Source organism: Pseudacidovorax sp. DMC4, assembly GCF_056314265.1.
In genome coordinates, this window is the sequence record NZ_JBQUYR010000001.1 from 111181 (window position 1) to 221317 (window position 110137).

Sequence of the window (110137 nt, forward strand, 5' to 3'; positions counted from 1 at the left end):
AGGCCGCCGACCGCGCTCTGCAGGCCCGGCGTCAGGCTCACGTCGCTGTACCAGACATAGGTGCCCCCTGCGCCGACGAAGGGCCGGAAGGCGTCGTTGCCGTTGCCGAAGTAGTACTTGCCCAGGATCGTGGGACTCCATTGCCGCGCCTCGCCCAGCTGGCCGACCCGCGCCAGCGTGCCTTCGCCATTGAGCTTGAACTTGGGCGGCACGCCGAGCACGCCTTCCACGGCCCAGTTCGGGTCGATGAAGTAGACGGCGCTCAGCCCCAGGGTGTCGGCACTGCTGACACCGGCGCCGGAGCCCGGTACCACGCTGGGAATGGGCGAGGTCACCGTCAGCGGCTTGCTGGAGTCGCGCGGGGAGAAATGGAGCCAGCCGGCGCCCATGACCCAGTCGCCCGCCTGCTGGGCCAGCGCCGGGGTGGTGGCCAGGCCGCCCAGGGCGGCGAGGGTCAGAGTCTGGAGGAGTCGTTGTTGTCTCTGCATGGAAGAGTCCTTTGGATGAGGGATGCGTGCCGTCCCCGGGTCGGCTCCGGGGCGGAGCCGACGATGCGAACGACCGTTCGCTTTTTATCCCAATTCCGGGGTGGACGCCGTCAGGACTTGTCTTACACACGCGAGCAGCGTGCGCATGGGCACCGACTCGCCAGCCTGCTCGGCCCGCAGCACGCGCACCGGCACCGGCAAGGCCGGCGCCAGCGCCAGGCGGTCGACCTTGGCCGAGTCGGCCGACAGCGCCGTGCAGCCGTCCACCAGCGCCGCGCCCAGGCCGTGGTGGGCCATGGCCAGCGCCGCGTGGTAGGTCTGCACCGTGACCACCGCCTGCAGGCCGACGCCGGCCTCGCGGCAGGCCTGGGCCACGCCCAGGCCCAGCGGGTCGCGGCCATCCAGCGCGATCACAGGCACGTCGGCCAGATCGGGCAGCGAGAGCCGGCCCGCCTTCACCAACGTCGCCGGCAGCAGGCCGCGCGGCGCCACGCAGACCATGCGGCTGTCGGCCACCGGTTCGTTCACCAGGCCCGCATGTGGCAGCGCACTGAAGGCGAAGCCGATGTCCGCCTCGCGCAGCAGCAGGGCCGAGACGATCTGCGGCGTGTGCAGGGCCTCCACGCGGATCGCGACCGCCGGATGCCGGGCGCGGAAGGCGACCAGCGCCCTCGGCAGCACCTCGTGGGTCAGCGCCATCACCGCCAGGATGCGCAACTCGCCCGCCACTTCGCCGCCATGGCGCAGCTGGCTGGCCAGGCGCTGCACCTCGTCGAGCTGCGCGAACAGCCGCTCGATGCGCGGATACAGCGCCTGCGCCTCGGCCGTGGGAATGAGCCGCCCCTTGGCACGCCGGAACAGCGCGAAGCCCAGCTGCAGCTCGGCATGCTGCAGGGTGCGGCTGACCGCCGGCTGCGTGACGTTGATCAGCCGCGCCGCCGCGCTCACGCTGCCGGTGAGCATCACGGCATTGAAGACCTCGATGTGGCGCAGGCGCATGCGGCGCTGTCAGTCGCCGGAGGCCGACGCGTCCTGCGCCGCGCGTGCCATGCGCTCGCTCTTCCAGTAGACGTCGTCGCCGCCATCCATGCGGTTGAGCACCCGGGCCAGCACGAAGAGCAGGTCCGACAGCCGGTTGAGGTAGCGCCGCGGCGCATCGTTGACCACCTCCACTGCACCCAGCGCGACGATGGCGCGCTCGGCCCTGCGCGCCACGGTGCGGCACACATGGGCCTGCGATGCGGCGCGCGTGCCGGCCGGCAGGATGAACTCGGCCAGGCGCGGCAGCGCGGCGTTGTGCGTTTCCAGCGCCTGGTCCAGCTGCAGCAGCGCCTCGTCCTTGAGCAGCGTGTAGCCAGGCATGGCCAGTTCGCCGCCAAGGTTGAAGAGCTGGTGCTGCACATCGACCAGCAGCTCGCGCACGTCGGCGGGCAGCGGCTCGCAGAGCAACAGGCCGATGTGGGAATTGAGCTCGTCCACATCGCCCATGGCATGCACGCGCAGGTGGCCCTTGGAGACGCGGGTGTTGTCACCCAGGCCGGTGCTGCCGTCGTCGCCGGTGCGGGTGGCGATCTGGGTGAGGCGGTTGCCCATGCGGAATCCTTCCTTGACTGCGGTTCCTAGAATGGTAGACCCGCGCCGGCATACGCCCGGCCGCCTGAAGGAGACACCCCATGAACGCCCCCGCCGACCTCGCCCGCCTGCATCCTGCCGTGGCGCCGCGCCCGGTGCCCGAGTCGCTGCTGGCGGCATTGCGGCAGCGCTTCGGCACGCAATGTTCCACGGCGATGGCCGTGCGCGAGCAGCATGGGCGCGACGAGTCGCCCTTCGACGTGCCGCCGCCGGCGGCCGTCGTCTTTGCCGAAAGCACGCGCGACGTGGCCGATGCGGTGAAGCTCGCTTCGGACGCGGACGTGCCCGTGATCCCCTTCGGCGTGGGTTCTTCGCTGGAAGGCCACCTGCTGGCCGTGCAGGGCGGCATCAGCATCGACCTGTCGCGCATGAACCAGGTGCTGGCGGTGAATGCCGAGGACCTCACCGTGACCGTGCAGCCGGGCGTGACCCGCCGGCAACTCAATGAGGAATTGCGTTCCAGCGGCCTCTTCTTTCCCATCGACCCGGGGGCGGATGCTTCCATCGGCGGCATGACCGCCACGCGCGCCAGCGGCACGAATGCCGTGCGCTACGGCACCATGCGCGAGAACGTGCTGGCGCTGGAGGTGGTGACGGCCAGCGGCGAGACCATCCGCACCGGCACGCGGGCGCGCAAGTCCTCGGCCGGCTACGACCTCACGCGGCTGATCGTCGGCAGCGAAGGCACGCTGGGCATCGCCACCGAAATCACGCTGCGCATCTATCCGCTGCCCGAGGCGGTCTCGGCCGCCATCTGCTCCTTCCCGAGCATCGAGGCGGCGGTGCACACCACCATCCAGGTCATCCAGCTGGGCGTGCCGATCGCGCGGGTGGAGCTGATCGACGTGAACTCGGTGCGCATGGTCAATGCGCATTCCAAGCTGAGCCTGCGCGAGCAGCCGATGCTGCTGATGGAGTTCCACGGCTCGCCCGCCGGCGTGCAGGAGCAGGCCGAGACGGTGCAGGCCATCGCCAGCGAGATGGGCGGCAACGACTTCGAATGGGCCACGACGCCGGAGGAGCGCACCCGGCTGTGGACGGCGCGGCACAACGCCTACTTCGCGGCCGTGCAGTCGCGCCCCGGCTGCCGCGCGGTGACCACCGACACCTGCGTGCCGATCTCGCGCCTGGCCGACTGCCTGCTGGCCTCGGTGGACGAGGTGGACGCCAGCGGCATCCCCTACTTCCTGGTGGGCCACGTGGGCGACGGCAACTTCCACTTCGGCTACCTGATCGATCCGCACGACCCCGACGAGCGCCTGCGCGCCGAGCAGCTGAGCCACAACCTGGTGTCGCGCGCCATCGCGATGGGCGGCACCTGCACCGGCGAGCACGGCATCGGGCTGCACAAGATGGGCTTCCTGATCGACGAGGCCGGCGAAGGCGCGGTGGCGATGATGCGCACGCTGAAGAAGGCGCTGGACCCGAAGAACATCCTCAATCCGGGGAAGATCTTCAGCCTTTGAAGGCGGCGCTGCGGCGCGCACCCGCTTCGACGGGCGCAGCCCGAACGGACGGGGTGAAAAGGCCGGCGTTCGCCGGCCGCGCGCTTACTTCTTCGGCCGCGGCGCCGAAGTCTGCGACGGCGCGACGCCGCCATCCACGCCCAGCCGACCACCACCACCCAGGCCCTGGCCGCGCACCGTCTGCGCCTGGTAGTTGCGCAGCGACACCACCATCTGGTTGTAGGCATCCATGAAGGCGGCGCTGATCACCTTGCCCTGCGCCGTGTTGGCATAGCCGCCCACCGCACCGCCCGCCCGGCTGCCGAAGAGCGAGCCCATGGCGCCGAAGTCGGTCTTGGAGGCGCTGCCTTCGGCGGCTGCGATCTGCACGCCCGAGCGGTTGTCGATCAGGGTCAGCATCGTGCTGGCTTCCTTGGTCTGCATGCTGCCGCCCACGGCCGCCAGCGCGCGGCCACGGTTGCCGCCGATCAGGCCGCCCAGCGTGCCACCGATGCCGCCCGCGTCGTTGTTGTTGAAGACGACCTCCGGCGACAGGCCGTAGTCCGAGGCCACCATCTGGCCGCGGCCGAAGTTGCTGCCCTGGCGCATCTCGCCCGACTGCATCAGCGCGCGCTCGCGGCTCATCGCGTTCATGCCGGCGGCGCCGCGCTCCACCACCACGAAGCAGTTGGACTGCTGGATCATCAGCCGCAGCAGGGTGGCCGTGGGCGGCAGCTTGTACTGGTTGGTCAGCACCGTGTACCAGCCGGCCGACTGGTTCTCGATGAGGGAGACGGTGCCCAGCGGCGACTCGCAGCGCTCCAGCTGGCCGCTGGCGTTGACGCTGGTGCCCCCCGCCGCGCCGCCGGTGGCCACGGTCTTGGCGGACTGGCTGCCCATCTGCAGGTCGGTGGTCTGGCAGCCGGCCAGGGCCAGCAGGCCGGTCAATGCCAGGGCAAGGCGGGGAAGAATGGGCGTCGTCGAATTCATGGTCGGCCTCTCGCGGGTTGGAGACATGCCGTCGTGCCAGGGCAGACGGTGCGGCCGCAGCTTATCGGTGCGCCTGTGCACCACGCATCCGACGAAAGTGGAAGGCGGCGGCATAGAACTGCCGCGCCCATCTTGCGGGTCGCCTATCCCGCCGTGGAGCCACGCAGCCGTTCGATCAGGCCATTCAGCGCATCCAGCGAGCCGAAGTGGATCGCCAGCTCGCCGCTCATCTGCGTCTGGCCGCCGCGCTTGCTCTGCTTCTTGATGCGCACCTCGACCGCGGCGGTGAGCAGGTCGGCCAGTTCCTCCTCCACGCGCTGCAGGTCGCGCGGCTTCTCGGGCGCGGCGCGCTGGGCCTGGGGCTGCAGGCTGAATTCGGCCGACAGCTTCTTGACCAGGCCCTCGGTCTCGCGCACCGAAAGCTTGCGGGCCACGATCTGGTTGGCGGCGGTGATCTGCGCGGCGCGGTCCAGGGCGAGCAGCGCGCGGGCATGGCCCATGTCGAGGTCGCCGGCCATCAGCAGGCCCTGCACCGGATCGGCCAGGTTCAGCAGGCGCAGCAGGTTGCTGGCGGCACTGCGCGAGCGGCCCACGGCCTGGGCAGCCTGTTCGTGGGTCAGGCCGAACTCGTTGACCAGTCGCTGCAGGCCCTGCGCCTCTTCCAGCGGATTGAGGTCCTCGCGCTGGATGTTCTCGATCAGCGACATGGCCGCGGCGGCCTCGTTGGGCACGTCGCGCACCAGCACGGGCACGCTGTCCAGGCCGGCGATCTTGGCGGCGCGGAAGCGGCGCTCGCCGGCGATGATTTCGTATTCGGCGTTCTTGGCAGCGGCCTGCTCGGCATCGAGCCGGCGCACCAGGATCGGCTGCATGATGCCCTGGGCCTTGATGCTCTCGGCCAGCTCGTACAACGCGCCCTCGTCCATGCGGGTGCGGGGCTGGTAGACGCCCGCCACCATCTGGTTCAGGGCCAGGGTGCTGGGATTGCCGTCGCGCCGCGGCGTGGCGGACTCTGCCTCGGCCGTGGCCGCGTCGTCGGTATTGCGGCCTGCGGCGGGGCCCAGCAGGGCTTCGAGGCCGCGTCCGAGGCCCTTGGGTTTCTTGGTTGCCATCAGCAGGAAGAAGAAGTGGGTTGCGGGGGCTGGATGAGCGCATCCAGCAGGGCGCGGCCTTCCGGCCAGTCACCCAGGCCCGAGTCGGCGTTGAGATGGCCGCGGGCGCCGGCATCCACGAAGCGGGCGCCCCAGTGGCGCGCCAGCTCGCGGGCCTTGTCGGCGTCGCAATAAGGGTCGTCGGTGGCGCCCACCAGCACGGCCGGGAAGGGCAAGGCCTGGCGCACGATGGGCGCCCAGCCGGGAATCTGGTGGCGCAGCGATTCGCGCTCGACGTCGCCGGGCGCCACCAGCAACGCGCCACGCACGCGGGCCGTATGGCGCGAATGGGCGGCCCAGGCCGCGGTCAGGATGCAGCCCAGGCTGTGGGCGGCCAGTACCACCGGCCCGGGCGCCGCGAGGATCTCTTCCTCCAGCCGCGCACACCAGTCGCCGCGCAGCGGGCGCATCCAGTCGTGCTGCTCGACGCGGTGGTCGCCATGCAGCGCCTCCCAGCGCGTCTGCCAGTGGCCGGGTCCGCTGTTCTGCCAACCTGGCAGCTGGAGCACGGTGACCAGCTCGGTAGGATCTGGATTCATTGCTATGAAAAGCGTAGCGATCAGGCGGCCGACGGAGGCATGTCGCCGGCCTCGTCCGGGGCTGCGTCCGCCTGCTCCTCGCCCGCCACGGCATGCAGCACCGGCACCGTCTGGGGTGCGGGTGGCGTGGGCGCAGCCGTGGCGCTGGCCGGCGGCATCTTGCGCACCAGTTCCTCGGCGAAGGCCACATAGGCCTGGCTGCCGCGCGCGCCCGCGTCGAAGACCACGCCGGGCAGGCCATAGCTCGGCGCCTCGGCGAGGCGCACATTGCGGGGAATGACGGTGTCGAACACCTTGTCGCCGAAGTGCGCCTTGAGCTGGTCGCTCACCTGCTGCTGCAGCGTGATGCGCGGATCGAACATCACCCGCAGCAGGCCGATGATCTGCAGGTTCTTGTTGAGGTTGGCGTGTACCTGCTTGATGGTGTTGACCAAGTCGGTCAGGCCTTCGAGCGCGAAATACTCGCACTGCATGGGCACGATCACGCCATGGGCGGCGCACAGGCCGTTGAGCGTCAGCAGGCTGAGCGAGGGCGGGCAGTCGATGAGCACGAAGTCGTACTCGGCGCCCACCGCGGCCAGCGCGGTGCGCAGGCGCTTCTCGCGGCGGTCCAGGGCGACCATCTCCACCTCGGCGCCCGCCAGTTCCCGATTGGCGGCGAGAACGTCATAGCCGCAGGCCTCGACCGATACGCGGGCTTCGGCTACCGAGGCCGATTCGAGCAGCACGTCGTAGACGGTGTACTCGGCGTTTCGCTTGTCGATGCCCGAACCCATGGTCGCGTTGCCCTGCGGATCCAGGTCGATCATCAGCACACGCTGGCCGACCTTCGCCAGGCCGGCGGCGAGGTTGACGGTGGTGGTGGTCTTGCCCACCCCACCTTTCTGGTTGGCGATGCAGAAGATGCGGGCCATGTCGCTGGATTCCTGATGTCGGCGGCGGGGTGGGAGGGTTACTGGCTCAGTGCCAGCTTGACGCCGAAAGCCACCAGCACGCCGCCCGCCGTCTTTTCGAGCAGGCTGGACAGGCGGTGGTTGGCGCGCAGCTTGTCGGCCAGATGGCGGGTGAGCAGCACGGCCACCAGTCCGTAGCCGAAGGTGAGGGCCGCGATGGTCAACGACATTGCGGCGAAGGTCAGCATGCCGCGGTGGTGAGCGGGATCGATGAAAAGGGGAAAGAAGGCCATGTAGAACACGATGGCCTTCGGATTCAGGAGGGTGATCGCCAGCGACTGCCGCAGGTAATGGCCGGGACGGATGTCGATCACCGCCTTGTCACCGGGACGTGCCCGCAGCATCCGCAGCCCCATCCACGCCAGGTAGCCGGCGCCCAGCCATTGCACGGCGTGGAAGGCTGCCGGGTAGGCCGCCAGCAACGCCGCCACGCCCGCGACGGCGGACCACATCAGCACCTGGTCACCCAGGATCACGCCCAGCGTGGCCGCCAGACCCCCATGCACGCCGCCCTTGGCCGTGGAACTCACCAAGGCCAGGTTGCCAGGACCGGGAATGGCCAGGAACACGAGGATGGCGGCGACAAAGGCGCCGTAGTCGGAGATGCCGAACATGGGAGTGAGCTGCGGGAGGGAGCGGGGAGTCTACGCGAGCAAGGCGACGGAGCTGCCGTTTGGCAGCCGCTTGCAGGCGAGTCAGCTTTGTTTTTTGCGCATCCAGACGATGCAGCGCTCGGCATCCAGGCCGGGGACGACGAGTTGTTCCACGTGAAACACATCCACGGAGGTCTGAAGGCGCTCGATCTCCTCTTCCGGCCGCTTTCCCTTCATCGCCATCCAGACGCCTTCGGGAGTCAGAAGCTGGGCAGAGCCATCCACGAAATCGACCAGCGACGCAAAGGCCCGCGAAGTAATCACGTCGTAGCGACCTTCCAGTGTCTCCACGCGCGCGTGGAGGCCGCGAAGTCGAGGCAGTTGCAGAGCGCCCGCCATCTGCTGCACAAAGGCCATCTTCTTGGCGACGGCATCCAGGCAATGCACTTCCACGTCGGGCCGGCAGATGGCGATCACGACCCCAGGCAGGCCGGCACCCGAGCCCACGTCCAGCAGGCGCCCTGCCCCCGGCTGCTGTCGCCCCAGGGCCGGAACGGCTGCGAGGCTGTCCAGCAGGTGGTGGGTGATGACAAGCGTGGGATCGCGCAGCGCTGTGAGGTTGTAGACCTTGTTCCATTTGAGGATGGCACTGCCGTAGTCCAGCAGCTGACGGATCTGCGCATCGGTCAGGTCCAGTCCCAGCGTCCGCGCGCCCTCCTCCAGTTGTTCGCGTTGCGCTTGGCTCACGACACTCATGCGGGCACCGTCTCCGTGTCCTTCTGCTGGAAGGCCTTGTAGCCACCCTTGCGCAGATGAATCATCAACAAGGAAATCGCCGCAGGCGTGATGCCGGAGATGCGCGACGCCTGCCCCAGGGTTTCCGGCCGATGCTTGCTGAGCTTCTGCCGCACCTCGATGCTGAGTGCCTGGACCTGCATGTAGTCGAGGTCGTCCGGCAGGCGCAGGCTCTCGAAGTGCGCCGCGCGCTGCACCTCCTCGTGCTGCTTCTCGATGTAGCCCGCGTACTTGGCCGCGATCTCCACCTGCTCCACCTCGTCCGGTGCCAACGGCTGCGCGGGCCGGTACTTGCCGCCGTCCAGCGACAACAGGCTGTCGTAGCTGATGTTCGGCCGGCGCAGCAGATCGCCCAGGTTGTATTCGTGCTCGATGGCCTTGCCCAGAACCCGTTCGGACTCGCTGGCCGGCAGGTTGCGGGGATTCACCCAGGTCGATTTGAGCCGCTCTGTTTCACGTGAAACAGCGTCGCGCTTCCGGCAGAAAGCGTCCCATTGCGAATCGCCCACCAGCCCCAGCTGACGGCCCGCTTCGGTCAGGCGCATGTCCGCGTTGTCCTCGCGCAGCTGGAGTCGGAACTCGGCCCGGCTGGTGAACATGCGGTAGGGCTCGGTCACGCCCTTGGTGATCAGGTCGTCCACCAGTACGCCCAGGTAGGCTTCGTCCCGCCGGGGCACCCAGGCCTCCCTCTCCTGGCACAGCAGCGCGGCGTTCAGACCGGCGAACAGGCCCTGCGCCGCGGCCTCCTCGTAGCCAGTGGTGCCGTTGATCTGCCCGGCAAAGAACAGTCCCTGGATCGCGCGCGTCTCGAAGCTGCTCTTCAGACCGCGCGGGTCGAAGTAGTCGTACTCGATGGCATAGCCCGGCCGCAGGATGTGGGCGTTCTGCAGGCCCGGCATGCTGCGCACCATGGCCAGCTGGATATCGAAGGGCAGGCTGGTGGAGATGCCGTTGGGGTAGTACTCGTGGGTCGTCAGGCCTTCGGGCTCCAGGAAGATCTGATGGCTGTCCTTGTCCGCGAAGCGGTTGATCTTGTCCTCCACGCTGGGGCAGTAGCGCGGGCCCACGCCGTCGATGCGGCCGGTGAACATGGGCGAGCGGTCGAAGCCGGAGCGGATGATGTCGTGCGTCTGCGCATTGGTGTGCGTGATCCAGCACGGCATCTGCTGCGGATGCATGTCGGCCCGGCCCATGAAGCTGAACACCGGCATTGCAGGATTGCCGCCGCCCGGCATGCCGTCGCCTGGCTGTTCCGTGCACTGGGAGAAGTCGATGGTGCGGCCATCGATGCGTGGTGGTGTGCCGGTCTTGAGGCGCCCTTGGGGCAGCTTGAGTTCCTTGAGCCGCGCCGACAGGCTGACCGCAGGCGGGTCCCCTGCCCGGCCGGCCTGGTAGTTGTCCAGGCCGACGTGGATGCGGCCATCCAGGAAGGTACCGGCCGTCAGCACGACGGTCCGCGCGCGGAAGGCAATGCCCACCTGCGTGACCGCGCCGACCACGCGGTCACCCTCCAGCAGCAGATCGTCCACGGCCTGCTGAAACAGCGTGAGGTTGGGCTGGTTCTCCAACCGATGCCGGATCGCGGCCTTGTACAGGATGCGGTCCGCCTGCGCCCGGGTGGCGCGTACGGCCGGTCCCTTGCTGGAATTGAGGATGCGGAACTGGATGCCCGCCTCGTCGGTCGCGATGGCCATGGCGCCGCCCAGGGCGTCCACTTCCTTGACCAGATGGCCTTTGCCGATGCCGCCGATGGACGGATTGCAGCTCATCTGGCCCAGGGTTTCGATGTTGTGTGTGAGCAGCAGGGTGCGGCAGCCCATGCGGGCCGCGGCCAGCGCCGCCTCGGTGCCGGCGTGGCCGCCACCGACGACGATCACGTCGAAGGAATCGGGATGGATGTACATGAGGAATGTCTCGAAAAGAAGGTGTCGGAGGTGGCTCAGGCCTCGATCAACTCGGTGCGCAAGCCGACGGCCGCGGCGGCAGCCGCCTGGCGCCGGTCGGCCGTCACGAACAGGTCGACGCCGGCCGCCTGTGCCGTGCCGATGGGCAGCGCATCGAAGGCATGGAGCCGGGTCGCTTCCATGGCCGCCATGGCCAGCGCCTCGACGCGCCGGTCCATGGCCATGCATTCCAGCTCGGCAAAGTCTTCGTGGATGATCGCCATAATGCGGCGGTAGTCCTCATCGGCCAGCACGCCTTCGTGGCGCTGCCGGTTGAGGGCGCTGGCGATCTCGGCCTTGCAATGGGCCGCCACCACCACGGCGGAGGCCTGGTCGCTCAGTGCGAGCAGTTGCTCCCGGCCGGGTTCGGCGATGTAGCGCTTGGCCAGCGCCGAGGCATCGAACAGCACGCGCATGGCTCAGGCGCCCCGCTCGCGCTCGTCGATGATGAGCTGGGCGCCCGTGCGGCCATCGGGGCGCACCAGCTGCAGCGGTTCGATGGGCTGCTTCCAACGCGGAACGCGGGCCACCGGCTCGGCCGCCTCGCCCACCGGCACCAGATCGGCCACCGGCCGGCCGTGGCGCAGGATGCGCACGCGCTCGCCACGCTCGACGAGATCGAGCATGGCCGACGCATTGGCACGGAACTCACTCAGAGGAAGGGTGTGCATGAATGTACAAAATCAGCGTTTTGTACATTTTAGGAAAGACCGCAATCCCTTTGCCGGCCTAAGGGTGCGCGGACCGGCCCCAAAACAAAAGAGCGCAGGGATCGCCTGCGCTCTCTTATCGGGGAGGGGACTTCGGGCCCCAGGTCCGGCAACTCAGGCCGTGGCCAGTTCGCGGACGGGCTGAGCCGCTGTGGTCGCCGCGCGCTTGCGGCGGCTCACAGGCAGCTGCCAGTTGCGCTGGGTGACCTCGATCACATGGCGCACCCGGTCCTTTGGAGACACCAACGCGCCGATCCGGCGCGTCCCTGCAATGGAACGGAGGATGTCCAGCGTGTCCACGGTGTTCAATCCAGCACCTTCTTGGCGGCGCCCACGCCCAGGGCGGCCAGCACCACGAACACCACGGCCATCAGCAGGAACAGGCCGAACAGCAGCTTGGCGATGCCGGCGGCACCGGCGGCCACGCCGCCAAAACCCAGGGCACCCGCCACCAGAGCGATCAGGGCAAAGATCAGTGCGTACTTGAGCATGGTTGACTCCTTTGTCGTCTCGTTGTGCGGCGAGCATTCGACTGAGCCTGCCGCGGTGCCTGAAGCGTAGTTGCGGCCTGTGCACCAAGCTGGACAGTGCCGCCCGCATGACCCCGTAGGACAAGCTCGCGCGCCGATCCAAGTACATTCGCGCTGCCGTGCAGGCCGCCACCGGACTGCACGCCACGCTCTCGCTTCCAGACCTTTTCCAACAGAAGGAGCCCTCTCCATGAAGCTGTATTACTCCCCCGGCGCCTGCTCGCTCTCCCCGCACATCGCCCTGCGCGAAGCCGGCCTGGCCTTCGAGCCGGTGCTCGCCAGCACCAAGTCGCACAAGCTGCAGGATGGCACCGACTACTACGGCATCAATCCGCTGGGCTACGTGCCGATGCTGGAACTGGACGACGGTACCCGCCTGCGTGAAGGCCCGGCCATCGTGCAGTACATCGCCGACCAGGTCCCCACCAAGAATCTGGCGCCCGCCAACGGCACGCTGCAGCGCTACCGCCTGCAGGAATGGCTGACCTTCATCGGCACCGAGATCCACAAGGGCTTCAGCCCGCTGTTCAACCCGGCCGTGCCCGAAGACACCAAGAAGGTCTTCGCCGACAAGCTGCGCACGCGCTTCCAGTGGCTGGACAGCCAGCTTGAAGGCAAGGACTACCTGATGGGCGAGCACTTCAGCGTCGCCGACGGCTACCTGTTCACCACCGTCAACTGGGCCAAGCCGATGAACATCGACCTGAGCGCCTACAAGCACCTGCTGGCCTGGCATGCGCGCGTGGGCGCGCGTCCGGCCGTGCAGGAAGCGCTCAAGGCCGAAGGACTGCTGAAGTAAGGCAGGGTCCATTGGCCGATCAGGGCGGGCGACGTGCCAAGCGCGACGCCCGCCTTTTTTTGGGCGGCCCGGCCGGCACGCCTACACCGAAAACCACAACCCTGCCGTAGCGCCGTCACTGGCCGTGACCTACCCTGCCGCCTTCGTCTTTCTCATCCCCACTTCAACACCCGAGCCATGAGTTCTTCCCTCTTCGACCCCGTCCAGGCCGGCGACCTCCAGCTCGCCAATCGCATCGTGATGGCACCGCTGACGCGCAACCGTTCGCCCAACGCCATCCCCAAGCCGATCACGGCCACCTATTACGCGCAGCGTGCCACCGCCGGCCTGCTGATCACCGAGGCCACCGCCATCAGCCACCAGGGCCAGGGCTATGCCGACGTGCCGGGCCTCTATGGCACCGAGCAGCTGGACGGCTGGAAGCGCGTCACGCAGGCCGTGCACGATGCCGGCGGCAAGATCGTCACCCAGCTGTGGCACGTGGGCCGCGTGTCGCACGACAGCCTGCAGCCCGACGGCCAGCCGCCGGTCGCGCCCTCGGCCATCGCCGCCAAGACCAAGACCTACCTGATCGACGCGCAGGGCAACGGCAGCTTCGCCCCCACCTCCACGCCCCGCGCGCTGGACCTGGAAGAGCTGCCCGGCATCGTCCACACCTTCGCCGCGGCCGCCCGCAACGCCGTGGAGACCTGCGGCTTCGACGGCGTGGAAATCCATGCCGCCAATGGCTACCTGCTGGACCAGTTCCTCAAGGACGGCGCCAATAAGCGCACCGACGACTACGGCGGCAGCATCGAGAACCGCGCACGCCTGCTGCTGGAATGCACCCGTGCCGTGGTCGACGCGGTGGGCGGCGGCAAGGTGGGCATCCGCCTGTCGCCGGTCACGCCGGCCAACGACATCGTCGACAGCGATCCGCAGCCGCTGTTCAACCATGTGGTGCGCCAACTGGGCCCGCTGGGCTTGGCCTATGTGCACGTGATCGAAGGCGCCACCGGCGGCCCGCGCGACGTCGAGGGCCGGCCCTTCGACTACGAGGCGCTGAAGAAGGCGTATCGCGAGGCGGGCGGCAAGGGCGCCTGGATGGTCAACAACGGCTACACCCGCGAGCTGGCCGAGGAAGCCGTGAAGAAGGGCGCAGACCTGGTCGCCTTCGGCCGCCCCTACATCGCCAACCCGGACCTGGTGCGCCGCCTGAAGGAGAACGCCCCGCTCAACACGCCGGACACCAAGACCTTCTACGGCGGCGGCGAGAAGGGCTACACGGACTATCCGACGCTGAGCTGAAGCGTCAGAGACTGCCGGCGTGCGCGCTTGCAGGCATGGACCGGAAGGGCAGCTTCGGCTGCCCTTCCGTCATTCCGACCGCTGGCCCGACGATGCCGGCTGCCAGCGGCGCAGCAGCAGGGCATTGGCCATCACGCTGACGCTCGACGCCGCCATGGCCGCACCGGCCACCACCGGGCTGAGCAGCCCGAAGGCCGCGAAGGGGATGCCGACCACGTTGTAGGCGAAGGCCCAGAACAGGTTCTGCCGGATCTTGGCCACCGTGCGGGCCGACAGGTCGAAGGCCTGAGCCACGAGGGCCAGATCGCCGCGCATCAGGGTGATGCCCGCGGCTTCCATGGCCACGTCGGTGCCGTTGGCCATGGCCAGGCCCACATCGGCCGCGGCCAGCGCAGGTGCGTCGTTGGCGCCGTCGCCCACCATGGCGACCACGCGTGCGCCGCCTTCCTTCAAGGCCGCCACGGCGGCCGCCTTGTCGGCCGGCAGCACCTGTGCCCGCACGTCCTCGGCCGCGATGCCCACGCGCCGGGCCAGCGCCTGCGCGGCACGCGCGTTGTCGCCGGAGATCATCACCACCCGCAGCCCGCGCGCACGCAGGGCCGCCACCGCCTCCGCCGCCCCCGGCTTGGGCTCATCGGTGAAGCCGAGCAATGCCTCGACCGCCTTCACCCGCTCACCCTCCGCATCGAGGCTCAGCAGCGCGGACACCGAGGAACCTGTGGACAACAGCGCCTCGACCTTTTCCGGTGGCAAGGCAGCACCCAATTCCTCGCACCAGCGCAGGCTGGCGAGTGCCCAGGGCGTGCCATCGATCACGGCGCGGATCCCACGGCCCGGCACGGCGCGAACCTCGAGTGCCTCGTCGGGCGCGAGGTCCCGCGACTTCGCGGCCTCCATCACCGCCCGGGCCAGCGGATGTTCGCTGCCCTGCTGCAGCGTGGCAGCGATGCGCAGCACCTGCCCTTCGTCCAAGGTCCCCGTCGCGTCGAGCCGGCTGAGCTGCGGCTGTCCGCGCGTCAGCGTGCCCGTCTTGTCGAAGGCCACTGTGTCCACCCGGTGCGCGCGCTCCAGCGCCGTCGCGTCCTTGATCAGGATGCCGTGGCGTGCGGCGACGCCGGTGCCGGCCATCACCGCCACCGGCGTCGCCAGGCCCAGCGCGCAGGGGCAGGCGATCACCAGCACGGCCACCGCGTGGATCAGCGCCGTTTCAAGCGGCGCACCGCCCAGGAACAGCCAGCCCAGCAGCGTCAGCAGCGCCAGGCCCAGCACGACCGGCACGAAGACGGCAGCCACCCGGTCCACCAGCCGCTGGATGGGCGCCTTGGCGGCTTGCGCGTCCTCCACCAACCGGATGATGCGGGCCAGCACGCTTTCCGTGCCGACAGCCAGCACCTCCACCACCAGGCGGCCGGCGCCATTGACCGAACCGCCCGTCAGCCGGCTACCGGCCGACTTGGCCACGGGCAGAGGTTCGCCCGTGAGCATGGATTCGTCCACTTCCGACTCGCCTTCCAGCACGCGGGAATCGGCCGGGATGCGTTCGCCGGGCCGCACGGCCAGCCGGTCGCCCACCATCACCTCGGCCAAGGGAACATCGCTTTCCTCGGTGCGGCGACCACGCGACTGCAACAGGTGCGCCGTCTCGGGCCGCAGTTGCTGTAGCGCACGGATGGCCGACGTGGCCTGCCGCTTGGCGCGCGCCTCCAGCCACTTGCCCAGCAGCACCAGCGCGATCACGACCGACGAGGCTTCGAAATAGAGATGGGGTTCGCCGCCGTGCGCGCCATGCAGGCGGGCGCGCCACCAGAGCCACAGCGACAGCCCGAAGGCAGCGCTGGTGCCCAGGGCGACCAGCAGGTCCATGTTGCCGGTCCCGGCCCGGGCCGCATGCCAGCCTGCGCGGTAGAAGCGCGCGCCCAGCACGAACTGCACGGGCGCCGCCAGCAACAGTTGCAGCCAGGCAGGCAGCATCCAGTCCAGCCCGAAGGGCATCCCCAGCATGGGCAGCACCAGAGGAAAGGACAGCAGCAGCGCCGCGGCCACCGGGCCGAATCCTGCCCATGGCCCCACCCCCGCTTCTGCCTGCGTCGCCTCGGCACTGCGCGGTTCGTAGCCGGCCTGCCGGACGGCGCGTCGCAGCCGGAGTGCGGCATCGGCACCGTCGTCGCCCGACCAACGGACGCGGGCCGATTCCGTCGCCAGGTTCACGCTGGCCTCCTGCACACCCGGCACCTGGCGCAGGGCCTTTTCCACACGGGACACACAGGAGGCACACGTCATGCCGCCGATGCCGAGGTCCAGCGTCTGCGCGGCCCCCGGGACGGGCGCGGTGTCGATCGAAGATGCATTCATGGACGCAAGGCTACGGCTTGACACGGTGGCAAGGTCAAGACGTCCTCGCCACGTCGACGGACATCGGAAATGCGCAGCACGGCGCCAAAAGGGTTTTGTTGCCTTGACCTTCACATCGTGTCAAGGTCCACACTCCAGGGTGTTCCCTTTTTTTTAGGCCCTCTCACAGGTTTTTTTCATGACTTTTCCTCTCCACGTCTTCCAGGTCAGCGGAATGAGCTGCCAACACTGCGTCCGTGCCGTCACCCAGGCGGTCCAGGATGTCGATCCCGATGCCGAGGTGCGCATCGATCTGCCCGCCGGTCGCGTGGAGGTGCAGAGCGCCGAAGCCCCCGCCGCACTGCAGGACGCGATCCGCGAAGCGGGCTATACCGTCCAGGGCTGACGCCTTTTTCCTCACGGAACCCGGTCCGGCCGTGGCCCCCCGTTCCTCCTCGCCGTCCACAGCGACGGCCCCACCGCTCACCATCGGCCAGGCCGCCGCCCGCTCCGGCGTGTCGGCCCGCATGGTGCGCCACTACGAGACGCTGGGGCTGCTGCCCGCCGTCTCGCGCACCGACGCCGGTTATCGCCTCTACGGCGATGCCGACGTCCATTCCCTGCGTTTCATCAAGCGGGCCCGCGACCTGGGCTTCTCCATCGACGAGATCCAGCAGCTCGTCGGCCTCTGGCATGACCGCAGCCGCCCGAGCGCGGCGGTGAAACGCATTGCCCGCACCCACCTGGACGACCTGGACCGGCGCATTGCCGAACTCCAGGCCATGCGCGGCACGCTCGCCCACCTGGTCCATGGCTGCCGGGGCGACCATCGGCCCGACTGCCCCATCCTCGAAGACCTGGCAGGAAGCGGCCTACCGCGCTGAACACGCGTCGGATCGCCCAGGCCCGGTGATCCGGCCGGGCGAATGTGCCCATCGTGTCTCTCGATCACGCCACACGAACGCTTGCGCGAAGCCGCGGAAAGCCCCCGTTTGTGGAAAAGCGGCCGCCCTACCCCCGGACGGCGCTCAAGACGCCGTGTTATCCGCTTCTCCCCAGCTGGACTGGATAACTTTGTGGGCAACTCGCGCGTTGTCTTGTAAAGCCACTGCAAGTCCTTGATATCAATGAACTTTCAACAATCTGCACAAATAATCAGCAGTGCATATTTAAGGCGTCCAAAGCCCAATCCCACATTTGCACCCCCCTTGTCAAAGGACAACTGTGGGGATGAATCCGGCACAACTGCCCGGTTATCCACACCCGAGGACGGACGGCCGGCATTTGTCCCCATCGGTGCGACATCCACGAAGCAACCCTGCCCACATGGGCCAAGGAAGGCCAAATGCCTGTCCGGCCGAGGGATTTGTGGGTTTTCCACAGGCCGGTGGCTTCCTTATCTATTACGACTATTCAGATATTGAAGATGAAGGAAGGAAAACCGGGACAACGGGCGCCCGCAAAAAAAAGTGGAGATGTCGCGGCGCGCCGATCCGATGGAGAACGACCGAAGCGACGCCGGCTGGGGGACGCCGAAACCGCCGTCTGTCCCCATATTCGTTGGACAACTTTGTGGGCAACTGTCGGACTGCCTTGTAAAGCCATCGCAACTCTTTGATTTACAACAAGTATCTTTGGGCTGCTCATTTTTTTGGCAGTGCATAGTTTGAGCCGGTATCGGCGCTTGGCAGCCAGAAAGCAGACGTCCTGTCAAAGAACAACTCTGGGGACGGCTGTGGAACAAGCGCCGTCTTATCCACAGCCAGGGCGCTTCGGCCGAGGTTGTTCGCCCGCCCACGACAGCACGGACGCAGGGTTGCCCACATCCGTCGCTCGGCGCCAAATCCTTGGCAGGCCGGGGAAAACCATGGTTATCCACAGGCCGGGTGCATCCTTATCTATGACGACTAATGTTGAAATAAAAGAAAAGAACAAAGTCAGGACAACTCCTGCACCGGGCGTCAAAGCGCAATTCACGGTCTTTCCGAAATCGCTGGGTGCCCTGCGTCCGCACCGCTACGATCCGCCCCCATGCCGAATCCACCCCCTGCCGTTGCCACGGCCCCGACCGCGCCATCGGTCGGGGTTCGGCCGCGCATCCTGGTGGCGGAGGATGAGCCGGGCATCGCCGACACGGTGCAGTACGTGCTGCGCAGCGACGGCTTTGCGCCGGTGTGGTGTGCCACCGGTGGCGCAGCCCTGGCGGAATTCGCCGCCGAGCCGCCGGCGCTCGCCATCCTGGACATCGGCCTGCCCGACATGAACGGCTTCGATCTCTTCCGGCGATTGCAGGCCCTGCCGGGCGCGGCGGACGTGCCCATCGTCTTCCTCACGGCGCGTACCGACGAGATCGACCGCGTGGTGGGGCTGGAGCTGGGGGCCGACGACTACATCGCCAAGCCCTTTTCGCCGCGCGAACTGGTGGCCCGGGTGCGGGGCATCCTGCGGCGCAGCCAGCGGGCGGGTCCGGTGCCTTCGATGCCGGTGACGACACTGGCCACGGCGCCGCAGGCACCCGCCCTGCCCTTCGTGGTCGACGACGAACGCCTGCAGATCCGCTACTACGGCCGCGTGCTCGAGCTGTCGCGCTACGAATTCGGCCTGCTGCGCCTGCTGGTGCAGCGCCCGGGCCGCGTGTTCAGCCGCGAGGAGCTGCTCGACCGCGTGTGGGGCGGCGACAGCGAGAGCCTGGACCGCACCGTCGACGCCCACGTCAAGACGGTGCGCGCCAAGCTGCGCGCGGTGGCGCCCGAGGTCGAGGCCATCCGCACCCACCGCGGCACCGGCTACGCGCTGCACGAAGACCTGCCGCCTTCCACGTCCCTCGTCCCATGAGGCGTTCGCCGAGCCGGCGCACCCGCATCTTCCTGGCCGTGCTGCTGATCTACGTGGCCGGTATCACCTGGCTACTGTGGCGGGTGGTCGGCGACATCGATCCGCGCTACCGCGAATCGGCCGAGGAAGCGCAGGTGGAGATCGCCCAGCTCATGGCCACGCTGGTCGAGCAGGACGTGATCGCCGGCGCCATCGACACCCGGCGGCTGGAGCCGCTGTTCCGCGCCCTCTATGCGCGCGAGTTCTCGGCCCAGATCTACAACCTGCACAAGCAGAAGGTGGAACTGCGGGTCTACGTCACCGACCGCAGCGGCCGGGTGATCTACGACTCCACCGGCCGCGCCGTGGGCGCCGACTATTCGCGCTGGATCGACGTCAGCCGCACGCTGGCAGGCGGCTATGGCGCCCGCGCCACGCGCGACGTGGAGTCCGACCCGCTCAGTTCGGTGCTCTATGTGGGGGCGCCCATCCGCTGGGCGGGCGAGATCGTCGGCATGGTGGGCGTGGGCAAGCCGGTACAGAGCTTCGGCCAGTTCGTGCAGGACGCCCGCCAGCGCGTGATCTGGGTCGGTGCCGGCTCGGCGGCGGCATTGCTGGTGCTGGCGCTGATCGTCTCGGTGTGGCTGGTGCGCCCCTTCGGCCTCACGGCCGATTACATCCGCTGGCTGCGCACCCAGCGTGGCTTCCATCCGCTGCGCATGCTGCGCCGTGCCGCCGCCATGGCGCGCGGCGCCGTGCAGGAGATGGGCGACGCCTTCACCGGCCGCAACTACGTGGCCGACTACGTCCAGACCTTCACCCACGAGATCAAGAGCCCGCTGTCGGCCATCCGCGGCGCCGCCGAGCTGCTGCAGGAAGCCGGCATGCCGCCCGAGGAGCGCGTGCGCTTCCTGGCCAATATCGGCCGCGAGAGCGAGCGCATCCAGCAGCTGGTGGACCGCATGATGGAACTCACGGCCCTGGAGACGCGCCGCGTGCTCGACCAGGTGCAGCCCGTGGCCCTGGGCGCCCTGCTGCGTGAGGCCGCCCAGGGCGTGGCGCCGGCCGCCGCGCGCCGTGGCGTCGTGATCGACGTGCAGGGCCTGCGCGAGGACCTGGGCGAGGTGCATGCCGACGGCGACCCGCTGCTGCTGCGACAGGCCGTGGGCAACCTGCTGGACAACGCCATCGACTTCTCGCCCGAGGGCGGCACCGTGCGGCTCAGCCTGCGGCTGCAGGGCCGGCGCGGCGTGATCGCGGTGCGCGACCAGGGGCCGGGCATCCCTGCCTATGCGCAGGCGCAGGTCTTCCAGAAGTTCTATTCGCTGGCGCGGCCGCACAGCCAGAAGAAGAGCACCGGCCTGGGCCTCGCTTTCGTGCGCGAGATCGCGGCGCTGCACGGTGGCAGCATCGCGCTCGGCAATGCGGAAGGCGGTGGCGCGCAGGCCACGCTGACCTTGCCGCTGATCAGTGGGCAGCTGCGATGAGGCGACCCGGCCGATGTCCGCCAACCCGCACCTTCCCCGCCTGCCGACGATCCACGCCGCCATGACCCCCGACGACCCCCAAGACCTGTGCGCCCACCTGCAACAGCTGGAGGTGGAACTGCACCATCCCGGCACGCCCTGCGACGCGGGGCGGCTGGAGGCCCTGCTCCATGCCGATTTCCACGAGGTGGGCCGTTCCGGCCGTCCCTACGACCGCGCCACTGTCGTGCGCTACCTGTCGCAGGTGCTGACGCCGCCGGCGGTGCATTCCAGCGACTTCCGGCTGGAACGGCTGGCGCCGGATCTGGCACTGCTCAGCTATCGCTCGGCGCAGCGGGCGGCCGACGGCGGCCCGTTGTTGCAGACGCTGCGGGTCTCGCTGTGGAAGCGCGAGGGTCTGGCGTGGCAGCTGCGCTATCACCAGGGAACGCCAGCGGCGTCCGCTGACTGAGGGTGGGGGCGCCCCGATTCGGGCCTGCGCCGGCCCGGCATTTGCATGGCCGGAGTCATCCAGGCCCGCGGGCCGCGTTCTCCCCTCTCTCCCATGCGTGCATCCTCTCCCTCTTCGCGGCCGACCATCGTGGCCGGCATTCCCAAGCTGCCGGCACGCAGTGCCGCCATCGTCGTGCCCCTCCTGCTGTCGCTGCTGATGAGCGGCGTCGTGTCGGCCATCAGCACGTTGCGCGGCGCGGGCTGGACGCCCGATTTCCTGCATCTCTGGCTGGGCGCCTGGATGCTGTCCTGGGCGGTGGCCTTTCCGCTGGTCGTGGTGCTGCTACCCACGGTGCGCCGCCTGACCGGGCTGGTGGTCGACCTGCGCTGACGACGCAGCCGCGTGCCATGAAAAAACCCGGCCGAGGCCGGGTTGTCGGGGCAAGCGGCGCGGGGCGCCTCAGCGGAACATGTTCAGGATCCGGTTGCGCTCGTCCGGCTGCGCAGGCGCTGCAGGTTGCCCAGGCTGGGCTGGCTGGCCGGGCATGGCCGGGATGACCGGCTGGTTGCCCCACGACGGCGCAGGGCCGGTCGTCGGGGCGCCGCTGTTCACCTCCACCGGCGTGATCGGCGTCAGGGCGGCTTCCACCCCGAGGGATTGCACGCCCTGGCCGTTGGCGTATTCGTCGTACATCCATTCGCCGCTGGCGTTGGTCACGCCCGGCGGCACGTCCAGCTTGGCCACCGGGACGCCCTTGAGTGCACCCTGCATGTAGCGCGTCCAGGCCGGCAGCGCCAGGCTGCCGCCGGTCTCGCCGCGCACGCCGAGCTGGCGGGGCGTGTCGTAGCCGATCCAGGCCACGCCCACGCGGGTCGGCTGGAAGCCGGCGAACCAGGCATCGTGCGAATCGTTGGTGGTGCCCGTCTTGCCGTAGAGGTCGTCGCGGCGCAACGTGCCGTAGGCGCGGCGGGCGGTGCCGTTCTTGACCACGCTGTTCAGCAGCGTGTCGATCACGAAGGCATTGCGCGCGGGAATGACGCGGCCGGCCTCGTCGGCGGGCTTGGGCGGGGTGTCCTCCAGCACCTGGTCGCGCGCGTCGGTGATGCGGGCGATCAGCCGCGGCTCCACCTTCAGGCCGCCGTTGGCGAACACCGAGTACGCCGCGGCCATCTGCAGCGGCGTCACCGAGCCGGCGCCCAGGCCCATGGTCAGGTACGCGGGATGCTTGTCGGCCGCGAAGCCGAAATGCGTGATCCATTCCTGCGCATAGGCGGGCGTGATGGCGTCCAGCACGCGGATGGTCACCACGTTCTTCGACTGCTCCAGCGCCTGGCGCAGCGTGATCGGGCCGGCATAGGTGTTGTCGTAATTCTTGGGCTCCCAGGGCGCACCGCCGGTGGCGGCGGCGTCGAAGGACAGCGGCGCGTCGTTGACGATGGTGGCGGGCGTGAAGCCCTTCTCCAGCGCGGCCGAATAGATGAAGGGCTTGAAGCTGGAGCCCGGCTGGCGCCAGGCCTGCGTGGCATGGTTGAACTTGTTCTTGTTGAAGTCGAAGCCGCCGACGAGTGCCTTGATGGCACCATCGCGCGGGTCGATGGCCACGAAGGCACCTTCGACCTCCGGCAGCTGGGTCACTTCCCAGCTGTTCTGCGGGCCGGTGCGGGCGATGCGCACGATGCTGCCGCGGCGGATGCGCAGCGGCTCGGCCGCCTTCTCCACCAACCCGCGCTGCACGGCCTGCAGGCCGCGGCCGGTGATCTCGATGCTGTCGCCGTTGGCGCGCACCGCCACCACCTTGCGCGGGCTGGCCTCCAGCACCACCGCAGCCATCATGCCGCCACTGTCGGGCTTGTCCGAAAGGGCATCGTCCACCGCGCTGTCCAGATCCTGCGCTTCGGCGGGCAGTTCGACATAGCCTTCCGGACCGCGGTAGGGCTGGCGCTGTTCATAGTCGACGATGGCCTCGTGCAACCCCTCATAGGCCGAGCTCTGGTCGTTGCGCGCCACCGTGGTGTAGACCTTGAAGCCCTTGGTGTAGGTGTCGTCGCCGTACTTGGCCACCATCTGCTGGCGCACCATCTCGGCCACGTAGTCGGCATGCAGGCCCGATGGCTCGGCGGCGTCGCGCAGCTTGAGCGGCTCCTGGCGCGCCTTCTCGGCATCGGCCTGGCTCAGGTAGCCGGTCTCGACCATGCGGCTGATCACGTACTGCTGGCGGGCCACCGCGCGGCGGGGATTGGCGATCGGGTTGTTGCTGCTGGGCGCCTTGGGCAGGCCGGCCAGCATGGCGGCCTCGGCCACGGTGATGTCCTGCAGCGGCTTGCCGAAATAGGTCTGGGCCGCGGCGGCAAAGCCGTAGGCGCGGTTGCCCAGGTAGATCTGGTTCAGGTAGATCTCGAGGATCTGGTCCTTGGTCAGCTCGTCCTCCAGCCGCCAGGCCAGCAGCGCCTCCTTCAGCTTGCGGGTGAAGGTGCGCTCCGAGCTCAGGAACATGTTGCGCGCCACCTGCTGGGTGATGGTGGAAGCGCCCTGCCGCACGCCCCCATGCAGTGCGTTGGAGATCACCGCCCGCGTCAGGCCGATGGTGTCGAGTCCGCCATGCTGGTAGAAGCGCGCGTCCTCGGTGGCCAGCACCGCGTCCTTGAGCACCTTGGGGATCCTGTCGATGGGCACCAGCTGCCGGCGTTCCTCGCCGAACTCGCCGATCAGGTCGCCGTCGGCGGTGAACACGCGCAGCGGCAGCTTGGGCTGGTAGTTCTGCAGCGTGCTCACGTCGGGAAGCTGGCGCGACATCAGCGCCGCGGCAATGCCGACGATGGCGGCGCCGCAGACCACCGCGGTGGCACTGCCGATGGCGGTCCACTTGGCGGCTCGGCGCAGGCGGGGATCGGACAGACGGTCTTTGAAGGACATGGGAAAGAAACAGGAAGAGGTCGGCCGGCGGGAGGGAAGGCGAGCATGCCCGCCCGCCGGAAGGCCGCCGTAACAAGGCGTTGCCTGCACGCCGGCAGGCGCGCAAGCCTCGCGCTGTCACGGCAGCCACGCTGTCGGACGGCGGCAGCATTCTCGGTGCGGCGGGTGCCACGCCGTCGGCAGGGCCATCGTCGCCGCGGATCTTGAAAGGAGGCTGAAGGGCGCTGCACACGGACTTCACACAGGCTTCACATGGCGCGTGGGGCTTCATCGGCCCTTCCTTCTGGCTTCGGATGCCGCGCGGACAGTCCTTCCCATCGCACACACCGAGGAAGGAACCGACCATGAATCCGAACTTGTCCTGGCGCCCCCGGCGCAGTCCCGAAGCCCGCGGCTGCGGCCTGTGGGCGTTCACGGCGCTGATGGCGCTGGCCGCCTTTGCGTTGCTGGTGTGCCGGCCTGTCCTTGCACAGGAGGCTGGCAACGATGCCACCGCGAGTCCCTATCTGGTGGTGCAAAGCGACACCCCCGGCACCGACCGCCTGCCCCTCAAGCGCACCGACGTCGACGTGCGCATCGCCGGTGTCATCGCCGACGTGCGGGTGACGCAGACCTACCGCAACGAAGGCGAGCGCACGCTGGAGGCGCGCTACGTCTTTCCCGGCTCCACGCGCGCCGCCGTCGGTGGAATGAACGTGCGCATCGCCGACCGGCTGATCACCGCGCAGATCCGCGAGAAGCAGCAGGCGCGGCTGGAATACCAGGAAGCGAAGCAGGCCGGCCAGACGGCTGCGCTGCTCGAGGCCGAGCGGCCCAACGTCTTCCAGATGAACGTGGCCAACATCCGGCCGGGCGACGAGGTGCGTGTGGAACTGCGCTACACCGAGCTGCTGCTGCCGCAGTCGGGCCGCTACCAGTTCGTCTACCCCACCGTGGTGGGCCCGCGCTACGTGGGCACCGGTGGTGGCGGGGGACCGTGGAGCGCCCAGCCCACGCTGCCCGCCGGCACGGCCAGTGCCGCGGCCTTCTCGCTCAAGCTGAGCCTCGATGCGCCGCTGCCGCTGGCGGACATCCGTTCGTCCAGCCATGCGCTGGCCATCCAACCCAGGCCCGACGACCGGCATGCCGCCCTCACCTTGCGCGAGGATGGCCGGCCGCTGGCCAACCGCGACTTCGTGCTCGACTTCGCCCTCGCCGGTGAGCGCATCCAGTCGGGCCTGATGCTCTATCCGGGCAGCGGGCCGGATGCGGAGAACTTCTTCCTCGCGATGGTCGAGCCGCCGCGCGCCGTGGCCGCCGAGCGCATCGTGCCGCGCGACTACCTCTTCGTGGTGGACATCTCCGGCTCCATGCACGGCTTTCCGCTGGACACGGCGCGCGTCCTGCTCGAGCGGCTGATCGGTGGCCTGCGGCCCAGCGACACCTTCAACGTGATGCTGTTCGCCGGCAGCAACCGCATGCTGTCGCCCAGGCCGGTGCCGGCGACACGGCCCAACATCGAGCGGGCGCTCAGGACGCTCACCGACATCCAGGGCGGCGGCAGCACCGAGCTGATCCCGGTCTTGCGCCAGGCCTATGCCCAGCCCAAGGCCGAGGGTGTCTCGCGCAGCATCGTGGTGGTGACCGACGGCTACGTCACGGTGGAACGCGAGGCCTTCACGCTGGTGCGCGAGCACCTGGACCAGGCCAACCTGTTCGCCTTCGGCATCGGCGCCTCGGTCAACCGGCACCTGATCGAGGGCCTGGCCCGGGCTGGCCGTGGCGAGCCCTTCGTCATCACCGATGAACGGCAGGCGCCCGAACAGGCAGCACGCTTTCGCCGCATGGTGGAGTCGCCGGTGCTCACCGGCCTGAAGGCGCGCTTCGACGGCCTGGAGGTGTACGACGTGGAACCGGCCCGGCTGCCCGACGTGCTGGGCGAGCGGCCCGTGGTGCTGTTCGGCAAGTGGCGCGGCACGCCGCGCGGCCAGCTGGTGGTGGAAGGCCGCAGCGCCGAAGGCCCGTGGCGCCAGGTGCTGCCGGTGGACGCAGGCAGCCTGGCCCCTCAGGCCACGGCCTTGCGCGCCCTGTGGGCCCGCGACCGCATCGCGGCGCTGGACGACCAGGAGGGCCTGGAAGGCAGCGGCCAGCAGCGCGACGCCATCACCGCGCTGGGGCTCAAGTACAGCCTGCTCACCGCCTACACCAGCTTCATCGCCGTCGACCAGGTGGTGCGCGGCACGGGCGATGCCGGCACGACGGTCGACCAGCCGCAACCCTTGCCCGAAGGCGTGAGCGAACTCGCGCTGGGCATGCCGGTGCCCGCCACGCCCGAGCCCGAGACGCTGGGTGCCGTGGCCGTGGCGCTGGGCATGCTCGCCATGCTGCGCCGCCGGCTGCGTCGGCACGACGCGCGGCGCATGACCGCCTGATCGAGGGAGCAACGCCAATGAACCTCGTCGATTGGGCGGGCCGCCATCCCCGCAGCCTGGAGGCGGCGATCCGTCTCGACCGCCTGCCGCCTGTGCTGTGGCTGCTGGCCACCGCCCTGGTGCTCTGGCCCACCTGGGGCTGGATGGGCGCCCGCATGCTGGACCGTTCGGACGATCCGCTGGGCCTGCTGGCACTGGGTGCGCTGGGCCTGTTCGCCTGGCAGGGTCGGCGGTCGCTGCGTGCCTCGCCGCGGCTGGGGCTGCTGTCCGTGGCGGCGTTCGGCGTGCTGGCCTCTTCGCTGCTGCGGGCCGGCGGTGCGCTGCCGCCGCTGGCCACCGGCCTGCTGGCCGTGCTGGCCCTGGCCTGCGTGCTGCTCGCCTTTCTGCCCAATGGGCAGCCTGCCCTGCCGGTGCTGGGCCTGGCGGTGCTCGCCCTGCCCCTGCTGTCCTCGCTGCAGTTCTATGCGGGCTATCCGCTGCGGCTGGTCACGGCCGAGGCGGCGCGCTGGCTGCTGGCGCCGTTCTTCGTCGTCGAGCGTGCCGGCAGCAGCCTGTGGGTCGATGGCCGGCTGGTGATCGTGGATGCGCCCTGCTCCGGCGTGCAGATGGTGTGGATGGGCTACTTCACCGCCTGCGTGGTGGCGCTGTTCATGACGCGGATGGACGACCGCGCCTTCCTGCGCCGGCTGCCCGTGGTCGGACTGGTGGTGCTCGGCGGCAATGTGCTGCGCAATGCCCTGCTGGTGGGCCTGGAGGGCGCCGGCCATGCGCCCGGGCCGCTGCTGCACCAGGCGCTGGGGCTGGCGCTGCTCGCCGTGGTGTGCGGTGCCATCGGGCGGCGGATGCTGCGCGCGGCACCGCAGGGCCTTGCCCTCGGAAAGGATCGCCATGCGCTGGCCTGATGTCTTCGCGCCTTCGCCATGGCGCAACCACTTCGCGCACCGGGTGCTGCACAAGCTGGCGTTCGCGCTCGTGCTGGTGGTGAGCCTGGTGGCCAGCCTCTGGCCGCTGGCGCAGGACGGTGTCGTGCCGTCTTCGTCCCATGCCGCCTCGCCCGAATGGCCCGCCACCTGGGGCGGCGTGCCGTTGAGGCCGCAGGCGCTGGGCGAGGTGGAAGCCCGCTTCGTCCGCCACTTTCCCGGCCACATCGCCCGCTTCACCGACGGCCGGCAGGTGCTGGTGATGCGGCAGGTCGAGCGTCCCACGCGCCTGTTGCATCCGGCCGAGGACTGCTGGCGCGCGCTGGGCTACCGCATCCTCCAGGCCCGGCTCGAACACGATGCGCGCGGCCGGCTGTGGCGCTGCTTCCACGCCGAGCGCGCGGGGAGCAGCACCCAGCGCGTGTGCGAGCGCATTGAGGATGCCGCCGGCCGATCTTTCACCGACACTTCCGCCTGGTACTGGGCCAGCTGGCGCACGAGCGCCGCCGGTCCCTGGACGGCGGTGACCGTGGTCTCGCCGCCATGAACGACACGACAGACAACGGGACGCGATGTGAACAAGGGGCTGCGTTTGCTGCTGTGGGGCCTGCTGGCCCTGCTGCTGACGGCAGCGGTGGCGGCCGTGGCGGTGGTGCGCATCGCGCTCGCGCCGGCCAAGGACGAATGGGCGGTGGACTGGCGCGTCGGTCCCTTCACGGTGCCGGTGGGCGTGCCCACGGTGCTGCGGCTGGCCACCTCGTCCTGGATCGCGCCGCGACTGGACGGCCGCCGGCTGCAGACGGCCCAGGGCCCCATCGACCTGCACTGGGACGCCCCGCGTACGCAACTCGGCCTGCGCTGCGCGCCCTGTCGCCTCGGGCTCGCGGCGATGGGCTCGCAGCCGCTTCAGCTGACCGAGCTGCGCCTGACAGCACGGCGCGACGTGGATGTGCTGCGCGGCGAGCTCGACGCGGTGCCAGCCAGCGCGAGTACCGAAAGCCTGCACGGCCGCTGGCAGGGCCGGCTCACGCAGCGTGACCTGCACATCGATGCCAGCTTCGACGAGGCACCCATCGCGCGCTGGTATGCCGTGCTGGCCACGGGCCTGCCCGAGCTGGAGCGCGCCCGCATCGGCGGCACGGCGTCGGGCCGCCTGCAAGTGCAGCTGCCCTCGGGCACGCTGGGGCTGCAGCCGCGCATCAGCGGCTTCACCGTGGAGGGCCTGGGCACCGAGGCGCTGCTGAATGCGCGCAGCCAGTGCGGGCCTTCCGCCCAGCTCAAGGCCGACAGCTGGCTGGCCCGCGCGGTGATCGCGGCGGAGGACCAGCGCTTCTTCCAGCATCCCGGCTTCGACCTGATCGAGCTGCAGGCCGCCTTCGACCGCAACCAGCACAAGGGTGCGGTCGAGCGCGGCGGCAGCACGCTCACCCAGCAGTTGGCCAAGGTGCTGGTGACCGGCAGCGAGCGCAGCCTGCAGCGCAAGCTGCGCGAATTGCTCTACGCGGTGGACATGGAGCAGCAGCTGGGCAAGGCGCGCATCCTGCAGCTGTACCTGGACCATGCGCCCTGGGGCCGGGTCTGCGGCGCCGAGGCGGCAGCGCGCTTCTATTTCGGCCGCCCGGCGGCGCGGCTGGAGCCGGCGCAGGCGGTCTGGCTGGCGGCCATGCTGCATGCGCCCAGCGCCGCCGCCGAGCGCTGGCAGCGTGAGGGCAGCCTGGACCCGCAGCGCGTGCAGTGGGTGGCCGAGGGCATCCGCGGCATCAGCCGCGGCCAGCGAGAGGCCCTGCTGCGCAACGTGACGCAGGCGCGCTACCCCTGGCCGGGCAACCTGCCGCCCTCCCCGCCCGCGCGCTGACTGAATGCCACGGCTGGGGGCCGCCCCCCGCGCCAGGCGCGGCGACGTAGGAACAATCCCACAGGCTGCCTGGCCTCATTGTTTCCTGATCGTGAACAGCACGTTCGGCAACGACCAGGGTTTTCCCTAGCTCAACGGTCCACAATTCATCTCACGGGCCAGCGATTGAACGCAGACCCGAAGCCGGTGGGGCAGGTGCCCCGCCCGCTCTGTTCAACGCTCTGCTTAGGAGAAAAATCATGACCAAGACCTCGAAGATCATCGCCCTTGCCGCCCTGTCGTTCGCCGCCGTTGCCGGCGCCAGCGCCGAGGAATACCAAGGCGTCGTCGCCCCCGTGTCGGCCTTCAGCCGCGCCGAAGTGAACGCCCAGGCTGTGCAGGCCGCTCGCGCCGAGCAGAACCTGGAATACGTCGGCCAGCAGGTCGCCGTGGCCCCGGCCGCTCCCCGCAGCCGTGCCGCCGTGCAGGCCGAAGCCGTCGCCGCTGCCCACAGCCCGACCTGGAACCTGGACTCCAAGGCCTTCGTGAACAGCACCATCCCGGCCCAGTACACCCAGGGCAGCCTGTCCGTCTACCGCAAGGCCGGCCTGTAATCAGGCCGCCACGCCACGCCGTGCGATTCCTGAGGGATCGGCCGTGCGTGGCGAACCCCCGGCAGAACGGGATGGAGGCGGACCGGGCCTGACACCGGGTTCGTCTTCGTCCCCTCAGGCGGGCACCGCCTGTGAAAGAGGTCCGGGATGGGGCCTGGGAGGCGCCTGACTGCAGCCGGCACGTGAAAGCGTGCCGGCTTTTTCGTTGTGGGCAAGGCCTCGGTGAGCAGCCGGCGGGGCCGGCGGCAGGAAGCGGCAGGCGCGGGGCGCACGACAATGCCGACCGACCCCTTTCCTCCCCTCCTTCTCACGGCACCCCTCATGAAAGTCCTGTTCCTCGGCTACGGCAACATGGGCCGCGCCCTCGGCGAGGCCTGGCGCGACAGCGGTCGCGTCCAGACCCTGCTGGCCATCGATCCCGCGCCTCTGCCTGAAGGCGCTGCGCCGGTACCCGGCCGGCATGCCAGCGTGCAGTCGCTGCAATCGGCGGGCGATGCGGCGGGCGGTGTCGACCTGGTGGTCGTGGCCGTCAAGCCGGCCATGGCGGCCGACGCCTTGCGCGCCCTGCCCGCCGACTGGCTGGCCCAGGCCGTGGTGGTGAGCGTGGCCGCCGGTGTCACCGTCGCCACGCTCGAAGCAGCCCTGCCCCTGGGCACGCCGGTCATCCGCGTCATGCCCAACACACCGGCCATGCTGCGCGCCGGTTGCACCGGCCTTTACGCCGCGCCCGGCGTGGACGAGGCCCGGCGCGAGCAGGTCGGCGCCCTGTTCGCCACCGTGGGCAGCGCGCATTGGGTGGACCAGGAATCGCACATCGACCTCGTCACCGCCATCAGCGGCAGCGGTCCGGCCTACTATCACCTGTTCAGCGAGGCGCTGGCGCAGGCCGGCTTGGCGCTCGGCCTGTCGCCCGAACTGGCCCGTGCCCTGGCGGCCGACACGGCCTGGGGCGCCGCCGCGCTGCAGCACCAGCCGGATGCCGACTTCGCGGCATTGCGCCGAGCCGTCACTTCGCCCAACGGCACCACGGCCGCGGCCATCGCCGTGTTCGAAGAGGGCGAGGCGCTGCGGGTGCTGGTGAAGAAGGCGGCCGAGGCGGCGCACCGGCGCGCCGTCGAACTCTCGGCGGGCGGCTGAGCGCGCGTCTGCGCTGCGGCTCGCGACTTCGGCTATTGCTTCGGTTGCGGCATGCGGATGGCCCGCAGACCGTGGGCTGAAAGCGAACGCCGGACGCTCAGGCTGCGCGCCGCGCCAGGAAGTCCAGCACCGCCGCGTTGAACGCCCGCGGCTGTTCGAAGTAGGCCGAGTGCCCCGCATCGGCCACCACCACCAGTTCGCTGCCGGCCACCCGTTCGTGGAATTCGCGGGCCACGGCCACCGGCACGATCGGATCCTGGTCGCCCACCAGGAAGAGCGTGGGGCAGGCCAACGCGTCCAGCGCCGCCAGCGGAATCAGCCGGTCCGGCGCCATCAGACCCTGCAGCGCCGCACCCCAGTCGGCGGCGGGAATCGAATGGGCGCTGGGGTTGAAGTGGTTGATCTGCGCGTAGAGCGCGGCCTTTTCCGGCTCATGGTCCAGGAACCAGCGGCCCAGCGAACGCTGCTCGATGCTCACCGCCTTCTGCGACAGCTGGCGCGTGGCCAGGATGTCCAGCAGCACGGGATGGTCCACCGCCATCGATGTGTCGCAGGCCGCGAAGGCTGCCACCCGCCCGGGATGCGAGAGGGCGAGCTTCAGCCCGATCATGCCGCCGAGCGACTGGCCCACCAGCCTCACACGGTCGATGCCCTCGTGGTCGAGGATGGCGATCACGTCGTCCACGAACAGCCCAAGGTCGAATTCCGCCAGCGGCGCGGCCGAGCGGCCGAAGCAGCGGATGTCCATCGTCAGGCAGCTGTAGCGGGACGCGAACGCGGGCAGCTGTTGCCACCAGGTGGCGGCATTGGAGCCGGCGCCATGGCAGAACAGCATGGCCGGGCCGTCGCCCTGGCGTTCGTAGTAGATGGCGCGGCCGTGGGAAGTGACGAAGGGCATGGTCGGAAAGGCGAAGGGAGGAGGCTCAGTTGGCCTTGAGGTTCAGGCTGCGGACCAGCTGGCCCCAGCGTTCGGTATCGCTGCGCACCAGCTGCGCGTACTGTTCCGGCGTGGTGGACAGCGCGGTCATGCCCTCGAACTCCAGCTGCTTGCGTGTTGTCGGGTCGGCCTGCGCGGCCGCGAGTGCGGCATGCAACCGGCGCACGATCGGCGCGGGCGTGCCCTTGGGCGCGGACAGACCGATCCAGGCGCTGATCGTCAGCTGCGGATAACCCAGTTCGGCGAAGGTGGGCACCTGCGGCGCCAGCGGGCTGCGCTGCGCGCTGGAGACCGCCAGCACCTTGAGCTTGCCCGCCTGCACCGGAGCCAGCGCGCTGTTCAACGGAATCACGGTCAGCGGCACCACGCCCGCCAGCACGTCCTGCAGGGCGGGTGCGCCGCCCTTGTAGGGCACATGCGTCAGCTTCACGCCCGTGGCGCGCTGCAGCTGCTCCATCACCAGGTGGCCGGTGCTGCCGGCACCCGAGCTGGCGTAGTCGAACTTGCCGGGCTCGCGCCTGGCCTGCTGCAGGAGGTCGGCGAAGTCCTTGACGCCGGCGTCGGGCCGCACCACCAGCCACTGCGCACCTTCGCCGATGGTGCCGATGTGCTCGAAGTCGCGCACGATGTCGAAGCCGATGCCGTCGTACATGGACTGGGCGATGGTGTTGAGCATGCCGGTGGCCACCAGCGTGTAGCCGTCCGGCGGCGCCGCGGCGGCCATCTGCGTGCCGACGATGTTGCCGGCACTGGTCTTGTTGTCGATCACCACCGGCTGCTTCAGCACCTGGCTCATGTGCTGGGCCAGCGGTCGGATGGTGCGGTCATAGGGGCCCCCGGCCGGGGCCGGCACGATGATGCGGATGGGGCGGCTGGGCCAGTCGGCGCTGCCCTGGGCCTGCGCCGTGGTGGCCGTGGCGAGCAGGGCGCCCAGCGTGGCGAGCGCGCGCCGGCGATCGAAGGAATGCATGGTCATGTCTCCTGGGATGGCGCGTGAACGCGCTCGTGTGTCTGCGGATCGAGCCGGCATCTTCATCGTCCCAGCGATCAGTGACCAATTAAATCGGGTGGCTGGTCATTAGACTTTGCGATGGCATGACCCCTCCACCTCCGGCTTCCACCCTGCTCAATCGCCTGCTTTCCCGCGGCAAGTTCCGCCATGTGCAGGTGTTGCTCCAGCTGGCCGAACTGGGCAGCGTGCAGCGCACGGCCGATGCCATCGGCATGACGCAGTCCGCCGTCACCCAGACGCTGGCTTATCTGGAACGGCTTCTCGACGTGCGCCTGTTCGAGCGCCACGCCCGCGGCGTGCGGCCCACGCCCGCCTGCACCGACCTGCTGCCCGTGGCCCGTCAGCTGATGCTGGGCATGGCCGACGTGGCGGGCGCGGTGGATGCGCGGCGGCGCCAGGGCCTGGGCTTCGTGCGGGTGCTCGCGTCGGTCTCCGCCATCCACGGCGTGCTGGTGGATGCGCTGCCCGCGTTCGCGCAGGCGCAGCCGGCCATCCGGGTGCAGCTGGCCGAGGCCGAGGGCGAGGACCAGTTGCTGGCCATCGCCCGTGCCGAGGTCGATCTGGTGGTCTGCCGCCGGCCGGGGGCCATGCCGCAGGGCTGGGAATTCCATGCGTTGCGCAAGGACCGCTTTGCCGTGGTCTGCCGCGCGGACCATCCGCTGCTGGCCGATCCCGCCGTCCCTGGCGGCTCACCCGCGGCCGGTCTGCCGGCCGACCAGGCCTGGGCAGCGCTCGCGGCCCATCCCTGGCTGCTGCTGCCTGCCGGCGTGGCCGCGCGGGGGCATTTCGACGCGCTGTGCGAGCGCTTCGGCCGCACGCCGCCGATCTATCCGGTCAGCACCCGCTCGCTGCCGCTCATGGGCTGGCTGTTGCGCCACCAGCCGCTGCTGGCACTGCTGCCGTTGAACCTGGCGCGGCCCTGGCTGGCCACCGGTGAGCTGCGCGAGCTGCCGCTGGCCGACATGGCCGCCATCGAGCCCATCGGCCTCCTGCAGCCACAGTCGGGCATGGGTGAGGCGGCCTCGGCGCTCAGCGACTTCCTGCGCGGGCGCGTGGACGGCTGAGCGATCGCAGCCTGCCTCTCAGCCTGCCGCCTGCGCCACCAGCCACTGCCGGAACAAGGCCAGCGCCGGCCGCGCATCGTCCACCGCCGGCTCCACCAGGTAGTGGCTGCGTTCGCCGCGCAGCGGACGCGGGCAGGCGATGGCCAGTTCGCCGCGGGCCAGTTCGGCTTCGATCAGCAGCGGCGGCAGCAGCGCGATGCCCAGCCCGTGCGCTGCCGCCACCGCCAGCATCGAGAAGAGCTCGTAGCGCGGCCCGGCGCCGCCGCGCGGGTTGTCCACGCCCTGCGCCTCGAACCACTGCCGCCAGCCGTCGGGCCGGGTGCTCTGCTGCAGCAGCGGCAGGCGCGCCACCTGCGCGGGCGTGAGGGCGGCGCGGCCGTCCATCAGCGCGGGACAGCACACCGGCACCACCTCCTCGTGCCGCAGCAGCGTGTGGCGCGTGCCGGCCCAGGTCGCGGCCTGCTGCGGCGTGCCGGTGTAGAGCGCGGCATCGAAGGGCGTGTCGTTGAAGAGGAAGGGCCTGGTCTGCGTCTCGATGTGGACGGTGATGTCCGGATGCGCCTTCGCCAGCAGCGGCAGCCGCGGGATCAGCCAGCGCGTGGCCAGCGTTGGCACCGCCGCCAGCTGCAGCGAACCGCCCGCGCCCTGGCGGGCCATGGCGTCGAGGGTGTCGCGCTCCATGGCGTCGAGCTGGCGGCGGATCTGCCGCGCATAGTCGGCACCGGCCGCCGTGAGCTGCACGCCGTGGCGGGTGCGGCGGAACAGCGCGAGGCCCATGAAGGCCTCCAGCGCGCCGATCTGGCGCGAGACGGCGCTCTGCGTCAGAGCCAGCTCTTCGGCGGCGCGGGTGTAGCTCTCGTGCCGGGCCGCGGCCTCGAAGCAGGCCAGCGCCTGGGTGGAGGGGATCTTGCGTCGCATGGTCCAGTTCAACGGTGAAGGTATGCCGTCGCTACATAGTTGATGGCCACCTGTCGCCTTGGACCATCTGCGGCGCATTGTCGCCAGATATGCCCAATACGCATGCCTGGGTGCCGATTTCTCGTTTGCGCCGCCATTGGCGCCGGGCGTACGATGCCTCGCATCCCCCGCAACCTGCAGCCGCTCACGCGCACGGAGACCGCACGCCATGGCCACCAAAGCCGCCTTCCACTGGGACGATCCCTTCCTTCTCGACCAGCAACTGACCGACGACGAACGCGCCGTGCGCGAGGCGGCCAATGCCTACTGCCAGGACAAGCTGGCGCCGCGCGTGCTGGAGATGTTCCGCGGCGAGAAGACCGACCTGTCGATCTTCCGTGAGATGGGCGAGCTGGGCCTGCTGGGCCCGACCATCCCCGAGCAGTACGGCGGCCCCGGCCTCAACTACGTCTGCTACGGCCTGATCGCGCGCGAAGTGGAGCGCGTCGATTCCGGCTACCGCTCCATGGCCAGCGTGCAGTCCTCGCTGGTGATGGTGCCCATCTACGAATTCGGCACCGAGGCGCAGAAGCAGAAGTACCTGCCCAAGCTGGCCAGCGGCGAGTTCATCGGCTGCTTCGGCCTGACCGAGCCCGACCACGGCTCCGACCCCGGCAGCATGGCCACCCGCGCCTACAAGACCGACGGCGGCTATCGCCTCAAGGGCAACAAGATGTGGATCACCAACTCGCCGGTGGCCGACGTCTTCGTCGTCTGGGCGAAGGAAGTGAGCGAAGGCGGCGCCGTCGGCCCGATCCGAGGCTTCGTGCTCGAGAAGGGCATGAAGGGCCTGTCGGCCCCGGCCATCCACGGCAAGGTGGGCCTGCGCGCCTCCATCACCGGCGAGATCGTCATGGACGACGTCTTCGTGCCCGAGGAGAACGCCTTCCCCGAGGTGCAGGGCCTCAAGGGCCCCTTCACCTGCCTGAACAGCGCCCGCTACGGCATCAGCTGGGGCGCCATCGGCGCCGCGGAGGACTGCTTCCACCGCGCCCGCCAGTACGTGCTGGACCGCAAGCAGTTCGGCCGTCCCCTGGCCGCCAACCAGCTGATCCAGAAGAAGCTGGCCGACATGCAGACCGAGATCACGCTGGGCCTGCAGGGCAGCCTGCGCCTGGGTCGCATGAAGGACGAGGGCATCGCCGCGGTCGAGATCACCTCGATCATGAAGCGCAACAACTGCGGCAAGTCGCTGGACATCGCCCGCCTGGCGCGCGACATGATGGGCGGCAACGGCATCAGCGACGAGTTCGGCGTGGCGCGCCACCTGGTGAACCTGGAGGTGGTCAACACCTACGAGGGTACGCACGACGTGCACGCGCTCATCCTCGGCCGCGCGATCACGGGTATTGCAGCATTCAGCAACTGAGCATGCCCAGCAGCCCAGCCGCCGCGCTTGACGGCATCAAGGTCCTCGACCTGTCCCGCGTGCTCGCGGGCCCCTGGTGCACCCAGATCCTCGCGGACCTCGGGGCGGACGTGGTCAAGATCGAGCGGCCCGGCGTGGGCGACGACACCCGCAGCTGGGGCCCGCCCTTCCTCAAGGACGCCGAGGGCCAGGACACCACGCAGTCCACCTACTTCACCGCCTGCAACCGCAACAAGCGCAGCATGACGGTGGACATGGCCTCGGCCGAGGGCCAGCAGATCCTGCGCCGCATGGCGGCCGAGGCCGACGTGGTGGTCGAGAACTTCAAGACCGGCGGCCTGGCCCAGTACGGGCTGGACTACGCCAGCCTGCGCGCCCTCAACCCGCGGCTGGTGTACTGCAGCGTCACCGGCTTCGGCCACGACGGCCCCTATGCCGAGCGCGCCGGCTACGACCTGATGATCCAGGCCATGAGCGGCATGATGAGCATCACCGGTCGGCCCGATGCCGAGCCCGGCGGCGGTCCGCTGCGGGTGGGCGTGGCGCTGATCGACCTGTTCACCGGCTGCTATGCCTCCACCGCCATCCTGGCCGCGCTGCGTGCGCGCGAGGCCAGCGGCGAGGGCCAGCACATCGACATGGCGCTGCTGGATGTGTCCATGGCCATCCTGGCCAACCAGGCCACCGCCTTCCTCAACACCGGCAAGCCGCCGCAGCGCCAGGGCAACACGCACCCCAGCCTCGCGCCCTACCAGGACATCGCGACACAGGATGGATCGATGCTGCTGGCCATCGGCAACAACGGCCAGTTCGCGCGCTTCTGCGAGGCGGCCGGCCATGCCGAATGGGCGGCCGACGAACGCTTTGCGAGCAACACGCTGCGCGTGAAGCACCGCGCCGAGTTGATCGCGCTGATGGAGGCCGTCACCCGCACCCGCACCACGGCGCAATGGGTGACCCTGCTCGAAGACAAGGCCGTGCCCTGCGGCCCCATCAACGACATCGGCCAGGCCTTCGGCGATGCACAGGTGCGCTCACGTGGTCTGGCCGTCACGCTGCCGCGCGATGCGGGCGACGGCATCGACGCCATCACCGGCGTGGCCAGCCCTCTGCGGCTGACCGCCACGCCGCCCGTGCTGCGCCGCGCGCCTCCGGCCCTGGGTCAGCACACGGACGAGGTGCTGGCGGAGCTGGGCTTTTCGGCCGACGAGGTCGCCCGGCTGAAGTCCAGCCAGGTCGTCTGATCAGGCGGCCGCCCGCGGCGCCTCGCGCCGCACCAGGTACAGCCCGCTGGCGATGATGATGGCGCTGCCCGCCAGCGTCCACGCGTCGGGCGTGGCGCGCCAGATCAGCCAGTCCAGCAGCAGGCCCCAGGCCAGGGCGCTGTATTCGAAGGGCGCCACGGCGGCGGCCTGGCCGTGGCGGAAGGCCTCCGAAATGGCCAGCTGCGCCAGGAAGCCCGCGACGGCCAGCGTCGCAATGGCCGGCACATGCTGCGCGGACACGGGCGTCCACACGGGCAGCGCCAGTGCGCCGCCGCCCACGGCCAGGCTGACGGTGGTCCAGAACACCAGCGCGCTGCTCGGCTCGGTACGGCTGGCCAGACGGCCCAGCACATTGCTCAGTGCATAGCAGGCGGCGGCGCCCAGCACGGCCAGGGCGCCGGTCGTGAGGAAGGCCTCGCCGTCCGGCCGCAGCGCCACCACCACGCCGCCGAAGCCCGCCACGATGGCCACCCAGTGCCGTGGCTGAATCCGCTCGCCCAGCAGGGGCACAGCGAGCAGGCTGATGAGCAGCGGCGCGACGAAGCTCAGCGTGTAGGCTTCGCCCAGCCCCATCGTGCGCAGACCGGAGGTGTACAGCACCAGCATCAACACGCTGAGCACGCCACGCATCAGATGCAGGCGCCAGCGCATGCCGCGGTGGAACACCTGCCCGCCCTCGCGTCGACACAGGATGTACAGCGCGATCATGGGCAGCGAACTCCAGCCCCGCAGCGCCACCACCTGGGCCGGCGCGAAGTGGCCGCCCAGCACCTTGAGCATGGCGTCCACCACGCCGAAGGCGGCACAGGCGGCCAGCATGGCGACGATACCGCGCAGCGTGCCCGACAGGCGGGTGGCGACGAAGGTGCCGCTCACCGACCCGGCCCGCCGTGCCAGGCGGGATGCGCGTGCGAATGCGCCCTCATCCAGCGCGACCCAGCAGCGCGACGACGAAGACCAGCACACCCAGCACCAGGTTGAAGGCCACGCGCAGCCGGATGCGGTTGAGCGCCGCGCCGGCCTCGGGCCACTGGTGGGCAGCCACCGCGCGGCGCAGTGCCGGGAAGGCGCTGGCGCGGATGGTGATGTAGATGAGCGTCATCACCGCCGCCAGCCCCGCCATCGCATGCACCCGCCAGTGGGCGTTCGCGAAGCCGCCCATCTGCCCCAGCATCGCGAAGCCGCTGAGCCACAGTGTGGCGATCGCGATGTCCACGCCGATCAGGAAGCGGCGCAGCACGGCGGTCATCAGCGGCAGTCGCTGCGGCGGGGCCAGCAGCGCGGCCGCGGCCGGCCGCACGGCGAGGTGCAGCGTGGCCATGCCACCCACCCAGAAGGCGGCGGCGAGCACATGCAGCAGAAGAAGCAGGGCGTAGAGGATGGTGGGGCTCATGGGGGGTCGGGTTCTGGGGGAAGGTGGGGGATGCCTCGAAGGGCATGGGTCGGCCGATCATCCCATTGCCGCGCGTCGGACGGCACGCCGTGGCGGTGGCTCCAGCGCCAGCAGCTCGGCGGGCAGCGCGTCGTTCCAGACGTCGCGAAAGTAGGCGCGGTCGCTGGCCACCAGCTGCGGCAGCACGGCGCGCAGCCGGGCGAGGGCCGCGGCCGCGGTGCCCAGGTCGCGGCCATGGGCGGCGAACCAGGCCTGCTCGAACAGCAGGCCCGCCAGCTGCAGGCCGGGGTAGCGGCGCTGGCCCGCGTCGTGATCGGCCAGATGTTGCGCGGCCACCCCGGCCCAGCCGCCGCGCATGGCGGGGCCGTCCAGGCCGGGCGCGAGGCGGTCCTCCGCGCTCTCTTCGGCAAGGGCGCGGGGCGTGAGCGGTCGCAAGGCCGCGAACTCGGCCAATGGCAGGCCGGGGCGCGGCTGGCAGTCGCCGCGAGCGATGCGCATCAGGTAGATGGCATTCCACGCCGAGCGGCCCTGCCCATCGGCCAGGCTGCACAGCCATTCGCTGAACGCGATCCACTGCACCGCATGCCGGCGCGCCTGCGCACCGCGTGCCTGCGCCGCCGCCTGCACGCCCAGGCCCACGCGGTCGAACAGCCACACGGCCATGCCCATGTTGGCCGCCACATGCTGTGCGGCATCGAAGGCATGCGACTCGAAGGCCGCGGCCAGGGCGCGGCCGAAGTGCTGCATGGCCTCGTCGGCTTGCAGTGCGGCGGTGGCGGCGTCCGTGGTGGCCAGGCCCAGCGCACGCGAGCGGCAGGCGAGCGCCCACAGGTTGCTCCACTCGAAGCGCACCTGCGGATGGTGGCGCAGCAGCGGCGCCTGCTGCGCATCGCGCGTCATGGCGGCCAGTTGCGCCTGGGCCTGCGGCAGATCGCGGGCGGTGTAGCTGCACCACGCGCCCACGATGGCGGCCATCGCGCCCAGGTAGTCGTGGCTGGCCACCTGGCGGGCCAGGCGCTGGCGTTGCAGGGCGGCCAGGCGCTTGCGGGCCTGTGCGTCGTCGCCCAGGCGGCGCCAGAGCAGCGCTTCGTTGAGCGTGACCAGCGCGCGTTGGTAGTCGTCCTGGGCCAGGTCGGCCGCCTGGCGCATGGCGGCCAGCGCGCTGGTGGGCGCTTTGGCATCGCGCCGGCCTTGCACCGGAGCGGCCCAGCGGCCCTGCCGCATGGCCTGCTGCGCGGCGGCGAGCTGGTGCCAGAAGCGGGCGTCCTGCAGTTGCACCGCGCTGGCCTGTGCTTCTGCGGCGCTGGTACGAGCGCGCCGCGGCGATGCGGAAAGACCCAGGAACGCCGCCACATCGGCCGGCCGGGCCGCCTGCCCGTCGACGCGCAGACGCAGGCGCCGCGCCTCGGCGGCAGGCAGCCAGAAGGGACCCTGGCTGCGGCCCTCGGCATTGAGGAAGCGCGGGTCGCGCGCCGCGTCCGGGCCCCAGCCCACGCGTAGGCCCCAGGCCTTGAAGTCGCGGAAGGCGCGACTGACCACCATGCGCAGGGTTCGCGCGGACGACACCTGCCCGCGCAGGGCATCGACCGCCACCACCTCGCCAATTCGCTGCGCATGGTGCAGCCGCACCAGCAGCCACAGCGATTGATAGGCCGCCGGCCGGCCGCCCACCGACTGGGGCGAGCTGAGTTCGATGTCGATGGAGGGCAATGGCATGGGGAAGACGGCGATGTGACAGGTGTGACAGCAGTGCGGCGCGGGCGGCCCCGCGGGCTTGGTGGCCGGGGCGGGCCTTCCTACGATGCGGGCTCGTCGCGACGCCCTTGCCCTTGCCCTTGACCGCCTGCCCCGCATTGTGGGCGGCCTTCCCGCACCCATCATCTGTCCACAGGATCTCCATGACCTTCCACTACCCGGCTGCTTCTCTTGAACTCGCGCAGCGCCGTCGCCTTCTGTCCGCCCTCGCCGCCGCGCCGCTGGTGCTGGCCACGACAGCATGCGCCACCGCCGCCGCGCCCGCCGACCGCGAGGCGCAGGCCGCGCTGAACGCCCTGGACGAAGGCTTCGATGACCGGCTCGGCGTGTTCGCGCTCGACACCGGCTCCGGCGCCACGCTGGGCCATCGTGCGGGCGAACGCTTTCCCATGTGCAGCAGCTTCAAGGCCGTGCTGGCGGCGTCCATGCTGGACCGCAGCCGTCGGCAGCCGGACTGGCTGGCCCACCGCGTGCGCTATGCCAAGGCCGACCTGGTCAGCTATTCGCCCGTCACCGAGCGCCATGTGGGCGAGGGCATGACCGTGGCCGAACTCTGCGCCGCCACGGTGCAGTACAGCGACAACGGCGCCGCCAACCTGCTGATGGCCCAGAGTGGCGGCCCGCAGGCGCTCACCGCCTTCGCGCGCAGCCAGGGCGACAGCGCCTTCCGGCTCGACCGCATCGAACCCGCACTCAACAGCGCGATTCCGGGCGACGAGCGCGACACCACCACGCCCGAGGCCATGGCCCGGCTGCTGCAGCGGCTGGTGGTGGGCGAGGGCCTGCCGCCGCGCGAGCGCCAGCAACTGGCCGACTGGCTGCGTGGCAACACCACGGGCGCACGGCGCATCCGCGCGGGCGTGCCGGCGGCCTGGACCGTGGGTGACAAGACGGGCACCGGCGCTCACGGCTCGGCCAGCGACATCGGCATCGTGTGGCGACCGGGCATGGCACCGCTGGCGCTGGCCATCTACACGACGCGGCCGAAGGCCGATGCGCCGGCGGACGAGGCCGTGATCGCCGAAGCGGCGCGCATCGTGGCCCGCTGGGCGGGCGCGGGACGGCCGGCCTGAGCCCGCGTTCGCCCAACAGGGCCATCGGGCGTTCGCGTCGATGCCGCGCCGCCCGCGCTGTCACCGGCGCAACAGCGCCGGGCGCGCGCGCCGGTCAACATGGGCGAGCGCCCATCCACGGCCCTGCGTGGAGGCACCTTGAACGGAGACCTGAATGTCCATGTCGCTGCCTTTCGACCGCGTCGCCATCGATCCGACGCGCGACAGCTTCAAGCAGTTGTTCGACCAGGTGCCGGCGGACACCCCGGTGCTCATGCTCAACCTGCTGGCCTTCCGCGCGCAGGCCGCCGATGCACCGGGCGCGCCGGTGCGCTCGGGCCGCGCCGCCTACGCCACCTACAGCGAGGCGGTGGTGCCGCTGCTGGCGAAGGTCGGCGGGCAGGTTCGCTGGGTCGGCGATGCGCGTCATGCGCTGGTGGCGCCGCCCGGCGAGTCCTGGGACGAAGTGCTGCTGGTGGAGTACCCCACGCGCGACGCCTTCGCCGCCATGATCCAGTCGCCCGAGTACCGGGCCATCGTGCATCACCGCACGGCGGCGCTGCGCGATGCGCGGCTGATCGCCACCACGCAGCGGCCCTGAGGCCCCGCCTCAGCGGCCCAGATGGCCGAGCAGTTCGCAGCGGCCCACGCCCAGGTCGTTGAGCTCGTGCTGGCCCATGGCCATCAGCAACGCGCCCTCTTCCCGCAGGCGACGTGTGCGGATGCGGCGCATGCGCCGCTCGGCCGCCGCCTCGCACAGGCGCTGAAGCAGCCCGGTGCGTGCCGCAGCCGCCGGGGCCTCGACCAGGGTCTCGCGCGGCACGGCACCTGGCGCGATGGCGCGGCGGGTCACGGCGGCGCTCGGGCGGGCGGTGGCGGGTTGCAGCACGAGGGTGTTCATGATCGGCTCCTGGCGTGTGTTTCTGGCACGAGGTGGTGAAAGGAGCCGCGATCATGCGCCGCGGCGCAGCATCGGAGAAGTTGAGAGTTCTGAGGGCTGCGATCAGAATGCCTGATGCGCCAATTGAACCTCGACCAGGTGCGCACCCTGGTCGCCATCGCCGACCTCGGCAGCTTCTCGGCCGCCGCCCAGGCCCTGCACCTGGCCCAACCCACCGTGAGCCTGCATGTGAGCGAGCTGGAGTCGCGGCTGGGCGTGCCGCTGCTGCTGCGCTCACCGCGGCATGTGCAGCCCACGCCAGCCGGCGCCGAGCTGGTCGAGCGTGGCCGTCGCCTGTTGCGCGATGCCGACGAAGCCATGGACGCCGCCCGGCGGCGGCATGCGGGCCTGGAGGGGCGGGTGCGCATCGGCGTCTCCACCACCAGCGTGGTGGTCGACCTGCTGCCGCCGGTCTTCGAGGCGCTGGCCGCCCGCTACCCGGGCATCGAGCTGTCGCCCGTGTTCGTGGGCTCGGCCGACTCGGCCACCGGGCTGGTGGGCGGCGCGGTGGACCTGGCGGTGGTCGCCCTGCCCCAGCCGGCTCTGCCCGGCGTGCGCTTCACGCCCTGGTTGCGCCACGAGATGCGGGCGCTGGTGCCGGCGGTGTGGCCGGCCTTGCCCAAGCGCGCCACGCCGGCCTGGCTGGCGCAGCGGCCGCTCATCATGAACGAGCCCGGCACGCGCATGCAGACGCTCACGCTCGAATGGTTCGGTCGCGCCGGCTTCTCACCGCGGGCTCGCATCGAGCACAACTACGACGTCGCGATGCGCGGCCTGGTCGAGGCCGGCTATGGCGCCGCGCTGCTGCCGCTGCGGGCCAGCCATGAGGAGGCCGCCGGCTCGCGCGTGCGGGTGCTGCCGCTCAGCCCCCGGCTGGTGCGTCAGCTGGTGATCGGACACCGAACCCAGGAGCCCGCCGGCGGTCCGGTGCGGCGGGTGGTGGACATGCTGATGGAGATGGCGGGCCAGGTGGGTTGAAGGGCGCGCCGGATCGCGTCGTCCATCCAGTCACGCCGTGCTGGTCCGCGCTGGCTGCGGGGCTTCGTTCAACGTGCGGCGGAGGCGCCCGGCGCCGGCCCGGTATAGCGCGCACGCGGCCGGATCAGCGTGCCCGTGGCCTGCTGCTCCAGCGCATGGGCGATCCAGCCCACGGCACGCGCCAGGGCGAACAGCACCAGCGACGCATGCGCCGGCAGCCGGTGGGCGGTGGTGAGCGCCGCGAGTGCGAAGTCCACGTTGGCCTTTTCGCCCATCAATCGCTCGCCCACCTCCCGCAATTCGGCATAGGGCGCAGGCAGATCGATGCGGGCGAGCAGCGCCTGGCATCGCACATCGCCCTGCGGATAGAGCGGATGGCCGAAAGCGGGCAGCCGCCGGCCCAGCGACAGCCATTCGTGCATCGCCGCGTCCACGCCCTCGCGCTCGGCCGCGCGGACCAGGCCCAGCGTGGCACGGGCCGCGCCGCCATGAAGTGGGCCGCTCAGCGCCGCGAGGCCACTCAACACGCTGGCAGCCAGCGAGGCGCCGGTGGAGGCCGTGACGCGCGTCGCGAAGGTGGAGGCATTGAGTTCGTGGTCGGCCAGCAGCACCAGCGCGCGCCGGATCAGGTCGGCGGCCTTCGGCCGGCGCCAGACGGCGGCCAGGCGCTCGTGCACCCGCTCGCCGTGCGACGGGCCGGCCAGTGCATCGGCCAGCAGGCCCATGAGCCCTGCTGCTTCATGGAGCAGCGCGAGGCGGCCCCGCCCCCGCGCTGGCGGATCCGCCGCGGCACGCACGGCCAGCGCCGTCATCGCGCTCGCAAGTGGGGCGGTGGACGAAGCCGGTGCGCCCGTCGGTCCCGGCGAGGCAAAGGGATACGCCGGCCCGTCCCACAGCAGCGCGGACACCTGCTCCAGCGTGCCCTCTTCTGCCAGCGCACAGGCATCCTGCCCGCGGTAGTAGAGCCGCCCGGCCACCACCGTCGAAATGCCCGAAGCCAGCACCGGCTCGCCCCACTGGATGGCCTCTCCCGCCAGCGCTGCGTCGCTGCGCCGGCCCTGCCGGCGCGCTGCCAGGCGTTGCACGTCGTCGCGGTGGTAGAGGCTGCGCCGCGGGTCGGCCGTGTCAGCCCGCGTGCGGATGCGCCCGCGGCTCACGTTGGCATAGAGCGTCTGCGGACGCACTTTCAGCAAGGCCAGAGCATCGGCGGCAGGCAGCCACAGCGGCAGCTTCTCGGCAGCGGTCATGTTGATGAAATGAATCAAGATTGACGTCAACATTGTGCGGTTTCCACAATGCCTCGCATCCCCAACGACACACGAAAGGCGGCGACATGACGGACGATGACAACAACGGGCTCGAGGGCGTGGTGGCGGCCCACACGGTGCTGTCCGAGGTGGACGGCGCCGCGGGCCGGCTGGTGCTGCGCGGCCATGTGCTGGACGACATCGCTGGCCGCTGGCGCTACGAAGAGGTGCTGGCGCTGCTCTGGCAGGGCTTCTTCGCGCAGCTGCCTGCGGCGCCGGAGCTGGCCCTCGCGCTGGGCCGTGCGCGCACCGACGTGGCGGCCCTGCTGCGCGCGGACGATCGCGCCGCGCTGTCGGCCCTGACGCCGCTGGAAGCCATGCGCGCCCTTCTCGCCCGCGTGCCCGACGGCGACGATCTGCCTACGGCCTTGCGCCTAGTGGCGGCGCCCGTCGTCTTCACGGCAGCGGTCCTGCGCTGGAAGGCGGGCGAGTCGGCCCTTGCGCCCGAGCCCGAGGCTTCCCATGCGGCCGACTTCCTGCGCATGGTGTCTGGCCGGCCGGCCACGTCGGCCCAGGCGGCGGCGCTCAACGCCTACCTGGTCACGGTGGCCGACCACGGCCTCAACGCCTCGACCTTCGCCGCGCGTGTCGTCGCGTCCACGGGCGCCGGCCTGGCCTCGGCCGTGCTCGCGGGCCTGAGCGCGCTCAAGGGCCCGCTGCATGGCGGCGCGCCCGGGCCGGTGCTGGACATGCTCGATGCCATCGGCCATGCCGATGCGGCCGCGCTCTGGCTGGACGCCGCGCTGGACCGCGGCGAGCGGCTGATGGGCTTCGGCCACCGCATCTACCGGGTGCGCGATCCGCGTGCCGACGCGCTGAAGAAGGCGCTGCGCCAACTGGCCCAGGCTGGCGGTGTGGAAGCCGGCCGCGTTGCGCTGGCCGAGGCCGTGGAGCGCGCCGCCCTCGCCTCGCTGCAGGCCCGCAAGCCGGGCCGGGTGCTGGAGACCAATGTCGAGTTCTACACCGCCCTGCTGCTCGAAGCCGTGGGCCTGCCGCGCGAGGCCTTCACCGCCGTCTTCGCGGCCGGCCGGGTCGGCGGCTGGGTGGCGCATGCGCGCGAGCAGGTGCAGCGCGGGCGGCTGATCCGGCCGCAGTCGGTGTACGTGGGGCCGGCACCCGCGGCGGCTGACAAGGTGGCCGAGCCGGCGGTTGCCTGACGACAGTTGCTCGAAGTCGTTGGGGTGGGCCATGGTGAGCGCGCGTCTTTGGCATCGCCGAAGCCGGTGCCACTTAGACTCCGCGCCCCGTGTCGACCTGCGTGCATCCGCCGCGGGTCGGCATGGGCTGCAGAAAGCGAACCATGGCCACTTCCGACGCGTGCGATCCCGAGCTTGTCCCCGCCCACACCACCGTCGCCGCGCGTTCCGTGGCGGGCTGGGCGCAGCGGCACTATGGGTTGGCGGTGGAGCACTGTGTGCTGATCCGCCGTGGTCTCAATGACAACTACGCCCTGCGCGTGGCGGGTGGCGTGCGCCACGTGGCGCGGCTCTATACCATCCGCCCGCGTGGCCCCTTCAACGTCGATTTCGAGACCGCGCTGCTGAAGCACCTGCAAGGCCGCGGCGTGGGCGTGGCCGCCCCCGTCGATACGACGGCGGGCGGCTCGCATGTGCGTCTGCCGTGTCCCGAAGGCGAGCGCGGGTTGGCACTCTTCCACCACGTCGAAGGCGCCGTGCCGGACGCTCTGGACGACTTCGCCGCGACCGGCGAGGTGCTGGCCCGCATGCATGCCGCCGCGCGGGACTACGCCGGCCCGCCCAGCCTCTACGCACTCGATGGCCACGGCTTGGCCGGCCGCACGCTCGCCTGGTTGCGGGCCTATCCCGGCCTCGATGCCGGCGTGCTCGCCAGCTACGAATCGCTGATCGGTTCCTTGCTGGAGGAGCTTGCCGCGGCCGAGCCCGCGCTGACCCGCGTGCTGTGCCACGGCGACACCCATGGTTTCAACAACCATGTGGTGGCCGACGAAGCGGGCAGCAAGCGCGCGGTCCTCTTCGACTTCGACGATGCGGGGCCGGGCTTCCTGGCCTACGACCTGGGCGTGATGCCTTGGTCCTACCTGCTCCGCAAGGGCCTGCGCGAAGCCGACGACCTGCTGCGCGAGCGCTGGACGCACTATCTGGCCGGCTACCGCGCTGCGGGTGGCTTGATCACCGACGCGGATCTGGCGGCCCTGCCGTTGTTCATCCAGCTGCGCCATCTCTGGAACCTGGGCGAGGGCGTCGGGCGCCTGCACCATTGGGGAACCAGCGTGGCGCCCGAGGACTGGCTGCGCAAGCAGATCGAGGTGATGGCGGCGTGGAAGAGGCTGGATCTGGGCCCGGCTTCCGCCGACAGCGTGGGGGGCCCGCCCGTGTGACGATGCCGTCATGCGCCCGACCGACGCCACCGTCCGCCTCACCATCGCCGACCTGCTTGAACGCCGTGCCACCGAGGCGACGGTCTGCCCCTCGGAGGTGGCCCGTGCGCTGTCGGCGGACGATTGGCGACCGCTCATGCCGCAGGTCCGGGCTGTTGCCATCGAGATGGCGAGGCAGGGCAATCTGGAGATCCGCCAGCATGGCCGAGCTTTGTCACCCGAAGCGGCGTTGCGCGGCCCGATCCGGCTGGGCCGCACGAGCTCGGCCGCCGCCGCTGGTGCACACACCGGCGGCCATCCCACCACGCCCGACGGGCGCTACTTCGTCGTGCGGGGCCGGCTCTGGCGCAAGGCCAACCCGGACCTGCCGCAAGACAAGCGCGACGCCCTGGTGCGCCAACTGATGGACGCCCGCCGTGCCCTGCGCGGCCGTCGCTCCGAAGCCGAGCGCCAGGCCGCGCGCGAACAGGTCGACCAGGCCAAGCGGGCCCTGGGCGAGCGCGGTCCGGTGTGGTGGACCGACGGCGCGCCCGACTTCAACCGCCGCATGGCCCGCAACACGCCCTACCGCGACTGGTTCGCTGCGCTGCCGGAAGGTTGAGCCGGACGCAGCCCCAGCCACAGCAGCGCCGCCGCGATCAGGCCCAGCGGCAGCACAGAGCCCAGGTTCAGCAGCGTCCAACCCCGCGTGGTGACCAGGGCACCCGACGCGAAGGAGGTGCCCGCCAGCACGGCGAACTGCAGGAAGTTCATCGCCCCCTGCGCCCGGTTGCGCTCCTGCGGCGTGTGCGATTGCAGCGAGAGCGTGGTGCTGCCGGTGAACAGGAAGTTCCAGCCCACGCCCAGCAGGAAGAGCGCGATGGTGAAGTGGTGCAGTTCCACGCCCGACAGCGCGATGGCCACGCACAGCATGTTCAGCAGCACGCCCGTGCCCATGATCGGCAGCGTGCCGAAGCGCTGGATCAGGTGGCCGGTGAAGAAGCCGGGCGCGAACATGCCGATCACATGCCACTCCAGCACGAAGGCCGCGTCCGAGAAGGGCAGGCCGCACTGCTGCATGGCCAGCGGCGTGGCCGCCATCAGCAGGTTCATCACGCCATAGGCCAGCGCGCCGCCCATCGCCGCAACCAGGAAGGTGGGCTGCCGCAGCAGTTGCGCCACGCTGCGGCCGGCGGAGGCCGACGAGGTGGCCAGCGGCGGCGGAAAGCGCATCAGGGCCAGCAGGCCCATGGCCAGCAGCGCGACCACCGCCAGCGCCAGGTAGGCGCCGACGAAGGGCGCGGCCGTGAGGTCGCGCGTGCGGGCCGCCAGGTTGGGCCCGACGATGGCGCCGATCAGCCCACCCGCCATCACGTACGACACCGCCTTGCTGCGCATGGCCGGCGCGCACAGCTCGGCCGAAGTGAAGCGGTAGAGCTGGCCGTTGGCCGAGTAGTAGCCCGCCAGCAGCGTGGCGGCGCACAGCAGCCAGAACTGGCGCGTGAAGGCCGCGAAGGCGCACAGCAGGGCCGAGCCCAGCGCCACGAGCAGGCCGAGGAAGAAGCCCGTCTTGCGCCCGAGGCGCCCCTGCACCCAGGCCACCGGCGCGGTGAACAGCGCGCCGCCCACCACATAGCCCATGACCGGCAAGGTCGCCATCCAGCCATGGGGCGCGAGGGCCAGCCCCACCAGGCCGTTGATGGCGATGAAGGTCACGTTGTTGGTGAGGAACAGCCCCTGCAGGGCCGTCAGCAGCCAGAGGTTGCGGTTCATCGTGCCGCCGGCGGCGTCTCCAGCAGCCGGACCACGCTGTGCAGCAGCCGGTTCAGCGGCACCGGCACGCCCAGCGCATCGCCGCGCCGCACCACATAGCCGTTGATGTGGTCGATCTCGGTGGGCTTGCCGCGCATCAGGTCCTGGGCGGTGGAGGAGAACTGCGCCGGCATGGTGGCCGCGATGGCGTCGACCGCGGCATACGGATCGCCCGGCACCTGCACGCCGTCGGCCTGCGCCACGGCCAGGCACTCGTCGGCGATGGCGCGCAGCGTCGGCAGGATGCCCGGCGCCGGATGGATTACGCCATAGGGCTGGCGGGTGATGGCCGAGATCGCGTTGTAGGCGGCATTGAGGATCAGCTTGGCCCACAGCGCGCCGATGGCCTGCGGCGACACCTCGGTGGGCACGCCGGCGGCCTCCAGCAGGGCCGCAATCTCGGCACTGCGCGCCGACGGGCCGATCACCAGTTCGCCGCGGCCGTGGTGGCGCAGATGGCCGGGCCCTTCCATCTCGGTGGCGACGTAGACCACGGCCGGCACCACCGTCTGCTGCGGCAGCACCGCCTGCAGGCGCTCGGCGTTGTCCACGCCGTTCTGCAGGCTCAGCACCAGCGCGCCGGGCGGCAGGTGCGGGCGCATCTGTTCGCCTGCGGCCGCGGTGTCGGGCGACTTCACGCAGAACAGCACCACGTCGGCACCAGCGACGGCCTCGGGCCCGGTCGCGGCCTGCAGCGGTACCTGCTCGTCGAAGCGCGTGGTCTGCATGCGCAGGCCCTTGGCGCGCACCGCCTCCACATGGGCCGGCCGGCCGATCAGCACCACCGAATGTCCCGCGCGGGCCAGCATGCCCCCGTAGTAGCAGCCGACCGCGCCGGCGCCCATCACTGCGACCTTCATCTTTCGCTCCTTCGCATCCTCAGAAAACGGACAGCCCGGTGCGGGCCACGAACAGTTCGAGGGCCTTCATGCCCAGGTGGGAATTGCCCGTGCCATCGAGCGCGGGCGACCACACGCACAGCGTGAGCCGGTCCGGCACCACCGCCACGATGCCGCCGCCCACGCCGCTCTTGCAGGGCAGGCCGATGCGGAAGGCGAACTCGCCCGCCGCGTCATAGGTGCCGCAGGTGAGCATCAGCGCATTGATGCGCCGCGTCTGGCGCTCGGTCACCACCTGCTCGTCGGCATTGGCAGGATGGGCGCCGTCCCGGGCCAGGTAGCTGGCGGCGCGGGCCAGCTGGCGGCAGCTCAGGGCCAGCGCGCACTGGTGGAAGTACAGGTCCAGCACCTCGGCCACCGGGTGGTCCAGCTTGCCGAAGCTCTTCATGAAATGGGCCAGCGCCAGGTTGCGGTGGCCGGTGGCGGCCTCGGAGGCGGCGACCTCCTCGTCGAAGACGACCGGCTCGCCCGCGAGGTGGCTCAGGAAGCCGCGCAGCGTGTCCCGCGCATCGGCGCCGTAGAGGTCGACGATGCGGTCGGCCACCGCGATGGCGCCGGCATTGATGAAGGGATTGCGCGGCTTGCCCTGCTCGCTCTCCAGCTGCACCAGCGAGTTGAAGGGATTGCCCGAAGGCTCGCGCCCGATGCGCGCCCACAGTTCGGCCTCGGGCATGTGCCGCATGGCCAGCGTGAGCGAGAAGAGCTTGGAGATGCTCTGGATCGAGAAAGGCACATCGCCATCGCCTGCCACGGCCTCGTGGCCGTCGCAGGTGCGCAGCGCGATGCCGAAGCGGTGGGCGTCCACGCGGGCCAGGGCGGGGATGTAGCTGGCGACCTTGCCCTCGCGCCCCGCCTCGGGCTGCAGGGTGTGGACGATGTCGTCGAGGACGGCCTGGAAGTCGAGGGAGCTGTTCATGGAAAAGGGGGTGGTGGCTGCCCGTTCGGACGCCCCTGCATATGGAAGAAACTTTCTTCAGTTTGTACGTCGAGCTTCAGCCTCTGCGGTTCAGCAACACCAGCCCCACCGATACACCGGCCAACGCCGCCACCAGCTGCGCCGTCAGCGGCTCGCGCAGCAGCAGCACGCCGAAGAGCAGCGCGAACAGCGGCGTGAGGAAGGTGAAGGGGGAGATGCGGGTGGCCGGGTAGTGCCGCAGCAGCCACATCCAGGCCAGGTAGCTGGCGAAGGCACCGATGAAGGTCTGGGCCGCGATGGAGGTCCAGGCGTAGGCCGAATAGCCCAGGCCCCAGGTCTCGCCGCGCACCAGCGAGGCCACCGGTACCACCACGGCCGTGACGGCCAGTTGATAGAACAGCGTCTTCTCGGCACTGGCGGTGGCCAGCCGGCTGCTGCGGATCACCAGCGTGGTCAGCCCCCACAGCAGGCCCGCCAACAGGGCCAGCGCGTCGCCCCGCAACTGCCCGGGCTGGGCATGGCCCAGGCTTTCGCTGAAGGCCACCACCACGGCCGCGAAGGCCAGGGCCAGGCCGATCCACTGCACGCCCCGCAGCCGTTCGGCCGGCACCAGCCGCGGCAGCAGCAGGGCCACGAAGAAGGGCGAGGTGTAGAGGAAGACGGTGAGCCGCGAGGCGGTGGTCAGCTGCAGGCCCAGGTAGATGCAGATGAACTCGCCGGAAAACAGCAGCCCCGCCAGCAGCCCGGCCGCCAGCGTCCCGTCGCGCCGGAACAGCGCCACGCCGCGCACCGCGCACCACAGCAGCAGCAGCACGGTGGCCCCCACCATGCGCAGCGTGGCCTGCCACATGGGCGGCACCTCGGCCACGGTGGTCTTGATGAGGATCTGCTGCAGGCCCCAGAACGCACAGCAGGCGACGAGGATCAGGAGGGCACGGGTGTCGAGGTGGTCTTTGCGATCGGTCATGCAGCGGGCGGCGTTGTCTCGGCGGTCTTCTGGGGTCAGCCGCCGATCCTAGCCCGCGGGGCTAAATGCTGCTGGGCGCGTGCAGGGCCTGCGCGCGGTGCGCGTCCGAGGTGGCATGCACCCGCTGGATGGGCGCCCGCGCCACGTCGCGCCGGGCGATGGTGGTCACCTCGCGCATCAGCGCGCGGGCGTCCCAGTCCACCGGCCAGCCCTGCCACAGCCGCAGCGCGCCCTGCACGAAGACGGCGTCGATCTGGTCGCGGTTGGCAAAGCGCACCAGCTCCCAGCCCAGGTCCCAGCTGGGCAGGAACTCGGGCACGTCCACGTCCAGCAGCAGGAAGTCGGCGGCATGGCCGGCCTCGATGCGACCGGTGATGTGGCCCAGTCCGGCGGCGCGCGCCCCTTCGTGCGCGGCATGGTCCAGCCAGGTCCAGCCGCCGCCGCAGGAGGAGTCGCCCTTGGCGATGCCCTGGGTCAGGCGCTGGGCCATCTCGGCGGCGTCCATCAGGCGCAGCGCATCGGCGCGCGTGCCGTCGGTGCCCAGGCCGAAGGGCACGCCCAGCATCTGCAAGAGGCCGGCGTCGAGCACGGCATTGCCCTTCCAGGCGCTGGCCACGGGGTTGTAGGCCACGGCGGCGCCGCTGTCGCGCAGCAGGCCCAGCTCGCGCGGAGTCAGCAGCGTGGCATGGGCGAGCAGCGCGCTCTCGTTGAGTGCGCCCACGGCGTGCAGCAGCTCCAGCGGACGCAGGCCGCGCGCGACCAGCGAGCGCTCGACGGCGGCCAGGTGCTCGTTCACATGGGTCTGGAAGCGCGCGCCGGCCTCGCGGGTGAGCGCGGCCACGTCGTGCAGCATGCGGTCGGTGGCGGCCTCGGGGATGGAGATGGCCAATGACGGGTGCACCAGCGGGTCGTGCTCGTGCGCCGCAAGGAAGCCCGCCGCGCGGTCGAGGATGCGGCGCGCGCCGGCCTCGCCCTCGGTGTTGCCGGCGTCGTTGCAGATCAGGCCCAGCACGCAGCGGATGCCCACCTCGCGCGCGGCCCGCGCCACGCCGCCCAGGCCCTCTTCGGAGCGCGTGCCGGCATCGACCACGGTGGTGAAGCCGCCGCGCAGCGACTCCAGCGCGGCCAGTTTGGCCGACAGGTAGGCGGCGTGCTCGTCCAGCACGCCTTCCATCGGCACCCAGATGCGGCGGAAGATCTCCGACGGCTCGCCGAAGGCCAGCGACTTGCCGAAGGCCTGCGTGAGGTGGGTGTGGGTGTCGATGAGGCCGGGCATCAGCAGATGGTTCGGGGCCTCGTACACCGGCAGGCCCGGATGGGCGGCCCGCACCTCGTCGACCGGGCCGACCTGCGTGAAGCGGCCGTGCTGCACGGCGACGGCCAGGCCCTGCCTCATGCCGCCCCGCTGCAGCAGGTGGCCGGGGGCGATCAGGAGCGGGGCATCGCCGGCGAGGCGGAGTTGGTCAGCGGACAGCATGGGAGAAGGTGCTCGGAAAGGCGCGCTCACAACGTGGCGCAGAAAGGACGTGTCACTTCAGGATCAGCAGGGCGAACCAGCCACCCGTGGCCAGCAGCAGCACGGCCACGCCGCGTTGCAGTTGCGCGATGGGCAGCCGCCGCGCGGCGCGCTGGCCCAGCAGGCTTCCGGCCATCAGCAGCAGGCCGCACATCAGCGCCAGTCGCCAGTCCAGCCGGCCGGCCAGCGCGTGGACGGTGCTGGCGGACACGGCCACCGGCAGCTGCACCGCCTGCGCCGCGGCGACCGCGAAGACCAGCGGCTGGCGCAGCAGCATCAGCAGCGGCAGCAGCAGCACCGGGCCGCCGGTGCCCGTCAACGCCGAGCCGGCACCGACTGCCACACCCAGCGCCGCGAGCGCCCCGCTGCCCAGCGTCGGTGCGCCTTCGTGGACGCCGGCCGACGCCGGCCGCAGCCCGCGCCAGCCTGCCAGCAGCACCAGCGCCGTGACGCCCGCCAGCAGCACCTGCACCGGCAGCCAGCGCACCACCAGCGCGCCGACCACCGCACCCACGAGCGCACCCGCGAGCAGCGGCACGCAGCGGCGCGCCAGTTCGGGCCGCTGCCGCAGGCGGCCGAGCGCCACCAGCGCCGGCAGCAGGAAGGCCAGCGACGAGGCCGCGATGGCCTGCGGTGCCGGCACGCCGCCCAGCGTGGTCAAGAGCGGCACCACCAGCACGCCACCGATGCCCGTCGCGCCGATCAGCGCGCCGGCCGCCAGCAGCAGCGGCGTGACGATCCAGGCGTGGGCGATCAGCGGCATGTCGGTGGCCTCATCGTCATTCGGCCTTGATGCCGGCTTTGTTCACGACGTCCTGAATGGTCTGGCGCTCCTTCTTCAGGTAGTCGCCGAAGGCCGGGCCGGTGGTCACCACGGGGCGCACGGCGATCTCGCCCAGGCGGCGCACCACCTCGGGGTCCTTCATCGTGGTCTGGATGGCCTCGGCCAGCTTCGCGGCGACTGGGGCCGGCACGTTGGCGGGCGCCAGGATGCCCAGCCAGGAGTCCAGCTCGAAGCCCTTCAGGGCCGGCGTCTCGGCCAGGGCCGGCACCTGCGGCGCGATGGGCGCGCGGGCGGCGGAGGTGACGCCCAGGCCCTTGATCTTGCCGTCCTTGATGAAGGGCAACGCCAGCGACAGCGGCAGCACCGCCAGGTCCAGCTGGCCGCCGGCCACGTCGGTCAGCACCTGCGGGCCCGACTTGTAGGGCACATGCACGATGTCGATGCCGGCGCGCTGCTTGATGAGCTCGGCCGTCACATGCAGCGAGGTACCCACGCCGTCGGTGCCGAAATTCAGCTGCCCCGGGTGCGCCTTGGCGTACGTGATCAGCTCGGCGGCACTCTGCGCCGGCAGCTGCGGCTTGCCGACCAGCACGAAGGGCGAGAAGCCGACGGTGGCGATGGGCGCGAAGTCCTTGAAGGTGTCGTAGCGCACGGCCGAGGGCGCCACCAGCGGTGCCACGTTGAGCGGGCTGGCCACGGCGAACAGCAGCGTGTAGCCGTCGGCCGGCGCACGGGCCGCCTTCTGCGTGCCGATGGTGCCGGCGGCGCCGGCCACGTTGTCGATCACCATCGGCTGGCCCAGCACCTCGCCCAGCTTGGCGTTGACCAGGCGGGCCGTCGCATCGACGCCGCCGCCTGCCGCGAACGGTACGATCAGCGTGACCGATTTGGCCGGCCAGGCCTGGGCCTGTGCGGCGCCGGGCCATGCGGCCAGGGCCATGCCCGCCGCCAGGGCGGCAGCCAGGGTGCGGCGGGTGGAGCTCAGGGAATGGGCGGTGCGGGCGGGATGGGCCATGGTCGTTCCTCGTTCGGCAGTGTTGAAGGATGGAAAAGCACCTCGACGGTGCGAGAATCTACTCGTTATGACAAGTTATAACAAGCGATGCAAGCGGCATGCCAGCCGTGCGGAAGGGCCGCGCCTTGGCTGAGATTCCCCAGTCGCTGCATGCCCGCCTGCGCGATGAACTGCGCGCCGCCATCCTCGACGCCCGACTGAAACCGGGCGACAAGCTGCCGTCCGAATCCGAGTTGCAGGCGGCCCATGGCGTCAGCCGGATCACCGTGCGCCAGGCGCTCGGCGCGCTGCAGGCCGAGGGCCTGATCGTCAAGCTGCACGGAAAGGGTGCGTTCGTCTCGCACCCGAAAGCGGCGCAGAGCCTCAACCGCCTGCAGGGCCTGAACGAGGCGCTGGCCGCCGAGGCGCGCGCCGTCAGCAACAAGCGCCTGGCCTGGCGCGAGGTGCGGGCCCCCGCCGCCGTGGCGCAGAAGCTGGGCCTGTCAGGCAACACCACCGTCTACCACCTGCAGACCGTGCGCTACCTGGAGCGCGAGCCGCTGTCGGTCAACAACTCCTGGCTGCTGGTGACGCTGGGCGAGCGGCTGTCGCGGGTGGATTTTTCCCAGCGCGACCTGATCGACGTGTTCGAGCACGAGGGCGGCATCGCCGTCGGCCGGGCCGACCTGGAGATCGGCGCCGGCACCGCCCGCGCGGCGGATGCCCGCCTGCTCAAGCTCGAAACTGGCGCGCCCGTGCTGGAGGTGGAACGCGTCGTGCATGACCAGACCGGCACGCCGGTGCATGTGGAAAGCGCCGTCTACCGCGCCGACACCTTCCGCTACCGGCTGAGCCTGCAACGCTAGAAGGGCCCGCCAACCTGCCCGCGCAGCCCGCCGCGTCACGATTGCCCGCCGACCTTCCTCAACGCCTTTGCCCGCCGCCATGACCGCTGCCTCCACCATCCCCGTCATCAACATCGCCGCCCTCGCCTCGCCCGATGCCGACGCCCGTCGCCGCGTGGCGGCCGAGGTGGGCGCCGCCTGCCGGGACATCGGCTTCTTCGCCATCACCGGCCACGGCGTGCCGGCCGAAGTGATCGACGGCGCCTTCGCCGCCAGCCGCGACTTCTTCGCCCAGCCGGTGGCCGACAAGGCCGCGCTGGCCTACGCCTCGCTCAGCCACAACCGCGGCTATGTGGGCATGGGCGTGGAGGCGCTGGACGAGAAGCGCGGCGCCGACCAGAAGGAGGCCTTCAACCTCATCTGGACCGACGAGGCCACGCGCCCGCCCAATGCCTGGCCCGCCCTGCCCGGCTGGCGTGCGCCCGTGCAGGCCTACTTCGATGCCGTGTTTGCCGCCGCCAGCCGCCTGCATGCGGCCTTCGCGCTGGACCTGGGCCTGCCCGAGGACTTCTTCGCCGACAAGATCGACCGGCCCCTGGCCACACTGCGCCTGCTGCACTACCCCGCTGGGCAGGCGGCCGACCAGGGCGTGGGCGCGGGCGCCCACACCGACTACGGCAACGTCACCCTGCTGGCGACCGACGGCGTCTCGGGCCTGCAGGTGCAGGGCCGCGCCCGCGACGAATGGATCGACGTGCCGCCGCTGCCCGGCGCCTTCGTCTGCAACATCGGCGACTGCCTGATGCGCTGGACCAACGACGTCTACCTGTCGACGCCCCACCGGGTCGTGCGGCCGGCCGCCGAGCGCTACTCGATCGCCTTCTTCCTCGACCCCAATCCGGAGGCGCTGGTCAGCGCCATCCCCAGCTGCGTGCCGCCGGGCGAGACGCCGCGGCACTCGCCGGTCACCACGCAGGCCTATCTGCAGGCCCGCTTTGCGGCCACCTACGGCGCCGCAGCGACGGCGCCGGCTGGCTGAGCAGCGGCAGGCGCCGGCTGCTCGCCAGGCCCACCTGGGCCCTGCGATGGTGTGGCGTGCGGCGGCGGTGGGCATGACCCATACCGCCGCCGTCCGGCACGGGGCATCATGCGGCACCTTCTTCGACACCGCCCCTTGCCATGACGCCTGCGCTCCACGCCATGTTCGACGCCCAGCACGCCGCCAGCCGCGCCCAGCCGGAGACGCCGCTCGCGCTGCGCCGCGACCGCCTGCTGAGGATGCGCGGCCTGCTCCAGCAGCACGGCGCGGCGCTCGCCCAGGCGGTGCAGGCCGATTTCGGCGTGCGCTCGGCACCGCTGACCGAGATCGCCGACATGCTCCTCTTGCGTGAAGGCGTGGCCGACGCGCTGCGCCATCTGCGCGCGTGGTCGCGGCCGCGCCGGGTGCGCACGCCGCTCACCCTGCAACCGGCGCGTGCATGGATCCAGCGGCAACCGCTGGGCGTGGTGGGCGTGCTCTCGCCCTGGAACTATCCGCTGCTGCTGTCGCTCGGGCCTGCTGCCACGGCCATGGCGGCCGGCAACCGCGTGATGCTCAAGCCCAGCGAGCGGACGCCCCGCACCTCGGCGCTCACGGGCGAGCTGGTGGCGCAGCACTTCGCGGCCGACGAGTTCTGCGTGGTCAATGGCGACGCGGCGTTGGCTGCGGAATTCGCCGGCCTGCCCTTCGACCACCTCTTCTTCACCGGCTCCACCGTCGTCGGGCGGCATGTGGCTGCGGCGGCGGCCGCCAACCTCACGCCCACCACGCTGGAGCTGGGCGGCAAGTCTCCCTGCGTCGTCGACCCGTCCTGCCGCATCGACGAAGCGGCAGCGCGCATCGCGCATGGCAAGCTGCTCAATGCCGGGCAGACCTGCATTGCCCCCGACTACCTGCTCGCCCCGGCAGCCATGCATGCCGCACTGGCGGATGCCATCGGGCGGGCCGCCGGGCGCATGTTCCCGACCGTCGGCGGCAATCCCGACTACACCGCGCTGATCGATGACCGCCACGCCCAGCGGCTGGCGCGCCTGCTGGACGATGCCGTCTCGCGCGGCGCCGAGGTGCGCGTGCTGGGCGCCGACGGTGCCGATGCGCGCCAGATGGCGCCGCGCCTGGTGCTGGGTGCCACGCCCGACATGGCGCTGATGCAGGAGGAGATCTTCGGTCCGGTGCTGCCCGTGCTGGCCTGCGAGAACGCGCAGCAGGCCGTGCAGTTCATCAACGCGCGGCCACGGCCGCTGGCGCTGTACTGGTTCGGGGAGGATCGCGCGGCCCGCGATGCCCTGCTGCAGCAGACCACCAGCGGCGGTGTGAGCATCAACGACACGCTGGTGCACATCGCCCATCCGCGCTTGCCTTTCGGTGGCGTGGGCGACAGCGGCTGGGGCGCCTCCCATGGCGAGGCGGGTTTCCTGCGCTTCACGCACGAGAAGGCGGTGCTGGTGCAGTCGCGCTGGTCGCTGGGCAGCCTGCTGCATCCGCCCTACGGTCCCCGAACCGAGCGGCTGCTGGCCGCAATGCGCCGTCGCGGCTGAGGCCGGATTCGTCGCGCCTACAGCGGGTGCTCGGTATAGAAGCGGCCGCCGTGGAAGAGCAACGGGGCCACACCGGCCCGATGCGCGCAGCGCTCCACCTCGCCGACGAAGATGACGTGGTCGCCTTCTTCATAGCGGCTGCGGTTGAAGCATTCGAAGCTGGCCACGCAGCCCTCCAGCACGGGCGCACCGGCCACGCCTGGGGCCCAGTCCACGCCCACCCAGCGGTCCACTCCGCGTGCGGCGAAGCGCTCGGCCAGCGCCTTCTGGCTGGCGGCCAGGATGTTGACCGCGTAGTGCGAGCCCGCGCTGAGGTCGGGCATCGAACCCGCGCTGCGCGCCAGGCTCCACAGCACCAGCGGCGGCGTCAGCGACACCGAGTTGAAGGAGTTGGCCGTGAAACCCACCAGCCGTCCATCGGCGGCCCGCGCCGTGATGATGGTCACGCCGGTGGCGAACATGCCCAGGGCGGCGCGGAACTCGGCGGCGGAAAAGTCGGGCGCTTGGGCCTGGAGGGGTGCGGTCACGGAAGAGGGCCTGGTGGCGGGAGGCGGTCGGCCGGCATTGTCCCGCAGGCCGCTTGCCGGGGGCAGTGACAGGGTCAGGCAGGTGCAGATGCAGGCGTCAGGCGCTGCGCGCCGCTGGCCGATGAAGGGGGTTGAAGAAGGCCCGGCGCCTCACCCGAAGAACCAGTAGCAGACGGCGATCGCGGCCACCACGCCCGCCAGCTCGGCCAGCAACGCACAGCCCACCGCGTGCCGCGCCCGCTGGATGCCCACCGCGCCGAAGTACACCGCCAGCACGTAGAAGGTGGTCTCGGTGCTCCCCTGGATGGTGGCGGCCACCAGCGCGGGGAAGCTGTCCACACCGTGGGTCTTCATGGTCTCGATCAGCAGCGCCCGCGCCGCGCTGCCCGAGAAGGGCTTGACCAGCGCGGTGGGCAGCGCATCGACGAAGCGCGTGTCCCAGCCCGTCTGCGCCACGCACCAGCGGATGCCGTCCAGCAGCAGGTCCAGCGCGCCCGAGGCCCGCAGCACGCCGATGGCGCAGAGCATGGCCACCAGGTAGGGCAGCAGGCCCTTGGCCACGTCGAAGCCTTCCTTGGCGCCCTCGATGAAGCGGTCGTACACCGCCACCCGCCTGAGCGCGCCGACCACGAGGAAGACGATGACGATGCCGAACAGCAGCAGATTGCCCATCAGCGACGAGAGCTGCGCCAGCGCCTGCGCCGACAACGCGGCCAGCAGCGCCATGAAGCCCGCCAGCAGCGCCGCGCCGGGCAGCAGGTAGGCCAGCACCACCGGATCCCACAGTTTCAGGCGCTGCACCAGCGCCACCGACAGCAGCCCCACCAGCGTCGACGCGCTGGTCGCCAGCAGGATGGGCAGGAAGACCAGCGTCGGATCGGCCGCGCCCTGCTGTGCGCGGTACATGAAGATGGTCACCGGCAGCAGCGTGAGCGAGGACGCGTTGAGCACCAGGAACAGGATCTGCGCATTGCTGGCCGTGTCGGGCTGTGGGTTGAGCGTCTGCAGCTCCCGCATGGCCTTCAGGCCGATGGGCGTGGCCGCGTTGTCCAGGCCCAGCGCATTGGCCGCGAAGTTCATGGTGATGAGCCCCAGTGCCGGATGGCCGGCCGGCACTTCGGGCATCAGCCGCCGAAAGAGCGGCCCCAGCGCCCGCGCCATCAGCGCCACCAGGCCGGCCGCTTCGGCGATGCGCAGAAAGCCCAGCCACAGCGTGAGCGTGCCGAAGAGCAGCAGCATGATCTCCACCGACAGCCTGGCCATGGCGAACAGTGCCTCGACCATGGCGGCGAAGACCGTCGCGTCGCCACCCACCAGCCAGCGCGAAAAGCCCGCCACGGCGGCGACGAGGAAGAAGGACAGCCACAGGCCGTTGAGCATGGTGGAAAGCGATGCAGAGGGAGCGGGAATGCGCGCGCGGATCATAGGAGCCGCCGCGCCGCATCCAAGGCCGCGTCGGCCCGCTGGCGATGCTCAGTGGCAAGGGCGGCGCGTGATGCGGCGCCATGTCGGAGATGCTCATGCGAGCGGCGGCGTTGTTGGATGAGGGGGCGGCGCAGGGCCGCGTCGCCCGGCGTCGATCAGGCGGGTGGCCACCGGCGGGCCGTGTGAACGAGCGCCAGAATCCAGACCGCGTCGTCGTGCACTTCGTAGACCAGCCTGTAGCTCTCGTGCACGACGAGTTCGCGCGTGCCGGCAACGCGGCCTGCGCGCCCCAGCAGCGGGTGCGCCGACAGGCGGCCAGCCGCGTCGCCGAAACGCTCGTCCATGCCGATGGCGGCCAGGGGCTTGTCCCGGCCGATGAAGTCCAGGATGTCCGCCCGATCCTGCTCTGCGGCCGAGGTCCAGAAGACTTTCAAGGCTTGTTTGCGTCCGCGCGGGCTTGGAGCCGGGCGCGGCGCTCGGCAAATCGGGCCTCGACCTCGTCGGCGCTGGCGTGCTGGCCGGCGGCGCGTTGTGCGCGGGCCGTGGCCACCTTGTCCTGCAGGAAAGCGTCGTAGTCCCTCGCGTCTCGCTGGCGCTGGACGAAGTCGCGCATGAGTTCCCGGACGATCTGCGAAGCCGGCCGGTCGCTGGCCTGCGCCTCCGCCATGAAGGCGTCGCGCAGTTCCGGCTCGAGTTTCATGGTGAAGACGGCTTCCTTGGGCATGGCGGCTCCTGAAAACGTAGGGACGATGTCTCTATTTTGTCAGTACCTCGTCATCACCGGGGCATCTCGCCGAAGCGCCCGTGCCGCCCCGCCCCCGCTGCGAAGCGCGCAGCGCCCGCCTCACCCTCGGCGAAGAAGGCCGGCACGCCGTTCGCGCCCTCCTGCCGCAGTGCCTCGTCCAGCGGCAGATCCCACTGCGCATAGGCGGAGCGGCGGTCGGCCCGCATGCATTGCTGCGGAAAGACCGCCAGCTCGCGCGCCCAGGCGTGGGCGGCGGCCAGGGCGTCGCCACGGGGCACCACGCGGTTGACCAGGCCCATCGCCAGCGCCTCGTCCGCGGGCACGGGCCGCCCGCTGAGGATCAGGTCCATCGCCCGGCCCATGCCCACCAGGCGCGGCAGCCGCACGGTGCCGCCATCGATCAGCGGCACGCCCCAGCGGCGGCAGAAGACGCCCATCACCGCGTCGTCGGCGGCCACGCGCAGGTCGGCCAGCAGGGCCAGTTCCAGGCCGCCGGCCACGGCGTAGCCCTCGATGGCGGCGATCAGCGGCTTGGCCAGCGCCATGCGCGTCGGACCCATGGGGCCGGGGCCTTCGCCGCGGGCATCCAGCGCATTGCGCGCGGCCGGGTCGGTGGCGGCCGCCAGGTCGGCGCCCGCACAGAAGTGGCCACCGGCGCCGGTGAGCACCGCCACGCGCAGCGCGTCGTCGGCCTCGAAGCGTTCGAAGGCCTTTCGCAGCGCTTCGGCGGTGGCGCCGTCGACCGCGTTGCGCTTGTGCGGCCGGTCGAGGGTGATGGTGCAGACGGGGCCGTCGGCGGCGTAGTGCACGCTCGTCTGCGGGGCAGAGGAGGAGAGATCGGTCATGGACGGGGCTCCTGATTGATGAGGTTCGCGGTCGGGGAGGCGCCTGCCCTACCGCACCACCCCCGCCTGCCGCGCCAGCGCCACCGCCTGCGTGCGGCTGCGGGCGCCGAGCTTGAGGTTGATGTTGCGCAGGTGGGTGCGCACGGTGCTGTCCGAGACGAACAGCTTCTCTGCCATGGCCGCGTTGGAATAGCCGGCGGCCAGCAGTTCCAGCACGCGGATCTCCTTGCGGGTCAGCGGCTCGGCCAGCGGTGCGGGCGGGGCGTCGCCGGCGGCCGGCTCGTCCTCGTGCACCTCGCCGAAGGCGGCGGCCAGGCGCGCCACATGGTCGGCATAGATGGGCCCGGCCTCGTCCAGCCGGGCGCGGTCGGCCTGCAGGGCGCGCAGCAGCGGCGCCAATGCAGGCCCCTCGTCCAGCAGCAGCCGCACGAAGCCTTCGCGCGCGGTCTCGGCCAGCACGGCGGCCAGCACTGCCTGCGCCTCGGCCGCCGCACCTGCGCGCGCCTGGGCCAGCGCCAGCAGCACGCGCAGCTTGAGCGCCCGGTGCCGCCGCGCCAGTGTGTCGGCCTCGGCGATGGCGGGGGTCAGCGCCTGCCGCACGGCCTCGGTGTCGCCGAAGCGCAGCTGCCAGCGCCAGCGGCCGATGGCGATGTCGTCCACCGGGTGGGCCGGCAGGTTGAGGCGGCGCACGCGGTCCCACACGGCGGCGTCGTCCGCGCGCTCCAGCATGTCGGCGGCCGCGTCGCGGTTGCCCTGAAGCATCAGGAGGCGCGCGTGCTCCAGTTTGGCGCTGGCCACCACGCGCGGCAGCTGGCGGTCGTGGCCCAGGTATTCCAGCTCGGTCAGCAGCTGGAAGGCGCTGTCCACGTCGCCCTGCAGGAAGGCGATGCGCGCCCGCATGCGGTAGGCCGCGATCACGTGGTCGGGCAGCCCGACGTCGCGGGCCAGCGGCAGGTACACGCTCAGCAGGTGCTCGGCGCCGGCCAGGTCGTCGCTTTCGTACAGCACGCCGGCATGCAGCACGCCGGCCCAGGCATTGCCCTGCGTGGGGTTGTACGAGGCGCTGCGCGGCGTGGCGGACAGGGCCACGCGAAAGCGCGCGGCGGCCTGGCGCAGCCGGCCTTCGGCCAGATCGAGCACGCCTTCCATGGCCTCGGTGTACATGCGGTTGAAGATGCTGCCGGCCTGGCTGCGGCGGGCGGCGTCGAGCAGGCGGTGGGCCTCGTGCTGCTCGCCCATCACCGAGACGATGTAGGCCATGGCATTGGCCAGCGCGCTGTCGGCGAAGGCGCGGCAGGTGGGCAGCCGCCGCAGGTTCGCCTGGCCGACCGGGTAGGCGTCCTCGGGATGGTCCTGCATGGCCAGCAGCAGCGGCTGCAGGCCGTTGACATGGGCGCGCACGGCGGCGTCCTCGCTGGTCTCGCAGCCGCTGGCGCGCAGCCGCTGCAGCGCCTGCCAGGGCCCGCGGGTGAAGCATTCGGCCCAGGTGGCCACCATCTGCAGCAGCGGTTGGCCGGCCAGCTGCTCGGGCGGCAGCGCGGCGAACCAGCGGTCCAGCAGGCGCATGCGGCCTTCCTCCAGGAAGCGCTCGGCATGGCGTGCCAGCAGGGCCAGCGCATGCGGATGGTCGCCGCCCTCGATGGCATGGTCGATGGCGGGCACCGGCCGGCCCTGGGCCTCGTACCAGCCGGAGGCCGCCAGGTGCAGCCGCGCCACGTCGCCGGGCCGCTCGCGTGCCAGCTGGGCGCGCAGGAAGTCGGCGAACAGGCTGTGGTAGCGGTAGCTGCGCGCATCGCTGGCCAGCGGCGCCAGGAAGAGGTGGCCGGCCTCCAGCTGCGCCAGCAGCGCCGCGCAGTCGGCCCGCGGGGCCACGGCGGCGCACACCTGTGCGTCGAGCACGCGCAGCACGCTGGTGCGCAGCAGGAAGTCGCGCACCTCCTCGCTCTGCTGGGCCAGCACGTCCTCGGCCAGGTAATCGGCCACGGCGCGGTCGGAGCCCGAGAAGCGCTCGACGAAGTCGCTGCCCGCGGCGCCATGCCGTTGCAGCGCCAGCGAGGCCAGCCACAGCGCGCCGGCCCAGCCCTCGGTCTTGGCCAGCAGGCGCTCCAGCGTGTCGCGTGGCAGCGCCTTGCCGCGCAGGCGGAAGAACTCCTCGGCCTCGGCGGCCGAGAAACGCAGCAGGGCGGCATCGATCTCCAGCAGCTGGCCGCGGGCCCGCAGTCGACCCAGGCCCAGATCGGGCAGGCTGCGCGAGCCGATCACCAGCTGGGCCTGGCGCGGCAGGCCGTCGAGCAGTTGCCGCACCAGGCCGATGACGGCGGGCGACTGCAGCACCTCGAAGTCGTCGAGGAAGAGCGCGAAGGGCAGCGCGTCATGGCCCAGGGCTGCGATGGGGTCGCCCCGGCCGCTGCCCGGTGCGGGCTCGATGCCCAGGGCCTGCACCGCCGCGCCCAGGCCTTGCAGAAAGCGCGGCACGTCGTTGTCGGCGCTGTCCAGCGTGAGCCAGGCGGTGGCGATGCCCTCGGCCTCGAAGCGGTCGCGTATCTGGCGCATGGCGGTGGTCTTGCCGAAGCCGGCCGGCGCGCGCACCAGCAGCAACCGGGCGCGGGCCGCCTCGTGCACCTGCCGAGCGATGGCCTGCCGCAGCACCTGCGCCGCAGGCGGTGCGGGTGGGCTGAGCTTGGCGGGCTGGACGGGCACGGAAGGCGGCGGGGCGGACATGGGACGAGGCGGCGCGCGTGGCGCGGAGTGACAAGGGCCGCGCGGCGGCGGCCGGCCACTTTCGTCGGTTTGGACGATGGCCGCAAGAAGGGGCGATTCCTAGACTGCCCTCGGCATCGAAGGCCGAGACACCCAGGAGACAACACCGTGTTCGAAGGAAACAGCATCCGCCTGCACCCCCTGGCCGATGGGCTGGTGGAGCTTGTCTTCGACCGCCGCGGCGAGGCCATCAACAAGTTCGACGCCCGCACCGTCGCCGAGCTGCGCGAGGCCGTGGCCCTGCTCGCGGCCGACGCCGGCCTGCAGGGCGTGCTGGTCACCAGCCCCAAGGACGTGTTCATCGTCGGCGCCGACATCACCGAGTTCGGCGCCACCTTCCAGCAGAGCGCCGAGGCCATCACGGCCGGCGTGCGCCGCAGCAACGAGGTCTTCGTCGCGCTGGAAGACCTGCCCGTGCCCACCGTGGCCGCCATCAACGGCTATGCGCTGGGCGGTGGGCTGGAGCTGGCGCTGGCCGCCACGCTGCGGGTGATGTCCACTGCCGCCCAGGTGGGCGTGCCCGAGGTCAAGCTGGGCCTGTTCCCGGGCTTCGGCGGCACCGTGCGCCTGGCCCGCGTGGCGGGACTGGCGACGGCCATGCGCTGGGTCGCCACCGGCACGCCGGCCGATGCGCGCACGGCCCGTGCCGCTGGCGTGGTCGAGGCCGTGGCCGAACCCGATGCATTGCGCGACGAGGCGCTGGCCCTGCTGCGCCGCTGCGTCGCCGGCGAGGTGGACTGGCGCGCCCAGGTCGCGAGCAAGCGCAGTGCCCTGCCCGGTGATGCCGCCACCTTCGCGGCCACGGCGCAGCAGGTGCTGGAAGAGCTGGCCCCGCGCCTGGGTCGCCATCAGCCTGCCGCGCCCATGGCCCTGGCCATGATGGCCGAGGGCGCGTCGCAGCCGCGCGACGAGGCGCTGAGGCTGGAGGCCGAGGCCTTCGGCCGGGTCGCGCGCACGCAGGCGGCGGCCTCGCTGGTGCGCACCTTCCTCAACGAACAGGCCGTGCGCAAGGCGGCGAAGAAGCAGGCCGCCGGTGCAAAGGCGCCGGCCCGGGCCGCCGTCCTTGGCGCCGGCATCATGGGCGGCGGCATCGCCTTCAGCAGCGCGCTGGCCGGCATTCCCGTGCGCATGAAGGACATCCGCGCCGACCAGCTCGATCTGGGCATGACCGAGGCTGCCAGACAGCTGGGCCGCCGCGTGCAGGCGGGCCGCTTGTCGCAGGCCAAGGCCGACGCGGTGCTGGCCGCCATCACGCCGCAGCTGGACGACGCGGGCCTGGATGCGGCGGACCTGGTGGTCGAGGCCATCGTCGAGCGGCTGGAGGTCAAGCAGCAGGTGCTGGCCGCGCTGGAGCCGCAGCTGCGGCCCGATGCGCTGATCGCCACCAACACCTCCAGCCTGCGCCTGGCCGACATCGCCACGCCGCTGGCCCGGCCGCAGAACCTGGTCGGCATGCATTTCTTCAACCCCGTGCCGGCCATGCCGCTGGTCGAGGTCGTGCGCGGCCCGCAGACCAGCGACGCGGCTGTGGCCGCCGCGGTGGCCTATGCCCTGGCCATGAAGAAGACGCCCATCGTGGTGGCCGACGGTCCGGGCTTCCTGGTCAACCGCGTGCTCACCGCCTACTTCAATGCCTTCAACGAACTGGTGGCCGAGGGCGTGGATTTCACCGCCGTCGACCGCGCCATGGAGGCCTTCGGCTGGCCCATGGGCCCGGCCTGGCTCAACGACGTGGTGGGCATGGACACCGGCGCCCATGTGGGCGACGTGATCACCGCTGGCCACCCCGCACGCATGCGCGCCATCGACGCCAACCCGGTGCACCGCATGGTGCGCGCCGGCCGGCTGGGCCAGAAGAGCGGCGCCGGCTTCTACCGCTACGAACGCGACGCGGCCGGCAAGCCGCGCCGCAGCGCTGACCCCGCTGCCCAGGCCCTGCTGGCGGACCTGGCGCCCGGCGGCTTCACGCCCATGGCCGACGAGGCCATCGTGGAACGCCTGATGCTGCCCCTGCTGGCCGAGGCCATCGCCGCGCTGGAGGACGGCAGCGTCGCCAGCGCTGCCGAGCTGGACATGGCCCTGCTGCTGGGCGTGGGCTTTCCCGCCTGGCTGGGCGGACCGCTGCAGTACGCCGACTGGCTGGGTGCGTCCGAGTTGCTGCGACGGCTGGAGGCCCATGCCGCGCACGGCCCCGCCTATGCGCCGCCCGAACTGCTGCGGCAGATGGCGGCGCAGCAGCGGCGCTTCCACCCGCTCTGAACCCCCACACGCCGTCGCCTGCCGCCTTGGCAGGCGTCCTTCACCACGACACAGGAGAGTCCCTTCATGCAACTCGATGCCACCATCGCCGCCGTCGTCACCGGCGGTGCCTCCGGCCTGGGCGCCGCCACCGCGCGGCGGCTGGCCTCGCACGGCGTCAAGGTCGCGCTGTTCGACCTCAACGAAGCGGCCGGCGAGGCGCTGGCGCGCGAGATCGGCGGCCTGTTCTGCGCCGTCGACGTGACCAACGAGGCTTCGGTCGATGCCGGCTTCGCCAAGGCCCGCGCCGCGCACGGGCAGGAGCGGGTGCTGGTCAACTGCGCCGGCACCGGCAATGCCGTCAAGACCGCCAGCCGGGACAAGGCCACCGGCGAGATCAAGCACTTTCCGTTGGCCAACTTCGACCGCATCATCCAGATCAACCTGGTGGGCACGTTCCGCTGCATCGCCAAGTCGGCGGCCGGCATGCTGACGCTGGAACCGCTCGCCGATGGCGAGCGCGGCGCCATCGTCAACACCGCCTCGGTGGCGGCGGTGGACGGCCAGATGGGCCAGGCCAGCTATTCGGCCAGCAAGGCCGGCGTCGCGGGCATGACCCTGCCCATCGCCCGTGACCTGATGGGCGAGGGCATCCGCGTCAACACCATCCTGCCCGGCATCTTCGACACGCCGCTGCTGCAGGGCGCGCCCGACAACGTCAAGGCGGCGCTGGCGGCCTCGGTGCCCTTCCCCAAGCGCCTGGGCAACCCGGCCGAGTACGCGCACCTGGCCGAGACGATGATCACCAACGGCTATTTCAACGGGGAATGTGTGCGGCTGGATGGGGCGATCCGGATGGCGCCGCGGTGATCGCTACGCCTGGGTAACGGGCCTCACTTGTTCCGCGTGAAGTGGTCCATCACGATGACGAGGACAATGACGAGCCAGTGAAGCAGCGTGAACTTGTGCATGGAGATGCCATGTAGATGTCTGATCAAGCCTTGTTGCGCGGGCCCGCCCATCAAGCGACGTGCTATTCAGAAAAGTCAGGGCAAATCATGCACTGAACGCGCAAAGGGATTGAACACCTCGACGGCCAGCGCCTTGAAGTCCGCCACGTTGCGGGTGGCCACGGTCAGGCCATGGATCTGTGCGGTGGCGGCGATCATGGCGTCTTCGTAGAGCGTGTCGGACTTCCGGTGCATCAGCCGCGCCCAGACCCGGAAGGCCGCGGCGTCCATGGGCAGGACGTTGTAGGCGCTGGCGATCTGCGCGAGCCATGCCTCGATCTCCTGGGCCTTGGCCGCATCCTGCTCCTTCGTCAGCTCGATGCCGGCCTGGATCTCGCCGAGCGAGACCGCCGAAAGATGCAACTGCGCATCGTCCAGGGACTTCAGCCAGGCGACCACCCCGCCGTGCGGGCGCAGGCGGCGCAGTTCGGAGACGACGTTGGTGTCGAGCAGGTAGCCCTGCGTCACCGCTGCGGCTCCACCTTGCGCCTGCGCGCCTGGCCGCGAGCGGGCACCAGCAGATCGGTGCGGCCGTCGTCCGACAGCAGCAGCTGCTTGAGCGACGGACGCGCCGCCGACTGCAGCCGGCGCCATTCCTGCACCGGCACCAGCACGGCCGCTTCGGCGCCACGGCGGGTCACCATCTGCGGGCCTTGCGCCAGGCAGGCATCGAGGAATTCGCTGAACCGCGCCTTGGCGTCCTGGACGGGCCATGTGTGCATCGAAAAGCTCCCCTGTTGAACTGGTCAGACAACTAGTCTGTCAGCGGAGCCTCGTACTGTCAAACGACAGACCTCGCCGCCTGCTCCTCGGCGGGACTTTCGCCCATCGGCGGGCGGCCGGCCCGGAGTCGGGATCGATCCCCTCCAAATCGTTGGGATCCAAATGATTGGCCTATCATCCGCCCCATGAATGACGACACCCCCGCCCTGCCCCGCCAGCGCTTCGGCATGCGTTTCGTCGTGCTGGCCCGTCGCTGGCGCCGGGCGCTGGACGCGCAACTTGCCGCCCTGGGCCTGACCGACGCGGGCTGGCCGCCGCTGATGTACCTGGCCGAGGCGGGCGGCGGGCTCACGCAGCGGGAGCTGGCCGAGCGCATCGGCATCGACGGCTCCAGCCTGGTGCGGCTGCTGGACCAGCATGCCCGCGCCGGCTGGATCGAGCGCCGCGACGATCCGCAGGACCGCCGCACCTGGCGGCTCTTCCTCACCCGCGACGGGCGCGCGGTGGTGCGTCGCATCCAGGCGGTGCTGGACCGGGTGGAAGGCCGCATGCTCGCCGGGCTGGACGATGCACAGCTGCAGGCGCTGCTCGATGGCTTTGACCGCATCGGCGAAGGCATCGCAGCCCTGGAGTCCGGAGCATGAGGGCCCCCCCGGCCGTTTCGGCCGCCGGTGCCCCTTCCTTCGAACGCCTCGCGCGCCGCCTCGGCTTCGAGCCTGCCCGCCTGGCGTTCACCCTGCGCACCGCGGCCGGCTCGGGCATGGCGCTGCTGCTGGGGGGCCTGCTGGGCCTGGACCATCCCCAATGGGCGGCCATGACCGTTTGGATCGCGGCGCAGCCGCTGCGCGGCCACCTGATCGAGAAAAGCCTGTTCCGCCTGCTGGGCACGGCCGCCGGTGCCGCCTATGGCGTCGCGCTGGTGGCCCTGGGCCACGGCTCGCCGGCGGTGCTGGTGCCCGGGCTGGCGCTGTGGGCCGGGCTGTGCGCCGGGGCAGGCCAGCTGCTGCGCGGCTTCGCGAGCTACGGCACTTTGCTGGCCGGCTATTCGGCGGCGATGGTGGCGCTGCTCGACGCCAGCCATCCGACGCACATCGCGGCCTTCGGCCTCGACCGGCTGCTGACCATCGGCCTGGGCGTGGTGGTGGCGCTGGCCGTGAGCCTGCGCTTCGCTGCCCGGCCGCCGGCCGATGCGCTGCACCTTCGCATGCGCACCCTCTGCCTGGATCGGCTGCGCGAACTGGCCGCCTGGGCGCGCACCGGCGTGCCGCTCGCACACACGGCGCGCGACACCCAGCTGGCCGAACTGGCGCGCCTGGAGGAAGGGTTGGAGCTGCAGGTCGCCGGCCGCCTCGATTCCCGTCGCGAGGTGCGCGCGCTGCGCCAGGCGCTGACGGCCCAGGTCGGCTTGCTGCTGTGGTGGCCGGGGGCTCAGGCGCCCGCCCGCGCCGATGGCGCCGCGCTGGCCGATGCCCTGCAGGCCACGCTCGATGCCGCCGTCGCCGGCCGGCCGGTGGGTCCTCCGCTCCTTCAGGCCGCCGCGGTCGCCGAAGCGCAGGACGCCGAACTGGCTGCGGTGCTGCGTCGCCTCGGCGCGGCGGCCGTGAGCATCGAAAGCGCCGCAGCTTCGCCGACGCAACGCGGCGCCGCCAGCGGCCCTGCATCCTGCGCGCAGCCGCAGGCAGCCTTCGAACCGACCGCCGTGCTGCACCGCGACTGGATCGCCGCCCGCGAGACCTTCCTGCGCTCCGTGCTCACGCTCGGCCTCATCGGGGTGCTGTGGCTGACGACCGGCTGGGCCGCGGCCCCGCTGCTCATGCTGGGCGTGGCGGTGATGACCACGCTCTTTTCCACCGCCGACGACCCGGCGCGGATCATGCGCTCGGTCTTCTGCGGCCAGTTGCTCGGTGCCGCCGCGGCGCTGTCGGTGCAGGCCCTGCTCTGGCCGTGGGTGGACGGTGCGCTCGGGCGGTTGCTGATGTGCCTGCCGCTGGTGCTGGCCGGCGCCTTCGTGCTGGCGCATCCACGCACGGCGCGCTTCGGCTTCGACTTCAACCTCGTCGGCCTGCTGCTCCTGCAGCCCATGCATGCCCGGGCGTTCGCCTGGTCGACGGGGCTGGCCGAGACGGCGGCGGTGGTGGCCGGGCCGCTGGTGGCGCTGGCGGCCTTCCGCCTCGTCTTTCCGCCGGGCGGCCGGCGTCGCTATGCGCAGCTGTCGGCGCTGATGCGGGCGGAGGTCGCGGCCATGGCCACACAGCCGCAGGCCTGGCAACGGGCCGCGGTGTGGCGGGCCCGATTGCAGCACCGCGTGCTGCGCCTGGTCCGCTGCGCCGACTCGGCCGGGCTGGCACCGGGGCGTGCCGCACGGGAAGGCCTGGCCGTTCTGGCCACCGGGCAGGCGGTGCTCGCGCTCGGGCAGATGCTGGCGCAGGACGCATGGCCCGACGCCGACCGCCGCCGCGCACAGGCCTGGCTGCGTCGGCTGGCGCGGCCCGTGCGCAGTCCGGCGCAGGCCCACCGCCGAGGCCGCCTGCTGGCGCGCGATGCCTTGCGGCTGGACCCCGGGTCCGGGCTGGCGTCGGCGCTGCAGCACGCCGCCCGGGCGCTGGCGCAGGCGGGCTGAGGTACCGCCGCGCCTCTCGGCCACCGAAATTCGTCGCTTCGGACGAGCGACGCCGCCGCCCTCGCCGCCCAGAATCCACGCGGACTTCCGACGAACCGCATTGGAGACTGGAGACACCATGGCAGAAGCATTCATCGTCGCCGCCACCCGCACCGCCGGCGGCCGGCGCGGCGGCAGACTCTCGGGCTGGCACCCGGTGGACCTGGCTGCCCAGGTGATCGACGAGCTGGTGCGCCGCGCCGATGCCGATCCGGCCCTGGTCGAGGACGTGATCATGGGCTGCGTCAGCCAGGTGGGCCAGCAGGCCACCAACGTGGCGCGCAATGCGGTGCTGGCCTCGTCGCTGCCCGAGTCGGTGCCTGGCACGTCGGTCGACCGGCAGTGCGGCTCCTCGCAGCAGGCGCTGCATTTCGCGGCCCAGGCGGTGATGAGCGGCAGCATGGACGTGGTGATCGCCGCCGGCGTGGAGAGCATGTCGCGCGTGCCCATGTTCACGCCCAACGCCCTGCCGCTCAAGGCCGGCCTGGGCGGCTACATGAGCCCGGCCATGCAGAAGCGCTACCCCGGCGTGGAGTTCAGCCAGTTCATGGGCGCCGAAATGATGGCCAAGAAGTACGACCTCTCGAAAGAGCAGCTCGACGTCTACGCGCTGCAGAGCCACCAGCGCGCCGTGGCCGCGACGAACGAAGGTCGCTTCGCCAAGGAGATTCTGGCGGTCGAAGCCCGCAGCGCCGAAGGCGGCGCCGAGGGCGAGGGCCAGCCGCATGCGGTGGACGAGGGCATCCGCTTCAACGCCACGCTGGAGGGCATCGCCGGCGTCAAGCTGATCCAGGAGGGCGGCCGCTGCACGGCGGCCACCGCCAGCCAGATCTGCGACGGCGCCACCGGCGTGATGGTGGTCAACGAGCGCGGCCTCAAGGCGCTGGGCGTCAAGCCGCTCGCGCGCATCCACCACATGACGATGATCGGCCACGACCCGGTGATCATGCTGGAGGCGCCCATCCCCGCCACGCAGCGCGCGCTGCAGAAGGCCGGCATGAAGATCGACGACATCGATCTGTTCGAGGTCAACGAGGCCTTCGCGCCCGTGCCCCTGGCCTGGCTGCAAGTGACGGGCGCCGACCCGGCGCGCCTGAACGTCAATGGCGGCGCCATCGCCCTGGGCCATCCGCTGGGCGCCTCGGGCACCAAGCTGATGACCACGCTCGTCCATGCCCTGCACGACCGCGGCGGCCGCTATGGTCTGCAGACCATGTGCGAAGGCGGCGGCATGGCCAACGTGACCATCGTCGAGCGGCTCTGAGCGCACGCTGACGCCGGGGCCCGTCAGCGAGGCCCCACGGACCGGCGTGCGCGGCGCGCGCCGGCCCTTCCATCACAACACCAGGGCAGGACTTCCATGACCCAGGACTTCGGAGACAGACACGCCGCCGCCACGCCCCTGCTGCGCATCGAGGGGCTGTCGGTGCGCTTCGGCGGCATCGTGGCGCTCGACGGCGTGGGCTTCGACGTGGCCGCCGGCCAGGTCTGCGGCCTGATCGGGCCCAATGGCGCGGGCAAGAGCACGCTGTTCAACTGCCTCTCGCGCCTGTACGGCTGGCAGGCCGGGCGCATCGCGTTCGCCGGCCGCGCGCTGGACACGCTGCCGCGCCACCGCATGGCGGCGCTGGGCATCGGCCGCACCTTCCAGAACCTGGCGCTCTTCGCCAGCATGACGGTGCGCGAGAACGTGCGCGTGGGCACGCACACCCACCAGCATGCGGGCTTCCTGCGCGACGCGCTGCGCCTGCCCGGCGTGCGGCGGCTGGAGGAGGAGGCCCAGGCGTGCACAGAGGAATTCATCGCCCTGCTCGACCTGGGCGCCGTGGCCGACCGCCGCGTCGCCGACCTGCCCTTCGGCACCCAGAAGCGGGTCGAGCTGGCACGCGCCCTGGCGGCGCGCCCCCGGCTGCTGCTGCTGGACGAGCCTGCCTGCGGCCTCAACCACGAGGAGCTGGAGGGCCTGGGCGACCTGATCCTCGCGCTGCGTGCGCGGCTGGGCCTGACGGTGCTGCTGGTGGAGCACCACATGGGTCTGGTCATGCGGGTGAGCGACAAGGTGGTCGCACTCAACTTCGGCCGCAAGATCGCCGAGGGCACGCCCGAGGCCGTGCGCCGCCATCCCGAGGTGGTCCGCGCCTACCTGGGCGACGAGGGTGCCGCCGAGCCGGCCCTGGAGGTGCGCCAGCATGCCCGCGCTGCTTGAGCTGCGCGGCCTGCATGCCGCCTACGGCCCCACCGCCGTGCTGCACGGCATCGACCTGGACGTGCCCGAAGGCCGCGTCACGGCGCTGCTGGGTGCCAACGGCGCGGGCAAGACCACGCTGCTGCGCGCCATCTGCCGGCACATGGTCTCGGTGCGCGGCGAGGTGCGGCTGGCCGGCGAGCGCATCGACGGCCGCAGCACCGAGCAGATCGCCCGCCTGGGCGTGGGCCATGTGCCCGACGGCCGCGGCACCTTCGCGCACCTCACGGCCGAGGAGAACCTGCGCCTGGGCGCCCAGGCCCGGCCGCGCCATCCGGGCCGCGCGGCCATGGCCGAGGCGCTGGAACGCATCTATACCTACTTTCCTCGGCTGAAGGAGCGGCGCGCGCAGCAGGCCGGCACCCTCTCCGGCGGCGAGCAGCAGATGCTGGCCATCGGCCGCGCCCTGATGGGCGAGCCGCGCCTGCTGCTGCTGGACGAGCCCTCCTTCGGCCTGGCACCGCTGGTGGTGCGCGACATCTTCGCCATCATGCGGCGCATCAACCGGGAGCAGCGCATGGCCATCCTGCTGGTGGAGCAGAACGCGCGCCTGGCGCTGGAACTGGCCGACACCGCCTACCTGCTGGAGACGGGCCGCATCGTGCTGCATGGCACGAGCGACGAGGTGGGCCGCAACGACGCGGTGCGCCGCGCCTACCTGGGAGGCTAAGAAGGTGTGAACGAACCCGTCATGCCCGCTCGTCCTGCCAAAGCACGCCCACTCCGCGTTGCAAATGCTCGCCATAGCCCGAGCTATGGCTGCGCTTTGCGCCTTGATCGGCCGCGTTTTGGCAGCCCGCTCGACCACGCCGGATTCATTCACACCTTCTGAGAACCATGGACGCATTCCTGCACCAGCTCTTCGCGGGCCTCGCCACCGGCGGCATCTATGCCACCGTCGCGCTGGCACTGGTGATGATCTACCAGGCCACGCACCACATCAATTTCGCCCAGGGCGAGATGGCGATGTTCTCTACCTTCATCGCCTGGTCGCTGATGCAGGCGGGGCTGCCCTACTGGGCGGCCTTCTTCGCCACGGTGGCGCTGTCCTTCGTGGTGGGCGCGGCGGTCGAGTTCGCCATCATCCGGCCGATGCACAAGGCCACCGACCTGGCACAGGTGGTGGTCTTCATCGGGCTGCTGGTGGTCTTCCACAGCCTGGCGGGCTGGCTCTTCGGCTACACGATCAAGGAGTTCCCGAGCCCCTTTCCCAAGGACGCCTGGTACGCCAGCGCACTGATGTCCGCGCACGAGGTGGGCGCCATCGCCGTGGCGCTGGCCATCGTGGCGCTGCTCTTCGGCTTCTTCCGCCTCACGCCGCTGGGCCTGGCCATGCGGGCCGCGGCGCAGAACCCGGCCTCGTCGCGGCTGGTGGGCATTTCGGTGGGCCGCATGCTGATGCTGGGCTGGGGCCTGGCCGGCGCCATCGGCGCGGTGGCCGGGATGATGGTGGCGCCGGTGGTCTTCCTCGACCCGCACATGATGACCGGCGTGCTGCTCTATGCCTTCGCCGGCGCGCTGCTGGGCGGCATCGACAACCCGGTGGGTGCGGTGGTGGGCGGCTTCCTGGTGGGCGTGCTGGAGAACCTGATGGGCAGCTACGTGGTGGGCACCGAGCTCAAGCTCTCCGTGGCGCTGGTGCTGATCGTGGGCGTGCTCATCGTGCGGCCGGCCGGCCTCATGGGCCGGCGCATCGTGAAGAGGGTCTGAACGTCATGTCCACCTTGCTCAGCTCCGATGCCATGCCGCCGAAGGCGGCGCCCGTGAGGCGGCGGCTCTCGCCCTCATCCGTCTTCGCGCTGGCGTTGATCGTGGCCGGCGTCGCGCTGGCCTTCATCGCGCAGGGCTACCAGCTCTTCCAGGCCACCATGGTGCTGGCCTATGCGGTGGCGCTGGTGGGGCTGAACATCCTCACCGGCTACAACGGCCAGATCTCGCTGGGCCACGGCGCCTTCTATGCCATCGGCGCCTATGCGGCCGGCATCCTCATGGACCGTGGCGGCGTGCCCTACTGGCTCGCAGTGCCGGCCGCGGGCATCGTGAGCCTGGGGGTGGGCTACCTCTTCGGGCGACCGGCGCTCAAGCTCGAAGGCCTGTACCTGGCGCTGGCCACCTTCGCGCTTGGCGTGGCCATGCCGCAATTGCTCAAGTACAAGCATCTGGAGGCCTGGACCGGCGGCGTGGGCGGCATCGTGCTGACCAAGCCTGAAGCACCCTTCGGCCTGCCGCTGGATGCCGACCAGTGGTTCTACCTCTATGCGCTGGCGGTGGCGGTGCTGCTGTTCTGGGGCGCGCGCAACCTGATCGACAGCGGCAGCGGGCTGGCGCTGCGGGCCATCCGCGACCACGGCATGGCGGCCGAGGCCATGGGCGTGAACAACGCGCATGCCAAGTCCATGGCCTTCGCCGTCTCCGCCGGCTACACCGGCGTGGGTGGCGCGCTGGCGGCCATCGCGGTGCAGTTCGTGGCGCCGGACTCCTTCACCTTCTTCCTGTCCATCTCGCTGCTGGTGGGCATCGTGGTGGGCGGCGTGGGCACGCTGTGGGGGGCGCTGTTCGGCGCGCTGTTCATCCTCTTCGTGCCGGGTCTGGCCGAGCAGGTGTCCAAGTCCGCGCCCTGGGCCGTGTATGGCGTGGTGCTGATCCTCTTCATGTTCGTGATGCCCGGCGGGGTGATGGGGCTGCTGCACCGGCTGCGGGCCCGGCTCGCGCGCCGTGGCTGAGCCCTCTTCGCCTCGACCTTCAACGCCCAAGGAAACCGCATGACCGCCGACACCGACACCGTGCTCCGCCTGCATCGCCACGACGAGGTGGCCGTGCTCACGCTGTGCAACACCGCCCGCCTCAACCCGCTGGGCATCGGCCTGCAGCAGCAGTTGCGTGCGCGGCTGGCCGAGCTGGCCGCCGATGCCGGCGTGCGCGCCCTGGTGCTCACCGGTGAGGGCAAGGGCTTCTGCGTGGGTGCCGATCTGCAGTCCATGGGCGGCGTGCCGGCCGGCGATGGGCGCTCGCTGGGCGCGCACACGGCGGACACCATGCATGCGCTGTCCAACCGGCTCATCCTCGACCTGCAGGCCCTGCCCATGCCGGTGGTCTGCGCCGTCAATGGCGCGGCGGCGGGTGCTGGTGCTGGCCTGGCGCTGGCGGGCGACTTCACGCTCATGGCCCGCTCGGCCTACTTCTTCCTGCCCTTCCTGCCGCGGCTGGGCATCGTGCCCGACCTGGGCACCACGTGGTTCATCGAACGCCGGCTGGGCCGCGCACGGGCCATGGGCCTGGCGCTGCTGGGCGAGCGCCTGTCGGCCCAGCAGGCGCTGGACTGGGGCCTGGTGTGGGGCTGCGCGGACGACGCCGCGCTGCAGGACGAGGCGCTCGCCCTCGCCCGCCGCCTGGCCCGCCTGCCCGCCCATGCCGCGATGGAGGCGCGGCACGCCCTCGACGCCGCCGCCACCGGCAGCCTGGCCGACCAGCTGCACTACGAGGCCGAGCGCCAGCGCGAACTGATCGACGGCGCCGCCTTCGCCGAAGGCGTGCGTGCCTTCGTGCAGAAGCGCGAGCCCGTGTTTCCGCCCCGCAGCGCACGCTGACTGCGAAGGCATCGGCCCAATCGTCGGAACCGACGATGGGCACCGGCAGAGGCGATTCCTACCATCGCCTCGCGACCCCGCACCAAGGCCCACACCACACAGAACGGGCCGACGACAACCAGGAGACAACCATGCGCCTTTCCATCGCACGCGGCCTGGGGGCCGCGCTTGCCACCTTCTCGCTGCTGGCCCTGGCGCCTGCCGCGCAGGCCCAGAAGAAGTACGACACCGGGGCCAGCGACACCGAGATCAAGGTCGGCAACTTCGTGCCCTACTCCGGCCCGGCCTCGGCCTACGGCACCATCGGCAAGACCCATGCGGCCTACTTCGCCAAGCTCAATGCCGAGGGCGGCATCAACGGCCGCAAGATCAGCTACCTGTCGGCCGACGACGCCTACAACCCGGCCCAGAGCGTGGAGCAGACCCGCAAGCTGGTCGAGCGCGACGGCGTGCTGCTGATGTTCGGCGCGCTGGGCACCTCGCACAACCAGGCCGTGCAGCGCTACATGAACCAGCGCAAGGTGCCGCAGCTGTTCGTCTCCACCGGCGCCACGCGCTGGGGCGACCCCAAGAACTTCCCGTGGACCATGGGCTGGCAGCCCACCTACCAGCTCGAAGGCGCGCTCTTCGCGCGCCACATCATGGCCAACCGGCCCAATGCCAAGGTCGGCATCCTGATGCAGAACGACGACTTCGGGAAGGACTACCTCAAGGGCGTGATGGACGGCTTCGGCGACAAGGCCAGGCAGTTCGTCGTGAGCCAGCAGACCTACGAGGTGACCGACCCGACGGTGGACAGCCAGATGGTCGCGCTCAAGGGCTCGGGCGCCGACACCTTCATCAACATCACCACGCCCAAGTTCGCGGCCCAATCCATCCGCAAGGCGGCCGACATCGGCTGGAAGCCGGCCCACTACCTGGTGAGCGTGTCGCTGTCGATCAGCTCCGTCATCAAGCCGGCCGGTGCCGACAACGCGCAGGGCATCATCACCGCCACCTACCTGCGCGAGCCCTCGGACCCGAGCAACCAGGGCACGCGCGAGCTGGCCGACTACCTGGCCTTCATGAAGCAGTACTACCCGGCGGGCGACCCGAACGACTCGCTCAACGTCATCGGCTACTCGCAGGCCCAGACGCTGGCCGAGGTGCTGCGCCGCTGTGGCGACGACCTGACCCGCGCCAACGTCATGAAGCAGGCCGCGAGCCTGAAGATGGCGCTGCCCATGCTCTACCCGGGCGTCACGCTCAGCACCGGCGCCGACGACTTCTTCCCCATCAAGAAGATGCAGCCGGTGCGCTTCGACGGCACGCGCTACGTGCCCTTCGGCGAGCTGCTTGGCAGCTGACGCCACCGCACCGCAACCGCATCCAGGAGACACCGCCATGTCCGAACCCCTCTTCGGCCTGATGCAGGACCGCCCGCTGCTGATCTCGTCGCTCATCGAGCATGCGGCGCGCTTCCATCCGCGCACCGAGATCGTCTCGCGCCTGCCCGAGGGCGGCACGCACCGCACCGACTGGCTGGGCGTGCGCAATGCCGCCTGCCGCATCGCCAACGCGCTGCAGTCGCTGGGCATCCAGCGAGGCGAACGGGTGGCCACGCTGGCCTGGAACAGCTGGCGCCACCTGGCGCTGTACTTCGGCGTCTCGGGCACGGGCGCCGTGCTGCACACCGTCAACCCGCGGCTCTTTCCGGAGCAGATCGAGTACATCGCCAACCATGCCGAAGACCGCGTGCTGTTCTTCGACGTCACCTTCGCGCCGCTGGTGCAGAAGCTGGCGCCGAAGCTCAAGACCGTGAAGACCTACGTCTGCATGACCTCGCGCGAGCACATGCCCGCGCTGGACCTGCCGGACCTGCGCTGCTGGGACGAGCTGCTCGCCGCCCAGAGCGAGCGCTACGACTGGCCCGACTTCGACGAGCGCACGGCCTCCTCGCTCTGCTATACGTCCGGCACCACCGGCAATCCCAAGGGCGTGCTCTATTCGCATCGCTCGACGATGCTGCACACGCTGATGGAGCTGGCGCCCGATACCTTCGGCATCAGCTCGCGAGAGACGGTGATGCTGATCGTGCCCATGTTCCACGCCAACGGCTGGGGCACGCCCTATGCGGCGGCCATGGTGGGCACGCGGCTGGTCTTCCCGGGGCCGCACATGGATGGCGAGAGCGTCTACACGCTGATGCGTGACGAACGGGTCACCTTCTCGCAGGGCGTGCCCACGGTGTGGCTGATGCTCTTCCAGTACCTGGACGCGCACCCCGAGATCGACCCGCGCGCGCTGGGCGTCAAGATGATCGGCATTGGCGGCGCCGCCGTGCCGCGCGCCATGCTGGAGCGCTTCGAGAAGCAGTTCGGCGCGCAGGTGGTGCAGGGCTGGGGCATGACCGAGACCAGCCCCATCGGCGTCATCAGCAAGCTGCTGCCCAAGCACGACACCATGGCCGAGGACGAACTGGTCAAGGTCAAGCTCAAGCAGGGCCGCGGCGTGTGGGGTGTGGACCTCAAGCTGGTGGACGATGCCGGCGAGGTGCAGCCCTGGGACGGCCAGTCGCGCGGCCACCTGCGCGTGCGGGGCCCGTGGATCGCCTCGGGCTATTTCAAGGGCGAGGGCGGTTCGCCCATGGACGACGAGGGTTACTTCAGCACCGGCGACGTGGCCACCATCGACACCGACGGCTACCTGCAGTTGGTCGATCGGGCCAAGGACGTGATCAAGTCCGGCGGCGAGTGGATCTCGTCCATCGACGTCGAGAACGCGGCCATGGGCCATCCGGGCGTGGCGGAGGCGGCCATCATCGGTGTGGCCCATCCCAAGTGGCAGGAGCGTCCGCTGCTGCTGGTGGTGCCGCGCGCGGGCCATCAGCCCACCAAGGAATCGGTGCTCGACTTCCTGTCGACCCGCATCGCCAAGTGGTGGCTGCCCGACGACGTGGTGGTGGTGCCCGAGCTGCCCCACACCGCCACGGGCAAGCTGCTCAAGACGCGGCTGCGCGAGCAGTACCGCGACTACCAGCTGCCCACGGCATGAGCGGTGTTGGCGCCCCTCCTCACGAAGCCATGCGCCGCCAGGGCTGGCGCCAGGCGCGCGAGGCCTACGGCTGGCACACGACCCTGGCGCCGCGCCATGCCGACCTGGACCTGCTGCGGCACCTGAACAATGCCGCGGTGATCGGCCTGCACATCGAGGCGCGCATCCACTGGCTCGATGCGGTGCTGCCGCAGGCTGCGGGCGATGGCCTGCGCCTGCGGCCCGCCGGGCTGTGGACGGACTTCCTGGCCGAGGGCGCCTATCCCGAGGCGCTGGAGGCTGGCGTGGCGCTGCCGTGCGTCGATGCCGAGGCGGCCCACATCGCCACCGCCCTCTTCCAGCAGGGCCGCTGCATCGGCCTGCAGCACACCGAGCTGGCGGCCTGGCAGGACGGCGAGCGCGTGCCGCTGCCCGCGGCGCTCGTGCAGCAGCTGCGCCTGCACGAACAGCCGCGCCCCTTGCCCGCGCAGGTGCATGCGGCCTTCGGTGCGCCCGCCAACCAGGCCATCGAGGAGCTGCTGGCCACCCGGTATGCCGATGTCGACGCCGAAGGACTGCTGTCGGACGTGGCGCTGGCCCGCTACCTGGAGCACGGTCGCTCCCGCTGGTGGCTGGATGGCGGCACCGATCCCAGCCGGCTTCCGCTCACGGGCGGCGTCGACGTGATGGTGGCCCACATCGCCCTGCGCGTGCACCGCGCCACGCCCGTGCCGGTCACCTGGCGCCTGCGCACCGGCGTGCAGGCGCTTGGCCGCAGTTCGGTGGCGCTGCGCTGCCGCCTGTTCGACGGCGTAGCACTGCAGGCCGACAGCGAAGCCGTGCTGGTCGCCATCGATCCCGCCACGCACCGGCCCGCACCGCTGCCCGACGCGGTGCGCGCACGCTGGTCGGCGCTGCTGCCGGCCCCCTGAAGCGCGACGCGGCACTTTCGTCCGTTCCGACGATTCCGGCTGCGGCGCCGGCTGCGCCATGATCGGGGCAGGGACCGGCGACAAGGCCGGCCCGCGCCATGCACACACAAGGAGACAACGCGATGGCAGGTCCGCTCCACGGCGTCCGGGTGGTCGAGTTCGCCGGCCTGGGCCCCGGCCCCTTCTGCGCCATGCTGCTGGCGGACCTGGGCGCGGAGGTGCTGCGCATCGTCCGCCCCGGCGTCGCGCCCGATCCGCAGGACATCACCACCCGCAGCCGCCGCCAGGTGGCCATCGACCTGCGCGGCCCCGACGGCCAGGCGGCGGCGCTGGCCCTCATCGACAAGGCCGACCTGCTGGTGGAGGGCTTCCGCCCCGGCGTGATGGAACGCCTGGGCCTGGGCCCCGACGACTGTCTGGCCCGCAACCCGCGCCTGGTCTACGGCCGCATGACGGGCTGGGGCCAGCATGGCCCGCTGGCCAAGGCGGCGGGCCACGACATCAACTACATCGCCATCAGCGGCGCGCTGCATGCCATCGGCCGCGCGGGCGAGGCGCCGGTACCGCCGCTCAACTATGTGGGCGACTTCGGCGGCGGCGGCATGCTGCTGGCCGTGGGCCTATTGGCCGCCCTGCACGAGGCCGGCCGCAGCGGTCGCGGTCAGGTCATCGACGCGGCCATGACCGACGGCACCGCCCTGCTCTCGGCGTTCATGTACGGCTTCAAGGCCAAGGGCCAGTGGAGCAACCAGCGTGGCGAGAACATGCTCGACGGCGGCGCCCACTTCTACGACACCTATGCCTGCGCCGACGGCAAGTACGTGGCCATCGGCGCCATCGAGCCGCAGTTCTATGCCGAGCTGCGCGAGCGCTGCGGCATCCACGATCCGCTCTTCGACGGCCAGATGGACCCGGCCCGCTGGCCGCTGCTCAAGCTGCGCCTGGCCGACGTGTTCCGCACCCGCACCCGCGACGAATGGTGCGCGCTGCTCGAAGGCACCGACGCCTGCTTCGCCCCGGTGCTGGACTGGGACGAGGCGCCGCAACATGCCCACAACCGCGCCCGCGGCACCTTCACCGAGGTCGATGGCGTGGTGCAGCCGGCGCCCGCGCCCCGCTTCTCGCGCAGCACGCCCACCGAGCCCGCCGCACCGCAGGCGGCCAGCCTGGACGAGGTGCTGGCCGCCTGGGGCGCGAAGGTCTGACGGCCCCGGAGCGCACGGCCATGACGATGTCCCTCACCCAATCCATCCACAAGGGCCGGCGCGAGAAGGCGGGCGAGACCGCGGCGATCTGCGGCGACGAACGTCGCAGCTGGGCCGAGCTCGCCGACCGCATCGAGCGCCTGGCCGGTGCGCTGGCGGCGCTGGGCGTGGCGCCGGGCGACCGCGTGGGCATGATGGCCCTCAACTCGGTGCGCTACCTGGAGTACTTCTACGGCTGCTGGTGGACGGGCGCGGTGGTCAACCCGGTCAACATCCGCTGGAATCCGCACGAGGTCGCCTACTCGCTGGACGACTGCGACACCCGCGTGCTGATCGTGGACGATGCCTTCGCCCCGCTGGTGCCGCAGCTGCGCCAACTGTCGCGCAGCCTGCGCACGGTGATCTTCTGCGGCCGCGGCACGCCGCCCGAGGGCGCGCTGGGCTACGAAGCCCTGCTGGCCGAGGCCGCGCCTCGCGACGACCTGCGGCGTGGCGGCACCGACCTGGCCGCGGTCATGTACACCGGCGGCACCACGGGCCGGCCCAAGGGCGTGATGCTGGGCCATGACAACCTCTACATCAATGCCCTGTCCAACGCGAGCGCGGTGCCGCGCGTGGGCGTGCAGGTGGGGCTGGTCGTCTCGCCCATGTTCCATGTGGCGGGCTGCGGGCTGTCGCTGCTGATGGCGCAGCGGCTGGTGCCGCAGGTCATCGTGCCGGCCTTCGACGAGGTGGCCATCATGGCGGCGGTGCAGGCGCACCGGGCCAACGAGATGTTCCTGGTGCCCACCATGATCAAGCGGCTGATCGAGCATCCGCGCTTCGCCGAGTTCGACCTGTCCAGCCTCAAGCTGATGCTCCACGGTGCCGCACCCATCGACGCGACGCTGCTGGCGCAGGCCATGGCTGCCCTGCCCGGCGCCGACTTCGCCCAGGCCTACGGCATGACCGAGCTGGCGCCCACCGTCGTCACCCTCGGCCCCGAGGAGCACCGCCCCGGCCCGCAGCGCGAGCGCCTGCTGCGCGCCGCCGGCCGGCCGGTGCCCATCGCCGAGGTGCGCATCGTCGACGGCGAAGGCCGTGAGCTGCCGCCCGGCGAGGTGGGCGAGATCACCGCGCGCGGTCCCATGGTGATGCAGGGCTACTGGAACAAGCCGGCCGAGACGGCCGCGGCGCTGCGGGACGGCTGGATGCACACCGGCGACATGGGCCGGCTCGATGCCGATGGCTACCTCTTCGTGGTCGACCGGCTCAAGGACATGATCGTCAGCGGCGGCGAGAACGTGTATTCGGCCGAGGTGGAGAACGCCATCGCCCAGCTGCCGCAGGTGTCCATGTGCGCCGTCATCGGCGTGCCCGACGAGCGCTGGGGCGAGCGCGTGCATGCGGTGCTGGTGCTGCGCGAGGGCCGGTCGCTGGACGAGGCCGAGGTGATCGCCCATTGCCGCGCGCACATCGCCGGCTACAAGTGCCCGCGCTCGGTGGAGTTCCGCGCCGCGCTGCCGCTGTCGGCCGCCGGCAAGCTGCAGAAGTTCGAACTGCGTGCCCCCTTCTGGGCCGGCCGCGCCCGCAACGTCAATTGACCGATCGCGCAGCCCGGCGCGGCCGGCTGGGCCCGACAAGGAGACAGACATGCCCCTGAACCTGAAGCGCTCCTGGAACAACGAGGAGCTGGAGGCGCTGCGCGACACCGCGGTGCGCTTCATCGAATCCGAGATGCAGCCGCAGGACGAAGCGGCGCGCAAGCGTGGTCATGTCGGCCACCAGCTCTGGCGCCGCGCCGGTGAGCTGGGCCTGCTGTGCACGGACATCCCCGAGGACTACGGTGGCGGTGGCGGCGACTTCCGGCACGAGGCGGTGATCTACGAAGAGATGGCGCGCCGCGGCCTTTCCGGCATGAGCAATTCGGTGCATTCCATCGTGGCGCACTACTTCCTCAATCACGGCACCGAGGCGCAGAAGCGCAAGTACCTGCCGCGCATGGCGTGCGGCGAGCTGATCGGCGCCATCGCCATGACCGAGCCCGGCGCCGGCTCGGACCTGCAGGGCATCCGCACGCGGGCCGAGCGGCAGGGTGACCTTTACGTGCTCAATGGCAGCAAGACCTTCATCACCAACGGCTTCCTGGCCGGCGTGATCCTGGTCGTCTGCAAGACCGACCCCACGCAGGGCGCACGCGGCACCTCGATCCTGATCGTGGAGACCGATGCGGCGCCTGCGGGCGATGACGCGCCGGGCATGCAGCGCGAGGGCTTCCGCGTGGGCCGCGTGCTCGACAAGATGGGCATGAAGGCGCAGGACACCTCCGAGCTCTTCTTCGACAACGTGGTGGTGCCGGCCGACGGCCTGCTGGGCGGCCAGGAGGGCCAGGGCTTCTATCAGTTGATGGGCGACCTGCCCTACGAGCGGCTGATCATCGGCGTCAGCGCCGTGGCCTGCATGGAAGGCGCCTATGCCGCCACGCTGGACTACGTGCGCGAGCGCAAGGCCTTCGGCAAGCCCATCGCCGAGATGCAGAACACCAAGTTCAAGCTGGCCGAGGTGGCCACGCAGATCATGGTGGGCCGTGCCTTCATGGACCGGTGCGTGGAGCAGATCGTGGCCGGCGAACTGGACACGGCCACCGCCTCCATGGCCAAGCTGTGGGGCTCCGAGGCGCAGGGCCGCGTGCTCGACGAGCTGGTGCAGCTGCACGGCGGCTACGGCTTCATGAACGAATACCTGGTCACGCGCATGTATGCCGACGCGCGGGTGCAGCGCATCTATGGCGGCACCAGCGAGATCATGAAGGAAGTCATCTCGCGGGCGCTGTGATGACGACGCCCGCCGCCGACGATGTGCTGCAGGTGCGCGAGGAAGCCGGCGTCGCCTGGCTCACGCTCAACCGCCCCGAGCGCCTGAACGCGCTGGACGACACGCTGGTGCTGGCGCTGCGCCAGTACTTCCAGGGCCTGACGCTGCAGTCCGCTGCCCGCGTGGTGGTGCTGCGCGGCGCGGGCCGGGCCTTCTGCGCGGGGCTGGACCTGCGGGACGTGGACCTCGAGCGCATGCCCGATGCCGCCGCGATGCTCCAGCGCCAGCGCGGCATCCGCGACATCATGGTCGCCATGCGGCGCTGCCCGCAACCCATCGTGAGCCTGGTGCAGGGCGCGGCCAGCGGCGGCGGCTTCGCGCTGGCGCTGGCCTCGGACATCCGCCTGGCCACGCCCGATGCCCGCATGAACGCCGCCTTCATCCGCATCGGCCTGTCGGCCTGCGACGTGGGCGTGAGCTACTTCCTGCCGCGCATGGTCGGCAGTTCGGTGGCCGCCGAATACATGCTCACGGGCCGCTTCATCGACGCACAGCGCGCCCAGCAACTCGGGCTGGTCAGCCGCGTGGGCCCCATGGACGAGATCGAGGCCGAGGCGCGCAGCCTGTGCGCCGACATGCTGCGCGCCACGCCGCTGGGCCTGGCCCTCACCAAGGACGCCCTGGGCCATGCGGTGGACGCCGCGAGCCTGGAGGCGGCCATGGCCCTCGAAGACCGCAACCAGGTGCTGTGCACCCAGACGCCCGACTTCCAGGAAGGCGTGCGCGCCTTCCTGGCGCGGCGCGAACCGCGCTACGGCGCTTCCTCACCCGTGAAGCCATGACCCTCGACGACCTCATGTACAAGCCCGGCCTGCTGGCCGGCGAACGCATCCTCGTGACCGGCGGCGGCACCGGCTTGGGCCGCGTCATGGCCGAGGCCTTCCTGATGCTCGGCGCCGACGTCTACCTCTGCGGCCGACGCGGCCCGGTGGTGGAAGAGACTGCACGCGAGCTGATGGCGGCCCACGGCGGCAAGGCGGCCGGCCATGCCTGCGACGTGCGGCAGCCTGACGCCATCGAGGCCATGCTCGACGCCATCTGGGCCGACGGCGGGCCGCTCACCGGCCTGGTCAACAACGCGGCCGGCAACTTCGTCAGCCGCACCGAGGACCTGTCGATGCGCGCCTTCGACGCCGTGGCCAACATCGTCATGCGCGGCAGCTTCAACATGACGCTGGAATGCGGCCGGCGCTGGCTGGCGGCAGGGCAGCGCGGCAGCGTGCTGTCCATCCTGACCACCTGGGTGTGGAACGGCTCCGCCTTCACCGTGCCTTCGGCCATGGCCAAGTCCGGTGTGCATGCGATGACCCAGTCGCTGGCGGTGGAATGGGGCAACCGCGGCATCCGCTGCAACGCCATCGCGCCGGGGCTCTTTCCCACCGAGGGCATGAGCGCGCGCCTCAATCCACAGGGCGGCGAGCACAAGCCCGAGGGCAATCCCATGCAGCGCGCCGGTCGCATGCCCGAGCTGGCCAACCTGGCGGTCTTCCTCATGAGCCGACAGGCCGAGTACCTCACGGGACAGACGATTGCCATCGATGGCGGGCAATATCAGGCCACCGGCGGCAACTTCGCCAGCCTGGCCGCCTGGGGCGATGACGACTGGGCGAAGGCGCGCGAGTCCATCGCCTCGCGCAACGCGGCCGACCGCGCCCAGCGCACGGCCTGAGATCCCGCCGCCGGGCTTTGCACAGGAGACTTTTTTCGATGACTTCCCCCACCCGTGTGCGGGTCGACGTGGACGGCGGCGTGGCAGAGGTGGCGCTCGCCCGGCCCGACAAGATGAACGCGCTCGACCCCGCCATGTTCGACGCCCTGCTCGATGCCCTGGCGCGCCTGCAGGCCGAGCCCGGCCTGCGCGCCGTGGTGCTGCACGGCGAAGGTCGCGCCTTCTGCGCCGGACTGGACATGGGCAGCATGGCCGGCATGGCGGGCGGCGAACCCGCTGGCGGCTTCACCGACCTGCTGCCGCGCACCCATGGCATCGCCAACCGCTTCCAGCAGGTCTGCTGGGGCTGGCAGGAGCTGCCGGTGCCCGTCATCGCCGCGGTGCACGGCGTGGCCTATGGCGGCGGTTTGCAGCTGGCAGCGGGCGCGGACATCCGCCTGGTGGCGGCCGATGCGCGCCTGTCGGTGCTGGAGATCAAGTGGGGCCTGGTGCCCGACATGGCGGGCTGCGCGTTGCTGGCGCCGCTGGTGCGCGGCGACCACCTGCGGGAGTTGGTCTACACCGGCCGCGTGGTCGATGGCACCGAGGCCGCCGCGCTGGGCCTGGCGACCCGGGTCAGCGCCGATCCGCTGACCGAGGCCCGGACCATGGCGCGCCAGATCGCCGCCAGCAGCCCCAGCGCCATCCGCGCCGCCAAGCGGCTGATGCGCCTGACGGCACACGCCACGCCCGAGGAACTGCTGCTCGCCGAAGCGCGGGAGCAGCAGGCGCTCATCGGTAGCCCGAATCAGAGGGAGGCAGTGCGCGCGGGGATGGAAAAGCGCCCGGCAAGGTACGAGGACTGAGCCCGCTTCCCCCTTCGCGGCTCGGCGCGCTTCCCATCCGATCTGCGGGGTGGCGTCCCGCCGCTCAGCGGCCCGACTTGTTGCGCACGCCGCTGACGCCAGCGTCGATGGTGCCGAACACCTCCACACCGCTGCCGCCCGTGGATGCCGTGCTGCCGCCGCTGGCCGAGCCGCTGCTCGCGCAGCCGGTGCCGAGGGCGGCAAGGCCCAGCATCAGTGCCAGGGTGAGGGCGGCGCGCCGGGCGCCGGGGGCGAATCGAGAGGTCATCGAACGGTTCCTTGGATGAGGATGGCCGGCATTCAGCACCGGACGCTTCAGGGTCGACTCCGAGGCTGCGTCGGCAGTTCCACGCAGCCCAGCGGCAGGAAGCCGGCCTGCTCGCCCTTTTCCTCGTAGCCGCGCGGATTGGCGACCACGCGGCAGCCTGACTTCACGTAGTCGAAGGCGCAATGCAGGTGGCCGTGCATCCAGACGTCGGCCAGCGGCAGCAACTCGTCCAGCGCATTGCAGAAGCCTGCCGTGCCCGGCGCCAGCCCGTAGCGCGGGTCGGCGCTGGCCAGCGAAGGCGCGAAGTGAGTGATGGCTACCGTCACACCGTCGAAGGGCTGGGCGAGTGCTTCGCGCAGCCAGTCCTGGCACGCCAGGGCCTGCGCGCGCAGCTCGGCTGCCATGAAGGGCTGGCCGCCGCGTGTGGTGGCGGCCTTGGCCAGGTAGAAATCGGCGGCGCGCATGGCCTTGCCGCGCTTGCGAACGCGGGCGACGGTGTCGTCCTGCGGCGTCGCAAGGGCGTCGAAGTCGGCCCAGAGCGTGGTGCCGACGAAGCGCACACCCTGGTGCACCTGCATCTCGCGCTCCAGCCAGAAGATGCCGAGCGCCTCGCAGTGCTCGCGCAGACGGGCATGGGTCTCGTCGAAATCCAGGCCGTCGTACTCATGATTGCCGGGCACGTAGATCACCGGCACCGGCCAGCCCCGCTTCGGGGAAAAGCGGCCCAGGCCGAAATCCGGGTCCGTCAGCTGCGAGCCGCGCTGGTACGAGCCCACGTCCCCCGCGAGCACCAGCAGCTCGGCGCCGGGCGCGGGATGGGCGACGAATTCGGGATAGGTCTCGAGGTGCAGGTCCGACAGCAGCTGGATCTTCATGCGCACCAGTGTAGAAATTCACAGCCCATGTCGCGGTCGCTGCGGCGCCATGCGCGGACGGCATGGAGTTGGGGTTGTGAAAACTAGGGAAAACCCTATTCTTCTACCCATACCTACATACACGCGGCGTGGAGCCGCGAAACATCATGTCTTCCCTGCTCACTTTCTGGTCCCGCTGGATGCAACCGACCGCCGCCCCCGTGCCCGCCAGCCCGGCCGCCGATCTCTTCGAATCCGCCGACGCGATGGCCGGCCTGGATCCGCACCACGCGCAGGAACTGCGCGAAGCCGCTTCCGCCTGGCTGCGCGTCGTCCGTTGAGGTATCGCCAGGCTGGCGCAAGATAAGCGGCAACCGGAGCACCGGCGGGATAGGCCGCAAGCCACTCAGGCCCGCGGCAGCACGTACTCCGCCAGGGTGCGGGCAAACGCATCGCCCGCCGCCCGCACGATCAGGTCGCGCAGCCACGCGTGACCCGGTGCCGCCTGCATACGCCGGTGCCACAGCGCATCCACGTGCACCAGCGGCAGGGTGAGCGGCAACTCACGCACGACCAGGCCGTCGCTCACGCCGGTGCTGCTCACGAAATGGCGCGGCAGCACCGTCAGCAGGTCCGAATCGGCCACCACCTTGCCGGCCGTGAAGAACTGGTTCACCGTCAGCACGATGCGCCGGCGACGGCCGATGGCCTCCAGCGCCTCGTCGACGAAACCCCAGGGCCGCCCGGAAAAGCTCACCAGCAGGTGACGCGCGGCGCAGAAGGCGTCCAGCGTCAGCTCCTGCGCGGCCAGCGGATGGCCGCTACGCATCACGCAAACGTAGCGCCCCACGTAAAGGCGGTGCGATTCGAAGGCCACGGCTTCACCGGCCTGGGTGCGGGCCGTCAGGTCGGCCATCACCGCCGGAAAGTGGCCGATGGCCAGGTCTGCCGATTCCTTGTCGAGCAGGCCGCGCGGGTCGCGCGTGTTCAGCGGTACCACCCGCAGCGACACGCCGGGCGCCTCCGCCTCCAGCAGCCGCACGGCGCCGGGAATCAGCTCGGTGGCGGTGGCATCGGCCATGGCCAGCACGAAGCTGTCGTCCGCCTGCGCCGGCTCGAAGGCCGTGGGGGCGATGGCGTGCTGGATGTGGCGCAAGGCGTCGCGCACCACCGGCCACAGGGCCAGGGCCCGCGGCGTGGGCTCGACACCGCTGCCGGCGCGGTGCACCAGCTCGTCGCCCAGCGTCTCGCGCAGGCGGCGCAGGGCATTGCTCACCGCGGGCTGGGTCAGAGAGAGGTTGCGGGCGGCGCGGGTGAGGCTGCGCTCGGCCATCACCTCGTCGAAGACGCGCAGGAGATTCAGATCGAGTGTGCGGAAATTGACGTTCATCATTCCAATGAATGAAGAGCATCACCACTATAAAGTGGAAGAACACTGGGGCAAACCCTAATATTCAGTCCATCGGCACTGTTGCCCACCGTTTTCTTCCCTAGGAGGGGATTGCCATGACCACCTTCGTCCACGTCGACCAACCCGTCTCGCACCCCGGCGTCCGCCGCGCCGAGGAAACCGCGGCCTACATCCGCGATGCGGGCCGCAGCTTCAAGGCCCGCGGTGGCGCGCTCATGATGGTCGTCGCCGCCCTGCTGGCCGCTGCGCTGGTGGTGGCCGAGCGCTTCGTGGCCGAGATCACCGACGGCAGCCTGCTGGCCGCCTGGATGGTGCTGTGGGCCCTGGTGTTCGGCGGCCTGTCGCTGTACGCCGCCGGCGCTGCGCAGAGCCTGGCCATCGGCTTGGTCGAGCGCTGGAACAGCCTGCAGCGCGCCCAGGCCGCTGCCCGCGCCGACGAGCGCTTCCTTGCCGCCGCACACCGCGACACCCGCATCATGAACGACCTGCAGGCGGCCATCACCCGCGCCGAATCGGTCTCGGCGGTCGACAGCGCCGTGCCGGCCCAGACCAAGATGCGCGTGCACCAGGCCACCGCCAGCCACCTCGCCCGCTACTACTGAGCGCAGCCTGGCCGCCGCCCCGAAAGGCGGCGAGCGCCCGCAAAAAAACCGCCCTCGGGCGGTTTTTTTGCGTCTGCGGCTCGCACAGGGCCGGATGCGCTGGCTGCGGGACCGCGTGGCTGCTGGCGCAGACACGCACGTCGGGCAACAGAATCGAAAGGCCGCGGAGCAGGCCACGCCAGTGCACCCGAGGAACTGGCTTCGCCAGGCCTCTGGGTGCGCCCCCCTCCAAGCCGAAGGCGCCAGGGAGGGGGGAGCCGCGAAGCGGCATGGGGGGTGTCGCTCTATATCAAGCCGCCAGGCGCTGCTCGATGGCCGCCTTGGTCTGCGGCAGCTCTTCCGGCAGGTGGTGGGCCAGTTGCTCGAACAGCTCGCTGTGCAGCTTGAGTTCGGCCTGCCAGGCGGCCTTGTCGATGCTGGTGACCTTGTCGAATTGCTCGCGGCTGAAGTCCAGGCCGGTCCAGTTCAGGTCTTCGTAGCGCGGGCTGACGCCGAAGACATGTTCGTCGCCCTGACCCTGGCCCTCGATGCGGTCGATCATCCACTTGAGCACGCGCATGTTCTCGCCGTAGCCGGGCCAGACGAACTTGCCGTCGTCGCCCTTGCGGAACCAGTTGGTGGTGTAGATGTGCGGCAGCTTGGCGCCCGAGGCCTGCAGCTTCTTGCCCAGGTCCAGCCAGTGCTGGAAGTAGTCGCTCATGTTGTAGCCCATGAAGGGCAGCATGGCGAAGGGGTCGCGGCGCACCACGCCCTGCTGGCCGGCGGCGGCGGCGGTCGTCTCGCTGCCCATGGTGGCGGCCATGTAGACGCCTTCGGTCCAGTTGCGGGCCTCGGTGACCAGCGGCACCGTGGTGGAGCGGCGGCCGCCGAAGATGAAGGCGTCGATCTTCACGCCCTTCGGGTCGTCCCAGGCCTCGTCAAGCGCCGGGTTGTTGGTGGCGGCCACGGTGAAGCGGGCGTTGGGATGGGCGGCCTTGGCGCCGGTCTCGCGCGCGATCTGCGGCGTCCAGTCCTTGCCCTGCCAGTCGATCAGGTGCGCGGGCAGGGCCTTGCCGGGAGCATCGGCCTCCATGCCTTCCCACCACACATCGCCGTCGTCGGTCAGCGCGACGTTCGTGAAGATCACGTTCTTGTCGAGGCTGGCCATGCAGTTGGGGTTGGTCTTGAAGTTGGTGCCCGGTGCCACGCCGAAGTAGCCCGCCTCGGGGTTGATGGCGCGCAGGCTGCCATCGGGCTGGGGCTTGATCCAGGCGATGTCGTCGCCGATGGTCGTGACCTTCCAGCCCTCGAAGCCGGCCGGCGGCACGAGCATGGAGAAGTTGGTCTTGCCGCAGGCGCTGGGGAAGGCGGCGGCCACGTGGTACTTCTTGCCCTCGGGGCTGGTCACGCCGAGGATGAGCATGTGCTCGGCCAGCCAACCTTCGTCGCGGCCCATGTTGGAGGCGATGCGCAGGGCGAAGCACTTCTTGCCCAGCAGGGCGTTGCCGCCGTAGCCCGAGCCGTACGACCAGATCTCGCGCGTGGCCGGGTAGTGGACGATGTACTTGGTCTTGTTGCAGGGCCAGGCCACGTCCTTCTGGCCGGCCTGCAGCGGCGCGCCCACGGTGTGCACGCAGGGCACGAACTCGCCCTCGGCGCCCAGCACGTCGTACACGGCGCGGCCCATGCGGGTCATGATCTTCATGTTGACGGCCACGTACGGGCTGTCGGACAGCTCGATGCCGATGTGTGCGATGGGCGAGCCCAGCGGGCCCATGCTGAAGGGCACCACATACATGGTGCGGCCCTTCATGCAGCCGTCGAACAGCGGCTGCAGCGTGGCGCGCATCTCCGCGGGGGCCATCCAGTTGTTGGTGGGACCGGCGTCTTCCTTCTTCTCGCTGCAGATGAAGGTGCGGTCCTCGACGCGGGCGACGTCGCTCGGGTCGGAGCAGGCGAGGAAGGAGCCGGGTCGTTTGGCCGCGTTCAGGCGCTTGAAGGTGCCGGCTTCGACCAGCTGGTTGCACAGCGCGTCGTATTCTTCCTGGCTGCCGTCGCACCAGTGGATGCGTTCGGGCTTGCACAGGGCCGCCATCTCGGCCACCCAGGCGATGAGCTTGGGATTCTTGACGTAGTCGGGGGCCTGCAGATTGCTGGGACTCATGGTGAACTCCTGAAAAGAAAACTGTCTTTTCGAACGACGCTCGTCGCGGGGCGCGCGGCGTGAACGTCGTTGGAGAAAACGTCTTCGGTCAGGGATTCCGCGGTCGCGGTCGGCGCAGGCGGCAGGTCGCGCTCGGCGTGAAGCCCGCGCGTCCGTCGGAAGGCATGGAGGAATCCGGCATGGCGCTCAGGCCGGATTCATGCACGCCCTCGGCACTCAGGCCAGGTACACCGCGATCGAAGCCAGCAGCAGCATCAGGATGCCGCCAGCAATGGGCAGCACAATGGGCATCAGCGGAACGATGCCTTCCACCGCGTCTTTCTCGATGATGGCATCGTGGCCGGGCTCGACGGGCGTGGGAGTGGACATGGGCGAGCGTCTCTTTTCTAAGCGGACAAGGAGAAAGATGTTAACAAGCACCCCTTCTCCCAGGAAAGCGACTGGGTCTCGGGGTTTCTCCTGCCGAGGCGCTCCAGCAGCGGGTTTGCGCTGTCCCGGCGCGCGCTGCGCGCCGGTGCGGAGGGTGAAAAGTGGCCGTGCGTTCCGCCGCCGCGCAACAGCCGGCCCGGGCTAGTGCTTTTCCTCGGCCTCGAAGCCGGCGTTGCGCAGGGCCTCGATCACCGAGGCCAGGTGCTCGCGGCCCCGGGTCTGCAGCACCAATTCGATGTCCACGTTCTGCGCCGCCAGCAGCGTGAAGGCGCGCTGGTGGTGCACTTCGTCGATGTTGGCGCCGGCCTCCGCCACGGTGGCCGTGATGCGCGCCAGCATGCCGGGCACGTCGCGAGCACTCACCGTCAGCCGCGCCAGGCGACCGGCGCGCACCATGCCGCGCTCGATGATCGCGGCCAGCAGCAGCGGATCGATGTTGCCGCCCGAGAGCACAAGGCCCACCTTGCGGCCGCGGAAGCGCTCAGGATGCCGCAGCAGCGCGGCCAGGCCGGCGGCGCCTGCGCCCTCCACCAGCGTCTTCTCGATCTCCAGCAGCATCAGCACCGACTGCTCGATGTCGCCCTCGTCCACCAGCACCAGGTCGTCCACCATCGCCGCGATGATCTCGCGCGTGCGTTCGCCCGGCGTGCCCACGGCGATGCCCTCGGCGATGGTGCTGGTGCCGGCGACGTGCTCCGTGCCCTTCACGGCGTTGACCATGGCCGGGAAGCGCGCGGTCTGCACGCCCACGATCTGCAGGCCGGGGCGGCGGGCCCGGCCCACCACCGTCATGCCGGCCAGAAGGCCGCCGCCGCCCACCGAGACGACCAGCGTGTCCAGCTCCGGCACGTCTTCGAGCATCTCCAGCGCCACCGTGCCTTGGCCCGCGATGATGGCGTCGTCGTCGTAGGGATGCACGAAGGCCAGACCGTCGCGCTCGGCCAGCTCGTAGGCATGGGCGCGCGCCGCCTCCAGCGAATCGCCGAACAGCACCACATGGGCGCCGAAGCCGCGCGTGCGCTCGATCTTCACGCCCGGCGTGAAGCGCGGCATGACGATGGTGGCGGGAATGCCCAGGCGCTGCGCGTGGTAGGCCACGCCCTGGGCATGGTTGCCGGCCGACATGGCGATCACGCCCCTGGGCGGCACGTCGGCGGCGGCCAGCTGCGCCATGATGTTGCAGGCGCCACGCTCCTTGAAGGAGGCGGTGAACTGCAGGTTCTCGAACTTGAGGAAGACCTGCGCACCGACGATGTCCGACAGGGTGCGCGATTCCACGCAGGGCGTGCGCAGCACCTGGCCCTGGAGGCGCCGGGCGGCGGCTTCGATGTCTTGGAGGGAGACCATGGCCGGCATTGTGGCGCCGCTGCGCACGCCGGCGTCCGCCGGATGCGCGCCTGCGGCCGCGGGCGGCCCTGCATCGGGACCGGCGGGCGCGCGCCGCCGTCCCGGGGCTTTCGCGGCCCCGCACTTCCGCATTGCATCGGACTGCGCTATGGTCGCCGCTCCATCTCCGAGGAAACCCTGCCATGGCCCGCCGCTCAGGACTCGACGCCAGCACCGCCCAGCGCGGGGCCGCCTTGCCCTCGCCCGGCCTGCGCGAGGCGCCGGTGCTGGAGCTCATGTGCTCGCACTTCGTGCTCACGCTCGCTGCGCAGCAGGGCCCGCGCTTCAACGTGCGGCGCGACCTCAACGGCCTGCTCTCGCTCACCGGCCGGCACCTGGTGTGGCCCGTGTCGGTATTGCAGCGGCTGCGGGCCTTCCTGGCGCGGCGCTGCGAGGGCAACGAGGTCTGGAAGGACGTGCAGACGCTGGACAACCGCGCCCTGCTCGAGCGCCACGGCCACTGGCGCGGGCCCTACGAAGAAGGCACGCTCTTCTTCCACCTCGACGAATACGCCAAGGACCAGCCCAAGGACCTGCTGGCCGTGCTGGCATTGACCCGCGACTGGCTGGCGCAGACGCTGCGCAAGCAGTCCACGCTGGTCGAGAAGAACATCGACGCGCTGGCTGGCCTGCTGCAGCTGAACAAGGCCGAGCGCGCGCTGCTGCTCTACGGGACGCTGGCGCGCTACCAGCGCGACCTGCGCTCGCTGCTGGTGGAGTTCAAGGTCAGCAACGCGCCCGAGGCCTATGCCGCGCTGGCCGAGGTGGCCGGCGTGAGCCCCAGCGAGGTGGGCGAGGCGCTGCGCGCCGGCTCGCGGCTGGAGCGCATCGGCCTGGTCGAGAACCTCATCTCCGAGCACAACATCACCGACCTGGCCGACCTGATGAAGGTCAGCGAGAAGCTGCCGCCGGTGCTCATGCGCGAGTACCGCGACCAGAGCGAGCTGATGGCCGTCTTCACGCGGCCCTCCACCAAGAGCGAATTGACGCTGGACGACTTCGCGTTCGTCGACGACGAGGCCCGCATGCTGATCACGCTGCTGCGTGCCGCCGTCGCGCGCAAGGAGCCGGGCGTGAATGTGCTGCTCTACGGCCCGCCGGGCACGGGCAAGACCGAGCTGGCCAAGGTGGTGGCGCAGGCCGCGGGGCTGGAGCTGTTCGAGGTCGAGTACGCCGACCGCGACGGCAACTCCCTCTCGGGCCGCGACCGCTACCGCTCGCTGCAGATCGCGCAGGTCTTCCTCAAGGGCAGCGCGCAGTCGGCGCTGCTGTTCGACGAGGTGGAGGACGTGTTTCCGCCCATCAGCACCGAGGCGGCGCAGTTCATGGCCCGGGCCGAGCAGATCGCGGCGCCGGCCGCCAGCGGCAGCGTCAACGGCAAGGCCTGGGTCAACCAGATCCTGGAGACCAACCCGGTGCCCACGCTGTGGGTCACCAACCGCATCGAGCAGATCGATCCGGCCTTCCGCCGCCGCTTCGCCTACCACCTGGAGCTGAAGTCGCCACCGCCCGGGGCGCGCGAGCAGATCGTGCGCAAGGCCCTGGCCGGCGTCGAGGTGTCCGAGGCCTTCGCGGGCCGGCTGGCCGAGCGGCGCGGGCTCACGCCGGCGCAGATCCGCACCGCGGTGCGCTTCGCCGGCCTGGCGGCCGAAGGCGGCGTCGATGCCGAGGCGCTGATCGAGCGCCAGCTGCGTAACGCCGACCAGGCGCTCGGCCGCAGCCCCGGCACGCCGGCCGAGCGCCTGGCCGTGACCACCTGGGACCTGGGCATGCTCAACGTCGATACGCGCTTCGAGATCCCGCGCATCGTCGAGGCGCTCAAGGCCCGCGGCCACGGCACGCTGTGCTTCTACGGCGCGCCCGGCACCGGCAAGACGGCGCTGGCCGAGCACATCGCCCGCGCGCTGGGCCGGCCGCTGATGATCAAGCAGGCCAGCGACCTGATGAGCAAGTACGTCGGCGAGACCGAGCAGCAGATGGCCGCCATGTTCCGCGAGGCCGAGGCCGAGAAGGCAGTGCTTTTGCTGGACGAGGCGGACTCCTTCCTGCAGGACCGGCGCGGTGCCCAGCGCACCTACGAGGTCACCGAGGTCAACGAGATGCTGCAGGGCATGGAGCGCTACCAGGGCGTCTTCGTCTGCACCACCAACCTGCTCGACCGCATCGATCAGGCGGCGCTGCGCCGCTTCACCTTCAAGATCCGCTTCAAGCCCCTTACGACCGACCAGCGCGAGCGCATGTTCGTCAACGAGGCGCTGGGCGGCGATGCCGAGGCCCTGACGCCCGAAGCGGCGGCGCGCCTAGCGCGGCTGGACCAGCTGTGCCCCGGCGACTTCGCCGCGGTCAAGCGGCAGGTGGAGATCCTGGCCACGGCTTTCACGCCCGAGGAATTCCTGGAGCAGCTGGAGGCCGAGCACCGCCTCAAGCCCGAGGTGCGCGAGGCCCGGGGCATGGGCTTCGTCCACTGAGAAGGGGTGGGCGAGCCCGCCACGCCCGCCCGGCCCCGCCGGATTCATTCACACATCCTGGGCGCGCGAACTGTCGTGCAGGGGCGCTAGCATCGGCGCCGGCATGCGCGCCGGGGCCGCGTGCCCATCACACCGAGGACGATCCATGAAGCGACGAGGGATGGGGGCGCTGCTGGCCGGCGCGATCGTGACCGTGTTGAGTGCCTGTGGCGGCGGCGGAGGTGGAGGCGGTGGCGGCGCGCTGCCGCTGGCCCTGCCCGCCAGCAGTCCGGCGGCCCCGGCGTCCACGCCTGTCGCCCAGGCCGGCGATCCGGACATCGTCGACGTGGCCTCCGTGGCGGGCCGGTGCGCCAAGCCCCGCAGCGGCAGCGCCGACCTGGCCGGGACCCTGCTCGACGAGAAGCGCTGGGTGCGCTCCTGGATCGACGACACCTACCTCTGGTACGACGAGGTGCCCACCCTCTCGGCGGCGAACTATGCGACGCCCATCGACTACTTCGCGGTGCTCAAGACCTCGGCGCTCACTTCCAGCGGCAAGCCCAAGGACCGCTTCCACTTCACCTACGACACGGCCGCGTACCAGGGCCTGTCGAGCAACGGCCAGGAGATCGGCTACGGCATCCGCTTCGCCTACCTCTCCAGCGTGCCGCCGCGGGACGTGCGCGTGGCCTACGTGGAGCCCAACTCGCCCGCCGCCGCGGCCGGCGTGACGCGCGGCATGCGCCTGCGCACCGTCGACGGCATCGACGTGACCAACGGCAGCAACGTGGATGGCCTCAACGCCGGGCTGGCGCCCCAGAAGGCAGGCGACGTGCACCAGCTGGGCCTGCGTACCCTGGCCGGTGGCGACGTCACGCTCAGCCTCACGGCCGCCGACATCGCCAGCAGCGCCGTGATGAACGTGAAGACCATCGCCACGGCCAGCGGCAACGTGGGTTATCTGCAGTTCAACCAGCACAGCGTGGCGGCCGAGGCGCAGTTGATGGACGCCATCGCCGGCCTGCGCGATGCCGCCGTGGCCGACGTGGTGCTGGACATGCGCTACAACGGCGGCGGTCTGCTGGGCATCGCCTCGGAGCTGGCCAGCATGATCGCGCCGACCGGCAGCACGGCGGGGCAGACCTTCGAGCGGCTGGTCTACAACCGCAAGAACCCCTTCGGCACGTCCGACGCCGCCAGCCGGGTGCCCTTCTATGCGACGGCGCAGTACGGCCCGCGTTCGGGCAGCCCACTGCCGCGGCTGAACCTGCCGCGCGTGCTGGTGCTGGCCGGTGGCGATACCTGCTCGGCCAGCGAGTCCGTGGTCAACGGCCTGCGCGGCATCGGCGTGAACGTGGCGCTGGTGGGCGGCGCCACTTGTGGCAAGCCCTACGGCTTCTATCCGCAGGACAACTGCGGCACCACCTACTTCGCCATCCAGTTCCAGGGCGTCAACGCCAAGGGCCAGGGCGACTACGCGGACGGCTTCGCGCCGACCTGCAGCGTGGCGGACGACTTCAGCCATGCGCTGGGCGATCCGGCGGAAGGGCGCCTGGCCGCGGCGCTGAGCCTGCGCCAGAACGGCGTGTGCCCCGCGCCCGCCACGCCGCTCGTGGCCAGCGCGCGCTCGGCCATCGCCGGCAGCGGCACCGGCCTGCCCGCCGATCAGGCCGTGCTGGGGCCGCGCGCGCCGTGGCTAGACAACCGGATCGTGCTGCCGGCGGACCGCGGGTTCTAGACAAACAGACGCCGATTGCAAGCAGCGGCAAGATCGAATGGCCGCGGAGCAGGCCATGCCAGTGCACCCGCGGAACCGGCTTTGCCGGGCCGGGGGGTGCGCCCCCCTCCAAGCCGAAGGCGCGAGGGAGGGGGGAGCCGCGAAGCGGCATGGGGGGTGCCCGCTTATCGCACGCTGGCGATGACCCGCACCACTTCCTCGCCGTAGGCCTCCAGCTTCTTCGCGCCGAGGCCGCTGACGCCTTCCAGGTCTTCCAGCGAGCCGGGCGCGCGCTCGGCGATGGCGGCGAGGGTGGCGTCGTGGAAGATGACGTAGGCCGGCAGGTTGTGGGCCTTGGCCACCTCGGCGCGCCAGGCCTTGAGGGCCGCAAAGCGGGCCTGTCCCGCGGTGTCGAGCGCCGCCGCCGCCGCCGGTGCCGCGGCGCTGGTGCCGCCCGTGCGCTCGCGCCGGCTGCGGCGCGGGGCCGGCTGCGACACCGACTCGCGCAGCCGCACCGGCACCTCGCCGCGCAGCACCGCGCGCGAGCCGTCGGTGAGGCGCAGGGTGTTGAACTTCTCCGCGTCCACCTCCACCGCGCCGATGGCGATCAGCTGGCGCAGCACGCCGCGCAGCTGCGTCTCGCTGTACTCGGCGCCGATGCCGAAGGTGCTCACCCGTTCATGGAAGAACTGCTTGACCTTGTCGGTGGTCTTGCCGCGCAGGATGTCCATGATGTGGCCGGCGCCGAAGCCGATGCCGCTTTGCTGCTGCACCCGGTAGATGGTGGACAGCAGCTTGCGCGCGGCATCCGTGCCGTCCCACACGGCGGGCGGCGACAGGCAGTTGTCGCAGCTGCCGCAGTGCATGAGCGGCACGCGCTCCTCGCCCTCGGGCGCATCGGGCGGCATGCCGTAGGTCTCGTCGAAGTAGGCCAGCAGCCGCACGCGGCGGCAGTCGGTGGCCTCAGCCAGGGCCAGCAGGGCGTCGAGCTTGCCGCGCATGACCTGCTTGAATTCCTCGGCCGCCGGGCTCTCGTCGATCATGCGGCGCTGGTTGACCACGTCCTGCAGGCCATAGGCCATCCAGGCATCGGCGGGCAGGCCGTCGCGGCCGGCGCGGCCGGTCTCCTGGTAGTAGCCCTCGATGTTCTTGGGCAGGTCCAGGTGGGCGACGAAGCGCACGTCGGGCTTGTCGATGCCCATGCCGAAGGCGATGGTGGCCACCATCACGACGCCCTCCTCGCGCAGGAAGCGGTCCTGGTGGCGCTGGCGCACGGCGGCGTCCAGGCCGGCGTGGTAGGGCAGCGCGTTGATGCCGGCATCGGCCAGCATCTGCGCCACCTCCTCCACGCGCTTGCGCGACTGGCAGTAGACGACGCCGGCCTCGCCCTCGTGCTCGCGCTCGATGAAGCGCAGCAGCTGCGTGCTGGCGTCCTTCTTCTCGACGATGGCGTAGCGGATGTTGGGCCGGTCGAAGCTGCTGACGAACTGGCGCGCGTCCTGCAATTGCAGCCGCTCGACGATGTCGGCGCGGGTGAGCGCATCGGCCGTGGCGGTGAGCGCGATGCGCGGCACGGCCGGGTAGCGCTCGTGCAGCACGGCCAGCGCGCGGTACTCGGGCCGGAAGTCGTGGCCCCACTGGCTCACGCAATGCGCCTCGTCGATGGCGAATAGGGCCAGCTTGCCGCGCGCGGCCAGGCCATCCAGCAGCTCCAGGAAGCGCGGCGTGTTGACGCGCTCGGGCGCGGCGTAGAGCAGCGTGAGTTCGGCGCGGGCGGTGCGGCGCTCCACGTCCAGCGCCTCCTGCCAGTCCAGCGTCGAGTTGAGGAAGGCGGCGCTCACGCCGGCCTCGTGCAGGGCGCCGACCTGGTCGTGCATCAGCGCGATCAGCGGCGAGACCACGATGCTCACGCCCTGGCCGGCACGGGCGCGGGCGATGGCCGGGATCTGGTAGCACAGCGACTTGCCGCCGCCGGTGGGCATCAGCACCAGGGCGTCGCCGCCGGCCGTCACCTGGTCGACGATGGCCGCCTGCGGGCCGCGGAAGGCCTCGTAGCCGAAGACCTCGCGCAGGATGGCCAGGGGCGCGGCGCTGCCGGAGTCGATGGAGTGGGTGGAAGACACGGTCGGGGCGGGCGGTGGCGGCGGGCGGGCTGGCGGCTGGAAAACGGGGGGATGCCTCCGGTGGCGGACGCGAGCGGCGCGCCTCCCGCGCGCCGGGTGGGCATTGTCTCAGGCCGGCCGTGGCCCCGATGCGGATCGGTGAGTCCACGACCCGACGGGCCTCCGGGCTGCGTGAACCATCGACCGTTCGGGCTGAGTCTGTGGAAGCCGTTTGCACACGGCCTCACAGCCCTGGCACGCCTCCTGCAATCCGGATGGCGATGGCACCCGCCGCTGCCTGTATAGACAACATTTTGGTGCGCGCCCTCGCCCGATGCACCGAAGCGGGACTTTCCTCCTGCGCTGCTCCTGCTCTCGATCAGGTGGCGCTGCGGGTTGTCCTGTATATACAGGTGTGGCAGGTCGCCTCAGACTGCGCGCGCTCCCGGCTGGCGAGGTCGCCCGCACCGATGTTCGTTGTTGTTCCGCCATTCACACCACAGGAGGGCCGCATGGCCAAGACCGTCTTCAAGATCGCATCGCTGGTGGCCGCGGCCGCCGCCCTCGCCTGCGCCGCAGGCCCCGCCGCCGCGCAGGAGACGAAGATCGCGCTCGGCATGTCCGGCTGGACCGGCTTCGCGCCGCTGACGCTGGCGGACAAGGCCGGCATCTTCAAGAAGAACGGCCTGGACGTGGAGATCAAGATGATCCCGCAGAAAGACCGCCACCTGGCCCTGGCCTCCGGCGCCATCCAGTGCGCCGCCACCACCGTGGAGACGCATGTGGCCTGGAACGCCAATGGCGTGCCCATCGTGCAGATCTTCCAGATGGACAAGTCCTACGGCGCCGACGGCATCGCCGTGCGGGGCGACGTCAAGTCCTTCGCCGACCTCAAGGGCAAGACCATCGGCGTCGATGCGCCCGGTACTGCGCCCTACTTCGGCCTGGCCTGGATGCTGAGCAAGAACGGCATGACCTTGAAGGACGTGAAGACCGTGACGCTGGCGCCGCAGGCCGCCGCCCAGGCCTTCGTGGCTGGCCAGAACGACGCCGCCATGACCTACGAGCCCTACCTGTCGACGGTGCGCAACGCACCGCAGTCCGGCAAGATCCTCGCGACCACGCTCGACTACCCGATGGTGATGGACACCGTGGGCTGCGCGCCCACCTGGCTCAAGGCCAACGCCAAGGCGGCGCAGGCGCTCACCGCGTCGTACTTCGAGGCGCTGGAGATGATCAAGGCCGAGCCCGCCAAGGCCAACGAGATCATGGGTTCCGCCGTCAAGCAGACCGGCGAGGCCTTCGCCAATTCGTCCAAGTACCTGCGCTGGCAGGACAAGGCCGCCAACCAGAAGTTCTTCTCCGGCGAGCTGGAGCAGTTCATGAAGGAGTCGGTGCCCATCCTGCTGGAGGCCGGCGTGATCCGCAAGGCGCCCGAGGACCTCAAGGCCACCTACGACGCGTCGTACATCAAGTAAATGCCGTTGCGTGAGTCTGCCGCCGTGCCCCGCCGTTCCGTCATGACCCCGCTGGAGCCCGTCGGCCCGCGCACGCGCTGGTTGCTGGGCGTGGCCTTCTTCGTGCTCTTCGTGGCGGTGTGGGCCTTCTTCACGCTGGGCGGCTACGTGTCGCCCACCTTCCTGGCCAGCCCGGTCACGATGGTGAAGGAGGCGGTGCTGCTGTTCACCGAGTACGGCTTCATCGGCGACATCGGCATGACGGTGTGGCGGGTGTTCGGCGGCTTCCTGCTGGCCGCCGTCATCGCGGTGCCGCTGGGCATCCTGATGGGCGCCTACAAGCCGGTGGAGGCCTTCCTGGAGCCCTTCGTCTCCTTCTGCCGCTACCTGCCGGCCTCGGCCTTCATCCCGCTGCTGATCCTGTGGGCGGGCATCGGCGAGGCGCAGAAGCTGCTGGTGATCTTCATCGGCTCGGTGTTCCAGATCATCCTGATGGTGGCGGTGACGGTGGGCAGCGCCCGCAAGGACCTGGTCGAGGCCGCCTACACGCTGGGCGCGGGCGGCGGCGGCATCGTGCGGCGGGTGCTCATCCCGGGCGCGGCGCCGGGCATCGCCGAGACGCTGCGCCTGGTGCTGGGCTGGGCCTGGACCTACGTGATCGTGGCCGAGCTCATTGGCTCGTCCTCGGGCATCGGCCACATGATCACCGACAGCCAGGCGTTGCTGAACACCGGGCAGATCATCTTCGGCATCATCGTCATCGGCCTGATCGGGCTGGTGTCGGACTTCCTGTTCAAGGCCGTCAACCGTCGGCTGTTCGCCTGGGCTTCGCTATGAGCGGCAACATGCAAGAAGCCGGCGTGCAGCTGGCCATCCGCGGCGTCTCGCGCACCTTCACCGGCGCGCGGGGGCAGTCCACGCAGGCGCTGCTGCCGGTGGACTTCGACGTGCGCGAGAACGACTTCGTCACCATCCTCGGACCCTCGGGCTGCGGCAAGTCGACGCTGCTGCGCATCGTGGCGGGGCTGGACTTTCCCACCAGTGGCCAGGTGCTGCTGGACGGCCGGCCGGTGACGGGGCCGGGCGCGGATCGGGGCATGGTGTTCCAGAGCTACACGCTCTTTCCGTGGCTGGACATCGAGCAGAACATCCGCTTCGGCCTGCGCGAGCGCGGCATGGCCGAGGCCGAGCAGAAGGAGCGCGCGGCCTACTTCATCGCCAAGGTGGGGTTGCGCGGCTTCGAGCGGCACTATCCCAAGCAGCTGTCGGGCGGCATGCAGCAGCGCACGGCCATCGCGCGTGCGCTGGCCAACGACCCCAAGATGCTGCTGATGGACGAGCCCTTCGGTGCGCTGGACAACCAGACGCGGGTGCTGATGCAGGAGCTGCTGCTGGGCATTTGGGAGGCCGAGCGCAAGACGGTGCTGTTCGTCACCCACGACATCGACGAGGCGATCTTCATGGCCAACCGGGTGGCGGTGTTCAGCGCCCGGCCGGGCCGCATCAAGACCGAGATCGCGGTGGACTTGCCGCATCCGCGTCACTACACGCTCAAGACCACGCCGGAGTTCATGGCGCTCAAGGCGCAACTGACGGAAGAGATCCGGGCGGAGTCGATGGCGGCGGCGGAGCATTGAGCGATGTTGGTACGGCGCAGTCAGGGTGATGTCGGGGGCGGCGCGCGTAGCCTGGCCGCGCTGCTGCTGCTGCTTCGTCGCGCGCATGCTGTGATGGGGTTGGGTGGGGTCCTGACGGGTGCCTGGGGCGGCGCGCGGGGCCGGGGCCGGCTGCCGCGGGCTCATGGCGGGGTGGTCGGCTGCGCCGACTCCGCTGCGATGCTCGGCCGGGGCTCGCGTCGCAGAACTCGCTGCGCGCTGGCGCGCTCCGCTCAGACAACTGCGACGAGTCAGCGCACGAAGCACGCCTGTCCTTCGGCAGGCGCGCCTCGCCCCGGCCTGCGCTTCTCGCCACCCCGCAAATCGCCCGCGCCAGCCGGCCCCGGCCCCGCGCGCTGGGGACGCTGCGTCGGTATCGGGACCGGGGAACCGCACGCCCGGTTTTCTGACTGGGCTTCGGCTTCGGCTTCGGCTTCGGCTTCGGCCTGGCCTTGGGCTTTCACTCCTCTCCCCTCTGGGGAGAGGTTGGGTGAGGGGCCGCCCCTTGCCTCATTGACGCCCGACACTCACCAGCGCCGCAGGCCCTCACCCCAGCCCTCTCCCAGAGGGAGAGGGAGCAACAGCCAGCCGCGGCTGGATCGGCGTGCACGACCGCACCACCGAAGCACCGCTGCCCACGGGCTGCCGGCTGCTCTGGCGCGCAAGCCCGAATGCGCCCGGATCAACCCGCAAGCTCGCTTAGAAGCAGAAGCGCAGACCGCACGCAACCCAGGAGGCCGACCATGACCACAGCCTCCAGAACCAAGCGCCAAGCCGAAGCTGCACCACGCAACGCGGCTCCCTCCCCCAACCCGTCCCTCGCCCTCTACGAGCAGGTCAAGGAACACATCGTCCGCCGCATCCAGAGTGGCGAATGGCCCGCCGGCCACCGCCTGCCGTCGGAACACGAGCTGGTCGCGCAGTTCGGCATCTCGCGCATGACTGCCAACCGCGCCCTGCGCGAACTGGTGGACGAAGGCCGCGTCAAGCGCGTGGCCGGCGTGGGCAGCTTCGTCGCCGAGACCAAGCCGCAGTCCACCCTGCTGCAGATCGCCAACATCGCCAGCGAGATCCGCGGCCGCGGCCACGACTACGGCTTCGAACTGCTGGCGGCCGAGCGCATCGCCGCACCCGCCGACATCGCCGCCTGGCTGGACGTGCGCCTGGGCGAATCGCTCTTCCACTGCCTCTGCCTGCATCTGGAGAACGGCATCCCCGTGCAGCTGGAGGACCGCTGGGTCAGCCCGCGCATGGTGCCGGCCTTCCTCGACCAGGACTTCTCGCTGATGCCGCCCAGCGAATACCTGGTGCGCCACGTGCCCTTCGACCAGATCGAGCACCTGGTCGACGCCGTGCTGCCCTCGCCCGAGCAGGCCGCGCGCCTGGCCATGGACGCGGGCGAGCCCTGCCTGCTGCTCAGCCGCCGTACGTGGTCGCGCGGCACGCCCATCACGCTGGTGCGCTGCCTGCATCCGGCCTCGCGCTACCGGCTGGGCAGTCGCTTCCGCGCCGACGGCAATCCCGGCTGGGGCTGACGGCCCCGCGCTCCCGCTTCGCTTTCGCACGTCACAACCTGTATAGACAACTTGCCATGACCACCCTGCTGACCCTCCATCCCGGCCAGGTCGACCTGGCCAGCCTGCGCCGCATCCACCAGGGCGGCCTGACGCTCGCGCTGGACGAAGGCGTGCGCTCCGGCATGCAGGCCGCGCAGGACGCCGTGCAGCGCATCGTGGACCACGACGACGTGGTCTACGGCATCAACACCGGCTTCGGCAAGCTGGCCAGCACCAGGATCGACCACGATCACCTGGCCGAGCTGCAGCGCAACCTGGTGCTGTCGCACAGCGTGGGGACCGGCGAGCCGCTGGCGGCCGAGGTCGTGCGGCTGGTGATCGCCACCAAGGCCGTGAGCCTGGCGCGCGGGCATTCCGGCGTGCGGCCGGCGCTGGTCGACGCGCTGCTGGCCCTGTTCAATGCCGGCGTCACGCCGCTGATCCCGGCCAAGGGCTCGGTCGGCGCCTCGGGCGACCTGGCGCCGCTGGCGCACCTGGCCTGCGTGCTCATCGGCGAAGGCCAGGCGCGTCTCTTGGACGGCCGCGTCGTCGGCGGTGCGCAAGCCATGCGCAGCATCGGGCTCGAACCCTTCGTGCTCGGCCCCAAGGAGGGGCTGGCGCTGCTCAACGGCACGCAGGTCTCGACGGCACTGGCGCTGGCGGGGCTCTTCGGCGCGGAGAGGGTCTTCGCCTCGGCGCTGATGTCAGGCGCACTCTCGCTGGAGGCCATCCAGGGCTCGATCAAGCCCTTCGATGCCCGCATCCATGCCGCGCGCGGCCAGCCGGGACAGATCGCCGTGGCCGCCGCGGTGCGCACGCTGCTGGAGGGCAGCGACATCATCCCCAGCCATGCCGACTGCGGCCGGGTGCAGGACCCGTATTCCATCCGCTGCATCCCGCAGGTCATGGGCGCCTGCCTGGACAACCTGACGCATGCCGCCCGCGTGCTGGTGACCGAGGCCAATGCCGCCTCCGACAATCCGCTGGTCTTCTGCGACACCGGCGAGGTCATCTCCGGCGGCAACTTCCATGCGGAGCCGGTGGCCTTCGCGGCCGACATCATCGCGCTGGCCGTGGCCGAGATCGGCGCCATCGCCGAGCGCCGCATCGCGCTGCTGCTGGACTCGGGCCTCTCGGGCCTGCCGCCCTTCCTGGTGCGCGACGGCGGGCTCAACTCCGGCTTCATGATCGCGCAGGTCACGGCCGCGGCCCTGGCCTCGGAGAACAAGTCGCTCGCCCATCCCGCCAGTGTGGACAGCCTGCCCACCTCGGCCAACCAGGAGGACCATGTGTCCATGGCGACCTTCGCGGCACGCCGGCTGGGCGAGATGGTGAACAACACCGCGGTGGTGATCGGCATCGAGGCCATGGCCGCCGCGCAGGGGATAGAACTGAAGCGCACCGAGACCACGCCACGCAGTTCTGCGGTCATCGAAGCCGAGATCGCCCGCATCCGCTGCCAGGTCGCCTTCGTCGAGCGCGACCGCTATCTGGCGCCCGACATCGAGGCCATGCGCCAGTGGGCGCTGGCCGCCGAACTGCCCGCCCCGCTGCTGACGCTGCTACCCAGCCACATCGCCTGAACCGCACGATCGACCGACACACCGACCTTCCAAGGAGCACCGCCATGAACGCCCCCGAGAACTTCATCGCCCGCACCGCCACGGCCCTCGCCGACCCGCGCGTGGACCCCAGCCGCGTCGTGCGCGCGCCGCGCGGCACCGACCTGTCGTGCAGGAACTGGCTGATCGAAGCGCCCTTCCGCATGCTGCAGAACAACCTCGACCCCGAGGTGGCCGAGAACCCGCAGGCCCTGGTGGTCTACGGCGGCATCGGCCGCGCGGCGCGCAACTGGGAATGCTTCGACGCCATCCTCGAATCGCTCAAGAAGCTGGGCGAGGACGAGACGCTGCTGGTGCAGTCCGGCAAGCCGGTGGGCGTGTTCAAGACCCATGCGGACGCGCCGCGGGTGCTGATCGCCAACTCCAACCTGGTGCCCAAGTGGGGCCACTGGGAGCACTTCCACGAGCTGGACCGCAAGGGCCTCTTCATGTACGGCCAGATGACTGCCGGAAGCTGGATCTACATCGGCAGCCAGGGCATCGTGCAGGGCACCTTCGAGACCTTCGTCGAAGCCGGGCGGCAGCACTACGGCAACGACCTGTCGGGCAAGTGGATCCTGACGGCCGGGCTCGGCGGCATGGGCGGCGCGCAGCCGCTGGCGGCCACGCTGGCGGGCGCCTGCTCGCTCACCATCGAATGCCAGCAGACGAGCATCGACTTCCGCCTGCGCACCCGCTACGTGGACAAGCAGGCGAAGGACATCGACGACGCCTTGGCTCTGATCGCGCACCACACCGCGAAGAAGGAGGCCGTCTCCATCGCGCTGCTCGGCAATGCGGCCGAGGTGCTGCCCGAGCTGGTGCGCCGCGCCAAGGCCGGCGGCCCCAAGCCCGACCTGGTCACCGACCAGACCTCGGCGCATGACCTGATCAACGGCTACCTGCCGGTGGGCTGGAGCGTGCCGCAATGGCGTGCCGCGTCGCAGGACCCGGCGCGCCATGCCGAACTCAAGCAGGCCGCCGCCGATGGCTGCGCCGTGCATGTGCAGGCCATGCTGGACTTCCAGGCCATGGGCATCCCGACGGTCGACTACGGCAACAACATCCGCCAGGTCGCCTTCGACCAGGGCGTGAAGAACGCCTTCGACTTCCCCGGCTTCGTGCCCGCCTACATCCGGCCGCTGTTCTGCGAGGGCAAGGGCCCCTTCCGCTGGGTGGCGCTGTCGGGCGACCCGGAGGACATCTACAGGACCGACGCCAAGATCAAGGAGCTCTTCCCCGACAACAGGCACACCCACCGCTGGCTGGACATGGCGCGCGAGCGCATCGCCTTCCAGGGCCTGCCCGCGCGCATCTGCTGGCTGGGCCTGGGCGAGCGCCACATCGCCGGCCTGGCCTTCAACGAGATGGTGCGAAAGGGCGAGCTCAAGGCCCCCATCGTCATCGGCCGCGACCACCTGGACACCGGCTCGGTGGCCAGCCCCAACCGCGAGACCGAAGGCATGAAGGACGGCACCGATGCGGTGAGCGACTGGCCGCTGCTCAACGCGCTGCTCAACACCGCGGGCGGCGCCACCTGGGTCAGCCTGCATCATGGCGGCGGTGTCGGCATGGGCTATTCGCAGCATGCCGGCATGGTGATCGTGTGCGACGGCACCGAAGCCGCCGAGCGCCGCCTGGCCCGCGTGCTGGTCAACGACTGCGCCTCGGGCGTGATGCGCCACGCGGACGCCGGCTACGAGCTGGCGGTGGCCACCGCGAAGAAATTCGGGCTCAACCTGCCGATGGTGCGCTGAGCGGCTCGCGCGCTCCAGCGCGCGGGAAGAAAGAAGGCGCCACAAAAACCGCTGCCCAGTCCCACCGCGTGGGACCGGGTGGTGCACATCGCGATGGCTTTTTTTGATACTGGACGGATGGCCTCGCCTGCGCCCCCCGTTGCTGCTGCCGCCGTTCCTGCCGCCGACCGCGTGCTGCAGGTGCTGGCCGTGCTGGCGCGGCAGGGCCGGCCGCTCACCGCGGCCGAGCTGATCGCCCACACCGGCCTGACGCGCAGCACCCTCTATCGGCAGCTGGCGCGCCTGCGCCGCTGGGGCTTCGTGATCGAGCGCGAAGGCAGCTATGCCCCGGGGCCGCTCAGCCTGCAGATGGCGCTGGGCTTCGACCTGGCGTCCGAGCTCATGCGCCAGGCGCGGCCCACCATGGAAGAGCTGGCCCGCCAGTCCCATGAAAGCGTGGGCCTCATCGTCGCCGTCAACGACCAGGCCATCTGCCTGGACATGGTCGAGAGCCACCAGTCGCTGCGCTGCTCCTTCGAGAAGGGCCGCAGCGTGCCGCTGCGCGCGGGCGCCTCGGCCAAGTGCCTGCTGGCGCACCTGGCGCCCTCCGCGCGGGCCGCCGTGCTCGACGCGCAGTACGGCGCCGGCACCGCCGAACGCGCCGCGGCCGAAGCCGAGCTGGACACCATCCGCCAGACCGGTCATGCCCTGAGCGCCGGCGAAGTGGACGACGGCGTCTGGGGCTGCAGCGTGCCGCTGATGGGCGCCTCGCACCAGGCGGCCGGCGTGCTGACGCTGATGGCCCCGATCCTGCGTGCACGGCACCAGGAGGCCGCGCTCGTGCAGATGACCGTGGTGGCGGGCGCCCGCATCTCGCGGCGGCTGCTGCTGCATTGAGCGGGACCGCACCGCCAGCCAGCCCGCTCCCTTCTTTCTTGCGCCTTCCGTTCTTCTCCCTTCCAACGTTCCCGGAGTGATCCCATGATGTCCCGCCCCCTGCCCCGCCGCCTGCTGCTCGCCCTCGTCGGCACCCTCGCCCTGGCCGGCACCGCCGCCCATGCCGCCGA

104 protein-coding genes (2 of these 104 running past the window's edge) are annotated in these 110137 nt (G+C 70.8%); 58 read left to right on the top strand and 46 right to left on the bottom strand.

Annotated elements, in window-relative coordinates:
• The 3 genes from ACT54X_RS00505 to ACT54X_RS00515 all read right to left on the bottom strand — a co-directional run.
• Nucleotides 1-488 carry the 5' portion of an OmpW/AlkL family protein gene (locus ACT54X_RS00505; RefSeq protein WP_294366162.1) on the bottom strand. 253 nt of this gene lie to the left of the window's left edge, so only the first 488 of its 741 coding nucleotides appear in the window; it begins with the start codon at nucleotides 486-488; its stop codon lies off the left edge, out of view.
• 84 nt (nucleotides 489-572) lie between these two features.
• A complete protein-coding gene (locus ACT54X_RS00510; RefSeq protein WP_294366163.1) occupies nucleotides 573-1487 on the bottom strand; it encodes a LysR family transcriptional regulator in 915 nt (304 codons plus the stop codon).
• A gap of 9 nt (nucleotides 1488-1496) precedes the next feature.
• On the bottom strand, nucleotides 1497-2081 hold the full coding sequence (locus ACT54X_RS00515) for a cob(I)yrinic acid a,c-diamide adenosyltransferase (protein ID WP_294366164.1): 585 nt from the start codon (nucleotides 2079-2081) through the stop codon (nucleotides 1497-1499).
• Nucleotides 2082-2161: 80 nt separating this feature from the next.
• Here ACT54X_RS00515 and ACT54X_RS00520 point away from each other — a divergent pair, with 80 nt between their 5' ends.
• A complete protein-coding gene (locus ACT54X_RS00520; protein ID WP_476344460.1) occupies nucleotides 2162-3586 on the top strand; it encodes an FAD-binding oxidoreductase in 1425 nt (474 codons plus the stop codon).
• Between the two features lie 84 nt (nucleotides 3587-3670).
• On the opposite strand, the gene ACT54X_RS00525 is transcribed toward ACT54X_RS00520, so the two are convergent.
• The 11 genes from ACT54X_RS00525 to ACT54X_RS00575 all read right to left on the bottom strand — a co-directional run bounded on the left by ACT54X_RS00525 (nucleotide 3671) and on the right by ACT54X_RS00575 (nucleotide 11730).
• Entirely contained in the window at nucleotides 3671-4555 is an 885-nt protein-coding gene (locus tag ACT54X_RS00525) for a CsgG/HfaB family protein (RefSeq protein WP_476344462.1), read from the bottom strand.
• 143 nt (nucleotides 4556-4698) lie between these two features.
• Nucleotides 4699-5667: a ParB/RepB/Spo0J family partition protein gene (locus tag ACT54X_RS00530; protein WP_294366171.1), complete on the bottom strand. Its 969-nt coding sequence runs from the start codon at nucleotides 5665-5667 to the stop codon at nucleotides 4699-4701.
• A complete protein-coding gene (locus ACT54X_RS00535; RefSeq protein WP_476344464.1) occupies nucleotides 5667-6245 on the bottom strand; it encodes an RBBP9/YdeN family alpha/beta hydrolase in 579 nt (192 codons plus the stop codon). Before ACT54X_RS00535 ends, ACT54X_RS00530 begins: the two co-directional genes overlap by 1 nt.
• A 20-nt stretch (nucleotides 6246-6265) precedes the next feature.
• A complete protein-coding gene (locus ACT54X_RS00540) occupies nucleotides 6266-7159 on the bottom strand; it encodes a ParA family protein (protein WP_476344466.1) in 894 nt (297 codons plus the stop codon).
• A 38-nt stretch (nucleotides 7160-7197) separates the two neighbouring features.
• On the bottom strand, nucleotides 7198-7812 hold the full coding sequence (locus tag ACT54X_RS00545) for a LysE family transporter (RefSeq protein WP_476344468.1): 615 nt from the start codon (nucleotides 7810-7812) through the stop codon (nucleotides 7198-7200).
• Nucleotides 7813-7893: 81 nt separating this feature from the next.
• The gene (gene rsmG, locus ACT54X_RS00550) at nucleotides 7894-8547 is read right to left on the bottom strand and encodes a 16S rRNA (guanine(527)-N(7))-methyltransferase RsmG (RefSeq protein WP_476344470.1); all 654 of its coding nucleotides are present in this window, start codon (nucleotides 8545-8547) and stop codon (nucleotides 7894-7896) included.
• Nucleotides 8544-10490 (bottom strand): tRNA uridine-5-carboxymethylaminomethyl(34) synthesis enzyme MnmG, encoded by a 1947-nt coding sequence (gene mnmG / locus ACT54X_RS00555; RefSeq protein ID WP_476344472.1) that lies wholly within the window; start codon nucleotides 10488-10490, stop codon nucleotides 8544-8546. Before mnmG ends, rsmG begins: the two co-directional genes overlap by 4 nt.
• Before the next feature lie 35 nt (nucleotides 10491-10525).
• Nucleotides 10526-10945: a type II toxin-antitoxin system VapC family toxin gene (locus ACT54X_RS00560; RefSeq protein ID WP_294366180.1), complete on the bottom strand. Its 420-nt coding sequence runs from the start codon at nucleotides 10943-10945 to the stop codon at nucleotides 10526-10528.
• A gap of 3 nt (nucleotides 10946-10948) precedes the next feature.
• A complete protein-coding gene (locus ACT54X_RS00565) occupies nucleotides 10949-11200 on the bottom strand; it encodes a type II toxin-antitoxin system Phd/YefM family antitoxin (RefSeq protein ID WP_017760147.1) in 252 nt (83 codons plus the stop codon).
• Nucleotides 11201-11353: 153 nt separating this feature from the next.
• Nucleotides 11354-11539 carry a hypothetical protein gene (locus ACT54X_RS00570; protein ID WP_294366182.1) on the bottom strand — a complete coding sequence of 62 codons (186 nt, stop codon included), beginning with the start codon at nucleotides 11537-11539 and terminating at the stop codon, nucleotides 11354-11356.
• A gap of 5 nt (nucleotides 11540-11544) precedes the next feature.
• A complete protein-coding gene (locus ACT54X_RS00575; RefSeq protein ID WP_114801744.1) occupies nucleotides 11545-11730 on the bottom strand; it encodes a DUF1328 family protein in 186 nt (61 codons plus the stop codon).
• 229 nt (nucleotides 11731-11959) lie between these two features.
• Between ACT54X_RS00575 and gstA the strand changes: the two genes are divergently transcribed.
• Entirely contained in the window at nucleotides 11960-12568 is a 609-nt protein-coding gene (gene gstA, locus ACT54X_RS00580) for a glutathione transferase GstA (protein ID WP_294366183.1), read from the top strand.
• 177 nt (nucleotides 12569-12745) lie between these two features.
• On the top strand, nucleotides 12746-13855 hold the full coding sequence (locus tag ACT54X_RS00585; RefSeq protein ID WP_294366185.1) for an alkene reductase: 1110 nt from the start codon (nucleotides 12746-12748) through the stop codon (nucleotides 13853-13855).
• Between the two features lie 69 nt (nucleotides 13856-13924).
• Here the strand turns inward: ACT54X_RS00585 and ACT54X_RS00590 are convergent, their stop codons facing one another.
• Complete coding sequence (locus tag ACT54X_RS00590) at nucleotides 13925-16207, bottom strand: heavy metal translocating P-type ATPase (RefSeq protein ID WP_294366187.1); 2283 nt, start codon at nucleotides 16205-16207, stop codon at nucleotides 13925-13927.
• A gap of 178 nt (nucleotides 16208-16385) precedes the next feature.
• Between ACT54X_RS00590 and ACT54X_RS00595 the strand changes: the two genes are divergently transcribed.
• From ACT54X_RS00595 to ACT54X_RS00620, 6 genes are all read left to right on the top strand, one after another.
• Entirely contained in the window at nucleotides 16386-16592 is a 207-nt protein-coding gene (locus tag ACT54X_RS00595) for a heavy-metal-associated domain-containing protein (protein ID WP_294366188.1), read from the top strand.
• 31 nt (nucleotides 16593-16623) lie between these two features.
• Complete coding sequence (gene cueR / locus ACT54X_RS00600; protein WP_294366190.1) at nucleotides 16624-17070, top strand: Cu(I)-responsive transcriptional regulator; 447 nt, start codon at nucleotides 16624-16626, stop codon at nucleotides 17068-17070.
• Between the two features lie 1147 nt (nucleotides 17071-18217).
• Nucleotides 18218-19021, top strand: coding sequence for a two-component system response regulator CreB (gene creB / locus ACT54X_RS00605; protein WP_294366192.1), 804 nt, complete (start codon nucleotides 18218-18220; stop codon nucleotides 19019-19021).
• Nucleotides 19018-20487, top strand: coding sequence for a two-component system sensor histidine kinase CreC (creC, locus tag ACT54X_RS00610; RefSeq protein ID WP_294366193.1), 1470 nt, complete (start codon nucleotides 19018-19020; stop codon nucleotides 20485-20487). The genes creB and creC overlap by 4 nt, the downstream gene beginning before the upstream one ends.
• A gap of 61 nt (nucleotides 20488-20548) precedes the next feature.
• Nucleotides 20549-20938 carry a nuclear transport factor 2 family protein gene (locus ACT54X_RS00615; protein WP_294366195.1) on the top strand — a complete coding sequence of 130 codons (390 nt, stop codon included), beginning with the start codon at nucleotides 20549-20551 and terminating at the stop codon, nucleotides 20936-20938.
• Between the two features lie 93 nt (nucleotides 20939-21031).
• Nucleotides 21032-21310 (top strand): DUF2798 domain-containing protein, encoded by a 279-nt coding sequence (locus tag ACT54X_RS00620; protein WP_043118541.1) that lies wholly within the window; start codon nucleotides 21032-21034, stop codon nucleotides 21308-21310.
• Between the two features lie 69 nt (nucleotides 21311-21379).
• Here ACT54X_RS00620 and ACT54X_RS00625 read toward each other — a convergent pair whose 3' ends face one another.
• On the bottom strand, nucleotides 21380-23833 hold the full coding sequence (locus tag ACT54X_RS00625) for a penicillin-binding protein 1A (protein ID WP_294366201.1): 2454 nt from the start codon (nucleotides 23831-23833) through the stop codon (nucleotides 21380-21382).
• 344 nt (nucleotides 23834-24177) lie between these two features.
• On the opposite strand from ACT54X_RS00625, the gene ACT54X_RS00630 reads away from it, so the two are divergent.
• From ACT54X_RS00630 to proC, 6 genes are all read left to right on the top strand, one after another.
• Entirely contained in the window at nucleotides 24178-26244 is a 2067-nt protein-coding gene (locus ACT54X_RS00630) for a VIT and vWA domain-containing protein (RefSeq protein ID WP_294366202.1), read from the top strand.
• Between the two features lie 17 nt (nucleotides 26245-26261).
• The gene (xrtQ, locus tag ACT54X_RS00635) at nucleotides 26262-27146 is read left to right on the top strand and encodes an exosortase Q (protein ID WP_476344479.1); all 885 of its coding nucleotides are present in this window, start codon (nucleotides 26262-26264) and stop codon (nucleotides 27144-27146) included.
• A complete protein-coding gene (locus tag ACT54X_RS00640) occupies nucleotides 27133-27711 on the top strand; it encodes a hypothetical protein (protein WP_294366206.1) in 579 nt (192 codons plus the stop codon). Before xrtQ ends, ACT54X_RS00640 begins: the two co-directional genes overlap by 14 nt.
• Before the next feature lie 27 nt (nucleotides 27712-27738).
• On the top strand, nucleotides 27739-29019 hold the full coding sequence (locus tag ACT54X_RS00645) for a biosynthetic peptidoglycan transglycosylase (RefSeq protein WP_294366208.1): 1281 nt from the start codon (nucleotides 27739-27741) through the stop codon (nucleotides 29017-29019).
• Between the two features lie 239 nt (nucleotides 29020-29258).
• Nucleotides 29259-29612 (top strand): alpha/beta hydrolase, encoded by a 354-nt coding sequence (locus ACT54X_RS00650; protein WP_294366209.1) that lies wholly within the window; start codon nucleotides 29259-29261, stop codon nucleotides 29610-29612.
• A 321-nt stretch (nucleotides 29613-29933) separates the two neighbouring features.
• Nucleotides 29934-30749 carry a pyrroline-5-carboxylate reductase gene (proC, locus tag ACT54X_RS00655; protein ID WP_294366212.1) on the top strand — a complete coding sequence of 272 codons (816 nt, stop codon included), beginning with the start codon at nucleotides 29934-29936 and terminating at the stop codon, nucleotides 30747-30749.
• 97 nt (nucleotides 30750-30846) lie between these two features.
• On the opposite strand, the gene ACT54X_RS00660 is transcribed toward proC, so the two are convergent.
• Both ACT54X_RS00660 and ACT54X_RS00665 read right to left on the bottom strand, forming a co-directional pair.
• Complete coding sequence (locus ACT54X_RS00660) at nucleotides 30847-31647, bottom strand: alpha/beta fold hydrolase (RefSeq protein ID WP_294366214.1); 801 nt, start codon at nucleotides 31645-31647, stop codon at nucleotides 30847-30849.
• Between the two features lie 25 nt (nucleotides 31648-31672).
• Entirely contained in the window at nucleotides 31673-32656 is a 984-nt protein-coding gene (locus ACT54X_RS00665; protein WP_294366216.1) for a Bug family tripartite tricarboxylate transporter substrate binding protein, read from the bottom strand.
• Nucleotides 32657-32781: 125 nt separating this feature from the next.
• On the opposite strand from ACT54X_RS00665, the gene ACT54X_RS00670 reads away from it, so the two are divergent.
• A complete protein-coding gene (locus ACT54X_RS00670; RefSeq protein WP_294366219.1) occupies nucleotides 32782-33762 on the top strand; it encodes a LysR family transcriptional regulator in 981 nt (326 codons plus the stop codon).
• Between the two features lie 18 nt (nucleotides 33763-33780).
• Here ACT54X_RS00670 and ACT54X_RS00675 read toward each other — a convergent pair whose 3' ends face one another.
• Nucleotides 33781-34680, bottom strand: a complete 900-nt coding sequence (locus ACT54X_RS00675) for a LysR substrate-binding domain-containing protein (protein WP_294366221.1) — start codon at nucleotides 34678-34680, stop codon at nucleotides 33781-33783.
• A gap of 208 nt (nucleotides 34681-34888) precedes the next feature.
• Between ACT54X_RS00675 and ACT54X_RS00680 the strand changes: the two genes are divergently transcribed.
• Together ACT54X_RS00680 and ACT54X_RS00685 are read left to right on the top strand one after the other, a co-directional pair.
• A complete protein-coding gene (locus ACT54X_RS00680; RefSeq protein WP_294366222.1) occupies nucleotides 34889-36088 on the top strand; it encodes an acyl-CoA dehydrogenase in 1200 nt (399 codons plus the stop codon).
• A 2-nt stretch (nucleotides 36089-36090) separates the two neighbouring features.
• Nucleotides 36091-37332, top strand: coding sequence for a CaiB/BaiF CoA transferase family protein (locus ACT54X_RS00685; RefSeq protein ID WP_294366224.1), 1242 nt, complete (start codon nucleotides 36091-36093; stop codon nucleotides 37330-37332).
• Here the strand turns inward: ACT54X_RS00685 and ACT54X_RS00690 are convergent, their stop codons facing one another.
• From ACT54X_RS00690 to ACT54X_RS00700, 3 genes are read right to left on the bottom strand one after another with little or no spacing between them, the layout of a single operon-like run.
• Nucleotides 37333-38229, bottom strand: coding sequence for a DMT family transporter (locus tag ACT54X_RS00690; protein WP_294366226.1), 897 nt, complete (start codon nucleotides 38227-38229; stop codon nucleotides 37333-37335). It lies immediately after the preceding gene.
• A 46-nt stretch (nucleotides 38230-38275) separates the two neighbouring features.
• Nucleotides 38276-38746, bottom strand: a complete 471-nt coding sequence (locus tag ACT54X_RS00695; RefSeq protein ID WP_294366228.1) for a CopD family protein — start codon at nucleotides 38744-38746, stop codon at nucleotides 38276-38278.
• A 57-nt stretch (nucleotides 38747-38803) separates the two neighbouring features.
• A complete protein-coding gene (locus tag ACT54X_RS00700; protein WP_294366231.1) occupies nucleotides 38804-40462 on the bottom strand; it encodes a hypothetical protein in 1659 nt (552 codons plus the stop codon).
• A gap of 182 nt (nucleotides 40463-40644) precedes the next feature.
• Between ACT54X_RS00700 and bla the strand changes: the two genes are divergently transcribed.
• Nucleotides 40645-41574, top strand: a complete 930-nt coding sequence (gene bla, locus ACT54X_RS00705; RefSeq protein WP_294366233.1) for a class A beta-lactamase — start codon at nucleotides 40645-40647, stop codon at nucleotides 41572-41574.
• A gap of 154 nt (nucleotides 41575-41728) precedes the next feature.
• Nucleotides 41729-42154, top strand: a complete 426-nt coding sequence (locus tag ACT54X_RS00710; RefSeq protein WP_294366235.1) for a DUF1330 domain-containing protein — start codon at nucleotides 41729-41731, stop codon at nucleotides 42152-42154.
• Between the two features lie 9 nt (nucleotides 42155-42163).
• On the opposite strand, the gene ACT54X_RS00715 is transcribed toward ACT54X_RS00710, so the two are convergent.
• A complete protein-coding gene (locus ACT54X_RS00715; RefSeq protein ID WP_476344486.1) occupies nucleotides 42164-42454 on the bottom strand; it encodes a hypothetical protein in 291 nt (96 codons plus the stop codon).
• Nucleotides 42455-42568: 114 nt separating this feature from the next.
• Here ACT54X_RS00715 and ACT54X_RS00720 point away from each other — a divergent pair, with 114 nt between their 5' ends.
• Nucleotides 42569-43471 carry a LysR family transcriptional regulator gene (locus tag ACT54X_RS00720; protein WP_294366240.1) on the top strand — a complete coding sequence of 301 codons (903 nt, stop codon included), beginning with the start codon at nucleotides 42569-42571 and terminating at the stop codon, nucleotides 43469-43471.
• 68 nt (nucleotides 43472-43539) lie between these two features.
• On the opposite strand, the gene ACT54X_RS00725 is transcribed toward ACT54X_RS00720, so the two are convergent.
• On the bottom strand, nucleotides 43540-44718 hold the full coding sequence (locus ACT54X_RS00725; RefSeq protein WP_476344488.1) for a citrate synthase: 1179 nt from the start codon (nucleotides 44716-44718) through the stop codon (nucleotides 43540-43542).
• Between the two features lie 86 nt (nucleotides 44719-44804).
• Here ACT54X_RS00725 and ACT54X_RS00730 point away from each other — a divergent pair, with 86 nt between their 5' ends.
• From ACT54X_RS00730 to ACT54X_RS00740, 3 genes are all read left to right on the top strand, one after another.
• Complete coding sequence (locus ACT54X_RS00730) at nucleotides 44805-45935, top strand: citrate synthase/methylcitrate synthase (protein WP_294366243.1); 1131 nt, start codon at nucleotides 44805-44807, stop codon at nucleotides 45933-45935.
• Nucleotides 45936-46078: 143 nt separating this feature from the next.
• On the top strand, nucleotides 46079-47137 hold the full coding sequence (locus ACT54X_RS00735; protein WP_294366244.1) for a phosphotransferase enzyme family protein: 1059 nt from the start codon (nucleotides 46079-46081) through the stop codon (nucleotides 47135-47137).
• Between the two features lie 10 nt (nucleotides 47138-47147).
• Nucleotides 47148-47738 carry a DUF3253 domain-containing protein gene (locus ACT54X_RS00740; RefSeq protein WP_294366245.1) on the top strand — a complete coding sequence of 197 codons (591 nt, stop codon included), beginning with the start codon at nucleotides 47148-47150 and terminating at the stop codon, nucleotides 47736-47738.
• On the opposite strand, the gene ACT54X_RS00745 is transcribed toward ACT54X_RS00740, so the two are convergent.
• From ACT54X_RS00745 to ACT54X_RS00775, 7 genes are all read right to left on the bottom strand, one after another.
• Nucleotides 47702-48889: an MFS transporter gene (locus ACT54X_RS00745; protein ID WP_294366246.1), complete on the bottom strand. Its 1188-nt coding sequence runs from the start codon at nucleotides 48887-48889 to the stop codon at nucleotides 47702-47704. The two genes, ACT54X_RS00740 and ACT54X_RS00745, sit on opposite strands and share 37 nt — an antisense overlap.
• Nucleotides 48886-49788, bottom strand: a complete 903-nt coding sequence (locus ACT54X_RS00750) for a ketopantoate reductase family protein (RefSeq protein ID WP_294366247.1) — start codon at nucleotides 49786-49788, stop codon at nucleotides 48886-48888. Before ACT54X_RS00750 ends, ACT54X_RS00745 begins: the two co-directional genes overlap by 4 nt.
• 19 nt (nucleotides 49789-49807) lie before the next feature.
• Nucleotides 49808-50743: a glutaminase gene (locus ACT54X_RS00755; RefSeq protein ID WP_294366248.1), complete on the bottom strand. Its 936-nt coding sequence runs from the start codon at nucleotides 50741-50743 to the stop codon at nucleotides 49808-49810.
• Nucleotides 50744-50819: 76 nt separating this feature from the next.
• A complete protein-coding gene (locus tag ACT54X_RS00760) occupies nucleotides 50820-51710 on the bottom strand; it encodes a DMT family transporter (RefSeq protein ID WP_234193618.1) in 891 nt (296 codons plus the stop codon).
• 61 nt (nucleotides 51711-51771) lie between these two features.
• Nucleotides 51772-53187: an amidohydrolase family protein gene (locus tag ACT54X_RS00765; protein WP_294366250.1), complete on the bottom strand. Its 1416-nt coding sequence runs from the start codon at nucleotides 53185-53187 to the stop codon at nucleotides 51772-51774.
• A gap of 52 nt (nucleotides 53188-53239) precedes the next feature.
• Nucleotides 53240-53989 carry a sulfite exporter TauE/SafE family protein gene (locus tag ACT54X_RS00770; RefSeq protein ID WP_294366251.1) on the bottom strand — a complete coding sequence of 250 codons (750 nt, stop codon included), beginning with the start codon at nucleotides 53987-53989 and terminating at the stop codon, nucleotides 53240-53242.
• A gap of 16 nt (nucleotides 53990-54005) precedes the next feature.
• A complete protein-coding gene (locus ACT54X_RS00775) occupies nucleotides 54006-55025 on the bottom strand; it encodes a Bug family tripartite tricarboxylate transporter substrate binding protein (protein ID WP_294366253.1) in 1020 nt (339 codons plus the stop codon).
• A 125-nt stretch (nucleotides 55026-55150) separates the two neighbouring features.
• Here ACT54X_RS00775 and ACT54X_RS00780 point away from each other — a divergent pair, with 125 nt between their 5' ends.
• The 3 genes from ACT54X_RS00780 to ACT54X_RS00790 all read left to right on the top strand — a co-directional run bounded on the left by ACT54X_RS00780 (nucleotide 55151) and on the right by ACT54X_RS00790 (nucleotide 58426).
• A complete protein-coding gene (locus ACT54X_RS00780) occupies nucleotides 55151-55870 on the top strand; it encodes a GntR family transcriptional regulator (protein WP_294366254.1) in 720 nt (239 codons plus the stop codon).
• Between the two features lie 79 nt (nucleotides 55871-55949).
• Nucleotides 55950-56888, top strand: a complete 939-nt coding sequence (locus ACT54X_RS00785; protein WP_294366255.1) for an isopenicillin N synthase family dioxygenase — start codon at nucleotides 55950-55952, stop codon at nucleotides 56886-56888.
• 140 nt (nucleotides 56889-57028) lie between these two features.
• Nucleotides 57029-58426, top strand: a complete 1398-nt coding sequence (locus ACT54X_RS00790) for an aldehyde dehydrogenase family protein (RefSeq protein WP_294366257.1) — start codon at nucleotides 57029-57031, stop codon at nucleotides 58424-58426.
• A gap of 17 nt (nucleotides 58427-58443) precedes the next feature.
• On the opposite strand, the gene ACT54X_RS00795 is transcribed toward ACT54X_RS00790, so the two are convergent.
• From ACT54X_RS00795 to ACT54X_RS00820, 6 genes are all read right to left on the bottom strand, one after another.
• Complete coding sequence (locus ACT54X_RS00795; RefSeq protein ID WP_294366258.1) at nucleotides 58444-58953, bottom strand: flavin reductase family protein; 510 nt, start codon at nucleotides 58951-58953, stop codon at nucleotides 58444-58446.
• A gap of 150 nt (nucleotides 58954-59103) precedes the next feature.
• The gene (locus ACT54X_RS00800) at nucleotides 59104-60333 is read right to left on the bottom strand and encodes a nucleoside recognition domain-containing protein (protein WP_294366259.1); all 1230 of its coding nucleotides are present in this window, start codon (nucleotides 60331-60333) and stop codon (nucleotides 59104-59106) included.
• 200 nt (nucleotides 60334-60533) lie between these two features.
• Nucleotides 60534-60812: a type II toxin-antitoxin system RelE/ParE family toxin gene (locus tag ACT54X_RS00805; RefSeq protein ID WP_017758264.1), complete on the bottom strand. Its 279-nt coding sequence runs from the start codon at nucleotides 60810-60812 to the stop codon at nucleotides 60534-60536.
• The gene (locus tag ACT54X_RS00810) at nucleotides 60809-61102 is read right to left on the bottom strand and encodes a hypothetical protein (RefSeq protein WP_017758263.1); all 294 of its coding nucleotides are present in this window, start codon (nucleotides 61100-61102) and stop codon (nucleotides 60809-60811) included. The genes ACT54X_RS00805 and ACT54X_RS00810 overlap by 4 nt, the downstream gene beginning before the upstream one ends.
• A gap of 53 nt (nucleotides 61103-61155) precedes the next feature.
• Nucleotides 61156-61968 carry a crotonase/enoyl-CoA hydratase family protein gene (locus ACT54X_RS00815; RefSeq protein WP_294366262.1) on the bottom strand — a complete coding sequence of 271 codons (813 nt, stop codon included), beginning with the start codon at nucleotides 61966-61968 and terminating at the stop codon, nucleotides 61156-61158.
• Nucleotides 61969-62016: 48 nt separating this feature from the next.
• Nucleotides 62017-64689, bottom strand: coding sequence for a winged helix-turn-helix domain-containing protein (locus ACT54X_RS00820; protein ID WP_294366263.1), 2673 nt, complete (start codon nucleotides 64687-64689; stop codon nucleotides 62017-62019).
• Nucleotides 64690-64836: 147 nt separating this feature from the next.
• Between ACT54X_RS00820 and fadB the strand changes: the two genes are divergently transcribed.
• Nucleotides 64837-66987, top strand: coding sequence for a fatty acid oxidation complex subunit alpha FadB (fadB, locus tag ACT54X_RS00825; RefSeq protein WP_476344497.1), 2151 nt, complete (start codon nucleotides 64837-64839; stop codon nucleotides 66985-66987).
• A 66-nt stretch (nucleotides 66988-67053) separates the two neighbouring features.
• Entirely contained in the window at nucleotides 67054-67836 is a 783-nt protein-coding gene (locus ACT54X_RS00830) for an SDR family NAD(P)-dependent oxidoreductase (RefSeq protein WP_017757521.1), read from the top strand.
• 176 nt (nucleotides 67837-68012) lie between these two features.
• Here ACT54X_RS00830 and ACT54X_RS00835 read toward each other — a convergent pair whose 3' ends face one another.
• Both ACT54X_RS00835 and ACT54X_RS00840 read right to left on the bottom strand, forming a co-directional pair.
• Nucleotides 68013-68444, bottom strand: coding sequence for a type II toxin-antitoxin system VapC family toxin (locus ACT54X_RS00835; RefSeq protein WP_294366271.1), 432 nt, complete (start codon nucleotides 68442-68444; stop codon nucleotides 68013-68015).
• Complete coding sequence (locus tag ACT54X_RS00840; protein ID WP_294366273.1) at nucleotides 68441-68698, bottom strand: type II toxin-antitoxin system Phd/YefM family antitoxin; 258 nt, start codon at nucleotides 68696-68698, stop codon at nucleotides 68441-68443. Before ACT54X_RS00840 ends, ACT54X_RS00835 begins: the two co-directional genes overlap by 4 nt.
• A 186-nt stretch (nucleotides 68699-68884) precedes the next feature.
• Here ACT54X_RS00840 and ACT54X_RS00845 point away from each other — a divergent pair, with 186 nt between their 5' ends.
• The 17 genes from ACT54X_RS00845 (at nucleotide 68885) to ACT54X_RS00925 (ending at nucleotide 87706) form a co-directional block, all read left to right on the top strand.
• Nucleotides 68885-69343, top strand: a complete 459-nt coding sequence (locus tag ACT54X_RS00845; RefSeq protein WP_294366275.1) for a MarR family winged helix-turn-helix transcriptional regulator — start codon at nucleotides 68885-68887, stop codon at nucleotides 69341-69343.
• Entirely contained in the window at nucleotides 69340-71319 is a 1980-nt protein-coding gene (locus tag ACT54X_RS00850; protein WP_476344500.1) for an FUSC family protein, read from the top strand. Before ACT54X_RS00845 ends, ACT54X_RS00850 begins: the two co-directional genes overlap by 4 nt.
• A gap of 118 nt (nucleotides 71320-71437) precedes the next feature.
• Entirely contained in the window at nucleotides 71438-72622 is a 1185-nt protein-coding gene (locus ACT54X_RS00855; RefSeq protein ID WP_476344502.1) for an acetyl-CoA C-acetyltransferase, read from the top strand.
• 96 nt (nucleotides 72623-72718) lie between these two features.
• Nucleotides 72719-73564 (top strand): ABC transporter ATP-binding protein, encoded by an 846-nt coding sequence (locus ACT54X_RS00860; protein ID WP_476344504.1) that lies wholly within the window; start codon nucleotides 72719-72721, stop codon nucleotides 73562-73564.
• On the top strand, nucleotides 73548-74273 hold the full coding sequence (locus ACT54X_RS00865; protein ID WP_476344506.1) for an ABC transporter ATP-binding protein: 726 nt from the start codon (nucleotides 73548-73550) through the stop codon (nucleotides 74271-74273). The genes ACT54X_RS00860 and ACT54X_RS00865 overlap by 17 nt, the downstream gene beginning before the upstream one ends.
• Nucleotides 74274-74440: 167 nt before the next feature.
• Nucleotides 74441-75313: a branched-chain amino acid ABC transporter permease gene (locus tag ACT54X_RS00870; protein WP_058640558.1), complete on the top strand. Its 873-nt coding sequence runs from the start codon at nucleotides 74441-74443 to the stop codon at nucleotides 75311-75313.
• 5 nt (nucleotides 75314-75318) lie between these two features.
• Complete coding sequence (locus ACT54X_RS00875; protein WP_476344508.1) at nucleotides 75319-76326, top strand: branched-chain amino acid ABC transporter permease; 1008 nt, start codon at nucleotides 75319-75321, stop codon at nucleotides 76324-76326.
• Nucleotides 76327-76365: 39 nt separating this feature from the next.
• A complete protein-coding gene (locus ACT54X_RS00880) occupies nucleotides 76366-77190 on the top strand; it encodes an enoyl-CoA hydratase-related protein (RefSeq protein ID WP_294366287.1) in 825 nt (274 codons plus the stop codon).
• A gap of 131 nt (nucleotides 77191-77321) precedes the next feature.
• A complete protein-coding gene (locus ACT54X_RS00885; RefSeq protein ID WP_476344510.1) occupies nucleotides 77322-78536 on the top strand; it encodes an ABC transporter substrate-binding protein in 1215 nt (404 codons plus the stop codon).
• A 37-nt stretch (nucleotides 78537-78573) separates the two neighbouring features.
• Nucleotides 78574-80223 carry a long-chain-fatty-acid--CoA ligase gene (locus tag ACT54X_RS00890; protein ID WP_476344512.1) on the top strand — a complete coding sequence of 550 codons (1650 nt, stop codon included), beginning with the start codon at nucleotides 78574-78576 and terminating at the stop codon, nucleotides 80221-80223.
• A gap of 29 nt (nucleotides 80224-80252) precedes the next feature.
• Nucleotides 80253-81134, top strand: coding sequence for a thioesterase family protein (locus ACT54X_RS00895; protein WP_476344514.1), 882 nt, complete (start codon nucleotides 80253-80255; stop codon nucleotides 81132-81134).
• A gap of 122 nt (nucleotides 81135-81256) precedes the next feature.
• Nucleotides 81257-82339, top strand: coding sequence for a CaiB/BaiF CoA transferase family protein (locus tag ACT54X_RS00900; protein WP_294366294.1), 1083 nt, complete (start codon nucleotides 81257-81259; stop codon nucleotides 82337-82339).
• Between the two features lie 20 nt (nucleotides 82340-82359).
• Nucleotides 82360-83922, top strand: coding sequence for an acyl-CoA synthetase (locus ACT54X_RS00905; protein WP_476344516.1), 1563 nt, complete (start codon nucleotides 82360-82362; stop codon nucleotides 83920-83922).
• A gap of 49 nt (nucleotides 83923-83971) precedes the next feature.
• A complete protein-coding gene (locus ACT54X_RS00910) occupies nucleotides 83972-85153 on the top strand; it encodes an acyl-CoA dehydrogenase family protein (protein WP_476344518.1) in 1182 nt (393 codons plus the stop codon).
• The gene (locus ACT54X_RS00915; protein ID WP_476344520.1) at nucleotides 85153-85974 is read left to right on the top strand and encodes an enoyl-CoA hydratase/isomerase family protein; all 822 of its coding nucleotides are present in this window, start codon (nucleotides 85153-85155) and stop codon (nucleotides 85972-85974) included. The genes ACT54X_RS00910 and ACT54X_RS00915 overlap by 1 nt, the downstream gene beginning before the upstream one ends.
• Complete coding sequence (locus tag ACT54X_RS00920; RefSeq protein ID WP_294366301.1) at nucleotides 85971-86861, top strand: SDR family oxidoreductase; 891 nt, start codon at nucleotides 85971-85973, stop codon at nucleotides 86859-86861. The genes ACT54X_RS00915 and ACT54X_RS00920 overlap by 4 nt, the downstream gene beginning before the upstream one ends.
• Nucleotides 86862-86899: 38 nt before the next feature.
• Nucleotides 86900-87706, top strand: a complete 807-nt coding sequence (locus tag ACT54X_RS00925) for a crotonase/enoyl-CoA hydratase family protein (protein ID WP_294366303.1) — start codon at nucleotides 86900-86902, stop codon at nucleotides 87704-87706.
• A 64-nt stretch (nucleotides 87707-87770) separates the two neighbouring features.
• On the opposite strand, the gene ACT54X_RS00930 is transcribed toward ACT54X_RS00925, so the two are convergent.
• Together ACT54X_RS00930 and ACT54X_RS00935 are read right to left on the bottom strand one after the other, a co-directional pair.
• The gene (locus tag ACT54X_RS00930; RefSeq protein WP_294366305.1) at nucleotides 87771-87974 is read right to left on the bottom strand and encodes a hypothetical protein; all 204 of its coding nucleotides are present in this window, start codon (nucleotides 87972-87974) and stop codon (nucleotides 87771-87773) included.
• 47 nt (nucleotides 87975-88021) lie between these two features.
• Nucleotides 88022-88849, bottom strand: coding sequence for a metallophosphoesterase (locus tag ACT54X_RS00935; RefSeq protein WP_476344523.1), 828 nt, complete (start codon nucleotides 88847-88849; stop codon nucleotides 88022-88024).
• Between the two features lie 179 nt (nucleotides 88850-89028).
• Between ACT54X_RS00935 and ACT54X_RS00940 the strand changes: the two genes are divergently transcribed.
• Nucleotides 89029-89169, top strand: a complete 141-nt coding sequence (locus tag ACT54X_RS00940; RefSeq protein ID WP_294366310.1) for a hypothetical protein — start codon at nucleotides 89029-89031, stop codon at nucleotides 89167-89169.
• Between the two features lie 65 nt (nucleotides 89170-89234).
• Here ACT54X_RS00940 and ACT54X_RS00945 read toward each other — a convergent pair whose 3' ends face one another.
• Nucleotides 89235-90218, bottom strand: coding sequence for a LysR family transcriptional regulator (locus tag ACT54X_RS00945; RefSeq protein ID WP_294366312.1), 984 nt, complete (start codon nucleotides 90216-90218; stop codon nucleotides 89235-89237).
• Between the two features lie 116 nt (nucleotides 90219-90334).
• On the opposite strand from ACT54X_RS00945, the gene ACT54X_RS00950 reads away from it, so the two are divergent.
• The gene (locus ACT54X_RS00950; protein WP_294366314.1) at nucleotides 90335-90841 is read left to right on the top strand and encodes a hypothetical protein; all 507 of its coding nucleotides are present in this window, start codon (nucleotides 90335-90337) and stop codon (nucleotides 90839-90841) included.
• Between the two features lie 289 nt (nucleotides 90842-91130).
• On the opposite strand, the gene ACT54X_RS00955 is transcribed toward ACT54X_RS00950, so the two are convergent.
• From ACT54X_RS00955 to ACT54X_RS00965, 3 genes are all read right to left on the bottom strand, one after another.
• On the bottom strand, nucleotides 91131-92984 hold the full coding sequence (locus ACT54X_RS00955) for a phosphoenolpyruvate carboxykinase (GTP) (protein WP_294366316.1): 1854 nt from the start codon (nucleotides 92982-92984) through the stop codon (nucleotides 91131-91133).
• A gap of 216 nt (nucleotides 92985-93200) precedes the next feature.
• Nucleotides 93201-93353: a hypothetical protein gene (locus tag ACT54X_RS00960; protein ID WP_017759270.1), complete on the bottom strand. Its 153-nt coding sequence runs from the start codon at nucleotides 93351-93353 to the stop codon at nucleotides 93201-93203.
• 201 nt (nucleotides 93354-93554) lie between these two features.
• On the bottom strand, nucleotides 93555-94760 hold the full coding sequence (locus tag ACT54X_RS00965) for a threonine ammonia-lyase (RefSeq protein ID WP_294366318.1): 1206 nt from the start codon (nucleotides 94758-94760) through the stop codon (nucleotides 93555-93557).
• A gap of 182 nt (nucleotides 94761-94942) precedes the next feature.
• Between ACT54X_RS00965 and ACT54X_RS00970 the strand changes: the two genes are divergently transcribed.
• Both ACT54X_RS00970 and ACT54X_RS00975 read left to right on the top strand, forming a co-directional pair.
• Nucleotides 94943-97267 carry an ATP-binding protein gene (locus ACT54X_RS00970; RefSeq protein WP_294366319.1) on the top strand — a complete coding sequence of 775 codons (2325 nt, stop codon included), beginning with the start codon at nucleotides 94943-94945 and terminating at the stop codon, nucleotides 97265-97267.
• Nucleotides 97268-97412: 145 nt separating this feature from the next.
• On the top strand, nucleotides 97413-98984 hold the full coding sequence (locus ACT54X_RS00975) for a S41 family peptidase (RefSeq protein WP_294366320.1): 1572 nt from the start codon (nucleotides 97413-97415) through the stop codon (nucleotides 98982-98984).
• Nucleotides 98985-99148: 164 nt separating this feature from the next.
• On the opposite strand, the gene recQ is transcribed toward ACT54X_RS00975, so the two are convergent.
• Nucleotides 99149-101086: a DNA helicase RecQ gene (recQ, locus tag ACT54X_RS00980; protein ID WP_354319070.1), complete on the bottom strand. Its 1938-nt coding sequence runs from the start codon at nucleotides 101084-101086 to the stop codon at nucleotides 99149-99151.
• Nucleotides 101087-101577: 491 nt separating this feature from the next.
• Here recQ and ACT54X_RS00985 point away from each other — a divergent pair, with 491 nt between their 5' ends.
• The 8 genes from ACT54X_RS00985 to ACT54X_RS01020 form a co-directional block, all read left to right on the top strand.
• Nucleotides 101578-102543 carry an ABC transporter substrate-binding protein gene (locus ACT54X_RS00985; RefSeq protein WP_476344527.1) on the top strand — a complete coding sequence of 322 codons (966 nt, stop codon included), beginning with the start codon at nucleotides 101578-101580 and terminating at the stop codon, nucleotides 102541-102543.
• Nucleotides 102544-103359, top strand: coding sequence for an ABC transporter permease (locus ACT54X_RS00990; RefSeq protein WP_294366325.1), 816 nt, complete (start codon nucleotides 102544-102546; stop codon nucleotides 103357-103359).
• Between the two features lie 8 nt (nucleotides 103360-103367).
• Nucleotides 103368-104159 carry an ABC transporter ATP-binding protein gene (locus ACT54X_RS00995; RefSeq protein ID WP_294366327.1) on the top strand — a complete coding sequence of 264 codons (792 nt, stop codon included), beginning with the start codon at nucleotides 103368-103370 and terminating at the stop codon, nucleotides 104157-104159.
• A 761-nt stretch (nucleotides 104160-104920) separates the two neighbouring features.
• Nucleotides 104921-105712 (top strand): histidine utilization repressor, encoded by a 792-nt coding sequence (gene hutC, locus ACT54X_RS01000; protein ID WP_294366329.1) that lies wholly within the window; start codon nucleotides 104921-104923, stop codon nucleotides 105710-105712.
• 56 nt (nucleotides 105713-105768) lie between these two features.
• The gene (gene hutH / locus ACT54X_RS01005; RefSeq protein ID WP_294366332.1) at nucleotides 105769-107316 is read left to right on the top strand and encodes a histidine ammonia-lyase; all 1548 of its coding nucleotides are present in this window, start codon (nucleotides 105769-105771) and stop codon (nucleotides 107314-107316) included.
• Between the two features lie 44 nt (nucleotides 107317-107360).
• On the top strand, nucleotides 107361-109091 hold the full coding sequence (gene hutU / locus ACT54X_RS01010) for a urocanate hydratase (protein ID WP_294366333.1): 1731 nt from the start codon (nucleotides 107361-107363) through the stop codon (nucleotides 109089-109091).
• A gap of 117 nt (nucleotides 109092-109208) precedes the next feature.
• The gene (locus ACT54X_RS01015; protein ID WP_294366335.1) at nucleotides 109209-109967 is read left to right on the top strand and encodes an IclR family transcriptional regulator; all 759 of its coding nucleotides are present in this window, start codon (nucleotides 109209-109211) and stop codon (nucleotides 109965-109967) included.
• Between the two features lie 84 nt (nucleotides 109968-110051).
• Nucleotides 110052-110137, top strand: the beginning of a protein-coding gene (locus ACT54X_RS01020) for a transporter substrate-binding domain-containing protein (RefSeq protein ID WP_294366337.1). The gene runs 664 nt beyond the window's last position; the window shows 86 of its 750 coding nt (coding positions 1-86); it begins with the start codon at nucleotides 110052-110054; the stop codon falls past the right edge of the window.

What these genes read in the sequence shown, in the direction of transcription:
- rsmG (WP_476344470.1), bottom strand. Translation starts at nt 8,547, where the DNA reads ATGAGTGTCGTGAGCCAAGCGCAACGCGAACAACTGGAGGAGGGCGCG.
- ACT54X_RS00560 (WP_294366180.1), bottom strand. Translation starts at nt 10,945, where the DNA reads ATGCGCGTGCTGTTCGATGCCTCGGCGCTGGCCAAGCGCTACATCGCC.
- ACT54X_RS00650 (WP_294366209.1), top strand. Translation starts at nt 29,259, where the DNA reads ATGACCAAGACCTCGAAGATCATCGCCCTTGCCGCCCTGTCGTTCGCC.
- ACT54X_RS00830 (WP_017757521.1), top strand. Translation starts at nt 67,054, where the DNA reads ATGCAACTCGATGCCACCATCGCCGCCGTCGTCACCGGCGGTGCCTCC.
- ACT54X_RS00945 (WP_294366312.1), bottom strand. Translation starts at nt 90,218, where the DNA reads ATGAACGTCAATTTCCGCACACTCGATCTGAATCTCCTGCGCGTCTTC.
- ACT54X_RS00630 (WP_294366202.1), top strand. Translation starts at nt 24,178, where the DNA reads ATGAATCCGAACTTGTCCTGGCGCCCCCGGCGCAGTCCCGAAGCCCGC.
- ACT54X_RS00765 (WP_294366250.1), bottom strand. Translation starts at nt 53,187, where the DNA reads ATGCTGTCCGCTGACCAACTCCGCCTCGCCGGCGATGCCCCGCTCCTG.
- ACT54X_RS00820 (WP_294366263.1), bottom strand. Translation starts at nt 64,689, where the DNA reads ATGTCCGCCCCGCCGCCTTCCGTGCCCGTCCAGCCCGCCAAGCTCAGC.
- ACT54X_RS00510 (WP_294366163.1), bottom strand. Translation starts at nt 1,487, where the DNA reads ATGCGCCTGCGCCACATCGAGGTCTTCAATGCCGTGATGCTCACCGGC.
- ACT54X_RS00930 (WP_294366305.1), bottom strand. Translation starts at nt 87,974, where the DNA reads ATGACCTCTCGATTCGCCCCCGGCGCCCGGCGCGCCGCCCTCACCCTG.
- ACT54X_RS00750 (WP_294366247.1), bottom strand. Translation starts at nt 49,788, where the DNA reads ATGAAGGTCGCAGTGATGGGCGCCGGCGCGGTCGGCTGCTACTACGGG.
- ACT54X_RS00775 (WP_294366253.1), bottom strand. Translation starts at nt 55,025, where the DNA reads ATGGCCCATCCCGCCCGCACCGCCCATTCCCTGAGCTCCACCCGCCGC.
- ACT54X_RS00520 (WP_476344460.1), top strand. Translation starts at nt 2,162, where the DNA reads ATGAACGCCCCCGCCGACCTCGCCCGCCTGCATCCTGCCGTGGCGCCG.
- ACT54X_RS00715 (WP_476344486.1), bottom strand. Translation starts at nt 42,454, where the DNA reads ATGAACACCCTCGTGCTGCAACCCGCCACCGCCCGCCCGAGCGCCGCC.
- ACT54X_RS00755 (WP_294366248.1), bottom strand. Translation starts at nt 50,743, where the DNA reads ATGAACAGCTCCCTCGACTTCCAGGCCGTCCTCGACGACATCGTCCAC.
- ACT54X_RS00665 (WP_294366216.1), bottom strand. Translation starts at nt 32,656, where the DNA reads ATGCATTCCTTCGATCGCCGGCGCGCGCTCGCCACGCTGGGCGCCCTG.
- ACT54X_RS00915 (WP_476344520.1), top strand. Translation starts at nt 85,153, where the DNA reads ATGACGACGCCCGCCGCCGACGATGTGCTGCAGGTGCGCGAGGAAGCC.
- ACT54X_RS00940 (WP_294366310.1), top strand. Translation starts at nt 89,029, where the DNA reads ATGCAACCGACCGCCGCCCCCGTGCCCGCCAGCCCGGCCGCCGATCTC.
- ACT54X_RS00975 (WP_294366320.1), top strand. Translation starts at nt 97,413, where the DNA reads ATGAAGCGACGAGGGATGGGGGCGCTGCTGGCCGGCGCGATCGTGACC.
- ACT54X_RS01015 (WP_294366335.1), top strand. Translation starts at nt 109,209, where the DNA reads ATGGCCTCGCCTGCGCCCCCCGTTGCTGCTGCCGCCGTTCCTGCCGCC.
- ACT54X_RS00640 (WP_294366206.1), top strand. Translation starts at nt 27,133, where the DNA reads ATGCGCTGGCCTGATGTCTTCGCGCCTTCGCCATGGCGCAACCACTTC.
- ACT54X_RS00590 (WP_294366187.1), bottom strand. Translation starts at nt 16,207, where the DNA reads ATGAATGCATCTTCGATCGACACCGCGCCCGTCCCGGGGGCCGCGCAG.
- ACT54X_RS00525 (WP_476344462.1), bottom strand. Translation starts at nt 4,555, where the DNA reads ATGAATTCGACGACGCCCATTCTTCCCCGCCTTGCCCTGGCATTGACC.
- ACT54X_RS00785 (WP_294366255.1), top strand. Translation starts at nt 55,950, where the DNA reads ATGACCGCTGCCTCCACCATCCCCGTCATCAACATCGCCGCCCTCGCC.
- ACT54X_RS00875 (WP_476344508.1), top strand. Translation starts at nt 75,319, where the DNA reads ATGTCCACCTTGCTCAGCTCCGATGCCATGCCGCCGAAGGCGGCGCCC.
- ACT54X_RS00710 (WP_294366235.1), top strand. Translation starts at nt 41,729, where the DNA reads ATGTCCATGTCGCTGCCTTTCGACCGCGTCGCCATCGATCCGACGCGC.
- ACT54X_RS00530 (WP_294366171.1), bottom strand. Translation starts at nt 5,667, where the DNA reads ATGGCAACCAAGAAACCCAAGGGCCTCGGACGCGGCCTCGAAGCCCTG.
- ACT54X_RS00660 (WP_294366214.1), bottom strand. Translation starts at nt 31,647, where the DNA reads ATGCCCTTCGTCACTTCCCACGGCCGCGCCATCTACTACGAACGCCAG.
- ACT54X_RS00970 (WP_294366319.1), top strand. Translation starts at nt 94,943, where the DNA reads ATGGCCCGCCGCTCAGGACTCGACGCCAGCACCGCCCAGCGCGGGGCC.
- ACT54X_RS00770 (WP_294366251.1), bottom strand. Translation starts at nt 53,989, where the DNA reads ATGCCGCTGATCGCCCACGCCTGGATCGTCACGCCGCTGCTGCTGGCG.
- ACT54X_RS00885 (WP_476344510.1), top strand. Translation starts at nt 77,322, where the DNA reads ATGCGCCTTTCCATCGCACGCGGCCTGGGGGCCGCGCTTGCCACCTTC.
- ACT54X_RS00890 (WP_476344512.1), top strand. Translation starts at nt 78,574, where the DNA reads ATGTCCGAACCCCTCTTCGGCCTGATGCAGGACCGCCCGCTGCTGATC.
- ACT54X_RS00950 (WP_294366314.1), top strand. Translation starts at nt 90,335, where the DNA reads ATGACCACCTTCGTCCACGTCGACCAACCCGTCTCGCACCCCGGCGTC.
- ACT54X_RS00615 (WP_294366195.1), top strand. Translation starts at nt 20,549, where the DNA reads ATGACCCCCGACGACCCCCAAGACCTGTGCGCCCACCTGCAACAGCTG.
- ACT54X_RS00870 (WP_058640558.1), top strand. Translation starts at nt 74,441, where the DNA reads ATGGACGCATTCCTGCACCAGCTCTTCGCGGGCCTCGCCACCGGCGGC.
- ACT54X_RS00855 (WP_476344502.1), top strand. Translation starts at nt 71,438, where the DNA reads ATGGCAGAAGCATTCATCGTCGCCGCCACCCGCACCGCCGGCGGCCGG.
- ACT54X_RS00575 (WP_114801744.1), bottom strand. Translation starts at nt 11,730, where the DNA reads ATGCTCAAGTACGCACTGATCTTTGCCCTGATCGCTCTGGTGGCGGGT.
- hutU (WP_294366333.1), top strand. Translation starts at nt 107,361, where the DNA reads ATGAACGCCCCCGAGAACTTCATCGCCCGCACCGCCACGGCCCTCGCC.
- ACT54X_RS00730 (WP_294366243.1), top strand. Translation starts at nt 44,805, where the DNA reads ATGACGGACGATGACAACAACGGGCTCGAGGGCGTGGTGGCGGCCCAC.
- ACT54X_RS00860 (WP_476344504.1), top strand. Translation starts at nt 72,719, where the DNA reads ATGACCCAGGACTTCGGAGACAGACACGCCGCCGCCACGCCCCTGCTG.
- xrtQ (WP_476344479.1), top strand. Translation starts at nt 26,262, where the DNA reads ATGAACCTCGTCGATTGGGCGGGCCGCCATCCCCGCAGCCTGGAGGCG.
- ACT54X_RS00880 (WP_294366287.1), top strand. Translation starts at nt 76,366, where the DNA reads ATGACCGCCGACACCGACACCGTGCTCCGCCTGCATCGCCACGACGAG.
- ACT54X_RS00985 (WP_476344527.1), top strand. Translation starts at nt 101,578, where the DNA reads ATGGCCAAGACCGTCTTCAAGATCGCATCGCTGGTGGCCGCGGCCGCC.
- ACT54X_RS00850 (WP_476344500.1), top strand. Translation starts at nt 69,340, where the DNA reads ATGAGGGCCCCCCCGGCCGTTTCGGCCGCCGGTGCCCCTTCCTTCGAA.
- ACT54X_RS00910 (WP_476344518.1), top strand. Translation starts at nt 83,972, where the DNA reads ATGCCCCTGAACCTGAAGCGCTCCTGGAACAACGAGGAGCTGGAGGCG.
- ACT54X_RS00680 (WP_294366222.1), top strand. Translation starts at nt 34,889, where the DNA reads ATGGCCACCAAAGCCGCCTTCCACTGGGACGATCCCTTCCTTCTCGAC.
- ACT54X_RS00920 (WP_294366301.1), top strand. Translation starts at nt 85,971, where the DNA reads ATGACCCTCGACGACCTCATGTACAAGCCCGGCCTGCTGGCCGGCGAA.
- ACT54X_RS00745 (WP_294366246.1), bottom strand. Translation starts at nt 48,889, where the DNA reads ATGAACCGCAACCTCTGGCTGCTGACGGCCCTGCAGGGGCTGTTCCTC.
- ACT54X_RS00545 (WP_476344468.1), bottom strand. Translation starts at nt 7,812, where the DNA reads ATGTTCGGCATCTCCGACTACGGCGCCTTTGTCGCCGCCATCCTCGTG.
- ACT54X_RS00700 (WP_294366231.1), bottom strand. Translation starts at nt 40,462, where the DNA reads ATGCCATTGCCCTCCATCGACATCGAACTCAGCTCGCCCCAGTCGGTG.
- ACT54X_RS00905 (WP_476344516.1), top strand. Translation starts at nt 82,360, where the DNA reads ATGACGATGTCCCTCACCCAATCCATCCACAAGGGCCGGCGCGAGAAG.
- ACT54X_RS00515 (WP_294366164.1), bottom strand. Translation starts at nt 2,081, where the DNA reads ATGGGCAACCGCCTCACCCAGATCGCCACCCGCACCGGCGACGACGGC.
- ACT54X_RS00735 (WP_294366244.1), top strand. Translation starts at nt 46,079, where the DNA reads ATGGCCACTTCCGACGCGTGCGATCCCGAGCTTGTCCCCGCCCACACC.
- ACT54X_RS00620 (WP_043118541.1), top strand. Translation starts at nt 21,032, where the DNA reads ATGCGTGCATCCTCTCCCTCTTCGCGGCCGACCATCGTGGCCGGCATT.
- mnmG (WP_476344472.1), bottom strand. Translation starts at nt 10,490, where the DNA reads ATGTACATCCATCCCGATTCCTTCGACGTGATCGTCGTCGGTGGCGGC.
- gstA (WP_294366183.1), top strand. Translation starts at nt 11,960, where the DNA reads ATGAAGCTGTATTACTCCCCCGGCGCCTGCTCGCTCTCCCCGCACATC.
- ACT54X_RS00585 (WP_294366185.1), top strand. Translation starts at nt 12,746, where the DNA reads ATGAGTTCTTCCCTCTTCGACCCCGTCCAGGCCGGCGACCTCCAGCTC.
- bla (WP_294366233.1), top strand. Translation starts at nt 40,645, where the DNA reads ATGACCTTCCACTACCCGGCTGCTTCTCTTGAACTCGCGCAGCGCCGT.
- ACT54X_RS00935 (WP_476344523.1), bottom strand. Translation starts at nt 88,849, where the DNA reads ATGAAGATCCAGCTGCTGTCGGACCTGCACCTCGAGACCTATCCCGAA.
- ACT54X_RS00535 (WP_476344464.1), bottom strand. Translation starts at nt 6,245, where the DNA reads ATGAATCCAGATCCTACCGAGCTGGTCACCGTGCTCCAGCTGCCAGGT.
- creC (WP_294366193.1), top strand. Translation starts at nt 19,018, where the DNA reads ATGAGGCGTTCGCCGAGCCGGCGCACCCGCATCTTCCTGGCCGTGCTG.
- hutC (WP_294366329.1), top strand. Translation starts at nt 104,921, where the DNA reads ATGACCACAGCCTCCAGAACCAAGCGCCAAGCCGAAGCTGCACCACGC.
- ACT54X_RS00840 (WP_294366273.1), bottom strand. Translation starts at nt 68,698, where the DNA reads ATGCACACATGGCCCGTCCAGGACGCCAAGGCGCGGTTCAGCGAATTC.
- ACT54X_RS00995 (WP_294366327.1), top strand. Translation starts at nt 103,368, where the DNA reads ATGCAAGAAGCCGGCGTGCAGCTGGCCATCCGCGGCGTCTCGCGCACC.
- ACT54X_RS00895 (WP_476344514.1), top strand. Translation starts at nt 80,253, where the DNA reads ATGCGCCGCCAGGGCTGGCGCCAGGCGCGCGAGGCCTACGGCTGGCAC.
- ACT54X_RS00865 (WP_476344506.1), top strand. Translation starts at nt 73,548, where the DNA reads ATGCCCGCGCTGCTTGAGCTGCGCGGCCTGCATGCCGCCTACGGCCCC.
- ACT54X_RS00675 (WP_294366221.1), bottom strand. Translation starts at nt 34,680, where the DNA reads ATGCGACGCAAGATCCCCTCCACCCAGGCGCTGGCCTGCTTCGAGGCC.
- ACT54X_RS00955 (WP_294366316.1), bottom strand. Translation starts at nt 92,984, where the DNA reads ATGAGTCCCAGCAATCTGCAGGCCCCCGACTACGTCAAGAATCCCAAG.
- ACT54X_RS00595 (WP_294366188.1), top strand. Translation starts at nt 16,386, where the DNA reads ATGACTTTTCCTCTCCACGTCTTCCAGGTCAGCGGAATGAGCTGCCAA.
- ACT54X_RS00800 (WP_294366259.1), bottom strand. Translation starts at nt 60,333, where the DNA reads ATGCTCAACGGCCTGTGGCTGTCCTTCTTCCTCGTCGCCGCCGTGGCG.
- ACT54X_RS00625 (WP_294366201.1), bottom strand. Translation starts at nt 23,833, where the DNA reads ATGTCCTTCAAAGACCGTCTGTCCGATCCCCGCCTGCGCCGAGCCGCC.
- ACT54X_RS00540 (WP_476344466.1), bottom strand. Translation starts at nt 7,159, where the DNA reads ATGGCCCGCATCTTCTGCATCGCCAACCAGAAAGGTGGGGTGGGCAAG.
- ACT54X_RS00720 (WP_294366240.1), top strand. Translation starts at nt 42,569, where the DNA reads ATGCGCCAATTGAACCTCGACCAGGTGCGCACCCTGGTCGCCATCGCC.
- ACT54X_RS00810 (WP_017758263.1), bottom strand. Translation starts at nt 61,102, where the DNA reads ATGCCCAAGGAAGCCGTCTTCACCATGAAACTCGAGCCGGAACTGCGC.
- ACT54X_RS00925 (WP_294366303.1), top strand. Translation starts at nt 86,900, where the DNA reads ATGACTTCCCCCACCCGTGTGCGGGTCGACGTGGACGGCGGCGTGGCA.
- ACT54X_RS00670 (WP_294366219.1), top strand. Translation starts at nt 32,782, where the DNA reads ATGACCCCTCCACCTCCGGCTTCCACCCTGCTCAATCGCCTGCTTTCC.
- ACT54X_RS00990 (WP_294366325.1), top strand. Translation starts at nt 102,544, where the DNA reads ATGCCGTTGCGTGAGTCTGCCGCCGTGCCCCGCCGTTCCGTCATGACC.
- ACT54X_RS00725 (WP_476344488.1), bottom strand. Translation starts at nt 44,718, where the DNA reads ATGACCGCTGCCGAGAAGCTGCCGCTGTGGCTGCCTGCCGCCGATGCT.
- ACT54X_RS00695 (WP_294366228.1), bottom strand. Translation starts at nt 38,746, where the DNA reads ATGAGCCCCACCATCCTCTACGCCCTGCTTCTTCTGCTGCATGTGCTC.
- ACT54X_RS00565 (WP_017760147.1), bottom strand. Translation starts at nt 11,200, where the DNA reads ATGCACACCCTTCCTCTGAGTGAGTTCCGTGCCAATGCGTCGGCCATG.
- ACT54X_RS00845 (WP_294366275.1), top strand. Translation starts at nt 68,885, where the DNA reads ATGAATGACGACACCCCCGCCCTGCCCCGCCAGCGCTTCGGCATGCGT.
- creB (WP_294366192.1), top strand. Translation starts at nt 18,218, where the DNA reads ATGCCGAATCCACCCCCTGCCGTTGCCACGGCCCCGACCGCGCCATCG.
- ACT54X_RS00685 (WP_294366224.1), top strand. Translation starts at nt 36,091, where the DNA reads ATGCCCAGCAGCCCAGCCGCCGCGCTTGACGGCATCAAGGTCCTCGAC.
- ACT54X_RS00760 (WP_234193618.1), bottom strand. Translation starts at nt 51,710, where the DNA reads ATGACCGATCGCAAAGACCACCTCGACACCCGTGCCCTCCTGATCCTC.
- proC (WP_294366212.1), top strand. Translation starts at nt 29,934, where the DNA reads ATGAAAGTCCTGTTCCTCGGCTACGGCAACATGGGCCGCGCCCTCGGC.
- ACT54X_RS00740 (WP_294366245.1), top strand. Translation starts at nt 47,148, where the DNA reads ATGCGCCCGACCGACGCCACCGTCCGCCTCACCATCGCCGACCTGCTT.
- ACT54X_RS00900 (WP_294366294.1), top strand. Translation starts at nt 81,257, where the DNA reads ATGGCAGGTCCGCTCCACGGCGTCCGGGTGGTCGAGTTCGCCGGCCTG.
- hutH (WP_294366332.1), top strand. Translation starts at nt 105,769, where the DNA reads ATGACCACCCTGCTGACCCTCCATCCCGGCCAGGTCGACCTGGCCAGC.
- ACT54X_RS00965 (WP_294366318.1), bottom strand. Translation starts at nt 94,760, where the DNA reads ATGGTCTCCCTCCAAGACATCGAAGCCGCCGCCCGGCGCCTCCAGGGC.
- ACT54X_RS00790 (WP_294366257.1), top strand. Translation starts at nt 57,029, where the DNA reads ATGACGCCTGCGCTCCACGCCATGTTCGACGCCCAGCACGCCGCCAGC.
- ACT54X_RS00960 (WP_017759270.1), bottom strand. Translation starts at nt 93,353, where the DNA reads ATGTCCACTCCCACGCCCGTCGAGCCCGGCCACGATGCCATCATCGAG.
- ACT54X_RS00815 (WP_294366262.1), bottom strand. Translation starts at nt 61,968, where the DNA reads ATGACCGATCTCTCCTCCTCTGCCCCGCAGACGAGCGTGCACTACGCC.